This window comes from Marinobacter sp. V032 (genome assembly GCF_052645435.1).
This window is the reverse complement of record NZ_JBQXYE010000002.1, coordinates 173,015-288,357: the sequence shown is the minus strand read 5'-3', so window position 1 is coordinate 288,357 and position 115,343 is coordinate 173,015. Positions and strand designations below refer to the sequence as shown.

At 54.4% G+C, this 115,343-nt stretch carries 105 protein-coding genes and 3 tRNA genes (1 of these 108 cut by a window edge); 43 read left to right on the top strand and 65 right to left on the bottom strand.

Annotated elements, in window-relative coordinates; genetic code table 11:
• Nucleotides 1-538 precede the first annotated feature (538 nt).
• Both gltA and ACUN9X_RS12890 read left to right on the top strand, forming a co-directional pair.
• The gene (gltA, locus tag ACUN9X_RS12895) at nucleotides 539-1,813 is read left to right on the top strand and encodes a citrate synthase (protein ID WP_260037652.1); all 1,275 of its coding nucleotides are present in this window, start codon (nucleotides 539-541) and stop codon (nucleotides 1,811-1,813) included.
• Between the two features lie 96 nt (nucleotides 1,814-1,909).
• Nucleotides 1,910-2,806 (top strand): NAD(P)-dependent oxidoreductase, encoded by an 897-nt coding sequence (locus ACUN9X_RS12890; protein ID WP_260037654.1) that lies wholly within the window; start codon nucleotides 1,910-1,912, stop codon nucleotides 2,804-2,806.
• A gap of 104 nt (nucleotides 2,807-2,910) precedes the next feature.
• Here ACUN9X_RS12890 and topA read toward each other — a convergent pair whose 3' ends face one another.
• From topA to fadB, 3 genes are all read right to left on the bottom strand, one after another.
• Complete coding sequence (gene topA / locus ACUN9X_RS12885) at nucleotides 2,911-5,556, bottom strand: type I DNA topoisomerase (protein WP_260037655.1); 2,646 nt, start codon at nucleotides 5,554-5,556, stop codon at nucleotides 2,911-2,913.
• Nucleotides 5,557-5,875: 319 nt separating this feature from the next.
• Nucleotides 5,876-7,051, bottom strand: coding sequence for an acetyl-CoA C-acyltransferase FadA (fadA, locus tag ACUN9X_RS12880; protein WP_445473345.1), 1,176 nt, complete (start codon nucleotides 7,049-7,051; stop codon nucleotides 5,876-5,878).
• Between the two features lie 34 nt (nucleotides 7,052-7,085).
• Entirely contained in the window at nucleotides 7,086-9,233 is a 2,148-nt protein-coding gene (fadB, locus tag ACUN9X_RS12875; RefSeq protein ID WP_445473344.1) for a fatty acid oxidation complex subunit alpha FadB, read from the bottom strand.
• 530 nt (nucleotides 9,234-9,763) lie between these two features.
• On the opposite strand from fadB, the gene ACUN9X_RS12870 reads away from it, so the two are divergent.
• Complete coding sequence (locus ACUN9X_RS12870; RefSeq protein ID WP_260037660.1) at nucleotides 9,764-10,612, top strand: hypothetical protein; 849 nt, start codon at nucleotides 9,764-9,766, stop codon at nucleotides 10,610-10,612.
• A gap of 54 nt (nucleotides 10,613-10,666) precedes the next feature.
• Here ACUN9X_RS12870 and ACUN9X_RS12865 read toward each other — a convergent pair whose 3' ends face one another.
• Nucleotides 10,667-11,107 (bottom strand): hypothetical protein, encoded by a 441-nt coding sequence (locus tag ACUN9X_RS12865; RefSeq protein WP_445473343.1) that lies wholly within the window; start codon nucleotides 11,105-11,107, stop codon nucleotides 10,667-10,669.
• Nucleotides 11,108-11,342: 235 nt separating this feature from the next.
• Between ACUN9X_RS12865 and ACUN9X_RS12860 the strand changes: the two genes are divergently transcribed.
• A complete protein-coding gene (locus ACUN9X_RS12860) occupies nucleotides 11,343-11,786 on the top strand; it encodes a universal stress protein (RefSeq protein ID WP_260037664.1) in 444 nt (147 codons plus the stop codon).
• Between the two features lie 62 nt (nucleotides 11,787-11,848).
• Here ACUN9X_RS12860 and ACUN9X_RS12855 read toward each other — a convergent pair whose 3' ends face one another.
• The 6 genes from ACUN9X_RS12855 to ACUN9X_RS12830 form a co-directional block, all read right to left on the bottom strand.
• Nucleotides 11,849-12,511 carry a DUF6901 family protein gene (locus ACUN9X_RS12855; protein WP_260037666.1) on the bottom strand — a complete coding sequence of 221 codons (663 nt, stop codon included), beginning with the start codon at nucleotides 12,509-12,511 and terminating at the stop codon, nucleotides 11,849-11,851.
• 204 nt (nucleotides 12,512-12,715) lie between these two features.
• Nucleotides 12,716-14,626, bottom strand: a complete 1,911-nt coding sequence (locus ACUN9X_RS12850) for an ATP-binding cassette domain-containing protein (RefSeq protein WP_260037669.1) — start codon at nucleotides 14,624-14,626, stop codon at nucleotides 12,716-12,718.
• Between the two features lie 14 nt (nucleotides 14,627-14,640).
• Nucleotides 14,641-15,456 carry an MOSC domain-containing protein gene (locus ACUN9X_RS12845; protein WP_445473342.1) on the bottom strand — a complete coding sequence of 272 codons (816 nt, stop codon included), beginning with the start codon at nucleotides 15,454-15,456 and terminating at the stop codon, nucleotides 14,641-14,643.
• Between the two features lie 150 nt (nucleotides 15,457-15,606).
• A tRNA-Gly gene (locus ACUN9X_RS12840) sits at nucleotides 15,607-15,681 on the bottom strand.
• A gap of 80 nt (nucleotides 15,682-15,761) precedes the next feature.
• Nucleotides 15,762-16,664 carry a TetR/AcrR family transcriptional regulator gene (locus ACUN9X_RS12835; protein ID WP_445473341.1) on the bottom strand — a complete coding sequence of 301 codons (903 nt, stop codon included), beginning with the start codon at nucleotides 16,662-16,664 and terminating at the stop codon, nucleotides 15,762-15,764.
• A 123-nt stretch (nucleotides 16,665-16,787) separates the two neighbouring features.
• The gene (locus tag ACUN9X_RS12830) at nucleotides 16,788-17,393 is read right to left on the bottom strand and encodes a DUF924 family protein (RefSeq protein WP_445473340.1); all 606 of its coding nucleotides are present in this window, start codon (nucleotides 17,391-17,393) and stop codon (nucleotides 16,788-16,790) included.
• A 182-nt stretch (nucleotides 17,394-17,575) separates the two neighbouring features.
• Here ACUN9X_RS12830 and ACUN9X_RS12825 point away from each other — a divergent pair, with 182 nt between their 5' ends.
• From ACUN9X_RS12825 to ACUN9X_RS12810, 4 genes are all read left to right on the top strand, one after another.
• Entirely contained in the window at nucleotides 17,576-17,941 is a 366-nt protein-coding gene (locus ACUN9X_RS12825) for a sirohydrochlorin chelatase (protein WP_445473339.1), read from the top strand.
• Between the two features lie 53 nt (nucleotides 17,942-17,994).
• On the top strand, nucleotides 17,995-18,894 hold the full coding sequence (locus tag ACUN9X_RS12820; RefSeq protein ID WP_445473338.1) for a TIGR01777 family oxidoreductase: 900 nt from the start codon (nucleotides 17,995-17,997) through the stop codon (nucleotides 18,892-18,894).
• A gap of 110 nt (nucleotides 18,895-19,004) precedes the next feature.
• Nucleotides 19,005-19,577, top strand: a complete 573-nt coding sequence (locus ACUN9X_RS12815) for a hypothetical protein (protein WP_445473337.1) — start codon at nucleotides 19,005-19,007, stop codon at nucleotides 19,575-19,577.
• A 94-nt stretch (nucleotides 19,578-19,671) separates the two neighbouring features.
• Nucleotides 19,672-19,747: transfer RNA gene (locus ACUN9X_RS12810), tRNA-Glu, on the top strand.
• A gap of 116 nt (nucleotides 19,748-19,863) precedes the next feature.
• Here ACUN9X_RS12810 and ald read toward each other — a convergent pair.
• The gene (gene ald / locus ACUN9X_RS12805; protein WP_445473474.1) at nucleotides 19,864-20,991 is read right to left on the bottom strand and encodes an alanine dehydrogenase; all 1,128 of its coding nucleotides are present in this window, start codon (nucleotides 20,989-20,991) and stop codon (nucleotides 19,864-19,866) included.
• Between the two features lie 222 nt (nucleotides 20,992-21,213).
• Here ald and ACUN9X_RS12800 point away from each other — a divergent pair, with 222 nt between their 5' ends.
• The 3 genes from ACUN9X_RS12800 to pta all read left to right on the top strand — a co-directional run bounded on the left by ACUN9X_RS12800 (nucleotide 21,214) and on the right by pta (nucleotide 27,085).
• A complete protein-coding gene (locus tag ACUN9X_RS12800; RefSeq protein ID WP_445473336.1) occupies nucleotides 21,214-23,631 on the top strand; it encodes an EAL domain-containing protein in 2,418 nt (805 codons plus the stop codon).
• A gap of 68 nt (nucleotides 23,632-23,699) precedes the next feature.
• Entirely contained in the window at nucleotides 23,700-24,905 is a 1,206-nt protein-coding gene (locus tag ACUN9X_RS12795) for an acetate/propionate family kinase (RefSeq protein ID WP_445473335.1), read from the top strand.
• A gap of 17 nt (nucleotides 24,906-24,922) precedes the next feature.
• The gene (gene pta, locus ACUN9X_RS12790) at nucleotides 24,923-27,085 is read left to right on the top strand and encodes a phosphate acetyltransferase (RefSeq protein ID WP_445473334.1); all 2,163 of its coding nucleotides are present in this window, start codon (nucleotides 24,923-24,925) and stop codon (nucleotides 27,083-27,085) included.
• An 84-nt stretch (nucleotides 27,086-27,169) separates the two neighbouring features.
• On the opposite strand, the gene der is transcribed toward pta, so the two are convergent.
• From der to trmJ, 13 genes are all read right to left on the bottom strand, one after another.
• Nucleotides 27,170-28,588, bottom strand: coding sequence for a ribosome biogenesis GTPase Der (der, locus tag ACUN9X_RS12785; RefSeq protein WP_260037683.1), 1,419 nt, complete (start codon nucleotides 28,586-28,588; stop codon nucleotides 27,170-27,172).
• Nucleotides 28,589-28,661: 73 nt separating this feature from the next.
• The gene (gene bamB, locus ACUN9X_RS12780; protein ID WP_445473333.1) at nucleotides 28,662-29,825 is read right to left on the bottom strand and encodes an outer membrane protein assembly factor BamB; all 1,164 of its coding nucleotides are present in this window, start codon (nucleotides 29,823-29,825) and stop codon (nucleotides 28,662-28,664) included.
• On the bottom strand, nucleotides 29,825-30,475 hold the full coding sequence (locus tag ACUN9X_RS12775) for a YfgM family protein (RefSeq protein WP_260037686.1): 651 nt from the start codon (nucleotides 30,473-30,475) through the stop codon (nucleotides 29,825-29,827). The genes bamB and ACUN9X_RS12775 overlap by 1 nt, the downstream gene beginning before the upstream one ends.
• Nucleotides 30,476-30,507: 32 nt before the next feature.
• Nucleotides 30,508-31,758, bottom strand: a complete 1,251-nt coding sequence (hisS, locus tag ACUN9X_RS12770; protein ID WP_445473473.1) for a histidine--tRNA ligase — start codon at nucleotides 31,756-31,758, stop codon at nucleotides 30,508-30,510.
• 150 nt (nucleotides 31,759-31,908) lie between these two features.
• A complete protein-coding gene (gene ispG, locus ACUN9X_RS12765) occupies nucleotides 31,909-33,027 on the bottom strand; it encodes a flavodoxin-dependent (E)-4-hydroxy-3-methylbut-2-enyl-diphosphate synthase (protein ID WP_260037689.1) in 1,119 nt (372 codons plus the stop codon).
• Between the two features lie 26 nt (nucleotides 33,028-33,053).
• Complete coding sequence (locus tag ACUN9X_RS12760; RefSeq protein WP_445473332.1) at nucleotides 33,054-34,106, bottom strand: RodZ domain-containing protein; 1,053 nt, start codon at nucleotides 34,104-34,106, stop codon at nucleotides 33,054-33,056.
• Entirely contained in the window at nucleotides 34,096-34,902 is an 807-nt protein-coding gene (gene pilW / locus ACUN9X_RS12755; RefSeq protein WP_260037692.1) for a type IV pilus biogenesis/stability protein PilW, read from the bottom strand. Before pilW ends, ACUN9X_RS12760 begins: the two co-directional genes overlap by 11 nt.
• A 30-nt stretch (nucleotides 34,903-34,932) precedes the next feature.
• A complete protein-coding gene (rlmN, locus tag ACUN9X_RS12750) occupies nucleotides 34,933-36,045 on the bottom strand; it encodes a 23S rRNA (adenine(2503)-C(2))-methyltransferase RlmN (protein ID WP_260037694.1) in 1,113 nt (370 codons plus the stop codon).
• Nucleotides 36,046-36,111: 66 nt separating this feature from the next.
• A complete protein-coding gene (gene ndk / locus ACUN9X_RS12745; protein ID WP_260037695.1) occupies nucleotides 36,112-36,540 on the bottom strand; it encodes a nucleoside-diphosphate kinase in 429 nt (142 codons plus the stop codon).
• Between the two features lie 74 nt (nucleotides 36,541-36,614).
• Nucleotides 36,615-37,784, bottom strand: coding sequence for an IscS subfamily cysteine desulfurase (locus tag ACUN9X_RS12740; protein WP_445473331.1), 1,170 nt, complete (start codon nucleotides 37,782-37,784; stop codon nucleotides 36,615-36,617).
• Nucleotides 37,785-37,859: 75 nt separating this feature from the next.
• Complete coding sequence (gene iscR, locus ACUN9X_RS12735; protein WP_260037699.1) at nucleotides 37,860-38,345, bottom strand: Fe-S cluster assembly transcriptional regulator IscR; 486 nt, start codon at nucleotides 38,343-38,345, stop codon at nucleotides 37,860-37,862.
• Between the two features lie 109 nt (nucleotides 38,346-38,454).
• Complete coding sequence (cysE, locus tag ACUN9X_RS12730; protein WP_260037701.1) at nucleotides 38,455-39,231, bottom strand: serine O-acetyltransferase; 777 nt, start codon at nucleotides 39,229-39,231, stop codon at nucleotides 38,455-38,457.
• Nucleotides 39,232-39,234: 3 nt separating this feature from the next.
• Nucleotides 39,235-40,053: a tRNA (cytosine(32)/uridine(32)-2'-O)-methyltransferase TrmJ gene (gene trmJ / locus ACUN9X_RS12725; protein WP_445473330.1), complete on the bottom strand. Its 819-nt coding sequence runs from the start codon at nucleotides 40,051-40,053 to the stop codon at nucleotides 39,235-39,237.
• A gap of 191 nt (nucleotides 40,054-40,244) precedes the next feature.
• Here trmJ and ACUN9X_RS12720 point away from each other — a divergent pair, with 191 nt between their 5' ends.
• Nucleotides 40,245-41,045, top strand: a complete 801-nt coding sequence (locus tag ACUN9X_RS12720; RefSeq protein WP_260037703.1) for an inositol monophosphatase family protein — start codon at nucleotides 40,245-40,247, stop codon at nucleotides 41,043-41,045.
• 84 nt (nucleotides 41,046-41,129) lie between these two features.
• On the opposite strand, the gene secF is transcribed toward ACUN9X_RS12720, so the two are convergent.
• From secF to ACUN9X_RS12630, 18 genes are all read right to left on the bottom strand, one after another.
• Nucleotides 41,130-42,083 (bottom strand): protein translocase subunit SecF, encoded by a 954-nt coding sequence (gene secF, locus ACUN9X_RS12715; RefSeq protein ID WP_260037704.1) that lies wholly within the window; start codon nucleotides 42,081-42,083, stop codon nucleotides 41,130-41,132.
• On the bottom strand, nucleotides 42,076-43,953 hold the full coding sequence (gene secD / locus ACUN9X_RS12710) for a protein translocase subunit SecD (RefSeq protein ID WP_445473329.1): 1,878 nt from the start codon (nucleotides 43,951-43,953) through the stop codon (nucleotides 42,076-42,078). The genes secF and secD overlap by 8 nt, the downstream gene beginning before the upstream one ends.
• A gap of 150 nt (nucleotides 43,954-44,103) precedes the next feature.
• Nucleotides 44,104-44,469, bottom strand: a complete 366-nt coding sequence (yajC, locus tag ACUN9X_RS12705; RefSeq protein WP_445473328.1) for a preprotein translocase subunit YajC — start codon at nucleotides 44,467-44,469, stop codon at nucleotides 44,104-44,106.
• 51 nt (nucleotides 44,470-44,520) lie between these two features.
• Nucleotides 44,521-45,651 carry a tRNA guanosine(34) transglycosylase Tgt gene (gene tgt, locus ACUN9X_RS12700; protein ID WP_260037980.1) on the bottom strand — a complete coding sequence of 377 codons (1,131 nt, stop codon included), beginning with the start codon at nucleotides 45,649-45,651 and terminating at the stop codon, nucleotides 44,521-44,523.
• Nucleotides 45,652-45,665: 14 nt separating this feature from the next.
• Nucleotides 45,666-46,736, bottom strand: coding sequence for a tRNA preQ1(34) S-adenosylmethionine ribosyltransferase-isomerase QueA (gene queA, locus ACUN9X_RS12695; protein WP_260037707.1), 1,071 nt, complete (start codon nucleotides 46,734-46,736; stop codon nucleotides 45,666-45,668).
• Between the two features lie 228 nt (nucleotides 46,737-46,964).
• Nucleotides 46,965-47,051, bottom strand: a tRNA-Leu gene (locus ACUN9X_RS12690).
• A 203-nt stretch (nucleotides 47,052-47,254) separates the two neighbouring features.
• On the bottom strand, nucleotides 47,255-48,787 hold the full coding sequence (gene flgL / locus ACUN9X_RS12685; protein ID WP_445473327.1) for a flagellar hook-associated protein FlgL: 1,533 nt from the start codon (nucleotides 48,785-48,787) through the stop codon (nucleotides 47,255-47,257).
• A gap of 23 nt (nucleotides 48,788-48,810) precedes the next feature.
• Nucleotides 48,811-50,847, bottom strand: a complete 2,037-nt coding sequence (gene flgK / locus ACUN9X_RS12680; RefSeq protein WP_445473326.1) for a flagellar hook-associated protein FlgK — start codon at nucleotides 50,845-50,847, stop codon at nucleotides 48,811-48,813.
• A gap of 5 nt (nucleotides 50,848-50,852) precedes the next feature.
• Complete coding sequence (flgJ, locus tag ACUN9X_RS12675; RefSeq protein ID WP_445473325.1) at nucleotides 50,853-51,917, bottom strand: flagellar assembly peptidoglycan hydrolase FlgJ; 1,065 nt, start codon at nucleotides 51,915-51,917, stop codon at nucleotides 50,853-50,855.
• A gap of 8 nt (nucleotides 51,918-51,925) precedes the next feature.
• Nucleotides 51,926-53,023: a flagellar basal body P-ring protein FlgI gene (locus ACUN9X_RS12670; protein WP_445473324.1), complete on the bottom strand. Its 1,098-nt coding sequence runs from the start codon at nucleotides 53,021-53,023 to the stop codon at nucleotides 51,926-51,928.
• Nucleotides 53,020-53,694, bottom strand: coding sequence for a flagellar basal body L-ring protein FlgH (gene flgH, locus ACUN9X_RS12665; protein WP_260037711.1), 675 nt, complete (start codon nucleotides 53,692-53,694; stop codon nucleotides 53,020-53,022). Before flgH ends, ACUN9X_RS12670 begins: the two co-directional genes overlap by 4 nt.
• 47 nt (nucleotides 53,695-53,741) lie before the next feature.
• On the bottom strand, nucleotides 53,742-54,530 hold the full coding sequence (gene flgG, locus ACUN9X_RS12660; RefSeq protein ID WP_260037712.1) for a flagellar basal-body rod protein FlgG: 789 nt from the start codon (nucleotides 54,528-54,530) through the stop codon (nucleotides 53,742-53,744).
• 114 nt (nucleotides 54,531-54,644) lie between these two features.
• Nucleotides 54,645-55,403, bottom strand: a complete 759-nt coding sequence (locus tag ACUN9X_RS12655) for a flagellar basal body rod protein FlgF (protein ID WP_260037713.1) — start codon at nucleotides 55,401-55,403, stop codon at nucleotides 54,645-54,647.
• A gap of 125 nt (nucleotides 55,404-55,528) precedes the next feature.
• Nucleotides 55,529-57,484, bottom strand: a complete 1,956-nt coding sequence (locus ACUN9X_RS12650) for a flagellar hook protein FlgE (protein WP_260037714.1) — start codon at nucleotides 57,482-57,484, stop codon at nucleotides 55,529-55,531.
• Nucleotides 57,485-57,505: 21 nt separating this feature from the next.
• Nucleotides 57,506-58,180 carry a flagellar hook assembly protein FlgD gene (locus ACUN9X_RS12645; RefSeq protein WP_260037715.1) on the bottom strand — a complete coding sequence of 225 codons (675 nt, stop codon included), beginning with the start codon at nucleotides 58,178-58,180 and terminating at the stop codon, nucleotides 57,506-57,508.
• A gap of 22 nt (nucleotides 58,181-58,202) precedes the next feature.
• Complete coding sequence (gene flgC, locus ACUN9X_RS12640) at nucleotides 58,203-58,649, bottom strand: flagellar basal body rod protein FlgC (protein WP_260037716.1); 447 nt, start codon at nucleotides 58,647-58,649, stop codon at nucleotides 58,203-58,205.
• Nucleotides 58,650-58,680: 31 nt separating this feature from the next.
• Complete coding sequence (flgB, locus tag ACUN9X_RS12635; protein ID WP_260037717.1) at nucleotides 58,681-59,085, bottom strand: flagellar basal body rod protein FlgB; 405 nt, start codon at nucleotides 59,083-59,085, stop codon at nucleotides 58,681-58,683.
• Between the two features lie 200 nt (nucleotides 59,086-59,285).
• On the bottom strand, nucleotides 59,286-59,843 hold the full coding sequence (locus tag ACUN9X_RS12630) for a nitroreductase family protein (protein WP_445473323.1): 558 nt from the start codon (nucleotides 59,841-59,843) through the stop codon (nucleotides 59,286-59,288).
• A gap of 233 nt (nucleotides 59,844-60,076) precedes the next feature.
• Between ACUN9X_RS12630 and ACUN9X_RS12625 the strand changes: the two genes are divergently transcribed.
• Nucleotides 60,077-60,388, top strand: coding sequence for an Mpo1-like protein (locus tag ACUN9X_RS12625; RefSeq protein ID WP_445473322.1), 312 nt, complete (start codon nucleotides 60,077-60,079; stop codon nucleotides 60,386-60,388).
• Nucleotide 60,389: 1 nt separating this feature from the next.
• Complete coding sequence (locus tag ACUN9X_RS12620; RefSeq protein WP_445473321.1) at nucleotides 60,390-61,802, top strand: adenylate/guanylate cyclase domain-containing protein; 1,413 nt, start codon at nucleotides 60,390-60,392, stop codon at nucleotides 61,800-61,802.
• A 39-nt stretch (nucleotides 61,803-61,841) separates the two neighbouring features.
• On the opposite strand, the gene queF is transcribed toward ACUN9X_RS12620, so the two are convergent.
• The 3 genes from queF to ACUN9X_RS12605 are packed head-to-tail and all read right to left on the bottom strand — an operon-like array spanning nucleotide 61,842 to nucleotide 64,390.
• Nucleotides 61,842-62,660 carry an NADPH-dependent 7-cyano-7-deazaguanine reductase QueF gene (gene queF / locus ACUN9X_RS12615; RefSeq protein WP_260037724.1) on the bottom strand — a complete coding sequence of 273 codons (819 nt, stop codon included), beginning with the start codon at nucleotides 62,658-62,660 and terminating at the stop codon, nucleotides 61,842-61,844.
• A 21-nt stretch (nucleotides 62,661-62,681) separates the two neighbouring features.
• Nucleotides 62,682-63,455 (bottom strand): ABC transporter permease, encoded by a 774-nt coding sequence (locus ACUN9X_RS12610; protein ID WP_260037725.1) that lies wholly within the window; start codon nucleotides 63,453-63,455, stop codon nucleotides 62,682-62,684.
• Nucleotides 63,452-64,390 carry an ABC transporter ATP-binding protein gene (locus ACUN9X_RS12605; RefSeq protein ID WP_260037727.1) on the bottom strand — a complete coding sequence of 313 codons (939 nt, stop codon included), beginning with the start codon at nucleotides 64,388-64,390 and terminating at the stop codon, nucleotides 63,452-63,454. The genes ACUN9X_RS12610 and ACUN9X_RS12605 overlap by 4 nt, the downstream gene beginning before the upstream one ends.
• A gap of 294 nt (nucleotides 64,391-64,684) precedes the next feature.
• Between ACUN9X_RS12605 and ACUN9X_RS12600 the strand changes: the two genes are divergently transcribed.
• Complete coding sequence (locus ACUN9X_RS12600) at nucleotides 64,685-65,800, top strand: organic solvent ABC transporter permease (RefSeq protein ID WP_260037728.1); 1,116 nt, start codon at nucleotides 64,685-64,687, stop codon at nucleotides 65,798-65,800.
• A gap of 71 nt (nucleotides 65,801-65,871) precedes the next feature.
• Here ACUN9X_RS12600 and ACUN9X_RS12595 read toward each other — a convergent pair whose 3' ends face one another.
• From ACUN9X_RS12595 to ACUN9X_RS12585, 3 genes are all read right to left on the bottom strand, one after another.
• Nucleotides 65,872-67,173, bottom strand: a complete 1,302-nt coding sequence (locus ACUN9X_RS12595; protein ID WP_260037730.1) for an HD-GYP domain-containing protein — start codon at nucleotides 67,171-67,173, stop codon at nucleotides 65,872-65,874.
• A gap of 225 nt (nucleotides 67,174-67,398) precedes the next feature.
• Nucleotides 67,399-67,971 (bottom strand): hypothetical protein, encoded by a 573-nt coding sequence (locus ACUN9X_RS12590; RefSeq protein ID WP_260037731.1) that lies wholly within the window; start codon nucleotides 67,969-67,971, stop codon nucleotides 67,399-67,401.
• Nucleotides 67,972-68,080: 109 nt separating this feature from the next.
• A complete protein-coding gene (locus ACUN9X_RS12585) occupies nucleotides 68,081-68,347 on the bottom strand; it encodes a PilZ domain-containing protein (RefSeq protein WP_260037732.1) in 267 nt (88 codons plus the stop codon).
• A 318-nt stretch (nucleotides 68,348-68,665) separates the two neighbouring features.
• On the opposite strand from ACUN9X_RS12585, the gene ACUN9X_RS12580 reads away from it, so the two are divergent.
• Complete coding sequence (locus ACUN9X_RS12580) at nucleotides 68,666-69,691, top strand: Fe(3+) ABC transporter substrate-binding protein (RefSeq protein WP_260037734.1); 1,026 nt, start codon at nucleotides 68,666-68,668, stop codon at nucleotides 69,689-69,691.
• A gap of 95 nt (nucleotides 69,692-69,786) precedes the next feature.
• Nucleotides 69,787-71,475: an ABC transporter permease gene (locus tag ACUN9X_RS12575; RefSeq protein ID WP_260037736.1), complete on the top strand. Its 1,689-nt coding sequence runs from the start codon at nucleotides 69,787-69,789 to the stop codon at nucleotides 71,473-71,475.
• A 151-nt stretch (nucleotides 71,476-71,626) separates the two neighbouring features.
• Here the strand turns inward: ACUN9X_RS12575 and ACUN9X_RS12570 are convergent, their stop codons facing one another.
• Complete coding sequence (locus ACUN9X_RS12570; RefSeq protein WP_260037738.1) at nucleotides 71,627-73,294, bottom strand: AMP-binding protein; 1,668 nt, start codon at nucleotides 73,292-73,294, stop codon at nucleotides 71,627-71,629.
• Nucleotides 73,295-73,609: 315 nt separating this feature from the next.
• Between ACUN9X_RS12570 and ACUN9X_RS12565 the strand changes: the two genes are divergently transcribed.
• From ACUN9X_RS12565 to ACUN9X_RS12550, 4 genes are all read left to right on the top strand, one after another.
• Nucleotides 73,610-73,978, top strand: a complete 369-nt coding sequence (locus tag ACUN9X_RS12565) for a hypothetical protein (RefSeq protein WP_260037739.1) — start codon at nucleotides 73,610-73,612, stop codon at nucleotides 73,976-73,978.
• A 126-nt stretch (nucleotides 73,979-74,104) separates the two neighbouring features.
• Nucleotides 74,105-75,067: an ABC transporter substrate-binding protein gene (locus tag ACUN9X_RS12560; protein ID WP_260037741.1), complete on the top strand. Its 963-nt coding sequence runs from the start codon at nucleotides 74,105-74,107 to the stop codon at nucleotides 75,065-75,067.
• Nucleotides 75,068-75,143: 76 nt separating this feature from the next.
• Nucleotides 75,144-76,040 (top strand): ABC transporter permease, encoded by an 897-nt coding sequence (locus ACUN9X_RS12555; RefSeq protein WP_260037743.1) that lies wholly within the window; start codon nucleotides 75,144-75,146, stop codon nucleotides 76,038-76,040.
• 3 nt (nucleotides 76,041-76,043) lie between these two features.
• Complete coding sequence (locus tag ACUN9X_RS12550; RefSeq protein WP_260037745.1) at nucleotides 76,044-76,838, top strand: ABC transporter ATP-binding protein; 795 nt, start codon at nucleotides 76,044-76,046, stop codon at nucleotides 76,836-76,838.
• 83 nt (nucleotides 76,839-76,921) lie between these two features.
• On the opposite strand, the gene ACUN9X_RS12545 is transcribed toward ACUN9X_RS12550, so the two are convergent.
• Complete coding sequence (locus tag ACUN9X_RS12545; RefSeq protein WP_260037747.1) at nucleotides 76,922-77,734, bottom strand: DUF6160 family protein; 813 nt, start codon at nucleotides 77,732-77,734, stop codon at nucleotides 76,922-76,924.
• 588 nt (nucleotides 77,735-78,322) lie between these two features.
• On the opposite strand from ACUN9X_RS12545, the gene ACUN9X_RS12540 reads away from it, so the two are divergent.
• Together ACUN9X_RS12540 and ACUN9X_RS12535 are read left to right on the top strand one after the other, a co-directional pair.
• Entirely contained in the window at nucleotides 78,323-80,461 is a 2,139-nt protein-coding gene (locus ACUN9X_RS12540; protein WP_445473320.1) for an adenosylcobalamin-dependent ribonucleoside-diphosphate reductase, read from the top strand.
• Nucleotides 80,462-80,500: 39 nt separating this feature from the next.
• Nucleotides 80,501-81,187 carry a TSCPD domain-containing protein gene (locus ACUN9X_RS12535; protein WP_260037751.1) on the top strand — a complete coding sequence of 229 codons (687 nt, stop codon included), beginning with the start codon at nucleotides 80,501-80,503 and terminating at the stop codon, nucleotides 81,185-81,187.
• Nucleotides 81,188-81,262: 75 nt separating this feature from the next.
• Here the strand turns inward: ACUN9X_RS12535 and murB are convergent, their stop codons facing one another.
• The 9 genes from murB to ACUN9X_RS12490 all read right to left on the bottom strand — a co-directional run bounded on the left by murB (nucleotide 81,263) and on the right by ACUN9X_RS12490 (nucleotide 90,172).
• Nucleotides 81,263-82,321: a UDP-N-acetylmuramate dehydrogenase gene (murB, locus tag ACUN9X_RS12530; protein WP_445473319.1), complete on the bottom strand. Its 1,059-nt coding sequence runs from the start codon at nucleotides 82,319-82,321 to the stop codon at nucleotides 81,263-81,265.
• A complete protein-coding gene (locus tag ACUN9X_RS12525) occupies nucleotides 82,318-82,800 on the bottom strand; it encodes a low molecular weight protein-tyrosine-phosphatase (protein WP_445473318.1) in 483 nt (160 codons plus the stop codon). Before ACUN9X_RS12525 ends, murB begins: the two co-directional genes overlap by 4 nt.
• Entirely contained in the window at nucleotides 82,800-83,597 is a 798-nt protein-coding gene (gene kdsB, locus ACUN9X_RS12520; RefSeq protein ID WP_445473317.1) for a 3-deoxy-manno-octulosonate cytidylyltransferase, read from the bottom strand. Before kdsB ends, ACUN9X_RS12525 begins: the two co-directional genes overlap by 1 nt.
• 49 nt (nucleotides 83,598-83,646) lie before the next feature.
• Nucleotides 83,647-83,835, bottom strand: coding sequence for a Trm112 family protein (locus ACUN9X_RS12515; RefSeq protein ID WP_260037758.1), 189 nt, complete (start codon nucleotides 83,833-83,835; stop codon nucleotides 83,647-83,649).
• On the bottom strand, nucleotides 83,828-84,868 hold the full coding sequence (gene lpxK, locus ACUN9X_RS12510; RefSeq protein WP_445473316.1) for a tetraacyldisaccharide 4'-kinase: 1,041 nt from the start codon (nucleotides 84,866-84,868) through the stop codon (nucleotides 83,828-83,830). Before lpxK ends, ACUN9X_RS12515 begins: the two co-directional genes overlap by 8 nt.
• Entirely contained in the window at nucleotides 84,865-86,613 is a 1,749-nt protein-coding gene (gene msbA / locus ACUN9X_RS12505) for a lipid A export permease/ATP-binding protein MsbA (protein WP_445473315.1), read from the bottom strand. Before msbA ends, lpxK begins: the two co-directional genes overlap by 4 nt.
• Nucleotides 86,614-86,673: 60 nt before the next feature.
• Nucleotides 86,674-87,096, bottom strand: a complete 423-nt coding sequence (locus ACUN9X_RS12500; RefSeq protein ID WP_445473314.1) for an ExbD/TolR family protein — start codon at nucleotides 87,094-87,096, stop codon at nucleotides 86,674-86,676.
• 5 nt (nucleotides 87,097-87,101) lie between these two features.
• Complete coding sequence (locus tag ACUN9X_RS12495; protein WP_260037765.1) at nucleotides 87,102-87,728, bottom strand: MotA/TolQ/ExbB proton channel family protein; 627 nt, start codon at nucleotides 87,726-87,728, stop codon at nucleotides 87,102-87,104.
• A gap of 71 nt (nucleotides 87,729-87,799) precedes the next feature.
• Nucleotides 87,800-90,172 (bottom strand): DNA internalization-related competence protein ComEC/Rec2, encoded by a 2,373-nt coding sequence (locus ACUN9X_RS12490; RefSeq protein WP_445473313.1) that lies wholly within the window; start codon nucleotides 90,170-90,172, stop codon nucleotides 87,800-87,802.
• Nucleotides 90,173-90,274: 102 nt separating this feature from the next.
• Here ACUN9X_RS12490 and ACUN9X_RS12485 point away from each other — a divergent pair, with 102 nt between their 5' ends.
• On the top strand, nucleotides 90,275-90,802 hold the full coding sequence (locus tag ACUN9X_RS12485; RefSeq protein ID WP_445473312.1) for a DUF2062 domain-containing protein: 528 nt from the start codon (nucleotides 90,275-90,277) through the stop codon (nucleotides 90,800-90,802).
• Here the strand turns inward: ACUN9X_RS12485 and ACUN9X_RS12480 are convergent.
• Entirely contained in the window at nucleotides 90,799-91,518 is a 720-nt protein-coding gene (locus ACUN9X_RS12480) for an ABC transporter ATP-binding protein (protein ID WP_445473311.1), read from the bottom strand. The genes ACUN9X_RS12485 and ACUN9X_RS12480 overlap by 4 nt on opposite strands.
• A complete protein-coding gene (locus ACUN9X_RS12475; protein ID WP_445473310.1) occupies nucleotides 91,511-92,752 on the bottom strand; it encodes a lipoprotein-releasing ABC transporter permease subunit in 1,242 nt (413 codons plus the stop codon). Before ACUN9X_RS12475 ends, ACUN9X_RS12480 begins: the two co-directional genes overlap by 8 nt.
• A 126-nt stretch (nucleotides 92,753-92,878) precedes the next feature.
• Here ACUN9X_RS12475 and ACUN9X_RS12470 point away from each other — a divergent pair, with 126 nt between their 5' ends.
• From ACUN9X_RS12470 to infA, 9 genes are all read left to right on the top strand, one after another.
• The gene (locus ACUN9X_RS12470; RefSeq protein ID WP_445473309.1) at nucleotides 92,879-93,451 is read left to right on the top strand and encodes a PilZ domain-containing protein; all 573 of its coding nucleotides are present in this window, start codon (nucleotides 92,879-92,881) and stop codon (nucleotides 93,449-93,451) included.
• Nucleotides 93,452-93,634: 183 nt separating this feature from the next.
• A complete protein-coding gene (locus ACUN9X_RS12465) occupies nucleotides 93,635-93,970 on the top strand; it encodes a hypothetical protein (protein ID WP_445473308.1) in 336 nt (111 codons plus the stop codon).
• A 262-nt stretch (nucleotides 93,971-94,232) separates the two neighbouring features.
• Entirely contained in the window at nucleotides 94,233-95,267 is a 1,035-nt protein-coding gene (locus ACUN9X_RS12460) for an agmatine deiminase family protein (RefSeq protein WP_445473472.1), read from the top strand.
• Nucleotides 95,264-96,184 carry a carbon-nitrogen hydrolase gene (locus ACUN9X_RS12455; RefSeq protein ID WP_260037778.1) on the top strand — a complete coding sequence of 307 codons (921 nt, stop codon included), beginning with the start codon at nucleotides 95,264-95,266 and terminating at the stop codon, nucleotides 96,182-96,184. The genes ACUN9X_RS12460 and ACUN9X_RS12455 overlap by 4 nt, the downstream gene beginning before the upstream one ends.
• Before the next feature lie 17 nt (nucleotides 96,185-96,201).
• Complete coding sequence (locus ACUN9X_RS12450) at nucleotides 96,202-97,110, top strand: AAA family ATPase (RefSeq protein ID WP_445473307.1); 909 nt, start codon at nucleotides 96,202-96,204, stop codon at nucleotides 97,108-97,110.
• A gap of 143 nt (nucleotides 97,111-97,253) precedes the next feature.
• Nucleotides 97,254-98,210 carry a thioredoxin-disulfide reductase gene (gene trxB / locus ACUN9X_RS12445; protein ID WP_260037781.1) on the top strand — a complete coding sequence of 319 codons (957 nt, stop codon included), beginning with the start codon at nucleotides 97,254-97,256 and terminating at the stop codon, nucleotides 98,208-98,210.
• 214 nt (nucleotides 98,211-98,424) lie between these two features.
• Nucleotides 98,425-99,141, top strand: a complete 717-nt coding sequence (aat, locus tag ACUN9X_RS12440) for a leucyl/phenylalanyl-tRNA--protein transferase (RefSeq protein ID WP_445473306.1) — start codon at nucleotides 98,425-98,427, stop codon at nucleotides 99,139-99,141.
• 17 nt (nucleotides 99,142-99,158) lie between these two features.
• A complete protein-coding gene (locus ACUN9X_RS12435; RefSeq protein WP_445473305.1) occupies nucleotides 99,159-99,896 on the top strand; it encodes an arginyltransferase in 738 nt (245 codons plus the stop codon).
• Nucleotides 99,897-100,059: 163 nt separating this feature from the next.
• A complete protein-coding gene (gene infA, locus ACUN9X_RS12430) occupies nucleotides 100,060-100,278 on the top strand; it encodes a translation initiation factor IF-1 (RefSeq protein ID WP_260037784.1) in 219 nt (72 codons plus the stop codon).
• Between the two features lie 174 nt (nucleotides 100,279-100,452).
• Here the strand turns inward: infA and ACUN9X_RS12425 are convergent, their stop codons facing one another.
• The 3 genes from ACUN9X_RS12425 to clpS form a co-directional block, all read right to left on the bottom strand.
• The gene (locus ACUN9X_RS12425) at nucleotides 100,453-101,484 is read right to left on the bottom strand and encodes a putative solute-binding protein (RefSeq protein WP_445473304.1); all 1,032 of its coding nucleotides are present in this window, start codon (nucleotides 101,482-101,484) and stop codon (nucleotides 100,453-100,455) included.
• Between the two features lie 353 nt (nucleotides 101,485-101,837).
• Nucleotides 101,838-104,105: an ATP-dependent Clp protease ATP-binding subunit ClpA gene (clpA, locus tag ACUN9X_RS12420; RefSeq protein WP_445473303.1), complete on the bottom strand. Its 2,268-nt coding sequence runs from the start codon at nucleotides 104,103-104,105 to the stop codon at nucleotides 101,838-101,840.
• 18 nt (nucleotides 104,106-104,123) lie between these two features.
• Nucleotides 104,124-104,486, bottom strand: a complete 363-nt coding sequence (clpS, locus tag ACUN9X_RS12415; protein ID WP_260037787.1) for an ATP-dependent Clp protease adapter ClpS — start codon at nucleotides 104,484-104,486, stop codon at nucleotides 104,124-104,126.
• A gap of 480 nt (nucleotides 104,487-104,966) precedes the next feature.
• On the opposite strand from clpS, the gene ACUN9X_RS12410 reads away from it, so the two are divergent.
• From ACUN9X_RS12410 to ACUN9X_RS12375, 8 genes are all read left to right on the top strand, one after another.
• On the top strand, nucleotides 104,967-105,278 hold the full coding sequence (locus tag ACUN9X_RS12410; protein ID WP_279307099.1) for a cold shock domain-containing protein: 312 nt from the start codon (nucleotides 104,967-104,969) through the stop codon (nucleotides 105,276-105,278).
• A 372-nt stretch (nucleotides 105,279-105,650) separates the two neighbouring features.
• Nucleotides 105,651-106,271, top strand: a complete 621-nt coding sequence (locus ACUN9X_RS12405; RefSeq protein WP_260037788.1) for a pseudouridine synthase — start codon at nucleotides 105,651-105,653, stop codon at nucleotides 106,269-106,271.
• A complete protein-coding gene (locus ACUN9X_RS12400; RefSeq protein ID WP_260037789.1) occupies nucleotides 106,268-106,723 on the top strand; it encodes an NUDIX hydrolase in 456 nt (151 codons plus the stop codon). Before ACUN9X_RS12405 ends, ACUN9X_RS12400 begins: the two co-directional genes overlap by 4 nt.
• A 99-nt stretch (nucleotides 106,724-106,822) precedes the next feature.
• Complete coding sequence (gene mnmA, locus ACUN9X_RS12395; RefSeq protein WP_260037791.1) at nucleotides 106,823-107,971, top strand: tRNA 2-thiouridine(34) synthase MnmA; 1,149 nt, start codon at nucleotides 106,823-106,825, stop codon at nucleotides 107,969-107,971.
• 65 nt (nucleotides 107,972-108,036) lie between these two features.
• Complete coding sequence (hflD, locus tag ACUN9X_RS12390; RefSeq protein ID WP_260037792.1) at nucleotides 108,037-108,678, top strand: high frequency lysogenization protein HflD; 642 nt, start codon at nucleotides 108,037-108,039, stop codon at nucleotides 108,676-108,678.
• A gap of 282 nt (nucleotides 108,679-108,960) precedes the next feature.
• The gene (purB, locus tag ACUN9X_RS12385; RefSeq protein WP_260037793.1) at nucleotides 108,961-110,328 is read left to right on the top strand and encodes an adenylosuccinate lyase; all 1,368 of its coding nucleotides are present in this window, start codon (nucleotides 108,961-108,963) and stop codon (nucleotides 110,326-110,328) included.
• A gap of 1 nt (nucleotide 110,329) precedes the next feature.
• Nucleotides 110,330-111,487 carry a cupin domain-containing protein gene (locus tag ACUN9X_RS12380; RefSeq protein ID WP_260037794.1) on the top strand — a complete coding sequence of 386 codons (1,158 nt, stop codon included), beginning with the start codon at nucleotides 110,330-110,332 and terminating at the stop codon, nucleotides 111,485-111,487.
• Nucleotides 111,478-112,443: a GNAT family N-acetyltransferase gene (locus tag ACUN9X_RS12375; RefSeq protein WP_260037795.1), complete on the top strand. Its 966-nt coding sequence runs from the start codon at nucleotides 111,478-111,480 to the stop codon at nucleotides 112,441-112,443. The genes ACUN9X_RS12380 and ACUN9X_RS12375 overlap by 10 nt, the downstream gene beginning before the upstream one ends.
• A 25-nt stretch (nucleotides 112,444-112,468) precedes the next feature.
• Here ACUN9X_RS12375 and ACUN9X_RS12370 read toward each other — a convergent pair whose 3' ends face one another.
• On the bottom strand, nucleotides 112,469-113,455 hold the full coding sequence (locus tag ACUN9X_RS12370; RefSeq protein ID WP_260037796.1) for a LysR family transcriptional regulator: 987 nt from the start codon (nucleotides 113,453-113,455) through the stop codon (nucleotides 112,469-112,471).
• A gap of 268 nt (nucleotides 113,456-113,723) precedes the next feature.
• Between ACUN9X_RS12370 and ACUN9X_RS12365 the strand changes: the two genes are divergently transcribed.
• Together ACUN9X_RS12365 and ACUN9X_RS12360 are read left to right on the top strand one after the other, a co-directional pair.
• A complete protein-coding gene (locus ACUN9X_RS12365; protein ID WP_260037797.1) occupies nucleotides 113,724-114,497 on the top strand; it encodes a hypothetical protein in 774 nt (257 codons plus the stop codon).
• A 97-nt stretch (nucleotides 114,498-114,594) separates the two neighbouring features.
• A protein-coding gene (locus ACUN9X_RS12360) for an ATP-binding protein (RefSeq protein ID WP_445473471.1) crosses the window boundary here: on the top strand, nucleotides 114,595-115,343 show its start. The gene runs 1,543 nt beyond the window's last position; 749 of the gene's 2,292 nt are visible here — the first part of the coding sequence; it begins with the start codon at nucleotides 114,595-114,597; its stop codon lies off the right edge, out of view.

The following is a 115,343-nucleotide window of genomic DNA, read 5'->3' as shown; positions in this document are numbered from 1 at the left end:
ACGGATTATAAGGAGTGCCCCCCGGAATTACAAACAAGCAATGGACAGAAATGCCCTCACCTCAAGGCAGTTAGCGTTAATCGGTGCCAAGGCACCCCTTAATCCAACTCTTGATGGGCGACAGGGTAAGACCATGGTCTAACACTATCAACCACCCTAGTTGACATAGAAAAACTCGTCACATTTATGCCCTGATCTCCAAAGGATTGTGACTAAAAGCATGGAAAATCCGTCATCATCCATTGACAAAAAAAGCCAACAGCCTATATTTTGCCGCCACGCTTCAAAACTGCGTGCGGACCCAACGCCGGGTTAAAAGCGTCGATTTAGCGAAATAATCAGGCAAATGTCGGACTGCTTTCGCAGCTCCAGCACGTCTCCTGGCGTGGTTGGCCGTGACCTCACGGGACGATCTTGCAATAATATGCGTTTTCAAGAGAGCGACCGGCGGCAAAGCAACTGTTTTGTCGGATGTACGACGCGTGCGGGCGTTCCGGACCGCTTTCTTACGCCAGAAATGCTGATATAGGAGAGCACCATGACCGACAAGAAAGCACAGCTTTCGGTGGGTGATAAATCAATCGAGCTGCCCGTTTATGCCGGCACGGAAGGCCCCGACGTCATTGACGTCAGAAGCCTCGTCCAAGAAGGCGTATTCACATACGATCCAGGTTTTGTATCCACAGCAGCTTGCGAATCAAAGATCACCTACATTGACGGTGCCAATGGTGTTTTACTACACCGCGGTTATCCGATCGAACAACTCGCAGAGCATTCTGATTACCTCGAAGTCTGCTATCTGTTGCTAAATGGCGAACTGCCGACCAAGGAACAGGGCGACCTTTTCCGCGATACGGTCAAGCATCACACCATGATCCACGACCAGATGCGTCATTTCTTTAGCGGCTTCCGCCGCGATGCGCACCCTATGGCAATCATGTGTGGCGTAGTAGGCGCGCTTTCTGCGTTCTACCATGACCAGATGGACGTCACCAGTGAAGTGGAGCGGGAAATCACTGCGCACCGCCTGGTTGCGAAGATGCCAACCATTGCAGCCTGGTGCTACAAGTACTCTGTTGGTCAGCCATTCGTTTACCCGCGTAACGACCTCTCCTACTCGGAAAACTTCTTGCAGATGATGTTTGGCAATCCCTGCGAGAACTATGAGGTTAATCCGATCCTGGCCAAGGCTATGGATAAGATCTTTATCCTGCATGCCGACCACGAGCAAAACGCCTCCACGTCGACAGTTCGTCTGGCCGGCTCAACTGGCGCCAACCCTTACGCTTGCATAGCGTCTGGCATTGCAGCACTCTGGGGCCCCGCTCACGGCGGCGCCAACGAAGCTGTTCTGGACATGCTGGCAGAAATTGGTGACGAATCGAATATCGACAAATTCGTCGCCAAGGCAAAAGACAAGAACGATCCATTCCGCCTGATGGGCTTTGGTCACCGTGTTTACAAGAACTTTGACCCACGCGCCAAAGTCATGAGCGAAACCTGCCACGAAGTTCTGACGGAGCTCGGCCTGGAGAATGACCCCATGCTGCGCATTGCTCAGCGACTGGAGCAGATTGCCCTTGAAGACCCCTACTTCGTTGAGCGCAAGCTGTATCCGAACGTCGACTTCTACTCTGGCCTGATCCTGAAAGCTGTGGGAATCCCAACCTCAATGTTTACGGTCATCTTCGCGATGTCCCGCACCATTGGCTGGTTCTCCCATTGGAACGAAATGGTCAGTGGCGATTACCGCATCGGCCGTCCGCGTCAGCTCTATACCGGAGCAAGCAAACGCGACTATCCTGCAAAGTAATCAATTTGCACGGATTCCGAAAAGGGCTGCACATTGTGCAGCCCTTTTTTGTTTGTCACTGTATAAAAATAAAAAGTCATCGGAGGTAATCAGTTTATGGCGCTTAACATCACCTTTATCGGGCTCGGAGTGATGGGCTTTCCCATGGCCGGCCACCTTGCGAATGCCGGTCACACCGTCACTGTCTTCAACCGTAACCCGGACAAAGCAAACCAGTGGCTCCAGAAATATTCGGGAAGTGCCTGCGAAACAATCCGGGAAGCGGTCAAAGATGCCGATTGCGTGCTGACCTGCGTCGGCGCCGATCCCGACCTTGAGTCTGTATACCTGGGAAGCGACGGCATCATCGCCAATACCCCGTCAGGGGCACTGCTAATCGACCACACCACCGCGTCAGCGGGCATTGCCGAGCAGTTGGCCGCTGCAGCAGAAGATGTTGGGCATACCTTTATTGACGCCCCCGTCTCTGGCGGACAACAAGGTGCGGAGAACGGCAAGCTGACGATCATGTGCGGCGCTGCGGACGACGCGTTTTCACGCGCACTCCCCTTACTCGAGGCATATGGGCATGCCATCACTCACATGGGCAAGCCAGGCCGCGGCCAACTGACCAAGATGGTTAATCAAATTACCATCGCAGGGCTCGTTCAGGGACTGTCGGAAGGCCTGCACTTCGCCGAACAGGCGGGCCTGGATCAGCGAAAGGTGATCGACGTCATATCCAAAGGCGCTGCTCAGTCGTGGCAAATGGAAAATCGCGCCGACACGATGATCGCCGACGAATACGAACACGGGTTTGCTGTGAACTGGATGCGTAAGGACTTGGATATATGCCTGAGCGAAGCCAGAAAACGCAACGCTACCCTGCCTGTCACAGCGCTCGTTGACCAGTTCTATGCTGATGTCCAGGCCATGGGCGGCGGCCGCTGGGATACCTCAAGCCTACTCAGGCGATTGAGCACCCAGGCGCGCAGAGAGCAAAACAAAGACTGATAATCCGGCCATTCACCTCAGACTCACCTCAGGTAAAGGGCATAAAAAAAGGGGCGTGAAGCCCCTTTTTTCGTCGCTTGATGCAAAACAGCATCCAGTTAGCGTTATTTCTTTTTATCTTTTATTTCCCACTTTCCGCCGGAATAGTAAGCACTCCAACCGGTAGCCTTACCCTCTTTTTCCGTCATCACGTACTGTTCCTTGGTCTTCCGGCTGTAGCGAATGACCGCTGGATTCCCCTCAGGGTCTTTCTCAGGCGCATCCATCAAAAAGCCATACTTGGGGTCGATCTCGTCACGATGTGGCTTGATCTCTTTCACAAGCGGTGCTCGGGTTTCCCTGTTTTTCGGGAATTTGCTCGCAGCCAGGAAAAGCCCTGACGCACCATCGCGCAAGACATAGGTGTCGTCCACTTTTTCACATTGAAGCTCTGGCATCGGCACCGGATCCATCTTCGGTGGCGCAGGCTCCCCCGAGCGCAGAAGCTTGCGGGTGTTCTTGCATTCATCATTGGTACAGCCGAAATACTTGCCGAAACGGCCTGTTTTCAACTGCATTTCCGAGCCGCACTTGTCACATTCCAGAGTCGGGCCATCATAACCCTTTATCCGGAACGTACCCTCCTCAATTTCATGGCCGGGACAGTCTGGGGTATTGCCGCATACATGCAACTTGCGGTGCTCATCAATCAGATAGCTGTCCATCGCAGTGCTGCAAATCGGGCAACGGCGCTTCATCCGCAACAAGCGGGTCTCGCCCTCACCTTCCACATCGTCATCCGCGCTGACGACTTCGTCACCCGACACCAGGTTGATCGTCGTCTTACAGCGCTCCTTCGGAGGCAGCTGATAACCCGAGCAGCCCAGGAAAACGCCGGTACTGGCGACCCTGATCTGCATCGGTCGGGAGCAGGTTGGGCATTTGATATCCGTATCGGTGGGCGTATTACCGCGCATTCCGCCGTCTTTGGAATCAGTTCCAGCGCTATCAAGCTGCTTCTTAAAGCGACCATAAAAGCCATTGAGAACAGTTTTCCAATCGACGCCACCCTTGGCGATATCGTCCAGCTCTTCTTCAAGGCGCGCAGTAAAGTCGTAGTCCATCAGGTTGGTGAAGGACTCCTTCAAGCGATCGGTTACGATGTCACCCATCTTCTCCGCGTAAAAACGACGATTCTGGAGACGCACATAACCGCGATCCTGAATAGTGGAGATAATCGAGGCATAAGTGGAGGGCCGTCCAATACCCCGCTTTTCAAGCTCCTTCACCAGACTCGCTTCCGTGTAGCGCGGCGCCGGCTTGGTAAAGTGCTGGGTCGGATCAACTTTTGTCAGATCAAGCTGTTCGCCTACCTTGATGTCTGGCAGTGCAATGTCTTCGTCTTTTCTGGAAGCCTGAGGCGCCGCTTTAAGAAAACCTTCAAACTTGATTATGCGGCCACGGATCCGCAGCTCGTAATCCGCCGCAGCAACTGCGATTGAAGTGCTCAAAAATTCGGCATCCGCCATCTGACAGGCGATAAACTGACGCCAGATAATGTCGTAGAGGCGCTCAGCATCCTTCTCAAGCCCGCTAATATCAGCCGGGCGTCGGGTCACATCAGTAGGCCTGATGGCCTCGTGAGCCTCCTGAGCACCTTCCTTGCTACCGTATACCCTTGGCGCATCGGGCATGTAGTTCTTGCCGAACTGCTTCTCGATATACTCACGGCAACTGGTTACTGCATCCTGACTCAGGTTGGTAGAGTCAGTACGCATGTAGGTGATAAAACCGGCTTCATACAGACGCTGGGCCAGCATCATGGTTTTCTTGACGCTGAAGCTCATCCGGTTACTGGCTGCCTGCTGCAGCGTCGACGTAATAAACGGTGCGCTTGGCCTGGATTTGGTTGGCTTGTCTTCACGCTTGGCGACTTTGAAGTCGGACGCCTTCAGCGTTTTGACGTGTGCCGACGTTTCAGACTCACTGGTTGGGCGAAACGCCTTGTCGCCCTGGCGAGTGACTTCAAATCGCATGGGCTGCTTGGCATTCTGAGGCGTCAAATCCGCATGGACCTGCCAATACTCCTCAGGAATAAAAATACGAATTTCTTTTTCGCGCTCTACAATCAGCCGCACAGCAACAGACTGCACCCGCCCTGCTGACAGGCCTCTCGCGAGCTTGCTCCACAGAAGCGGCGACACCATGTAACCCACAACACGATCCAGGAAACGGCGAGCTTGCTGGGCGTTTACGCGATCCGTATCAAGCGTACTCGGCTCTTTAAATGCCTCTTTGATCGCGCGTTTGGTGATCTCGTTAAATACCACCCGGCGGTATTTATCGTCGTCGCCGCCGATCGTTTCCCGCAAGTGCCAGGCAATAGCCTCCCCCTCGCGGTCCAAATCCGTCGCGAGATAGACATGCTCGGCGTCTTTCGCGAGCCGCTTAAGTTCGCTGACGACCTTTTCCTTGCCGGGCAGTATTTCGTAACGCGCACTCCAGTCATTTTCCGGGTCAACACCCATACGATTGACGAGCTGATCTCGCGATTTACGAATCTTGTATTCCGCTTTCTCTTCAGGCGCCATCTTGCGCGTCAATGCCGCTTGGCGCGCGCGCTCTTTGGGATCGCTCTGAGTACCACTGCCGCTTACCGGCAGATCACGAATATGACCGACACTGGATTTCACGATGTAATCGGAACCCAGGTACTTATTGATGGTTTTCGCTTTTGCCGGTGACTCGACAATGACGAGATTCTTACCCATGGCGACGTTATGTTCCTTTCAAAGATATCCAGCAGTATAAATGGATACCCGGATGATCTGTTTCAGAGAGACACTGGACAGATGCCCCACTCCCGAAGCGGAAAGCAGCTCTTCAGTGCATCTCAATAATGGCGAAAAATCAGGCTGCTAGGGCATCACTCGCCTGCAGCTGAGTTATAGGTGCTCTGTTTTACAGGGTCAAGGTGATCAGCACAACCCATCAATGGCGTTTGAAGTCATGCTCGCTGTCAACGCTGCCTACCACTGACCTAAAAAAAAGCCCGGACAAACGCCGGGCTTTTTTCAACTCAGGGGACGATTAGATCCGTTCCCAGACAGTTGCTATGCCCTGCCCCAGACCGATACACATGGTGGAAACACCCAATGTACCGCCTTTGGCCTGCATAACGTGCAGCAGCGTAGTTGAGATACGCGAACCGGAACAACCCAGCGGGTGACCCAGCGCAATAGCGCCACCGTTAAGGTTGACCTTTTCATCAGCAACGCCCAGCAGCTTCAGATCCTTCAAAACTGGCAGAGACTGCGCAGCAAAGGCTTCATTAAGCTCCCAGAAGTCGATATCTTCAACCTTAAGGCCAGCGCGCTTCAGCGCCTTCTTGGTTGCTGGTACCGGACCGTAACCCATGATCGCGGGATCACAACCGGCAACGGCCATGCTCCGGATCTTGGCGATAGGCTGCAGACCCAGTGCTTGCGCACGCTCCGCAGACATCAGAACCATCGCAGATGCGCCGTCTGTCAACTGCGAAGAGGTACCCGCAGTGACGGTGCCGTTTTTAGGATCAAACGCCGGACGCAACTGACCCAGTGACTCCACTGTGGTCTCTGGACGAATAGTTTCGTCGTCCTCAATGAGGACTTTGAATCCATTTTCGTCATGACCTTCAATGGGCACGATCTCGTTCTTGAATCGACCTTCAACTGTCGCTTCATGAGCCAGGCGATGTGAACGCGCTGCGAACTCATCCTGCTGCTGACGGTTGATGCCATGCATCTTGGCCAGCATTTCAGCAGTCAGGCCCATCATGTTCGAGGCCTTGGCACTGTATTTGGATGCTGCCGGGTTGTGATCGAAGCCTTCAGTCATGGGAACGTGCCCCATGTGCTCGACACCACCCACAACGAACATCTCGCCATTGTTGGTTTGAATGGCCTGTGCCGCAGTGTGAATTGCAGTCATGGCCGAACCACACAGACGGTTGACCGTCTGGGCAGCGGACTCGTGTGGCAGGCGTGTCATCAGGGAAATCTGACGCGCTACGTTAAAGCCCTGCTCTTTGGTCTGGTTTACACAACCCCAAACCACGTCTTCAACTTCTTTCGGATCCAATTTTGGATTGCGATCAAACAGCGCTTCGATCAATGCAGCAGACAGGTTCTCTGCACGCACGTTGCGGAAGCATCCGTTTTTAGCGCGACCCATTGGAGTCCGCACGCAATCGACGACGACAACGTCTCTCGGATTAAGGCTCATAGATCTGTCTCCGTTCGGAAATCTCGTTCAGGGTTCAACCGAAGAACTTCTCGCCGGTTTTGGCCATTTCACGCAGCTTCTCGGTCGGATGATACAAAGGACCCAGATCTGCAAACTTGTCTGCCAGTTCGACGAATTCGGCAACGCCCATATCGTCGATGTAACGCAGAGCACCACCACGGAACGGAGGGAAACCGATACCGTAGACCAGACCCATATCGGCATCTGCAGGTGACTCAACAATGTTATCTTCCAGGCAGCGAACGGTTTCCAGGCATAGAGGAATCATCATTCGCGCAATGATGTCTTCATCGCTGAAGTCATTCTTGCTCTGAACGACAGGCTCAAGCAGTTTGTAGGTTTCTTCGTCTACAACCTTCTTCTGCTTACCTTTACGGTCCAGCTCGTACTTGTAGAAGCCTTTGTCGTTCTTCTGACCGTAACGGTCATTATCGAACATCACGTCAATGGCTGTTGTGCCTTCATGCTTCATGCGATCCGGGAAGCCGTCAGCCATTACTTCGCCTGCGTGCTTGCCTGTGTCCATGCCGACAACGTCAAGCAGATACGCGGGGCCCATCGGCCAGCCAAACTTCTCCATAACCTTGTCGACTTTCTGGAAGTCAGCGCCGTCACGTACCAGGCCGATAAATCCACCGAAGTATGGGAACAGAACACGGTTAACCAGGAAGCCCGGGCAATCATTCACGACGATCGGGGTTTTGCCCATTGCCTTGGCGTACGCCACGGTAGTGGCAATCGCACGGTCACTGGTCTTCTTGCCACGGATAACTTCAACCAGCGGCATCATGTGTACCGGGTTAAAGAAGTGCATGCCGCAGAAGTTTTCAGGACGCTTGAGGTTTTTCGCCAGCAGATCGATAGAAATAGTCGATGTGTTGGAGGTCAGGATTGCGTCATCGCGAACGTGCTCTTCAGTTTCGCGCAGTACTGCATCTTTGACTTTCGGGTTTTCGACAACAGCTTCAACAACCAGATCCACACCCTTGAAATCACCGTAATTAAGGGTTGGAGTGATGCTGTTGAGAACATCAGCCATTTGCTCGGGCTTCATCTTGCCCTTGCCTACGCGCTTGGTGAGCAGCTTTTTGGCTTCTTTAAGGCCCAGCTCAATGCCGTCCTGATTGATGTCCTTCATGACGATGGGCGTGCCTTTCAGTGCAGACTGATACGCAACACCGCCACCCATGATGCCTGCACCCAATACGGCAGCAAGCTTCACGTCGTTCGCTTCTTTTTCCCAGTCCTTGGCCTTTTTCTTAAGCTCCTGATCGTTCAGGAACAGACCAACAAGACAGGCAGCAACATTGGTTTTCGCCATTTTGGCAAAACCTTTTGCTTCTACTTCCAGAGCTTTGTCACGGGTAAGGCCGGCATGCTTCTGCATGACTTTGATTGCCTCAACCGGAGCCGGATAGTTTTTACCCGCCTGCGCGCCAACAAAAGCTTTAGAGATCTCGAACGCCATCATGCTTTCCATGGCATTCAGCTTGATCTTGCCTTTCTTCTCTTCGCGGCGCGCCAGGTAATCCAGCTTGCCTTCGTTGCACTGATTGATCAGAGACAGCGCGGCTTCCAGCTGCTTGTCACCTTCAACAACCGCATCGACTGCGCCTGTTTTAAGGGCCTTGTCAGCACGGTTTTCGCCACCGGCCGCAATCCATTCTACGGCGTAATCAACGCCAATCAGGCGCGACAGACGCACGGTACCGCCGAATCCGGGGAAGATGCCGAGCTTGACTTCTGGCAGGCCAACCTTCGCTTTTGGATCCATGATGCGGTAGTCGGTAGCCAGGCAGATCTCGAAACCGCCGCCCAGCGCCATACCATTAATGATGGTAACGGTCGGGAACGGCAAGTCTTCGATTGCACTGAATACTTCGTTCGCTTTGAGGTTATTGGCTACCAGATCTTCTTCAGAGCCAGCAAACAGCTCTGTGAATTCGGTGATATCAGCGCCAACAATAAAGCTGTCTTTGGAACTGGTTACCACCAGCCCTCTGATATTCTTGGCTGCTTTCAATTGGTCGGCTGCGGCACCAAGCTCTTCGATTGTGAGGCGATTGAACTTGTTAACTGACTCGCCTTGGAGGTCGAAGTTCAGCTGAGCGATTCCGCCTTCGATCTCTTTAACCGTGATGGCTTTACCTTCGTAAATCATCAACTGATCTCCAGTCTGTGTTTGGAACTGCTATTGAGCGCCGGTTTCTGGCTTTGTTCCAAGCCATAAAAACCCACGTTGTTTGCAGAGAGATTTCGGTCACTGCCCGATTATCAACACCGAAATTCATACGGTCGTTTGAATCGAGTGCTGCACACGATGTGAAAAAATCCGTCGTTTGTCAATTTGTTTCTTTCTGCTAAGGGTACTGCAGAGCATGCGGACACCGGCCTTGATTGAGCGCTGGCGTAATTAGACGAGCAAATACATAAGGTTGTAAGCACTTTTTGGCTCTGCGCACGAAAACAGGCTCCCATCGGTAAAATAAGTTTACAAAACGGGGTTCTCGTACTTACCCAAAACCGCTTGATTGGCGCGCGCAGTTAATTTAGCCTCAAACTCAAACCGGCGTCCAACAGCCTAATGGCACTACAGACAATACGCTTATAACCGAAAGAACAACAAGCCTCGTTGTTGCGCCGAATAATAACAACACCCTTCTGACAATAAGAAACTGGAGATCGACACCGATGACCCACAACGGTAATTGGTTAAGGGGATGCGCGACACTCATCGTTGCCCTCACCCTGTCTACCGCCTCTTTCGTAGCGCAAGCTGCGAGTGACCCGCTTCTGGCCAGCCTCCACCATTTCCGGATCAGTAACTTTAGTGCGCTCAACGCGTATTACCAGTTCACTGTCAGCGGTGATACCGAAATACTGAACGAAGTTGTTGCTGCGGTGAACGACTCCAACTCCGAAATGAACACAATCAGCACCGATGCCAAAGGTGTGCTTAATGACGATCAGATCAGCCAGCTCACCAAAGAGTTCGACAGCTACAAGAATCTGATGCGTCAGAACATTAACGATGTCAGAAAGAACGGCTACCCGGATCTGCGTCTGGTGTCTGACATGGCCAACCAGGCTCAGACACTGAGCGTTATCTCTGACGAGCTGTATGAGATTTCCCAGTCTTCAGAGGGTATTCAGGTCGATCAGCGCGTTGAAGCGGCCCGCTCTGCTGCGCTGCTGATGGCGAAGATGATGACCAAGTATTCGGCGCGCTCAACATCTTCTGTGTCGCAAACTTTTCAGGGCGCAGCCTCTGAAGAAGCACTTGACGTGCAGGCGAGGAAATTCGACTCCCTCATCAGCCAGATTACGACTAACAACACCTACACAGGTGAGCTGAAGGAAACGCTTCATAGCGTTGCGTCCAAGTGGGGATTTATTCGCGGATCCTATATTAACTTTAACGAAAACAACGTCTCTTTCGTTATTGATCGCTACTCAAAAGGCATTCTGAGCGAGCTCAACGAAGCGATCAACCTGATGACCGGAACCACTTCGCAAGCCGGCAATCAAGCCACCAGCTAAGCAATAAGGCGAGTCAAATAACAGGCGGACACTGGATGACCAGCGTCCGCTTTTTTATGGGCGAACCAGCACATTTATCTGAGTCAGGCTGCGATCCAGTTCATCGCGGACGCCGGACTCGTCCCAAACAAAACCTACCCCCCTTCCGTCGATGAACCAAGCTTTGAAAGCCCCGGACAGCGGCACTAACTCAGCGGCCTTATCAAGCCCGGCGAGTGCTGTTCCGCTCGCAAATACCGCCGGCCCGCTTCGCCCATCAACACCTTGAGGCACATCGCGTTCCCAGGGTTTCCAGTATAGGTATAAGGCTTCGTCAGGATCGCCCGACCCTAACTGGGTTCTCAGCGCCCCCTTTACGGACTCAACACGAAACCCCTCACGCACCGCCTGATTTCTTAAATGCATCCTGCGACGCTCGTCGGCAGAGGGGCGTAACCAGAAAATTGAACCAACGATAAACCCCAACGCAAGGACAACCACTACAGTCAGCAACATGGCGCTTCAAGCCTCCGCAGGAAAATGATGCTCAATGGCAAAAATCCCAACTGCTCGGCAGCGGAACAGCTGCGATCGTTTTACATTAAGGCTAGCCTGTTTCAGCCCGTTCGTTGGTAAGTTATGTGAATTAGTGCAATTCGTAATTCGCTGGCGTTTGACCAAACGAGGGCACTAAACTGGAACTATAGTGTTACCTGAACTGAACAGCTTCTGAAGCGAAGGAGATCTCCATATGGCCCTTTACAACATCATGCTTGCCGCGATCGACCTCACCGACGAAGCGGATCAGGTCATCCAGCGAGCCCAGGAACTACGAGCGATGCATGAAGCTGACCTCATACTGCTTCACGTGGTTGAGCCCGTTGGCTACGCGTACGGCGGCGATATCCCCATGGACCTGACCGAGTTACAGGATCAACTGGATTCTGCTGCAAAAGAACAACTGGCGGTATTCGGAAGAAAGTTCGATATCCCACCAGAGAACCTGGTGGTTGCGGTCGGACGTCCGGAAGCAGAAATACACCGGGTATGCGATGAACGAGATGTCGATCTGGCGATTATCGGCAGTCACGGGCGGCACGGCATTCAATTGCTACTGGGCTCTACCGCCAACGGCGTTTTACACGGCGCCAAGCGCGATGTCCTGGCCGTTCGCATCAATACGGATGACAACTAGGCCTTTAAGACACTGAGCCGGCGGTCACGAGATCGCCGGCCTGCCAACATGCCGGTGCCTGATTACCCCAGCCGGGATTCGAGCTTCCGCAACTGAGTCTCCAGAGAAAAACTCACACTGGATGCCATCGAGAAGAAATTGAGAAGTGCCTTGAGGTTGCCATCCCCCTTGCAGGCAGAGTGTATTCTCTGCCACAACGCCTGATTCACCAGTTGCAAACGCTGGTTTCGCTCCACCAGGCCCTTCAGCTCCCAGTCAGGCGTTCGATGATTACGCTTTTCAAAATACTGCTGCAGCAGATAAAGCGACACGCTGCGCTGAATAAACTCGTCGGAACTGGCGAAAGGCATATGGTGAATCGCCATGGGCCGAAGTTGCGAAAGCAGAGGGCACTGGCTGGTCGCCATTGTCAGCCCCAGTAGCGAACGCAGCCCTTCTTCCAGCGTTGTATCCTTTGAATAGCGCCGGCGATCGTCTTCTACATCCACCCTTACCTTCTGATAGGCATTATCGTCACCGAGGTCTTCAACAATAGGCACCATATCGAGTGCCGCCGGACAGTGCTTGTGCGTTTTGCTACTTAGCGGACAGTTTGAGCACTGGCAATACGCCAAGCGGGTCCAGTCAGGCGCGCCAGCGTCAGGCGCTGATGACTGGCGATCGATATCAACCCGGAATGTTCGGGTATCGCCTTCGCTAAAGGTAAAGGCGTAAATTACATTCATTCAAACTACCTTCTTGGCTTTACCCGCTCACTATTCCGCGAGTCTAAACGGAGCCCATTCCGTCCAGGACAGGGCTTTATATCGCCGGGCAGTGTATAGCAGTACAGGAAGGCGTGGCGTGCACTGCCCACAGAAAGGAGCGGCCGGATGACCAGGAAAAGTGATCGGCTTAACAGTTCCAGCCAGCGCTCGCCCCAGCCCTTACTAACCCGCCATTTCCTCAAGCTCCATCCAACGTTCAACTTTTGACTCAAGCGCCTTTTCTTTCTCAGCCATGCCTTCCAGAACAGCGGTGACTTCGTCATGAGGCCTTGAATAGAATGCACTATCGGAAACCTGAACCTGATCTGCCGCAATCGATTCTTCGAGTGCTGCGATTTCGCCCGGCAATTGTTCGAGCTCGTGTTTCAGCTTGAAGCTCATTTTTTTTGCCGGAGCCTTGGGCGAAGGCGTGGTGGATTTCGGAGACTCTTTCACCGGAGGCGCATTTTTACGGGATGACGACTTTACTTCGGCCTCGGTGGGGAATCGACCACCCTGACGTCGCCAGTCGCTGTAGCCGCCAACAGCAGCACTGACCTGCCCTGATCCGTCGAGGAACAGGGTATCGGTCACAACATTGTCGAGGAATTCCCGGTCGTGACTGATGACCACAACTGTGCCGGCAAAAGACACCAGTTGAGATTCCAGCAACTCAAGCGTCTCAACATCCAGATCGTTCGTTGGCTCATCCAGTACCAGAATGTTGGCAGGCTTACTGAACAGTTTGGCCAGCATCAACCGTGCCCGCTCACCGCCAGAGAACACACGCACCGGAGACCGAGCCCGTTCCGGGGTAAACAGGAAATCCTGAAGGTAGCCCAGAACATGCTTTTGCTGCCCGTTGATTTCGATGAATTCCCGACCTTCTGACAGGTTATCCAGAGCATTCAGTTCGTTATCCAGCTCACCGCGCAACTGGTCGAAATAGGCGACAGACCGGTTTGTGCCCAACCGCACCTGTCCTGAGGTGGGTTCGAGCTCGCCCAGCAGCAAGCGCACGAGCGTCGTTTTACCTGTGCCGTTCTCGCCAATCAAACCGATTTTGTCACCGCGGATAACCGTGTAATCGAGTTCATCGATGATGCGCTTTCCGCTCGGATAGGCGAAGCTCGCCGCAGTCGCCTCAACCACCAGTTTGCCGGATTTCGCTGCATCTTCGACCGAAAAGCTGGCATTGCCGCTGCGCTCGCGGCGCTGCTTTCGATCTTCCCGCATGGCCTTCAACGCACGTACTCGCCCCATATTCCGGGTGCGCCGCGCCTTTATGCCCTGGCGGATCCAGACCTCTTCCTGCTTCAAACGCTTGTCAAACAAAGCGTTCTGGCGCTCCTCCTCTTCCAGCGCTTTCTCTTTCAGCTCCAGATAATGATCGTAATCCGCTGAGAAACTAACCAGTTGTCCGCGATCCAGCTCCACCACTCGGGTCGCAATGCGACGGATAAAGGCCCGGTCGTGACTGACAAACAGCAAGGCGCCGCTGAACTGGCGCAACGCGTCTTCCAGCCAGGCAATCGCAGGAACATCAAGATGGTTGGTGGGCTCATCCAGCAACAGGATATCGGGCTCGGCCACTAGCGCCTTGGCAAGCAGAACGCGCCGCTGCCAGCCGCCAGACAAGGTATTCAGCGTTTGGTCGGGATCGATCTTGTATTGCGCGAGAATAGCATTGACCTTTTGATCTAATCGCCAGCCATCCAACGCTTCGAGCCGATCCTGGACTTTCATCAGTCGATCGAGGCTGGCTTCATCCGCCTGTTGGGAAAGCGCATGGAATTCGGCCAGCACTTCGCCTGTTTCAGGAAATGCGCCCGCAACAACTTCATAGGCCGTGCGGGTATCGTTTGATGGCAGCATTTGTGGCAATACGGACAACACCGCGCCATCATCAAGCCTTACATGGCCGCCATCGGGCGTGACTTCACCAGTCACGATTTTAAGCAGGGTGGACTTGCCTTCGCCATTGCGCCCAAGCAGACAGACTCGCTCACCGCGCTCCATCACCAGCCGTGCATCGTCCAGCAATGGCTTGAGCCCGAAAGCGAGTGATACTCCATCTAACGTAAGCAATGGCATGTGCCGTTTATCCTCTACTCTGAAATTTCGAACTGATCGCCGACCTTAATCGGGCCAGCACCATCGTGTACCGCATTCATTCCGAATATCACACCGGCATCCGTTCGACGAAACGAACCCAGTTCGCGAAGCGGCTGCCGGTCATCTGACTTAACGCCTAACCAGGGGTCGACTGTCGTCATAATGCACCGTGAGCAGGGCTTGACCAGCGTTAGCGTCAACCCTTCCCTTGTAAGCGTTCTCCACCGATCTTCGGCAAATGCCTCACCACCGGACACCACGATGTTCGGCCGAAATCGCCGCATTTCAATATTGCTGCCAATCCGCCTGGATAGCGCGTCCAGCGATGCCTGATGAGTGACCAGGAACGGGAACCCGTCAGCAAACCCGACCCGGCGCCCCGGCTCGGTGAAACGGGTATCAGCCTCGCGCACAACATCCTGCGGCATATACACCAACTGGACCTGCAGGCCCAGAAAACGGCTCAACGCTTCCGATGACGCCGGCTTGGCGACAATCGCCCTGACGGTATCCTTCCAAACGGTCACGGCAAGGCTCTGAGAACCCAACTCAACAGCGACAATGGTTTCGTCAATGGATGGCGGGATGGCGGGGAAACAGAGCTGCAGCCCCGATGAGGTCAATTGCGCCGAGACCTGTGCAAGACGCGGCTGCTCGCGCTGGGTCACGAACTTGCCATCAGAATCAACAATCATCCAGCGACGATCATTCAGAGGCCCGAAATCCGACAGGTCAAGCGAATCGACCGCGATACCACGCAAGGACTTCACAGGGTAATAGTACAGCTGCTCAACGGTGAGTAATGCCATCTCTTGGCTCCGTTATAAAACTAAAGGATACCAGTGAGCCCCGCCGAAACCGAGCATTTCAATCCGGCCTGCCCCGACCCCGGCCTCAGATGCAATTTCAGATGCCATAAACGAAAAAACCCGACTCAAAGAGCCGGGTTTTCTGAAATCTGGAGCGGGAAACGAGATTCGAACTCGCGACCCCAACCTTGGCAAGGTTGTGCTCTACCACTGAGCTATTCCCGCTGAACGTTGTGCTGAACCTTTCGGTTACTCTCTACAACGGGGCGGGATTATACGGAGCGATTTTTAAGGGCGCAACACCTTCAAATATTTTTTTCACTTTCAGGGTCATTTTCCTGGCTTTTACCGGGCATTGAACATTCTTCGGGAGCAATTGCAGCCCGCTGGCTCAGTACTCGTTCAGCCATGCATGATGGATCGACACCCATCAACATGCCCAAAGTACGCCCTAATGATTCCTCCAGAAATGCAGGGTTAAACCGGTCACGGAACAGCACACCGTCATACCCCATCCCTGAAACTAGAGAAACGATCAGAGCTGCATCCCGCTTCGGCTGGTCAGTATTCAAACGGCACAATACCGATTCAACACCTTTATACCAGGCCCGTCGGTATTGCCTGGCCAATGTATGCAGTTCCGGTTCACGCATTGCCTCAAACAGGAACACCTGTTCCGTCAGAACGGCTGACTGATGGAATCGAAACTCCTCACAGAAATAATCAGCAATAAACCTGGCAACCTGAGCGGCAACTTCGCATTTCCCTTCAGGGGACTCAAGCAACCCTTGTCGTTGCGCTTCATCGATAAGTGCATTCAGGCGTACATGATAATTATCGAGCTTTTCCTTTGCCTTCTCTGCGAACAACATGAAAGCGTCGCGGATCAGTTCCGAAATATCACGAAAATAATAAGTCGTTGATGCCAGAGGAACGCCCGCGCGGCGGGCTACCGCCCGATGCTTTACACCACGAACCCCTTCCACCGCAGCAATTTCAAGGGCAGCCTCAAGAATCTGCACACGTCGATTTTCACTTTTCGCCCGGGCTGCTTTCCGCCCGTTATAGTGGATCGAATCTTTGAGTGTGCTACTCAGCTTTACTTTGGCTAGGGTGTCGTCATCTATCATTGTGCTGGTCCATGGCATGTCCTGTTCGTGAGCAACGTCACCACGCTGGCCGAGCGGAATATTGGGATCACGGCGCATCTCGTGCCAGCGTTCCGTGGCTACCCATGGTGTGCGCCCGCGTCGTTCAATTGTGCCAAATCGAAGCAGCGAAAATCGTGACAGACGTCTACAGAGCGGCCGCAAAATCACAGCAACTCACTGCTACTGCCCATATCGCTTTGCACCGCCCTCAAGGTATCGCGTTTCGTCTTCTGTATTTTGGCGCCCGAGAACTTTGTTGCGATGAGGAAAGCGCCCAAACTGCTCAATGACGTCCCGATGCTCTTTTGCGGACCGGAAAAATGACAGGATGAGCTCCCGCTCCCGGCCCTGGGTCGAGGCCACCAGTTGCTCATAAAAGCCGACGCCTTTCTGTTGATCTTCAAACCTTTCGGAGTGCTGCAACGGCATATAGAAAAACGCCCGCTCAATGGGCTTCAGCATGACATCAAGGCCCTTTTCAAGCCCTTCCTTGCACAGGCGTCGCGCGAGGCGATCATTATCAAACGCCAGTGCCAACCCGCGATTGATATTTCGGGTGAATTGATCAAGCAGGATAAGTTCAGCGAGGGCCGACTCCGGCCGGTCCCGCCATCCGTCAAGCCCGTCTTCGGAGGCAACCAGCGCCAAAGACAGGAACCGGCGCCGGATCTCCCAGTCAAACGACCGACTGGATTTAAACCAGCGCGCCCGATGAAAGTTGTCCGGCAGGTTATCGCTATCCAATTCGCCAAACCAGAACGCGAGCACATCGTGCCATCCGAGCATAGCCACTCCTCTATCTGTGTTCCCCGGCCGCGCGATCTTCAGCATCAAAGCAAGCTTGCCTCGCTATACACTCTCAAGTCGGCCGTTGATAAAAATCCCTGAACTTTTAATTGGGCTTATTCGGCATACTATACGTAATTCGATATGAAAACGTGCCAACCAGACTCAGGAGCCCTTCACCAATGAGCAGTCATCGCGTACTGCTGCTTGCTCACGGCAGCAGCGACCCCAAGTGGTGCGAAACATTTGAGGCACTCGCACGCCCAAGCCTCGACGCAATCCCCGAAGCCGCTATCGCCTATATGGAACTGAGCGAACCGTCACTGGCCAGTGAAATTGCACGTGCTTCACGCGACGGCATTGAAAAGGTGACGGTACTACCTCTCTTTCTCGCCGCTGGCCGGCACCTTCGCAAGGACGTTCCGGAAATGTTGGAGCAATTATCAGCGCGTCACGGCGTCATCACAGAATTAGCCGCACCCATAGGGGAACACCCTTTACTTGCGGAATCGATCAGCCACATAGCAAAAGAACGCTTAAAAATTTAGATAATTTCAGCTATTTATAAAGATGTAATGACAAAGCACTTCAGGAGATATTAATGAAGAGCATATTGATAACAGGCGGCACCGGGTTTATCGGGCAGCAACTCTGCCCTGACCTGCTATCAAAAGGCTATGAGCTTACGGTGCTCAGTCGCCAGTCAAACGCCGACGTGCGCTCTATCTGTGGCAGAGTAACCCCCATTCATTCGACCGACGAGGTTCCCGGACTCGACACGATAGATGCCGTTATCAATCTCGCAGGTGAAGGCATCGCTGCGTCACGGTGGACAAAAGGCCGCAAAGAGAAACTCATGGATAGCCGGGTCGCGCTCACCCGTTCGCTCGTTGACGCGCTCAAAATGCGTACTCAAAAACCTGAAGTCTTCATATCAGGAAGTGCAGTGGGATATTACGGCAGCCAGGACAGCGCCACGATTACCGAGAATGCCGCCCCCAACCAACGGGACTTTACCCACAGACTCTGTTCCGAGTGGGAGAAAGCGGCACTTCCCGCCGAGGAGTTCGGCGCCCGGGTATGTTTTTCCAGGACAGGCATCGTGGTCGGCAAGAACGGCGGCTTTCTCTCGCGAATGACACCGCCGTTCCGGCTGGGCCTTGGGGGCAGGCTTGGCGACGGCAGTCAGTACATGCCCTGGGTTCATCGGGACGATGTTGTACGGGCACTTTGCTGGATGCTTGAAACCCCCACCGCATCCGGCCCATACAATGTCGTGAGCCCCTGCGCTGTTACCAACGATGATTTTACCAGCGCACTCGGTAGAACCCTCGGCAGGCCCACGCTAATACCTGTACCGGCATTCGTGCTCAAACTGGGCCTCGGCGAAATGGCGACGTTATTGCTTGAGGGCCAAAACGCCAAACCCGCCCGGTTACAGGCAGAGGGATTTGACTTTCATTACTCCGATCTCGACAGCGCCTTGAAGGCATCACTTTAGATACCCCTTTCAGTTCCGGGATGCCGAGTCGGTTTGGGGATTTGCGCACAACGGACACACATGGGCTTTGTTAAGCTTAGTTTCTCAATTTCAGCCTAATGACATGCTCGATGGTCCGACTCGCCTCAATCGCTCGCTTTTACCTGATGCTGGCAACGCTGACACCTGCTTTGGCGGCAGCTGATACGACATCAGAGCAAAGTTTTGAAACCTGCAGCATGATTACCAGTGAATATGTGACGGTTTTACAGCTTGTCGCCAAGGGGTTCAGCAAGTCCCAGCTCACCGAAAGCCTGCCGGGGCTGAGCCCAGCTGCAGAAAAAAGGGTGACGACGTTGTTCGACGCTGCAACAGCCAGCAAAAGCGCGCTGGTTGACACCTTTTCTGCCGTTAACGCCGAGTATGCAAAATGTAGCAAACGCGTTTACGACCGATCCGGACGCCCACCGCCTGCAAGTCGGGAATCGCATTTTTACTTCTGCGCAGGTGAAAACAAGCTCAGATATGAAGTCTTGATATCAGCCACTCTCGACGCACCGATATCCAAGGTGTTGCCGCAATTGCCCGCTACCCGCGAACCTATCGCCCGAGCGATTTACGACCTCTATCACTCTGACGGGGTGACCGCCGCATTTGATGCCATCGGGGACGAATTGAAGTACTGCCTGAATGGCCAAGGCTGATTTTGCTCATTTTTTTTGAAAAACTATTTGACACAGTGGCAACCCTTAAATACTATACGCGCCACCTCGACGAGGTAAGCGTTTAACGCGCTGCGTCCCCTTCGTCTAGTGGCCTAGGACTCCGCCCTTTCACGGCGGCAACAGGGGTTCGAACCCCCTAGGGGACGCCACTTTTTTTCTCGTCAGGTAATAGCAACACGGAATCAAATCACTTGATTCCGAAAGATCCCGGAACCGGCTATCGTATCGCCGAGCCTCGCCAGACCCCGCTGGTTCACTCCAAACCCTAGCTTATTTTTCCCAGCATTCTTTCAGGTGCAAGATATTCAAGCCCTTGAGCTGTCGCGACACCCTCGCACGTCAACTTCCCTTGTGCCACATTCAGTCCTGACATAAACCCTCTATCTTGTTCCAGTGCGCGTTTCGCACCGTGATCTGCAAGCCGGATAATATAAGGCAACGTTGCATTGGTCAGCGCCTGTGTCGACGTCCGAGCCACACCACCCGGCATATTCGCAACACAATAATGCACAACACCCTCAACGATATAGGTGGGGTCATCATGTGTTGTGGGTCTTGAGGTTTCAGCACAGCCACCCTGATCAATTGCGACATCAACCAACGCAGAGCCCGTGGGCATGATTGACAGGAGGTCACGAGTAATCAACCGCGGCGCAGATGCTCCGGGAACCAGTACAGCCCCCACCACAAGATCTGCCTCAGACAAAACGGCTTCAATCGCATCCTGTGTCGAATACAGCGTGGCTATGCTGCCGCGATAGTGTTGATCCAGATCCCTCAACACGGCGACTGAACGATCCAGCACGGTAACATTTGCCCCCAGACCAACCGCCAACTGGGCAGCATTGCGTCCGACTACTCCACCACCGATAATCACGACGTTCCCAGGGTAGACACCCGGAACCCCCGAAAGCAGCACGCCCCGCCCACCTTTGACCTTCTCCAGCGCCTGAGCACCGGCCTGAATCGCCAGCCGGCCTGCAACCTCTGACATAGGCGCCAGCAACGGCAGATTGCCCCGCCCATCTGTCACCGTTTCATAAGCGATGCAGGTCGCACCGCTGGCAAGAAGATCATGGGTCTGATCCCTATCCGGAGCCAGATGCAGATAGGCAAACAACGTATGGTGCGGCTGAAGCAGTTTTCGCTCTGCTGCGAGCGGCTCCTTTACCTTGATCAGCAAAGTTGCTTCCGAAAAGACTGAAGCGGCATCGCTCGCTATTCGGGCGCCGGCTTTCAGATACTGCTCATCCTCGTAACCGGAGCCGATACCCGCCGATGCCTCAACCACAACCGTATGGCCATGCTCGGTAAGTTCACGGGTACCGGCGGGCGTCAATCCGACCCGGTATTCGTGGGTTTTGGTTTCCTTGAGCACCCCAACTACCGTCATCATGTCACTCCTTCCAACGGATCCATGTAAGGCCAGTATAGAAAACTCTCTCCAGTTCACCTCATACCGGAAAAAATTTGCGCGATGTGTCCTATTTTTTGACGTGCCCAAAGCGCTCGCCACCATCTACTGCTATATTGCCTAAAAGGCTGAATTGTTCATATTTTTGGCTGGGACACGGGTTTTTGGCCAATATTCAAGGGCTCCTGAAAGCGCTTCAACATGACCAAGCTGTCAACACGTTTAAGTCAGTTCAGATCCAGCTCACCGTTATCATTCCGGTTGCTCGCGTATATTCTGCTTTTCAGCTCACTCTTTACGCTTGCGGCATCGGCTATCCAGATCTATTCGGATTTCCGCCGGGATGTATCGCTGGTTGACGAACGAATGTCGGTGATCGAGACCAGTTACTCCAGCAGCCTGTCCCGAAGCCTTTGGGCGCTTGATCAAAAACTGCTTCAGGTTCAGATGGAAGGCATTCTCAGCCTGCCTGATATTGTTCACTTGAGACTGAAGATCTTTCCCGACTCTGAAGTGATCATGGGCAATATACCTCGCCAGACGTCCACCAAAACCCGCACCTTCCCGCTCAATTACCGGGGCGACGAAGTCTACGAACTGGGAACACTGACGATTACAGCCAGTCTTGAGGATATTTTTCGTGACCTGCGCCGAAAGATCATCGTCATATTGACGGTTCAGTTCTTCAAAACTTTCTTCATTTCTGTCCTTATCATCCTAATATTCCAACACTTTGTTGCTCGACATCTGTCGACAATGGCCAGCTATGCCAGACGCTTTTCGCTTCAGAACCTGGAAGAACCCCTTTCGCTGGACCGCCCCGATACACCGGCCAATCGCAGGGATGAGCTGTCGCAGGTAACAGAGGCGTTTAATCAAATGCGGGAGCGCCTCAACGACGACGTCAGGCAACAAAAGGACGACGCATCCGAGATTCAGAAGCTTTCAATGGCAATAGAGCAAAGCCCGTCATCGGTATTGATCTGCGACCGGCACTGGCACATCGAATTTGCCAACCACAAGTTTTTTCAGCTGACCGGTTTCAATAGTGAAGAGATAAAAGGCAAGCATCCGGGCATGCTGACCAGCGATTCGTTCTCCCAAAGGGAGAACCAGCAACTCTGGCAGAACATTCGACTGCAGGTGCAGCGTGTAGGTGTCTGGCAGGGTGAGATAAACAGCGCTCGACGCAGTGGTGAAAGGTTCTGGGAGCAGGTCATTGTTACGCCTATCAAGGATAGCAAGGGCAGCCCCACTCACTTCCTGATCCTCGGGGAAGACATCAGTATCCGTAAGCGCTATGAGCAACAACTCCTGCGCCAGGCTAACTACGACGTGCTGACCGGGCTCCCCAACCGCATGCTGGCGCTGGACCGACTGAAACTGGCGCTCGCTCAGGCCCGCCGCGAAGAAACGCTGGTTGGCGTGATGTTTCTGGATCTGGACAACTTCAAGCACATTAACGACACCATGGGCCACGAAGCCGGCGACAACCTGCTTATTGAGGCATCTCGCCGCATATCCAGTTGCCTGCGGGGCACCAGCACTGTTGCGAGGCTGGGCGGAGACGAGTTCCTCGTTATCCTTCCGGGGCTAAAAGATCCACTCTCTACCGAGCAGGTCGCTGAACGTATTCTGCAAACCTTCACACCGCCGTTTCAGCTGGGCCCACAGGAAGTCTTTGTCAGCACCAGCATAGGCATTGCCATTTACCCTACCGACTCGGACAACAGCAGCTCCCTGTTGCAGAATGCCGATGCCGCGATGTATCAGGCCAAACGCCAGGGCAAAAGCGCTTTCGTGCGATACGCACCGAAAATGAAGGATGTCTCCCATGAACGCCTGCAGATCGAATCCAGGCTACGCCGGGCCCTCGAACTGGATGAATTTGAACTCCACTTTCAGCCCATCGTCGAAACTGATAGCGGACGGCTGATAGGCGCTGAAGCGCTAATCCGCTGGAACAACCCCTCGATGGGAATGGTAATGCCGGACAAGTTTATCCCGCTCGCCGAGGAGACGGGCCTCATTATTCCCATTGGTGAGTGGGTGATCGGTGAGGCCTGCGCAGCCGCCTGGGAGTGGAAGCAGGCAACGTCCCTCTCACTCTCAATTGCAGTCAACGTATCCCCTCGTCAGTTCAGGGACCCCGGGTTCGTGGACATCGTCAAACAGGCGCTGGACACACATAACCTGAGTCCCGATTGTCTGGAACTGGAAATAACCGAACACCTCATTCTGGACAACACGATCGAGACAGCAGACATTCTCCAGCAACTCGATGCCATGGGCGTTCGGCTGTCAGTCGACGACTTTGGAACCGGCTACTCTGCGCTGAGTTACCTCAAAAGCTACCCGTTCGATACGCTTAAAATCGATAAGTCCTTTATCCGCGATATCATGATCGAGGAAGGCGACGCAGCCTTGGTCAAGGCGATCATCAATATGGCGCACAGCCTCAGCCTTGAAGTGATCGCCGAAGGCGTCGAAGAATCCGATCAAAGTCTGTTCCTGAAAGAGCACCATTGCGACTACTCTCAGGGCTACTTTTACAACAGACCGGTCTCAAACGCTGATTTTCTCGAGTGGATCAGGGTCAATCATCTGGAACAACACTAGAGTCTCGCAGACACTCGGCGGTACACTGACGCTCCTGAAACAACCACACCAACAAGGAACGTTAAGGGATGGCGAAAAGCACTCTCGTTGTTAACTGTGGCAGTTCGTCACTCAAGCTTGCCGTATTGTCAGAAGACTTCGAACATCAGGCTCAGGTGCTTGTTGAACGGCTCGACACCGATCATCCCTCCGCCTCGGCAAGAATCGACGGCAAGCGTGAATCCGTCACGCTTGAGCCAAACAGCGATTACGCTGACGCCCTTGCCACGGTTGTGCGTTTACTCGAATCAAAAGATGTACTGACGGGTGACCCGCTCGTCATAGGCCACAGGGTCGTCCACGGTGGCGAGAACTTTTCCTCTGCAACGGTGATCGACGAAGCCGTCATTGGAGCCATCACTGCATGTAATGATCTTGCCCCCCTGCACAATCCAATCAACCTGATCGGTATCGAGGCGACACGCAAACTCTACCCTGATGTTCCTCAGGTCGCCGTGTTTGACACCGCTTTCCATCAGACTCTCCCGTCTTACGCTTACCTCTACGCCCTTCCCCGGCGTTGTTATCAGGACTGGGGTGTTCGGCGCTACGGTTTTCATGGCACCAGTCACGCCTATATGCTCAAACAACTCGGTGAACGGCTCGACAAGCCCGCCAATGCGCTGTCACTGATCTCGGCGCATCTGGGAAATGGATGCTCAATTACCGCCATAGAAAAGGGTCAAAGCCGTGATACCAGCATGGGCCTTACCCCGCTTGAGGGTCTGGTGATGGGAACCCGCAGTGGTGATGTTGATCCCGGTCTGTTTGATTTCCTGCAACAAAAAGGACTCTCCCGGGATAGCATTTCACGCATGCTGAATCGCGAAAGCGGGCTGCTCGGCCTGTCTGGTAAAACCAATGACATGCGCGCGATCGTCGAAGCCAGGGACGCCGGTAGCGCAACTGCGCGAGATGCCATCGATGTGTTCTGCTTTCGCCTCGCGCGCTACATCGGCGCCATGATGGCATCACTGAGCCGAATTGACGGGCTTGTCTTCACCGGCGGTATTGGCGAAAACAGCGCCACGATACGCGAGCAGACCGTTGCCCACCTGCAGCTGCTCGGGTTTACCATCGATCAGAACAGGAACGCCCAAAACGGTCGCCAGAGTAGCGGGCGAATTGATTCCGGCAACGGCCATGCAATTTACGTCATCCCTACTGACGAAGAGAGCATGATTGCCCGAGAAGCAGTTGACGCAGCCTATCCAGACACGCCAAAAAATCACTGACAGGACACTCTCGCGCCATGGCCAAGAACCTCTTTATTGCCCCAACCGACCTCGACTCGGGCCTGACCTCTGTCTGCCTTGGTCTCGTTCGGGCACTGGACCATGTCGGCGTTCGCGTCGGGTTCTATAAGCCGGTCAGTCAGCCACCGTCCTCTTCAGAAATCGGCGAAACTGTCGAAGAAGACCGTTCGGTCGCTTTCCTTCGCGCCCGCACCGAACTCAATCCGCCAAGCCCGCTCAGCCTCAAGCACGCCCAGAGTCTGATCAACAAAGGCCATTCCGAAACCCTGATGGAAGACCTGATCGGCCACTACGAACAAGCGGCCAAGGATGTCGATGTCGTGATCGTGGAAGGTCTGGTTCCGGATCGCAGTGAGGCCTACACAGCGCGCCTCAATGTCGAAATTGCCCGCAACCTCAATGCGGAGGTCATTCTGGTCAGCGCCCCGGGCAAACGTAATCCCGAAGAACTCAATGAATGGCTGGATTTCTCTGCCCGGCTGTTTGCTGCGCCCAAAGACCCCAATGTCATCGGCGTTATTCTCAACAAGGTGGGAGCACCTGAGCGAACAGGTCTCACGACACACGCGCTCGCCCCCGAGACAGGACAAGCAACGGATTTTGCGGACCAGTGTGACATTTTCAGGAATGGCCATTTGCGCCTTCTGGGCTGCATTCCCTGGCAACCAGAGTTGCTGGCGCCCCGCATGTCAGACGTGGCAAAAGCCGTGAATGCCAAAGTGCTGCACGCCGGCCAGATAGACCAGCGCCGAGTTCAGCGGATCAGCGTCTGTGCCCGTACGATACCGAACATGGTGGAAACACTGCTTCCCGGCACGCTGCTGGTAACGCCGGGCGACCGGGATGACATTGCGGTTATAGCGGCGTTGACCGCGCTCAACGGCGTTCCTCTGGCAGGCCTGATACTCACGGGCGACTTAACACCGGATGAGCGCACGCTGAAGGCCTGCGCAGGCGCGTTGAAAACCGGGTTGCCGGTATTGCAGGTTTCATCCAACACCTACGACAGTGCCTACCAACTCGCCCACGTCCCCATTGAAGTGCCCGTTGATGACGTCGACCGGATCGAAAAGGTGATGGAATCTGTCGCCAGTGCAATTGATACCGAATGGCTGCAAAAACACCTGAGCATCCAACGGGAGCGTCGACTATCGCCGCCGGCATTTCGTTATGGTCTATCGCAGCAGGCTCGCGAAGCCAAACGGCGCATCGTATTGCCTGAAGGCAACGAGCCGCGCACGGTTCAGGCAGCCATCATGTGCCAGGAGCGGGGCCTCGCCCGGTGCGTACTGATTGGTAAGCGAGACGAGATCGAGAACATTGCCCGAGCCCAGGGGCTGGAGCTCCCAGACGATCTCGAAGTTATCGATCCGGATGAGGTTCGCGGCAACTACATCGAGCCCATGGTGAAGCTGCGCAAGCACAAGGGACTGGCGCCGGATATGGCAGAAGCACAACTGGAAGACAATGTGGTGCTCGCCACTATGATGGTGGCCCTCGACGAAGTTGATGGACTGGTGTCCGGTGCGGTTCATACCACGGCCAACACCGTTCGCCCTGCACTGCAGCTGATCAAGACCCATGAAGCGGCAAAGGTCGTGTCATCCGTGTTTTTTATGTGTTTGCCTGAGCAGGTCCTGGTCTACGGTGATTGCGCCATCAACCCCGATCCCAATGCCGATGAGCTGGCAGACATCGCAATTCAGAGCGCCGACTCTGCAGCAACTTTCGGCATCACCCCGCGTATCGCCATGATCAGTTACAGCACGGGCAAATCCGGTTCTGGCTCCGATGTAGAGAAAGTGCGAAAAGCCACAGCACTGGCACAGGAGCGCAGGCCTGATCTGATGATTGACGGACCATTGCAGTACGACGCTGCAGCAATCGAAAGCGTCGCCAGGAGCAAAGCTCCTGATAGCCCGGTGGCGGGCAAGGCAACCGTTTTCATATTCCCTGACCTGAATACCGGCAACACAACCTATAAGGCCGTGCAGCGTAGCGCCAATGTCATCAGCATCGGCCCCATGCTTCAGGGCTTGCGGAAGCCGGTCAATGACCTGTCTCGCGGCGCGATGGTTGAAGATATTGTCTTCACTATCGCCCTGACTGCGGTTCAGGCCAAGCAAACCCAGGATGCGAAAGCGGCTGAATCCGACTGATCGAGCCGGCACTTGGGATTCCACGCAATAAAAAAGGGGCCGCCGAAAACAATTCGAGGGCCCCTTTTCCGAGAGCAGTTGCGCTTATCTCGCTTTTTTGTACTTCTCTTTCTTTTTCGCTTTCTTTGCGTGCCGGATGAGACGGTCTTTTTTAACTTTCTGCCGCGGGGTCAGACGATTGACGTTCCCCGCAAACGGGTTCTCACCGGATCGGAATTCAAATCGGATCGGCGCGCCACGTACTTTCAGCACCTTGCGGAATATATTTTCCAGATAGCGCTTGTAGGCGTTTGGCAATTTATCCGTCTGATTCCCATGGACCACCACTACCGGCGGATTCGAGCCCCCCTGATGCGCATACCGAAGTTTGATTCGACGCCCGTTTACCAAAGGTGGCTGATGCTGAACCAGCGCGTCTTCGAGAATAGTCGTCAGGTGGTTGGTCGGCCACTTGGCCATCGTCGACTCATAGCTCTCAGCAACTGAGTCGTACATCACACCAACGCCAGACCCGTGCAGCGCTGAAATAAAGTGCTTGTCGGCATAGTCAAGAAACTCGAGACGACGAGCCAATTGCTCCTTAACACGAGCCCGCTCATCGCCATCCATGCCGTCCCACTTATTGACAGCAATGACCAGTGCACGGCCGGCATCAAGCACGAAACCAATCAGGTGCAGATCCTGATCGACCAGACCTTCCCTTGCGTCGATCACCAGAATAACGACGTGAGAGTCTTCTATGGCTTTCAGTGTTTTGATAATCGAGAATTTTTCGACTGTTTCCTTCACGCTTTTGCGTCGTCGAACGCCCGCTGTGTCGATCAGCGTGTACTCCTGGCCCTGGCGTTCGTAAGGAATGTAGATACTGTCGCGAGTGGTTCCGGGCATATCATAGACAACGACCCGCTCTTCACCCAGCATGCGGTTTACAAGCGTTGACTTGCCTACGTTCGGGCGCCCGACGATACCGATGCGAATACCGGGATACTTTTCAGCGTGATCAACTTCACCCTCATCAACAGCGGGCAACAACAGCTCGAGCATCGAGCGAACGCCGCGATTGTGAGAGGCCGCAATCTGGTATATCGACTCAAAACCCAGTTGATAAAAATCAGCTGTCGCGACATCAGGGTCCTGGCCGTCAGTTTTGTTCACCACCAGGTGGGCTGACTTGCCTGAGCGACGCAGATGAGCGGCAATCATCTCATCACCAGCCGTCAAACCAGCGCGACCATCAACGAGGAACAGTACAATATCCGCTTCTTCGATCGCGAGCATTGACTGGCTCGCCATCTTGGCATCAATCCCCTGCTCGTTTCCCGTGATCCCTCCAGTGTCAATGACAATAAAGCGCTGACCCTCGAAGTTTCCCTCACCGTATTTACGGTCGCGGGTAAGACCAGAGAAATCAGCAACAAGCGCGTCCCGCGAGCGTGTCATCTGGTTGAACAAAGTGGATTTGCCAACATTTGGCCGCCCCACCAGAGCAATTACAGGAGTCATATAGAGTTCGTCAGTCAGAAAATGGGGGACGACATCGCCAGGCGAGATCGAACGCTGTTGCTTGGCAACGCGCTCAATCTTCCTCTTGTAGACGGTAAGCCACGAGTCGGCCGCTATTACCGTAAATATAAATCATGTCGTCATCTAATAGCATAGGTACTCGCAACCCATCGTCGTCAATTTCCCGCTGCCCCTGAAGAGACCCGTCGAGCTGAGACAGGATATGCACGTACCCTTCGAAGTCACCCGTGATCAAATAACCATCAACCGCAAGCAGGGAGGTCGTCTGGCGCCATTTGAGCTTGTCCTGGGTCCAGAGCTCCTTGCGGTTGAACAGACTATAGGCACTGATAACACCGTCAGAACCGGAGATATAAATATTGCCATAGCCCAGAGTTGGTGACTGGAAACTGCTGGCGTTTCTGCTCCAGAGCTCCTGCCCGCTACGGGCATCAACGGCTGCCATTTTACCCTGGTAACCGACAACGTAGACCACGCCATCTTTGAGCACTGGTGTACCATCAACATCAACCAGACGCTCGAGCTCGGTTCTACCCGCGGGTTCACCGACGGCATACTGCCACACCGGTTGACCGGTTTCCGTCAGTAGCGCAAAGACCTGACCACTGGCAAAAGCCAGCAAGGTAGTCTCTGAGCCCACCGTCGGCGTTGCATTGCCGCGGAAACTCAGCACTGGAATGACACCGTCATACTGCCAACGCTTTTCACCGGTCTGTGCATCAAAAGCAAGTGCCTTCCCATCAATCGTCTGGGCAACAACAGTGCTGCCATTCGATTGAGGTGGCGCGAGAATTTCGCTGGGCAAAGACACAGACCACTGCTCGGAGCCATCTTCACGGGACAAACCGAGCAATTCACCCGCACGGGTGGACACATACAGCCGGTCGTCGTCCGCCCCTACGCCTGCGAGAATGCTGCGGTCGAGGTCTCTCTCCCACTTCTCATCGCCTGTTTTGGGATCAACGGCAACCAGCTCACCATCCTCTGAGACAGCAAACAGTACGCCATTGGATATGACGGGTTGAAGGAACAGGAGTTGATCATTGTCCCCGTCACCTATGGACATATCCCAGACTTCATCAAGCCATACCGTACTCTCAATTTCCGGTAACGGAGATGGCTCCTCAAACGTGTCGTTTGAGCTACAGCCAGCCAGAGTCCCTACCGCGATCAGTCCGATCAGCCAGTTTCTGGCGGATTGCAGGCCTGGAGTCATCAGGCGTCCTCCCCGATGGCCATATCGGCCATTTTGAGTTCAAGAATTGGATTTCGTGCATCGCCGGCTGCATCACGAGCAACGGTGTAGGCTTCACGCGCACCCTCGATGTCACCCTGAGAACGAAGAATGTCACCTTCCAGCTCAGCGTAAAGAGCAGCATATTCGCCGGGCTCATCTACACTACGCAGAGTGCTCAGTGCCGCGTCAGCGTCGCCTGCAGCGAACTCGGCCTGCGCCTGGCGCTGGGTAATCAGCGTTACCAGCGGCCCTTTGGCGGCATGGGATTTGGCCCACTTCAGCGTCTCGACTGCAGCTTTGGCATCATCCTGCTGAGAAAACTGGTGTGCTGCCAGAATAAGAGAGCCATACACGGCGTAGGCGCTGCTGTCGAACTCATCTTGCAGCTCTTTGGTAACAAAGGTAATGGTCTTTTCTTTTTCTTCGCCGTCAGGCTGGCTGACGGCGGTAATCAGTTGCTGGAACTTGGCACCGGCAGCGCTCTGCTGCTCTTCCTGATGGTTTTCCCAGGCTTGCCAGCCAAATACAATAGCCAGTGCAGCGCCAATCCCGATAAGCAGCGAACTGCCGTTTCTTTTCCACCAGTCTTTGATCGCTGCAATTTGTTCTTCTTCAGTACGCAGTTCCACGCTCTAACACTCCCGTAAAATCGATAGCTGGTTTAATTCAGTAAGGTTTTGAGTTCTTCCGCAAGCGCGTCCTGTGGGATGCTGCGTTGTTCTTCTTCGGTGCGCAACGGCTTGAGGCTCACTGTACCTGAACTTACCTCATTGTCGCCGAGAATCAGCGCATACCGGGCACCACTGCGATCCGCCTTTTTCATCTGGCTTTTGAAACTGCCGGCACCGCAATGACTCACAATCGTTCGCTCGGTCAGTGCATCACGCAGGTCTTCGGACACTTTCAGTGCCGCAGCCTCACCTGCCTCGCCCATCCCCATCACGTAGATATCAGCACCCGCACCCACAGTCCCGGGCACCAGATCCAGTGTTTCAAGCATCAAGATCAAACGCTCGACGCCCATCGCAAACCCCACGCCTTTGGTCGGTTTGCCACCCAGCTGCTCGACCAAACCATCATATCGGCCGCCGGCACACACGGTGCCCTGCGCACCTAAACTCTCGGTGACCCATTCAAAGACGGTTTTGCCATAATAATCGAGACCACGCACCAGCCTCGGATTCACAACATACTCAATGCCCGCCAGATCCAGACGGGCTTTCAGACCTGCGAAATGGTTCCTGGAGTCATCATCAAGAAAATCTTCAAGGCTCGGGGCATCGTCCAGAAGCTTCTGGGTATCCACTGATTTGGAATCCAGAATACGCAGCGGGTTGGTCTCGAGACGCCGGCGACTGTCTTCATCCAGCTCTTCACGGAAACCCGAAAGATAATCGACCAGTGCTTCCCGGTAGGCTTTACGGGATTCCGCACTGCCAATCGAGTTGATCTCCAGCCGAACATGCGGCATGAGCCCCAGAGCACGCCACAGACGCGCCAGCATGATCAGAAGCTCAGCATCGATATCAGGACCATCCATCCCGAAGCACTCGACACCAATCTGGTGGAACTGGCGATAACGCCCTTTTTGAGGACGCTCATAACGAAACATCGGGCCGGCGTACCACAGCTTTTGGGTCTGATTGAATAACAGGCCATGCTCTTCAGCGGCCCGCACACAACCGGCCGTACCCTCCGGGCGCAATGTCAGGCTTTCGCCGTTGCGATCCTCAAAGGTGTACATTTCCTTTTCGACGATATCGGTCACTTCACCAATCGAACGCTTGAACAGGTGTGTCTGTTCGAGCAACGGCATCCGGATTTCCTGGTAGCCGTAACCACTGAGAACCCGCCCGACCGTACGTTCAAGGTACTGCCAGACAGGCGTCTGATCAGGCAGGATATCGTTCATCCCACGAATTGCTTTAATCTTTGCCAAGGTGTATTTCCTGGTCAGGTTTCAAATCACGCCATCCTCTGAAGGCGACAGCCTGATTACTTCAACAAGGAGAATCAACAGATATCGACGGCCCGAAATCAGTTCTCGCTGGTCAAATCAGGCTCAGTCGTGCGTGCGGACAATAATGGCGTCTTCCTGTTCCTTGCGGCGCTTCACTTCCGTTCGAATCAGGTTTTCAAGATTATCAACGAGGTTTTCGTTATCCAGCTTGTGATCCGGGGCGCCGGCCATATACAGCAGATTACGCGGCGAACCACCCGTCAAACCAATATCGGCCTCTTTGGCTTCACCCGGCCCGTTTACCACACAGCCGATGATTGCCACATCCAGAGCGGTCTGCACATCCTCAAGGCGACCTTCAAGATCATTCATGGTCTGAATAACGTCGAAGTTCTGTCGCGAGCAGCTGGGGCACGCAATAAAATTAATGCCTCTGGAACGCAAGCGCAGGCTTTTGAGAATGTCGTAGCCGACCTTTATTTCCTGCACAGGATCGGCCGCCAGAGAAACCCGAATGGTGTCGCCAATACCGTCCATCAGCAGCATGCCCAGCCCGATCGACGATTTGACCGTGCCGGATCGCAAACCACCCGCTTCGGTAATACCCAGATGCAGAGGCTGCTCTATCTGTGAAGCAATCTGCCGGTATGCCGCAACTGTCATGAACACTTCCGAGGCTTTCAGGCTCACCTTGAAATCCTGGAAATTGTGGCGATCAAGGATGTCGATATGACGCATGGCGGATTCGACAAGAGCTTCCGGAGTCGGCTCGCCATATTTGCGCTGAAGATCCTTTTCCAGCGAACCGGCATTGACGCCGATCCGGATCGGGATGTTTTTATCTTTGGCCGCATCAATGACTGCCCGCACCCTATCTTCACGCCCAATGTTGCCCGGGTTGATGCGAAGGCAGTCAACACCGTACTCGGCGACCTTGAGAGCAATGCGGTAATCAAAGTGGATATCGGCTACCAGTGGCACGGAAACCCGTGGTCTTATGCGGGAAAAAGCCTCCGCTGCGTCCATGCTTGGTACCGAGACCCGCACGATATCAGCGCCCGCTTCCTGAAGAGCTTCGATTTGCGCAACGGTAGCGTCAACATCACAGGTTTCGGTGTTCGTCATGCTCTGGACGGCAATCGGAGCATCGCCTCCCACAGGCACGTTACCCACGAAAATCTGGCGGCTTTTACGGCGTTTAATCGGTGATTCGTGTTTCATACAATCCTGGAATGATTTCTGAAAGCTCAGTTACCCAACGTCAGCGAGACGCGGTTATTGGACGTCGGATAGCGTGAAAGATCAACAGCTTCACTGTTAAAGTTCAGTGAGACAGCATCAGCAGCGCCCAGTACAACCGTAAAGGGTGCCGGGCCTTCATAGCGCAGGGTATCACCATCGCGTTTCAACACAGAGACAACGGTTCGCCCCTCACCATTTTTAACCGACACCCAACAATCAGCTGAGAAGCTTGCTGTAATGACAGATGCGCCGGCTGTGGCGGGCGATTCGGTATTTTCCGGCACGCTCGCCTGTTCGTCTGATGCTGTCGAAGGTGGCGCGACTGCGGCTTCAACCGGGCTTTCATCCGCCGGTTCAGTCAAAGCACTCTCGGCGGCGCTTGACTCAAAAGAATCACTTTCAGATTCGCCTGCTTCAACGGAGGCGTCCGAAGCGTCAAACGACATGTCCGACTCTTCGTCTGCAGCAGATGTCAGTATGCCGTCGGATTCAAATTCTGAGGTGTCGCTTTCTGCGGAGGGTTCAGCGGTATCCATCATACCCGCCTCTGAATCCTCAGCGGGCGCCGATTGCAAACTTTGCGGAGCTTCTCCTGACTCAGAAGCGGAGCCATTACCCAACAGCGTCCCCAGCGGTACAAATCGAGATGCGAGAAATGCTGCTGCAGCCAGCACCACAACAAGCAGCACCCATCGTGCTATGCGGCGCTTTCTGCGCTTTTTCTGAGCAATATTTTCGAGTGGATTCGATTTCTGTGCTTCGACAGCCTTAACGCGAATCGGCTCCAGTTCGTGATCCAGACGATTGATCAGGTCAGATGCGTCCAGCCCCAGCTGCTCTGCATAAGCCCGAACATAGCCTTTGAGAAACAACTCACTGCCGATTTGCGAGTAGCGCCCCTCTTCAATGGCATCAATTATGGACGGGCGCAGATGCTGATGCTCAGCAACCTCCGCTACAGAAAGTCCTTTCGCTTCCCGTGCCTCACGAAGCTCACGACCAACGTCCCCGGCTAATTCAGGGACTTCTGGTGACTGCCCGCCGTCTTCATTTGTCATTTGAAATCAGGGCCCTGTACTGTTTGAGTTCTTCTGATTCTGGGTACTGGTTGCGCAGAAGTAAAGCCAGGCTCGCTTCACGATGCTTGTCACCGTAATAGTGAGCAAGGCGGATTCCGGTATAAAGACTCTCGGGAGAATGCTGCATCTGCGGATTATCATTGATCATCCTCTGCAGACGATTATAGAACGCCGAAGCCTCGGTATACTGCTGCTTGTTTACCAGCGCAGTGGACACTGCAAGAAGATAGCTTGCATTACCCCGTGACAGCTCTACTGCCCGATAGTAGCTCTGCAATGCATCATCGTCTTTGCCCATGGCTTGCTGGGTTCGGCCGAGATTATAAAAGATCGACCCACGATCCTCGTACTCGGTATCTTTGGACGCTGTCTCGAACTGTTCGCTGGCGTCTTTGAACTTGCCCTGGCTGTAGAGAAAGGCGCCGTAATAGATCCTGCCACGGGTGTAGCTGCCATCGCTACGCAACGCCTTTTTGAAGTAGTCGTCTGCAAGCTCTGGCTCGCCTTCCGACTGGTAAATCAGCCCCATTGCGGAGAGAGCCCCAGCGCTCTGGGGATTAATTTCAAGTGCACGCTTCAGATGATCGCGCGCCCGGTCGTAATTTCCCTGTCCGAGATAGGCTGTGCCCAGACGGACATAGTTCTTCTCAGCCTTCTCTTTATCGGCCTCTTTGGCAAAAGGACTGTCAGTTGTCGTCACGCAACCGGAAAGCGCAAGCAATCCAGCCAGAGCAAGCAACCTGAAAAAACGAATTCTACGGCCGTATGCATTCACTCCAGGGAAATCCTTATGGTGACAAATTGATTATGGGGAAACCTGATGAACCGCAATATGGCGCTGACTTCTGCGCGTGCGATCCTCGAATTTGCCGACAAGTTGGCCGCATGCCGCATCGATATCGTCGCCACGGGTTGTTCTGACAGTTGTGACAAATCCACCTTCATTGAGGATGGACTGGAAACGGCGGGTCGCCTGAATCTTCGGGCGTTTGAAATCACTTTCCGGGAACGGATTAAACGGGATCAGGTTAATCTTGCATGGCAAGTCCTTGAGCACCCGGACGAGCTCATGGGCATGTTCAAGCTTGTCGTTAACGCCGGCGATGACGGTGTATTCGATTGTCGCCTTGCGCTTATCCGGCAGACGGGCAAGATAACGACGGGTGGCCGCCAACAACTCGGCTATCGGATACTTCTTGTTGATTGGCACCAGCTCGTTACGCAATTCGTCATTAGGCGCATGCAACGAAATGGCGATGGACACATCCGTAACCTCCCCCAGACGATCGAGCGCGGGTACGACGCCTGAAGTACTGAGCGTTACCCGGCGCTTGGATATGCCATAGGCCAGATCTTCCATCATCAGGTTCATGGCGTCGACAACATTGTCGAAGTTGAGCAACGGCTCACCCATTCCCATCATGACAACATTGGTGATCGGCCGGTCGGCTTTCTGATCGAAAGGCATAAACGCGCGGCGGGCAACCCAGACCTGGCCGATAATTTCAGCCGCCGACAGGTTACGGTTAAAGCCCCGCTTTCCTGTGGAGCAGAAGGTGCAGTCAAGGCTGCAACCGATCTGGGATGACACGCACAAGGTGCCACGCTGGCCATCGGGAATCAGCACGGTTTCGACGCTGTTGCCGCTATCCATGCGCATGATCCACTTGCGAGTACCGTCTTTGGAGGTTTCATCGAGCACGACCTCCGGCCCACGAATCTCCGCGACCTCTGCCAGTTTCTCGCGCAATACCCGACTGACGTTAGTCATTTGATCGAAGTCATCAACGCCATGCTGATGAATCCATTGAAGCATTTGGGTGGCACGGAATTTCTTCTCACCCATGGACTCAAAAAACGCCTCCATTTTGGCCTTGGGCAGGCCCAGCAAATTTACTTTTTCAGAAGGCGCCGTCATTGCAATAACCTCGATCAAATAACCATGTCGGGACCGGGTGCCCGCAGGCGCCCGGTCCGGCAGAAATCAACCCCGTGGGCAGATCTCGTTATCATTAAAGAAATAAGCGATTTCACGCTCAGCTGATTCAGCAGAATCAGAACCGTGAACAGCGTTGGCATCGATTGAAGATGCGAAGTCAGCACGGATAGTGCCGGCAGCTGCTTCTTTCGGGTTGGTAGCGCCCATCAGATCACGGTTTTTCAGGATGGCGCCTTCGCCTTCCAGAGCCTGAACCACAACAGGACCAGACGTCATGAACGCGACCAGATCGCCGAAGAAAGGACGTTCTTTGTGCTCGGCGTAGAAGCCTTCTGCCTGCTCCTGAGTCAGGTGCATCATTTTTGACGCAACAATGCTCAGACCGGCTTTTTCGAAACGGCTGTAGATTTCGCCGATTACGTTCTTGGCAACGGCATCCGGCTTGATAATAGAGAGCGTACGCTCGATAGACATGCTATATCTCCAGTTAATGTTCAGGTGAAGGTGAAAAACTAATCGGCGATTATACGCACGAAGCCGGCCACTGCCTACCGGGCACCCATTCTCGCTTGCTGAATGTCCCGAAGACGGGTGAAAACGGAGGTGATTTCGCTTACTGCAAAATCGATCTCTTCGATCGTTGAAAATCGCCCGAAAGAAAATCGGAGTGCGCTGTGGGCAAGTGCGTCCCCCACCCCCAAGGCCCGCAGCACATAAGAGGGCTCCATAGAGGCGGAAGCACACGCTGAGCCGGATGATACCGCAAGATCACGCAGGCCCAGCATTAACGATTCGCCGTCGATACCGCTGAAACTGATATTGACAATGCCCGGCACCGTGAGTTCCTGGTGCCCGTTAAAGAAAATCCCGTCCAATCCGGACAATCCCGAGATAAAACGGCTACGAAGCGCCCCAAGGAGAGCCATTTCTTCGTCTAGCTCTTCCGCTGCAATCCGAAAGGCCTCTCCCATCCCGACCGCCTGGTGGGTGGCGAGTGTACCGGATCGCATACCACGCTCATGACCACCGCCGTGAATCAGCGGATCGATTTTGACTGCCGGATCCCGACGCACATACAACGCACCAACGCCTTTGGGTCCATATACCTTGTGCCCCGACAAAGACACCAAATCCACTTCCACTTTCGAAAGGTCTATTGGCAGCTTGCCCGCCGCTTGCGCGCCATCGACGTGAAAAGTAATGCCTCGACTCCGCAGCATCTGACCGATAGCAGGCACATCATTGATCACGCCCAATTCATTATTGACCCACATCAGACTCACAAGGAATGTATCGTCGGTGAGCGCTTCCGTTACTTGCTCAAGAGAAATCACCCCTTTCGCATCGGGCTGAAGATAGGTTACGCGGTAACCTTGGGTTTCAAGCCATTCGCAGGTGTCCAGTACAGCTTTATGCTCAATTCTCGATGTGACGATATGCCCGCCGGGGTGCCGCAAAGCGCATCCGGTAATCGCCAGGTTGTCGGACTCAGTTGCGCCGGAGGTCCACACGATTTCCCGAGGATCACAGGCAATCAGGTCTGCAACCTGCCTACGAGCGCCCTCTACGGCGGCCTCGGCCTGCCAGCCATAACCGTGTGTTCGTGATGCCGGATTACCGAAAACCCCGTCCAGCGTCAGGCAGTCAGCCATCTTCGCGGCTACCCGAGGATCAACTGGTGTAGTGGCTGCGTAATCGAGATATACAGGCTTTTTCATGGATGATCGGCGCTTTTCTGTGGTTTTCTGAAACGGTTACTGCTTTTGGAGACCGGAGCAAATAACGCCAGTGTGTTAGACAGGATCGCCTTCCATCAGTCGCTCGGTATTGATGGCATCCGCCTGACGTTCGTTCTGGCGACTCGCTACAATCTGGATCTCGCGCTTGCGCATCAAATCGGCCAGACTGATTTGACTCAGGAACGTATGAATTTGATCACTTAGATCTGACCAAAGGTGATGCGTCAGGCACTTTTCACCGTTCTGGCAATCACCTTTATTATTGCACCGGGTGGTATCGAGCGATTCATTAACCGCATCAACGACTTCGGAAATAAAGACCTGCTCATGCGAGCGGCCCAACTGGTAGCCGCCGCCAGGTCCGCGCACGCTCACAACAAGCGCGTGCCTGCGAAGCTTGGCGAAAAGCTGTTCCAGATAAGATAGAGAGATATCCTGACGTTGGGAGATGTCCGCCAGACTGACGGGCCCATCGCCACCATGCAACGCAAGATCAAGCATTGCCGTGACTGCATAGCGCCCCTTGGTGGTCAGTCGCATTGATCGCTGCCTCTAGAGGTCAAGAAGAGTACGAAATTGACTTGGAAGTATGAATTGACCCACTAAAACAGTCAAGTATTCAACCCCAGGGCGAACCGCTCGAAAAAGATCAGACTTCGCGGTTCTCGTCCCTCACACAATCAAAGTCTTCCTCATCGATTGGCGGCATTGCACCGTTGCGATATTCCTTGTCTACCCGCTGAAGCGCCTTGCACATGGTTTCGATCCGGTCATCCACCACATGCATGTGATCCAGCAGGCTGCGCATGGCGCGCGCTACCGGATCGGGCATTTCTTCCGATACGCCGTAAGCGTCGAACCCCATGCGTCGCTCCATATCGCGCCGTTTCGCTTCATCGCTATCATTGGTATCGCGTTTGATGATGACCCGCCCAGGAATCCCGACTACCGTCGCATCAGCCGGAACAGCCTTGGTGACGACGGAATTGGACCCCACTTTGGCCCGGTCGCCTACCTCGAAAGGTCCCAGAATTTTGGCACCGGCACCGACCACGACACCATTTCCCAGCGTGGGATGGCGCTTGCCCTTGTTCCAGCTCGTACCGCCCAGCGTAACGCCCTGATAAAGCGTAACATCATCGCCAATAACCGTTGTTTCACCAATCACCACCCCCATACCGTGATCAATGAAAAACCGTCGACCAATCACTGCACCGGGATGTATTTCTATCCCGGTAAACCAGCGAGCCAATGTGGAGATCGTGCGGGCCAGCCATTTAAAGCCCCGCACCCATAAGCTATGGGCGAACCGATAGAAGAGTAATGCGTGCAACCCGGGATAATTGGTTAAAACCTCGAACGTATTGCGCGCCGCCGGGTCCCGATGAAATACACTGCTGATATCTTCACGTAGACGTTCAAACATAAATCAGCCCTGGTCCTGCCCTGCTTTTGTCTGCCCTTGCGGCGCCCCGGCACTCTTCTGAACAGCTGAAAGAACGCCTCGTAAAATATTGATTTCCATCTTATCCATGCGCGCTCTCTGGAACAATCTCCGAAGGCGACTCATGAGCTGCCGGGGATTTTCCCGGCGGTGGAATTCGATGTCGACCAGCACCTGCTCCAGGTGACCGAAAAAGCCTTCCACCTCACCCACGGTGGCTGCCTGCATATCCCAGCCGGGATCACCCGGGGCAAGCATTGGCTGCAGCGCTGTCCGCTCACCTTCAGCCTCCAGTGCTTCGAGTTGCTTGATCCGCAATTCATAGCAGACAACCTGAACCGCCATGGCGAGATTGAGCGAACTGTAGTCGGGGTTCGAGGGAATATGAATGTGGTAGTGACACCGCTGCAGCTCATCATTACTGAGGCCGTGATTTTCACGCCCGAAAATCAACGCAACCTCGCCTTTGAAGGCTTCTTCGTTTACTTTTTCAGCGCAGGCTGAGGGCGACATAATAGGCCAAGGCACCTTTCGCCCTCGAGCGCTGGTCCCCATCACCGTAATACAACCCGCAAGAGCTTCGTCCAGGCTGTCAACGACCTGCGCCCGATCAAGCACATCAGAGGCGCCAGCGGCCCTTGCATAGGACGTTTCATCAGGAAAGGATGCAGGATTCACCAGCCAAAGATTCCCCAGGCCCATATTCTTCATCCCCCGCGCGACAGCCCCGATGTTGCCGGAATGGGATGTTTCGACCAGTACGATGCGAACGTTGTCGTAAGGATTGGCGGGGGTAGCACTCATGCAATCAAGCCTCGGGTATATCAAATCGTCAGGGCGCGACATGATATCAGATGTTAATCCCGGTTGAGCGCCCAAGACGCTAATTAACCGGGTAATCCCCTATTACTCCAGTCCGCAAAAAACATATAAGCCAGCAAGGCGATTTGATATGATACGCAACCTTTGTACACAGCCAGGTGACAGATAGTTCCATGCAACCAGCGATCAAGATGGCCCTGCGCATAGCGCGCCAGGGTTCAGAGTTTCTAAAAGCCCATTTCGAACGCCAGGACCCTGCGGTTCAGGACTTCGGAGAAGCCCGTGAACAGCTGGCGAATGTTGAGGCCTCCATATCCGCCAATTTCACGGAACAGCTGCAGAAAGCCTACAAGGATCACTATATTGCGCCGACCGGCGACATTGAAGCCGACGGCCACGATGCCAGCTGGCACGTATTTCCGGTTATCGGTAGTGAGAATTTTGTGCGCGGCATTCCCGAATTTGTCACTGCACTGGTTCAGAAAAAGCAGAACCGCGCTGAGCACCTGTTGCTGATCAACCCTGTCACCGGTGAAGAGTATTCAGTCAGCCGCGGTCATGGCGCAGCACTGAACAGCCGCCGGATCCGCATGGGGGGCGCACGCCTCATCGCTGAAGCCCGTCTGACAACCAACGTGCTGAACTTTACGCGCGAAGGTGACAATCCTTTGGTTTGGGGTGAGCTGATCACCACACTGGCTTCAGAATCGACCGACGTACAAACCAGCCGCTGCGCACTACTCGACATTGCACGCGTAAGTGCGGGCCACCTGGATGCAGCCGTGCTATTCAAACCTGACAGTGTCACACAGTCGCTGGGTTTGTTGTTGGCACACGAGAGTGGCGGGCTTTCCGGCGACTTCTCTGGCAACCCCTCCAGCCAGGAAAGCCGTCAGCTTGTCATTGCCAACCCAAAGCTGTTCAAAGACATACTGAAGTCGCTCCATAGCTTCCGGGGCCGTTTGCCACGATAAATAACTGGCAACTCCCCTCTCCGGAGGAAGCACAAAAAAAGCCCCGCAAATGCGGGGCTTTTTTATGACGGGCGGAACAACGGACTACATCCGGTTCAGCCACTCTGGCGGCTGCTCTTCGTCAGTCGCTTCTCCTGCTCCTTCTTTTGCAGGCACAATCAGGTCTTCACGGGTAACACCCAGGAGTATCAGCAGGTTTGCAGATACGTAGATGGATGAGTAGGTACCCACGACGATACCGATAATCAACGCAACCGCGAAGTTGTGAATCGCCTCACCACCCACAAGGTACAACGAAATGAGTACAGCCAGTGTAGTGCCGGAAGTATTCAGCGTACGCGTTAGGGTTTCGGTGATTGACTGGTTAACGATATCTTCGGTCGTACCTGTCCGCAATTTACGGAAATTCTCGCGGATACGGTCAGATACGATGATTGTATCGTTCAACGAGTAACCGATAATGGCCAGCAGCGCTGCCAACACACTCAAGTCGAAAGTCCATTGGAACAGCGAGAAAATCCCCAGTACAACGATCACATCGTGGGCCAGAGGCAACACCGACGCGACGCCAAACTTGAACTGGAATCGCATGCCGACATAGATCAGGACGACAAACAGGGCGAGCAGCATACCCAGCCCGCTATCTTCCTTCAGCTCGTCGCCAACCTGTGACCCCACAAACTCGGCCCGGACCATATCGACCTGGTCGCCATTTGCCCGAAGATCAGCTGCCATCTTGCGACCGAGAGAATCATCAAAGTCCTGGGGCAAACGCACCAGAACAGACGTATCCTCGCCAAAGTTCTGAACCACAAACTCTTCATACCCGGCAGCATCGAGCGTTTGGCGCACTGCGTCCAGTGAAGGCGCCTCTTTGTATTCGAACTCAATCGAGGTGCCGCCGGTGAAGTCCAGGCCGAAATTGAGGCCATTGAACGCCAATATGCCAATCGAGAGCACAACAGCAATCAACGATCCCACTGACGCCGAACGGCGCAGCGCCATAAAGTTGATTACATTCTTCCCTAATCTAGCCATTGGTGACACGCCCCCCGATCGCAAGTTTTTCGATTTTGCGACCGCCATAAACCACATTAATGATACCGCGACTGACCAGCAATGCCGTGAACATCGAGGTCAGAATACCGATGCATAGCGTAACCGCGAACCCTTTGACCGGACCGGAGCCCATCGCGAACAGAATGATCGCAACCAACAAGGTCGTGATGTTGGCATCAAAGATTGAAACAAATGCGCGCCCGAAGCCAGCATTAATGGCACTTTGCGGCGGTACCCCGAGCCTCAACTCTTCTTTTATACGTTCGAATATCAGCACGTTGGCATCCACCGCCATACCAACGGTCAGCACGATACCGGCAATACCCGGAAGCGTCAGGGTGGCCGTCAGAATCGACATACAGGCCACTAGCATCATCATGTTGATTGCCAACGCAATATTCGCCACCAGCCCGAAGAACCGGTAGTACACCAGCATGTAAAGCAGCACCAGCGCGAGACCAATCGTGACCGACAGGATGCCGGAGTCGATATTCTTCTGACCCAGGCTTGGCCCGATAGTGCGTTCCTGCACGAAGTACATGGGCGCGGCAAGTGAACCTGCGCGCAGCAATAGCGCGAGCTCCGATGCTTCAGGAATTGAATCCAGACCGGTAATCCGGAAGCTGCTTCCCAGAGTGGACTGGATCGTTGCCAGGCTGATGATGCTGCGATCAACCTTGCGCTCTTCCACTTCCTGCAGCTTGCCGTCTACCCGCTTCTCGACCGTTTCGGTACGGTACTCGATAAACAATACCGCCATGCTACGCTTGATCGCATTGCGGGTCGCGCGGGTCATCATATCGCCGCCGGTGCTATCCATCGTGATATTGACCTGCGGCTGGCCGTTCTGATCGAAACCTTGCTGCGCATTCGAGACGTTTTCACCGGTGACGATGATGTCCCGCTCCAGACGTGCCGTGCGATTTTCGTTGTCGCGGAAGGGATAAACCTCGGTTGTGCCGGATGGCGCATCCTGCTTGGCGGCAAGACGGAACTCGAGATTTGCAGTAGCTCCCAGTACACGCTTGGCCTGAGCCGTGTCCTGAACACCCGGCAACTCGACCACGATACGATCCCGGCCCTGGCGCTGAACCAGAGGTTCCGCAACACCCAGCTCGTTAACCCGGTTGCGAATGGTCGTCAGGTTCTGCTGCAGTGCGTAATCCTCGATATTTCGCACTTCCTGCTCGGAAAGATTGAGCTGGAGAGTGTATTCACCCTCACCCGCCTGCTGCTCATCCAGCAGAAACTCATTGTATTGAGCACGCACAAGATCGAAGGCTTCGTCTCGTGCCGCCTCATCACGGAAAAACAGCTGAATGGAATTGCCATCAACAACGTCACCACCGCGGTACCGGATACGCTCGTCACGGAGCTGACGCTTGATTTCACCGGCATAAACGTCGAGGCGCTGCTGCAATGCGCTCTCCATATCGACTTCCAACAGGAAGTGGACACCGCCGCGCAGGTCGAGGCCCAGTTTCATTGGTCCCGCACCAATGCTTCGCAACCAACCCGGAGTGGTGGGTGCCATATTGAGAGCAACCAGATAATCCCGACCCAGTGCTTCCTGAACGATCGGGCGGGCGCTGAGCTGCACATCGCCGTTTTCAACGCGAATCAGGGCATCAGGGTTATTGAGCTTGGCACCTTTAACAGTAATGCCGCTTTCTTCAAGCGATGAGACCGCACGGTCCAGCGTGGCCTGATCAACCTGGGTACTGCTGCGCGCGCCGGTAATCTGGATTGCATAGTCATCCGGATAAAGGTTGGGGAGCGCGTAAAGAAAACCGATCACAATCGCGACAATAATCACGATGTTTTTCCAGAGCGGGAATTTATTGAGCATGGAATGCCTTATCTGCCGGCCGGAGCCAGCCCTGTATCTTTCTCGGAAACTGTCATGAACCGCAGGATGCCGTTCAGACCAGTGTCAAAAACCTCCGCGAAGCTGCGGACCTGAATGCAAAAGGGGCACTGTCGTGCCCCTCAATCAGGATCAAACGTCCTTGAGTGTGCCTTTCGGCAGTGCTGTAGCCACAGCGACTTTCTGCACTTTGACTTCAACATTGTCAGCCACTTCCACCACGATAAAATCGTCGGTGACACGGGTAATCCGGCCGGCGATACCACCTGAAGTGACGACTTCGTCGCCTTTACCCAAACCTGCCATCAGCGCTTTGTGCTCTTTTGCACGCTTGGACTGCGGACGCCAGATCAGTAGGTAAAAAATCAGGATAAAGCCGGCGAAGAAGATAACGTTTCCATACACACCCATGCCCTGGCCAGCAGCAGGATCCTGAGCCATGGCCGCAGCAGGCATGGCCGCGAGAATAGCAATCAGTGCATTACGCAAAGCTTTCATTCAGTTACTCCGTTTTTGATTGAAATCTGTTTCCCGCACCGGGACGGCATTTCAGGCTTCAGGCGTCGCCGTCAAAGGCGGAACTGATTGATCCCGAAGTGCATAGAACTGCTCAACAAAGTCCGACAATGTACCTGCTTCAATGGCACCACGCAATCCGGCCATCAGGTTCTGATAGAAGCGCAGATTGTGGATTGTGTTGAGCTGCGAACCCAGCATTTCGCCACAACGATCGAGGTGATGCAGGTAGCCCCGTGAAAAATGCTGACAGGTATAGCAATCACAACGGGAATCTACCGGCGATGTATCGCTCCGGTGACGGGCGTTGCGGATCTTGACCACCCCTTCTGAAGTAAACAGGTGTCCGTTGCGCGCGTTGCGGGTGGGCATCACGCAGTCAAACATATCGACACCACGGCGCACACCTTCGACAAGATCTTCAGGCTTGCCAACACCCATCAGGTAGCGCGGTTTGTCTGCGGGCATCTTAGGAGGCAAGTGATCCAGAATCCGGATCATGTCTTCTTTTGGCTCACCAACCGAAAGACCGCCAATCGCGTAGCCATCGAATCCAATGGCTTCGAGACCTTCCAGCGACTGGTCACGCAGCGCCGGGTACATTCCACCCTGCACGATACCGAACAATGCAGACGGGCTGTCGCCATGGGCCTTTTTGCTGCGCTCAGCCCAGCGCAGCGACATTTCCATGGAATCCTTTGCCTGCTTCTCGGTAGCCGGATACGGCGTGCATTCGTCAAAAATCATTACGATATCGGAGCCGAGATCTCGCTGAACCTGCATCGAGATCTCCGGCGAGAGCTCCACCGGGGAGCCGTCCACCGGCGAACGGAATTTCACGCCCTGTTCACTGATTTTGCGCATCTCGCCCAGACTGAACACCTGGAACCCGCCGGAGTCGGTCAGGATTGGCCCCTGCCATTGGGTGAAATCGTGAAGGTCACCATGCTCCTTTATAACCTGGGTACCCGGGCGCAGCATCAGGTGAAAGGTGTTGCCCAGAATAATCTCAGCGCCAATTTCTTCGATGTCACGAGGCAGCATGCCCTTGACCGTGCCGTAAGTGCCGACAGGCATAAACGCTGGTGTTTGAACTTCTCCACGCGGGAAGCTGAGTGTTCCGCGGCGGGCACGGCCATCAGTCGCGAGGGTTTTAAACGTCATGAAACAGCGTTCACTCATGATCTGGACTCCTGGACGGCCGCTGCAGCGACTGAGGGCAACTGCCCGGTCACAAACATGGCATCGCCATAGCTGAAAAAGCGATAGTGTTGATCGACAGCTTCACGATACGCCGCCATCACGGGGTCATAACCGGCAAATGCGCTTACCAGCATGATTAATGTGGATTCGGGTAAGTGGAAATTGGTGACCAATGCGTCGACACAACGAAAGCGGTAGCCGGGATAGATGAAAATATCCGTCTCACCCTGAAATGTGGTGAGCTCGCCATTAACCGATGCTGATTCCAGCGAGCGGACCGATGTCGTACCGACGGCTATTACCCGCCCACCACGGGCACGCGTGCGCTGAACCGCCTCTACGGTAGCCTGAGGCACATCGGCGACCTCACTGTGCATATGGTGGTCACGGATGTCATCAACACGCACAGGCTGAAAAGTACCCGCACCGACGTGGAGAGTGACAAATGCCTGTTCTACACCGCGCTCAGCCAATTCGGCCATCAGGGTCTCGTCAAAATGCAGCCCTGCTGTCGGTGCAGCAACAGCCCCCGCCTCACGGGCGTAAACGGTTTGGTAGCGCTCCCGGTCAGCTTCATCATCAGGGCGATCGACATAGGGCGGCAACGGCATGTGCCCTACCCGTTCCAACAGATCGAGCACCGATTCAGCTCCGCCGGCAAGGGACAGGCAGAACAACGCGTCTTCACGACCAGTGACAGCGAACTCGCCACCACCTTCAACCCATATCTTCTGGCCGGGCTTGGGTGATTTGGACGACCGGATATGAGCCAGCAATTGCTGTTGGTCCAGCACTCGCTCAACAAGAATTTCCAGCCGACCACCGGTTTCCTTTTGGCCAAACAGGCGCGCAGGAATAACCCGGGTGTTGTTGAATACCAGCAGATCACCGGGATTTATGAGGTCGAGAAGATCACGAAACTGACGGTGGGCGGTCGCGCCTGTCGGACCATCGAGGGTCAACAGGCGGCTGGCTGAACGCTGCTCAAGTGGATAGCGTGCAATCAGCTCGTCAGGAAGGTCGTAATGGAAATCGGAGACTTTCATGAGGATTTAACCAGGCATCCTGTACCTGCCTGAAACCGCATCGCAGAAGTGCATTGCGATGACGCCCCAACACATACATGGACGCACTCAGACATGGTTCCGGAGGTGAGATTCGAATCGCTGTCCAAATACTGTCTATGAAAACACGAACAAAAAAGAGTAATCAGACGCAAAATCAGTTTATTTGCCGGTGTATTGGTTGGTAAGCAATGGATTTAACCATTTCAATGGTAGCGGAGGCCGGACTCGAACCGGCACGCCCGTGAAGGCAACGGATTTTGAATCCGTCATGTCTACCAATTTCATCACTCCGCCAAGAGCTTACAAACAACCGACAATACTTCGAGAAAACCGATGAGGCCAGCAAGGGAGCTGCAATAAAGCTGTCAGCGCGACCCGCTCCGTTTGCGAGTCTTCCGATCTCGCTACCCCTGCGTTCGAAGAGTGTGGCGATTATACTGACGTCGCTCGCAAGGTCAACTGCCTGCGCGTATAACCGCCCTCTCGAATATCGCCCGTTACAATTTGTCGAACAGCGACAAGCGGGATACCTGAGCAAACGAAAGCTGGGCGGCCTCAAGCACAAAACTCTGGAAGCTCAGGCGACTGACCGCCTCAGCATAATCGACATCCTGGATTTCGGACCGGATCTGCTCGGTGTATACCGAAGAATCTGTCAGGAAATCGCGCGTTGTTTCGATAGCGTTTAGCCGCCCACCGATCTGGGTTTGGGTGGTCAGGATGCTCTCCTGCACATTGTCCAGATCCGCCAGCGAGTTTGCGATCAACTCATCGAAGGCTTGTTGGCCACTGGCCACTGTCGCCGTGACCGGTCCGCTCTGAAGGTCGAGATCCTCAAACTTGGTTCCCGTGACAACCATTTGGCCGGTGGCTGTACCCCCGTCGTCTGCCGCAAACTCGAGATCTCCATCCAGAGACGTGATCACTAGATCTCCATTGCCATCCAGCTCTGCGCTGATGTTGGCAGTTGCCGGGTCGTTATTGAGATTGATTGCATCCCGCAAGCTTGCAACATCTGTCATACCGGTAAAATCGACACCATTGATCGTGAGCGTGTCGTCACCATCCGGCGTAAAGGTTGCAGCCGGGATAGTCGCCACAGCCGGTGATTTGGCCTGATTTTCAAGACCGTAAATCAGCTTTTCGACGGTGGTGAACATGGACTGCTTTTCGGCAGTTTTTATCACAAAGCTGTCGCCATCAGCCGCGCCGGTAATTTCAAACTGAATACCGGCAACCCGAATACTCTCGCCGCTGACATAGTTGGCCGGTGTTGGTGTGAGATCCGCACCGGACGCCCGGTTTGTCACTGTAAAGGTACCCGCAGTGGCATCAACCTGCACCACCAGGTCAGCCGGATAAACACCGTTGAATACCTCCTGATCCAACACCATACCCGAACTGATTCGCGCAGGGGGATTGGACGTGTTGGCGCTACTGGCTTCGGCAAAAAACGTCGGGTTATTCGATGGAATATCGACAAAGAGCCCTTTGCCGTTATCGCTAATCGCCACTTTCACGCCGTTATCAATTTCAAGCTGGCGCTGACCTTCATCCCCCTGATAAACCCAGTCACCCGAGATATTCTGGGTAAAGGCAGGCGTATTCCCCTTGAATCCACTGAAGATATATTCACCGGAGGCATCGCGGGTATTGGCCAGCGAACCAAGCTGGTCCAGCCTTTCCCGCAGTTCAGCAGCCACTGATTTCCGGTCAGACTCCGACAATGCGCCGTTACCCGCCTGCACGGTAAGCTCCCGCACGCGCTGCACTACATCTGTGATGCTGGCGAGCGTGCTTTCTTCCTGCTGCAACCGGTTCTCGGCAAGACCTGCCCCGCGCTGGAACTGCTCGATCTGAGCCGTCTCCTGCGCCAGCTTCAGTATACGGGCTGCTGCTACCGGATCATCGGACGGATTGAGCACGCGTTTGCCGGTTGAGATCTGCTCATCGGTTTTCTGCAGATTACTGTTAAGGTTCTGCAACCGGCTGATCCCGCCGCTAAAAATCTGCTGTGATGAAATACGCATATTAACTCCTCACTCCGAAGAGCTTACCTGAAGGTGCTAAGCAGGGTGTCAAACAGATCCTGAGCAACGCTCATGACTTGCGCAGAGGCGTTGTAAGCTGCCTGATACTGGATCAGCTTGCCGGCTTCCTCATCCAGGTTGACACCCGAGACAGATTCCCGCTGATTGGTGGACTGCTCCAGCAATGCGGCACCTGCGTCTTTATCCAACTGGCTTTGACGTGTGGTCACGCCCACCGTCTCGACCAGGCCACCATAAGCCTCACTGAAGCTCTGGTTTCCGCCATTCATTGTGTTCTCTGTACCCAGCCCACCCAGGATTTGAGCGTTACGGTTATCAGAGACACCATCGGTGTTGTAATCGATGGTAAACATGTCACCCGCTTCAGGGTTACCGTTGATCTCAAACTGGAAACCGCGGTAGTTAGGGTCCGACGGGTCCTCGGAAAATATCTTGTTCGAAATACCTTCCTGGAAAGTCTGCCCCGTCATCGGTGGTGTAAGCGGCACCGGGTTTGCCGGATCGCTGGCATCCAGAATGTCGTAGGTTGTCGCCGAGGTAAAACGGACTACCAGAGGCGGTGAAAGCTCGCCCCGCTGCGTAAAGTTCGACAGTGGCACATTGGTGAGCGGGTTGTTCACGCTCAGCATGGTGCCCTGGGAAATACTACCTGTGCCGCTATTGCCCAGATCGGCGTCCGCCGTGATCGGTGTTGCGAAAGCGAGATCCTCTTCACGCTCAATCATCAGTTCAATATCAGCGGCGGCATTGCGGGTCGGGTTGACCAGAAAGCTGTCGCCATCCTGAAACTGACCTGATTCAACAACGATATTGAATCCCGGCATGGAGATTTCGGCCGGCAACGGATCCGGCAACTGCCCCTGGCGCAACACCTTCCCAGTCTGGGTATCAACAACCGCAAAATCCTCGCCGTTGTTTCCACTGAACTTCAGCTCGTAATTAACACCGGCAAGATCGGCACTGTCAGTGATTTCAACGCCCACCACGCCACTCTGGGGCGGCAAGTTGTTGGCATTGGGCGTCACGCGCCCCAACTGGGCCTGACGGCTATTGATGTCCGTAAACATCAGGCCGCCAAGATCACCTTCCAGATCCATACCAATCTGGTGCTGCTGGTTCAGTTGCTGGGAGACCGCAATCGCAATGCGGCCCAACTGTCCAAATGCCGGCTCAAGCACTTTAGTCTGGAAGGTACGAAGCCCGCCAAGCTCGCCGCCTACGATCTGGCCCGTCACATCCGCAACCCGGTTACCCGTTTGCAGTTTGAACACCAGCTGATTCGGATCCGAGTCACTGTCGGCTGTTGTGAGAGACGACGCGCGATCCCCCGTTACCAGCGCCTGCCCTCCGGCCAGTGACACATTGATTTGACCGCCATCCACGGGTGTCACTTTGACCTGAACCAGTTCAGACAGCTGGCGCAACTGCTCATCGCGCTTGTCGAGCAAGTCGTTTGGCATCTTGCCCTGCGCCAGACCCGGTGATTCTGATATGGCGCCGTTCAGATCCGCGATGCTCGACAGCAACGAATTGATATCAGCCGTCGACGCCTGCATTTGCGACCTGACGGATTCCCGCTGCTGAATCAACGACGAGTTCAGCGACTGGAATCGCGTCACCAGCCCCTGGGCTTCGCTCAATACAAGCTGACGCTGGGGCAAAGCCGCTGGATCTTCCGCAGCACTTTGAAGGCTTGTGAAGAAGTTGTTCAGCGCAGTATTGAGGCCGGTGGTTTCGCCACCAAGCAGATTGTCCAGTCGGGTCAACTCGCTGTTCAATGCGCTTTGCTCACCGAACAACGAGGTGTCCGATCGCAGTTGATTCACGACGAAGTCGTCCGCAACCCGTCTGATATCTTCGATGCTGACACCGGTACCAATAGTACCGGCGCCGGTATTGATTCCCGACCGGGCATCAAAGATGACCTGCTGACGGCTATAACCGGGCGTATTGGCATTGGTAATATTATTACCGGTTGTATTCAGCGCGCTCTGGTGTCCGAGAATGCCGGACAAACCAATATTGATCAGGCCTGCCATCAGAATTACTCCTCGTTACCAGTGCTTTGTGGGTTGAAACCAAACGACAGAGGATTCATTGAAAGCGATTCCCCGGTAGCGGTATCAAATGCGTCAAACGTGTCGCTGTTCATGATGCTGCGTATTTTTGCGCCGTAGTTCGGGTCGGTGGCGTAGCCCGCCGCCTGCAGACGATCAGCGAATTCTTCCGGTCGATCCGCCGCTTCCAGCACATCCCGGTATCGAGGATTGCGATTCAGGAATTCAACATAATCGCTGAAACTTGCGCTGTAGCTATCGTAACTTCTGAACGCTGCCCGCTCGCTCATTGGCACGCCCTCGCGGTATTCCGTCGTCATAATATCGACAGCGCCGCCGTCCCAACGGGTGTCTGCCTTTATGCCAAACAGGTTGAAGCTTGGCTCCCCTTCAGAGCCCTCAATCATGTGCTTGCCCCAGCCGGTCTCAAGCGCGGCCTGAGCCACCATTACCCGAGGGTCAATACCACTATCACCTGCGGCTTCAGCCGCCATCGGCAACAGTGTTTTGACGAAATGCTCGGGTGAATCAAACTGGGCTGGAAGCCTCGCCGTGTTCGACATTTTCACAGAGGCATCTGCCCCTGTGGCTGTGACTGACGCTTCTGAATTTGCCAGCTTGCGGACTTCTTCAACCTGTGCCGGCAGTTTCGGTGACAGCGAAGGCAGACTGCGATCGTAATCCGCCAGCGTGGCCCTGTGCTTGCCGGTTTTGACACCCTCAGCCGTCATTCCTGGAATTTGACGTGACATCTGGCGTTCCAGCACCTCTGCCAGACCAAAACCCTGCTGCTCGCTGACTGACAGGGTCAGCTGGTTATCAAACATATCCTGATAGAATTTTGACTGGTTGGTATTCAGATAATTGCCTTCGGCGAACACGTCATTCACCTTCCGCATGGACTTCACCATCTCGGACAGAAACAGACTTTCAAACTGCTTGGCGACTTCTTTCAGGGCAGCACTTTTATCTGTGCGCGCCTGGGTTTTAAGTGCGTTCAGGCCACCGAAGTCGTTGTAAATCTGTGCTTGCTGAAGACGTGAATCCTGCATGGCGCGACCTATATCACGATCAGCTCGGCGCGCAGTGCACCGGCTTGTTTAAGCGCTTCCAGCACTGCCATCACATCGCCGGGGGCAGCGCCCACCTGGTTAACAGCCTGCACAATGTCATTCAGCGTGACTGCGGGTCCGAACTTGAACATCCGCGACGGCTCCTGGGTGGTCGTAATTGTCGATTCCTGAGTGACCACTGTGTCGCCACGACCAAAGGCGTTGGGCTGGCTGACGACCGGGTTTTCCTCAATGGTCACCGTCAGGTTGCCGTGAGTAACTGCGGCAGGGCTGACGTGAACGTTCTGCCCGATCACAATCGTGCCGGTGCGGCTATTGATCACGACCTTGGCGACGCCTTCTGCGGGCGATACTTCAAGATTCTCGAGCACTGACAGAAAACTGACGCGCTGCGACGGATCCCTGGGCGCTTTCACAGAGATCGAGGTGGCGTCGTGGGCGTAGGCCATATCGGGCCCCAGCGTGCCGTTAATCACTTCCACCACCCGGCGTGCGGTAGTGAAGTCCGGGCTCATCAGATCAAAGGTAATGGTGTCTCCCTGACTGAATGGCGACAGCACTTCCCGCTCCACCGAGGCGCCATTGGGAATCCGGCCAACGCTCGGCAGGTTAACGGTAATCTTGGAACCGTCAGCACCTGATGCGCCAAAACCACCCACGACAAGGTTTCCCTGAGCGAGCGCATATACCTGTCCGTCAGCGCCCTTGAGCGGCGTCATCAACAAAGCACCACCACGCAGACTTTCAGCGTTACCGATAGAGGAAACGGTAATGTCGATTTCCTGACCGCGCTTGGCGAACGCAGGCAATCTGGCCTGAACGGTCACCGCCGCGACATTTTTCAACTTGGGATTCACGCCCGGCGGCATGGTGACGCCAAACTGGTTCATCAAATTCCGGAACGTCTGGTCAGTAAATGGCGCCTTGTCACCGGTGCCATCAAGCCCGACCACCAGACCGTAACCCACCAACTGGTTGGAGCGCACACCCTGCACCCGGGTCATGTCCTTGAGGCGGTCAGCCAGCAACGGCTCGGCAACCAACGCCAGAAGACAGAATGCGACGATCGTTCTCAAGCCGTTCATAACGGAAACCACTCACTGTTGAAGAACCGCGACAACCAGCCCATACGGTTGGCCTGATCAAAATCACCGGTCCCGCCGTAGCCAATGCGGGCATCGGCAATACGGTTGGAGGACACGGTATTGTCCGGGGTGATGTCCTGTGGACGCACCAGCCCGGTCAAACGGATAAATTCATCGCCATTGGTCAGGGATAGCCACTTCTCACCACGGATGCGCAGAATACCGTTGGGATAGACTTCTGTGACCGTGACGGTGATGCTGCCGGCGAGGCTGTTGCTCTGATCAGCTTCTGCCTTGCCTTCGAAATCCCGCTCCATGCTTACATTGGTTTCCAGGCCAAGCTTGTTGAGACCCAGGATTGCGCCATTGTTAAAATCGACATCATTATCTTTGGTGATCTTGCTATCGGCGTTTTTGGAGGCTTTGGTTTGCTCTTCAAGCGTCACCATCAGAATATCGCCAACATTGAGCGCGACAGTGTCACCGTAAAAATTGAAGTTGCGGGAGGTCTGGTAAATCGCACCGGAGGAGCGGTCACGCTGCAACATGGCCTGCGCCTTGACCGGCGCATAAGCCGGATCGTCAGGCACGGCACGGGGACGCGTCGCAGCCGCGCAGCCCTGAAGCAGCACCAGCACGAAGACGATAATTGGCGTTAGTGTTGAATGCATCTGGATGATCCTCCGTTAACCCGGGACTCGTTGCCCGCGCTCATGCCTTAACCGATATTCTGGGTAATGAACTGCAACATCTGGTCGGTTGTCGACACCACCTTGGAGTTCATTTCATAGGCGCGCTGAGTGGTGATCATATTGACCAGTTCCTCAACGACCTGAACGTTCGACGACTCTGTCATCCCCTGCTCGATCGTGCCGAGCCCGCCGATACCCGGTTCACCTTCCTGGGGATCACCACTGGCATTGGTTTCACGGTAGAGGTTGTTACCCACCGCCAGCAGACCTTGCGGATTGACGAAGTTCACCAATGTGATGTCGCCCAACTGGACCGGCGCAGCCTGATTCTCGATCACCGCCGAAACCGTGCCGTCCGTACCGATTGTGATGCTCGTGGCGTTATCGGGTACATTGATGTTGGGTTCCAGCGGATAGCCATTGGCATTCACCACATCACCGTCAGAGTTCAACTGAAACTGACCGTCGCGGGTGTAGGCAATTTCGCCATCAGGCAGCAATACCTGCAAAAAGCCACGACCGTTAACCGCCATATCAAGCGGCTGCTCGGTTACCTGCAGGTTGCCCTGGGTAAACTGCTTGGCAGTGCCCGTCACCCGCACACCCGTACCCAACTGAAGACCGGAAGGCAGCTCGGAGTTCTCGGTTGACAGGCCACCGGGCTGACGCTTGACCTGATAAAGCAAGTCCTGAAACACCGCCCGATCGCGCTTGAACCCGGTGGTATTCACATTCGCCAGGTTGTTGGAGATCGTGGTCATGTTGGTGTCTTGGGCGCTCAAGCCCGTTTTACTAACCCAAAGTGCTGGATGCATTGTTCATTCTCCTCGTCGGGATAGTGCGTCAATCCCGGTAATGAGCGGTGTCGGAGGTTAATGCGGCGAACATTTGCCGCTTTTCAGAAACCGTCACCGTTTCAGATTCTGTTATCAGAGGTTCTGCAACAGCCGTGCCGTTGCGTCGGAATTCGACTTGGCGGTCTGCATGACCTTGACCTGCATTTCGTACTGGCGGGCCAATTCCATATTGGAAATCATCTCCTCCACCGCGTTGACGTTGGAGCTTTCAAGAAATCCTGATTCAACCCTGACAGTGGCATCCAGAGGTGCTACCTGGCCCGCGCCACCAACCTCCCCCAGCTTGAGACGCATAAAACCGTCAACACCTTTTTCCATTGCCTCTCTGCCAGGGTTGACCAGTTTGAGCCGGTCAACCTCCACCAGCTGGTCTGGCGGGCCGCCAACCGGGACAATGGATACCGTGCCGTCCGAGCCAATCAGCAGGTTGTCGTAGGGTGGCAATGCGACCGGACCACCATTACCGATAACCGGTTCACCGGATGAGGTCCGCAGGATGCCGTTCACATCCACGCTTAGGCTGCCGGAACGGGTATACACCTCTTCGCCGTTTTGGGACTGCACCGATAACCAGCCGTCACCACCAACCGCAACGTCAAGTTTCCGTCCGGTTTCCATTAGCGATCCGGCAGACATATCGGTGCCCGGCCGCTCAGTCATGGCATAGGCGCGTGTTGGAAAGTGTTCACCGTAAACGGGCATGCTCCGGGCCTGCGCGTAGTCCCGCTTGAAGCCGGTAGTCGACACGTTAGCGAGGTTGTTCGCATGGGCCTGCTGGGCCAGCATGGTCTGCTTGGCACCGGACATGCCGATAAATACCGCTTTATCCATAGGAAAACTCCTGCCGGATTATTGACTCAATAAGAGTGAATAAGCAGAAGTCGTGCCAGTATTAGAAAAGACGATAACCACGGGCCTCGAGACCCGTGGTTATCGTTATCAGAAGGGAACTGCGCTTATCGCAGGTTGATAATTGTCTGGGTTACAGCGTCTGCCGTTTCGATGGTTTTGGCGTTCGCCTGATAGTTGCGCTGGGCAATGATCAGGTTTACCAGCTCTGCTGACAGATCGACGTTGGATTCTTCAACCGAACTCGCGGCAATTGAACCCAGGGTGCCGGTATCAGGCGAGCCGATAATCGGCTGACCGGACTCGAAAGTCTCTACCCAGCTGGTATCCCCCACCGGTGCCAGACCCTCGGTATTGCGGAAGCTGGCCAACGCAACCTGCCCCAGGGTTTGGGACTGACCGTTTGAGTAACGGGCAAACAGCACCCCTTCAGTCGAGACATCCAGGCCGGACAATCGACCCGTGGTATAGCCATTCTGGCGCTGATCATTGACGGCAAATTCACTACCAAACTGCGTGGTGTCATCCAGATCGAGCGTGAAGTTTGAGCTGACCGGGGGATCAGGGATAGGAGTCTGCCCCCCGTTCGCCACCAGGCGTGGACCATCGGCACCGTTAGGCTGCCCGTTCGCATCCAGCGGCGTCCAGTTGGAAATCAGAATTTCCTTGTCGATCGAGCCGTTCACGCTTTCAAGTGTGCCATCTTCAGTGAACTTGAGGTCATACCGGGCAAGCGACGGCTCACCGCTGGTATTTGGGGGATCACCCACGTTCTCACCGTCGATCTGAACATACAGCGACCAGCTATTGCCCTGATTGGCGCCGTTATTGGGCTCCTTCACGTAGTACTGGGTCATCACGTGCGAGTTGCCCAGACTGTCATAGATCGTTGTTGAGGTGGCGTGGTTGTAGGTTTTCTGATCGTCAGGATCAAACGTATTGGAGGTAAAGGCCGACGGTGTAACTCCATCCAATACAGTCGAAGTCGATGGCGGTGTTGCCGCTGCAGTCATCGCGACGTCCCGATCAAGTGTCACGCTCAGCACACCCACCTGTGTCGACGGATTGGTCTTGTCAGCAGACAACGCGCCCCCGGCATCAAAACTCATACTGCCGCCCGTACCGGTCGTATCCTGATAACTCAGGCGCAAGGTATCGCCACGGCTCGAAATGATGCGGAGATTGCCCGAACCATCAATCGTTGCATTCAGGCTGCTGAGTGATGAGCCATTGATATCATCTGCAAGCTGGGACAACTGCTGGGCTGTTGTCAGTGCATTACCGCTCGCATCAGTGCCGCGCACAGTAAAGTCGACCCCCTCCAGCGTAAAAACGTCGTCCGGCTGAATATTGCCGCCATTCAACAGCACCTCGGTACGCGCTGACGCGCTGACGCCTTCTTCCTGGTTCAAGGATTCCGCTACGGCACTCGCCGAGCTGCCAGCCGTAACCGGCACATTCCGACTGGTGCCATCAGGATAGGTAATCGTAAGGGTCTGGGGCCCGATGCTGGCTCCCGCTGCCGGCGCGTTAGTTTGAATGCGCGTCCCGCTGACTTCCAGCACCGACTGGCGCGAGTCCAGGTTCAATTCGGATCGCAGATTGGTAGTTCGACGTGGAGCCAGGTTGTCGCTATCGATAAACAAGTCACCGCGCACGCCCGAAAGATTGCCGTCAGCGTTCGCCTGAAAGCCCTGAACGCGCATGCCCTGGTTGTTAACGACAAAGCCGTCTTTATCAAGACCAAACTGTCCTGCCCGGGAATAACGCACTTCACCGTTATTATTCAGAATAAAGAAACCATCGCCGTCAATCGCCATGTCCAGGCCATTGTCGGTAAAGCTGATATTTCCCTGCCCGAATGTTTGCTGAATATCCTGCACACGGACGCCATCCCCAATCGGGTTGGTACCGGATGACAGAAAACCATTGGCATAGAGGTCGCCAAACTGCACCCGGCTGTTCTTGAAGCCCACCGTGCTTGCGTTGGCAATGTTATTACCGGTGACATCCAGGTCAACCGAGGCGGCCCGAAGACCACTAAGTCCAGTATTGAACGCCATACCTCACCCCGACTGTATGTGTTAGTTAATTTGACTGACGTCTGACAGCGCGATGGATCCCATCCCCGCCAGATTGAGCGTGACACTGCCTGCGCTGCCCAGCGAAACGCTGTCGACATTGGCGCTGATCAGGGTGCCGAGCTGCTCGGAACCTGACGGATAACTGCCTTCAGCCTTAATTATGTAGGCCCCCGGATCCAGCGCTTCGCCGCTTCCGTTAGTACCGTCCCACTCAAAGGACGTCTGACCGGCCTGCGCAGGACCAAGATCGATTTGTCTGACCAACTCACCGCTGGTATTCATGATGGAAACCCGCAGGCTGGAGGTGGATGCAGGCACATTCACTACACCCTTCATCTCACCCGCTGATGACAGAATGCCGGTCTGAGATGGCACCAGCACGGTCCGGCCAACCATGGCCGACGCCTGCAGAGCCTGCGTTGAGCGGAACTGGCCGACCACATCATCAACTGATCCAGCCAGACTCTGAATTTCTTCAAGCGAGCTGAACTGCGCCAACTGCGCAATAAAATCGCCGTTGTCCTGGGGCTCAAGCGGGTTTTGATTGTTCAGCTGGGCCAGCATCAACTCCATGAACTCGCCCTTGCCAAGCTCATCAGAGGACGAAGAAGCTTTCGAAGCATTCTGGTACTGGTTCAGTACGCTGGCTGCGGCAGTGTTATCAACTGTACTCATGGCTTACTCCTACCGGGCCGGCTTATTGTCCAAGTGTCAGGATGCGCTGCATCATCGACTTGGCGGTGTTCATGACATCAACGTTCATTTCGAAGCTGCGCGAAGACGACATCATGTCCGCCATTTCTTCGACAACATTCACGTTGGGATAGAAAACGTAGCCATCTTCGTTTGCCGCCGGATGATCCGGTTGGTAGCGCATCTGCAGATCTTCATCACTCTCCACAATGCCCTCAACCTGAACCCCGGTGGAGGCAGCAGAGTTTGCACCCCAGCCTGCGCCAAACGCGTCACCGCTCATTACATCCTGCTGAATGGCTGCGAATACCGGCTTGCGTGCCCGATAGGTCTCTTCTGTGCTGGAACTGGCAGTTTCAGCATTGGCAATGTTCGAAGCGGTCGTATTCAGACGCAGTGACTGAGCAGTCATACCCGAACCGGCGATATCAAAAATGTTTCCGAGCGACATAATCTGCCTCCTCAATTATCCGGGGATCGGGTTATTGGCCCGTGATGGCCTTGCTCAGACCGGTAAATTTGCCATTCAGAAACTGAAAGCTGGCTTGATAATCCATAGAATTGCGCATGAACCGAGCCTGTTCCTGCTGCGCATCCACCGTGTTGCCGTCGATGGATGGCTGATAAGGCGCGCGATAAAGCAAGGTTGCCCGGTCACTCATGGCCGCTGCAGTGTCAATGTGGCCGGAGTCGGTTCGTACCATCGCCAGATCACTATCAACACCCGACTGAGCCGCACCCAATGCAGCCTTGAAATCGACGTCGCGCGCTTTAAAGCCCGGTGTATCGGCGTTTGCCAGATTATTTGCCAGTACTTCGGCACGCTGTACGCGCATATTCAGCGCCTTTTCGTGAATGCCGAGTGCATTGTTAAAACTGATGGCCATGATGTCTCCCGCAGGTTTTGCCGCGATTCTGCTTTCCACAGACTAAGCAACTGCGATGCCATCTTTTAAAAACCGTGTAGCGGCGGGGTTTTCAGGGAGAAAAGATTAAAACGGGGATTAAGAAAAGAGGCAAAAAGAGGAAATGCGGCAAGCCCTTTCCTCCTTAACCCGACACTGACCTGCCATCAGCACTTGCGCAACTAGCCTGGCCAACGTGAGACGAAAGCATCGGGGTCGGGGCGATCAATCGCCGGCTTTTCGGAAACAGGTGTACCAACATAGAGAAAGCCGACGATCGACTCGTTTGGGGCAAGCCCCAAGCCTTCAGCGATTACCGGATTATAGGCAATGGAGCCGGTGCGCCACATACCGGCAAATCCCTGCGCCTCCAGCGCCAGCAGGATATACGCCATGCCGCAACCAGCCGAAAGCGTCTCCTCAATAGGCGGCACTTTAGGATGACCGTGATGGGACGCGATACCCACAATAATCATCGGCGCGCGGCGCGTCATACCTTGCAGCTTCTCCACCGGCAAAGCCGTGGGATTGGCCGCATCGGCCGTTCTGGCAAACACCTCGCCCAATGCGTCCAACCCGTCACCTTCAATTACCAGATAACGCCAGGGTCTGAGTAACGCATGGTCCGGCGCCCTTGCGGCACATTTGAAAACGGTATCGAGTACCGATGCGCCGGGTGCCGGCGACTCGAGACGTGGCTCTGATGACCGGTTCAGAATTTGGCTGATAACGTCCGTCATAACACTCCTTGGGACTGAGGCCGCTGCGCGGGCGCCGGGTAACCCCCAGCGGGCAACGCAAGTGATGAGTTAGCGAATTGTGAGGCTTATGTAATACTGTTAATCTGTGCCAAAAGGCAGTCAGTAGCCGGATAAACCAAATATTACGTCATTAACGGTAACCGGAAAATCTGCTGACAAAGGCCTCGCAGGCCTTCGCAAACACTATAACAACAACCTCGCTGCGGAAAGTCATGACTCAGGAAACAAAGTTCAACAGCTTTGCGGAGTTCTACCCCTATTATCTGGAAGAGCATCGCGACCCAACCTGCCGCAGACTGCATTTTGTTGGCAGCGGGCTGGTGCTGCTCGTTATTGCTGTCGCGCTTATAAGTAGACAGTGGGGTTACCTCTTGCTGCTTCCCGTTATCGGGTACGGGTTCGCTTGGGTCGGTCACTTCTTTTTTGAAAAAAACAGACCCGCTACCTTCAAGCATCCTTTGTACAGCTTGCTGGGCGATTGGGTCATGTTCCGGGATATGCTCACCGGCCGGATTCGGTTCTAGAATGATGAATGCACCGTTGGCCGCCTCCAAACAACTTGTTATTGATGCCCAGAACAAGCCGATCGCAATCCCGCCGATGCCGGACTACAACGGGCGGGTGCTGGCCTACGCGGGTGCCGCGGCCATTATCTTTGCCGGCCTTTTGACAGAGACCTTCGCTGACTGGCTGATCTGGCTTGTTCCCGCTGCGTTGTTATGGCCCCATGCCGCCCACTTTATAACGCGCCGGACCATGCTCAAACGATCCAGTCGCGTGCGTCCCAAAATGCTGCTGATCGATTGCGCGATTGGTGGCGCATTTATAGGCCTGGTGGGTCTGATTGCGATTCCGTCTTTTGCCATTTTCATGATGCTGACTTTCAGCTGCATGTTAATTGGCGGCATTCGTCAGTGGTTATGGGGCATGCTCTGCTTCTCAGTGACAACCGTCACTGTGTTCGCACTCCACGGCCCTGCACCGACATTCAACTCGCCGCTTCTATTGAGCATGGTGGCGCTGTTCGCTACGGGTTTGTATATCGGGATCACCGCTTATTACGCCCATCAGCAGGCCCGCGCCCTGATGACGGCCAAGACCCAGATCCAGTATCAGCGGGAACAGTCCATCGCCCTCTCCCACAAGCTTTCCAAGTACCTGTCGCCCCAGGTATGGCAATCCATTTTCACCGGCGAACGCGATGTCAGGCTCGAAACGCAGCGCAAGAAGCTGTCCGTTTTCTTCTCTGACATCAAAGGATTCACCGAGCTTTCCGAGGAAATGGAGCCGGAGGCGCTGACCGAACTTCTGAATCACTATTTCAACGAGATGTCCCAGGTAGCGCTCAAGTACGGTGGCACAATCGATAAGTTTGTAGGCGATTCGATTATGATTTTCTTTGGTGACCCGACTAGCCGGGGTCCTCGAGAAGATGCCCTCGCCTGTGTGGCGATGGCCATTGATATGCGCAAACACATGAAGATCATGCGTCAGAAATGGCGCAGCCAGGGCATCAAGACACCGCTGGAGATCCGCATGGGCATTAGCGCGGGCTACACGACAGTCGGCAACTTCGGCGCTGAAAACCGCATGGACTACACCATTATCGGCAAGGAAGTGAACCTGGCCAGCCGCCTGGAATCACTCGCAGACCCAGGCGAAATTCTGATTTCCTATGAAACCTTCTCTCTGATCAAAGACAAGATCATGTGTCGGGACAAAGGTGAAATTTCAGTAAAAGGCTTTGGCCGACCGGTTCCGATTTACGAAGTCGTTGATTTTCGTCGCGATCTGGGTACAGACCGGAGCTTTCTGGAGCATGAACACGCGGGCTTTGCCATGTATCTTGATTCAGAAAAAATCAAAACAACCGAGCGCGAAGATATATTGATCGCGCTCCAGAATGCGCTAGAACGGCTCAGACACGAAGAAAGCTGACAGCAGGGATCGCCTTCCTGCCATCCCCTGGATTAAATCCTACTGCCTGACCAGCCTGGGCATTGCAGGCGGATGCGCCTCCGTACTCCGCCAGGGATTTATATCCAACCCGCCTCTACGAGTGTAATGCGCACTGACCGTCAACTGCGTTGGCTGGCATCGGGTCATAATGTCAGTGAATATTGTCTCGACGCAGTGTTCATGGAAATCCTGCTGCTGACGAAATCCCACCACGTATCGCAGCAATCCCTGCCGATCAATCTTACCGCCAGTGTAGGTGATCAATACCGACCCCCAATCCGGTTGACCGGTGACCGGGCAATTACTTTTAAGCAAATGGGAACACAGCTTTTCAGTGACCTGCTCATCGCCGGCTATCAGCGCTTCAGGGCACCCCTGGTAGCTTTCGATCGTCACGTCTTCGTTATCAATCAACTCGTAACCAGCCGGCTTGCCGATAGCCCTTCCATCCTCATCAACACTGAAAATCCGGCAACCGACAGCCGCTCCGGAGGCGCTCGAAAGATCGCTTTCGATACGCCCCACCACTTGCTCTTCACTGGAAAACACCTCTTGATTCAGCGAATTGAGGTACAGCTTGAGGGATTTGGATTCGATGATATTGGGTGATGCCGCGGGCACTTCCAGCACGGCCCAGGCTACCGCAGGTACGCCATTCGGGCGCAACCAGGAGATCTCCCACGCTTGCCAAAGATCCGACCCAAACCATGGCCAGCGGCCATCCTCATGCCCGATGCGACGGCGGTTGTCACTTCGCGGCACAGGGAAAAGAAGTTCCGGCGCATAGGTATCGGGATAGCGGCTGTTCTTCCCCAGCGGTGCATTGTGCAGGGCCATAAATTGAATCTCTCAGAAAAATCAGTGACGAATACCCTGGCCACGGGCCAGCATGCGCAAGCAGACCACAATCAGTCCGACAATAAAGGCCACAATCATGGCGAGTGAGATGCCGACATTAACGTCCGACACACCCAGAATTCCGAATCTGAATGCATTCACCATATATAGAATAGGGTTGATCATTGACACCGACTGCCAGAACTCCGGCAGCTGATGAATCGAGTAAAATACCCCGCCCAGATAGGTCAGCGGCGTCAGTATAAACGTCGGCACAATCGAGATGTCATCAAACTTCGTCGCCAGCATGGCGTTGATGAAACCACCAAGAGAAAACAGCATCGACGTCAATGCGACCGTAAGCACTGTCAGCACAGGATGCTGGACCGAAAGATCAGTGAAGCCCAGCGACACCAGTGTCACGATGAGCCCCACACCCAGCCCTCGCGCCATACCACCGGCAACATAGCCGGCCAGGATGATGTAGTTGGGTACCGGCGATACCAGCAACTCCTCAATGCTGCGGTGAAACTTGATGCCGAAAAATGACGACACAACGTTGGAGTAAGAACTGGTAATGACCGACATCATGATCAGTCCGGGCACAATGAACGCCATGTAGTCGAAGCCGTCCATCTTGCCAATCCGTGAGCCAATCAGGTTGCCGAAGATGACAAAGTACAGGGTCATGGTCACAGCCGGCGGTAACAGCGTTTGTGGCCAGATGCGGGTAAACCGTCTTACTTCCCGGACGACAATGGTCATCAACGCTGTCCAAATCGCACGAGGGCTCATAGTGCACCTCCGGATTGCGCACTGTTACTTTCAACCAGTCTGATAAAGAGCTCCTCCAGCCGGTTTGCCTTGGTCCGCATGCTCAACACCCGAATACCCTGCTGATCGAGCTTGCTGAACACCGTATTCAGATCCTGGCCTTTGCGCACATCGACTTCGAGTTGCCCTTCTGCAGTCAGACGGGAATCGAAAGCCTCCAGTTCAGGGACTTCAGAGAGCGGTTCTGAAAGATCCAGAAGAAACGACTCGACGCTGAGCTGTTTCAGAAGATCTCGCATACTGGTGTCCTGAATAATCTCGCCTTTATCGATAATGGCGATATTGCGGCACAGCGCCTCCGCTTCTTCCAGGTAATGGGTGGTCAGAATAATCGTTGTGCCCTGTTTATTCAGATCCTCAAGGAAGGTCCACATTGACCGGCGCAACTCGATATCCACCCCTGCCGTCGGCTCATCCAGTATCAGCAGCTTGGGCTCGTGCACCAACGCCCTCGCAATCATCAGGCGACGCTTCATGCCGCCTGAAAGGCTCCGGGCCGGACTATTACGACGATCCCAGAGCCCCAACTGGCGCAAATAGCGCTCTGCGGATACCACTGCCTTCTTGGCCGGTATACCGTAGTAACCCGCTTGCGTCACGACGATATCAATGACTTTTTCAAACTGATTGAAGTTCATCTCCTGAGGCACGACGCCGAGCGTCATTTTTGCCCTGGATAGATCGGTATCAATATCGTGACCAAACACGGTGACCTTGCCGCTACTTTTATTGACCAGCGAACAGACAATTCCCAAAGTGGTCGATTTGCCTGCGCCGTTCGGTCCGAGCAAAGCAAAAAAGTCGCCCTGCCTGACTTGCAGATCAATTCCCTTGAGGGCCTCAAATCCGGAGCCGTAAGTTTTGCGAAGATTCTCTATTCGTAATGCGTCAGTCATGAGCGCCTTGAATATCGGTTTAGAAAAAGAAAGAGTGAAACCGCCTTAGATTGAGGCGACACCAGCAAATTCAACCCTGAGCCATAGCCAGCCAATCCGGTTACCCCGATTTCCCCTTTTGCTGCTGCGCAAAAAGCCCCGCAAACATCATGACTTTGGCAAACTGCGACGGGCTTCCAAGAACCCCTCGCATACAGCCCTATAATCGAAAAATATTAAAAGCATGGCGGATTCCGGACGACAGATGCTGCTCAGGTTGCGCATCCCGCCCTCCAAGGACGTATCGAACCCTTTATGAGACTAAAAACCGCACTCCTCGTTGCATCAACACTCATTCTTCACGGCTGCTTTGGCGGCGACAGTGATGATGGCGACGATACGTCGATTGGGCAGATAACCCTGACCGGAATTGGCGGATTGACCTATCAGACTCAAAGTCAGCGCAGCCTCACGGATGCCTCCGGTCGCTACGCTTACTACCCCGGCGAGACGGTTGATCTGAGCATTGGCGATTTGCCGGTCGGTATCGATATTCCAACCGACGATGTTATTACACCGCTCCAGTTTTTGCCTGAAACACGAAACCAGCTTCAATCATCCATAACAGACGAGTATGGCTTGCTCAGCCACAAACCGGTTGAAAAACAGGTTATCCAGAATCCTACGCTGATTAACATCACCCGGTTCATGATGGTGATGGATGATAACGAAACCACCAATGATGGCGGCAACATCTACTTCACTGCCCGCAACATCAGTCAGCTCAACCAGGCAATGGCGTACTTGCCTGACAGCATCGATTTCACCCTGCCAGTCAGTGTCTTTGCCCTCGACGATGAAGATACCGGTGCCATGTCAGTTGCCAACCAGGCGCTCGCCGAAATCTGCTTTTACCCGCCAGACGACGAACTCTGCGAAGACCCGCCAACACAAGCGGAAATCGACGCTGCCCCGGCACCCCCGGAAGCCGACATGCCGCGCGATGAAAACATCGAGTACAAGGATGATCTGGAGAACAAACGCGACCGGATCCTCGCCGCTATCCGCAAGGTAGGTGACGTTCAGCTCCCGGACGTGGAAGAATACCTGCTGCGCGAGCTCGACAAAATCACCACCGAGCGCACCAACCGTTATTACCTGAGCACCGTAACCGCGAACATCAGCGCTTCCGACACGGCTATCCGGGAAGTATTTGTGCGTCTGGTTGGAGGTGAACCCAGCCTGCAGGGACTGGAATCCGTGAGCACCGATGAGATGGCCGTGGTCATTCACAGCACCAGTGCACAGACGCATTCAGCTGAATATTTTGTTGCGGGCGCACCGGAAGACGAGAGCGAAGTGATCGTCAATTTCCGGCCTGCGGACGATTACCGGTGGCTGAGAAAACCACTGAGAGTGATCATTGAATAGATTGAATAGAAAGTAGTCATCGAAGCCTGTAGCTACACCTGTTTAAACACTACGCAGGTGTAGCTCGCCTATCACCCTACCAGCCGTTTGAGGCTCCAGCGGGAGCCAGCGCTCGTTAACTCGTAATGACGTGGATCCAGACCCTCTGCACCGAACGGCAGACACCCACTGATACTCAACATCATTGAGGGATCCTTACCATCATTGATGCTGGCAAGATTAACCACTTTCGCAGCCTTTAGTGGGCGATGGTCGCGATCGGTCATGACCATGACCTTGGGCCACAAGCGTCTGACAGGTGAGTGAGAAACAACAGCTCCCCTTTGGCCATCGCTGAGTTGCACCAGTGTTCCAGTCGGGTAAATTCCTACGGACTGGATAAACCGCTCCACCAGGTCATCCTGAAACTCAATATTGCGCAACGCATACAGGTGGGCAACCGCTTGAGCCGGGGTCAACGACGCTTGATCGTCACGCGCTTCTACCAATGATTCGTAATAGTCGACCAGCCCGGCAATCTTGGCCAGCAACGGAATACGATCTCCCCTGACGCCTTGAGGGAACCCGGATCCGTTGTGACGCTCCCGGTGAAACTGAACGACATTGATGACCGGACGAGGCAAGGCTGTCGCTTCGAGGTGGGCCACACCTCTATTGACGTAAGTTTTAAACTGGGCGAACTGCTCGGCGTCGAGCTTGCTTTCGTTGTGCAGTAGCTCAACAGGTAACTCTGATTTACCAATATGCGCCAGCAATGTACCAAGAGCCAGGTTCTGCAGTGCGGTCCGCTCCAATCCGAAATGCCGGCCGCAAACCAGCGCCCACACTGCCGTATTCAACGAGTGTCTATAAATGTGATCATCGTGCTTACGCAGCCGTGCCACCCACAGCATAGCGTCAGGATTGCGGGTAACGCTGTCAGCCATACCACGGGCAATACTGGTGATCGCTGAAAGGTCAGGCTCAACACCCTGACGAAGTTGGCTGCCAATACGCTGCAACGAGGTTTCGACATCAGCCAACAATCGCTTGCACTGACGCGCCTCCTTTTTTAGCGTTGAGGCGACAGGATAATTCTCGGGATTACGCACCTGAATCGGCGCAAGCTGAACGATCTCTTGGGTATCACGGTTGCCCAGGCGCCTGGCAAATATGGGCGTATTCGTCGCTTCGTACTCAGACGTGTCCCGGGACTCTGCAACGTCGACCATCACCCAGCGGCAATAGGATGTCAGCGACCGAATATCGTCCTGGCTCCGGATATAAAAGCCCTGAATGGGAAACGGCGTTTCGTGCCATGGACGATCCAGATCGGAGACGAATGTCCCGATCCTCAAGTCATGGACCGCAACCTTTTTCTGGCTTACACCCACCCGGCACCTCTGAAAATAAAGTAAACGATGATGTCTATTCTGCAGCCATCGACGAAAGACGCAATTACAGTTTTGTACTGCTGGGTAACCATTGCGCCACAAAGCGTTACCAAACATGTCTGCAGGCAACATTTAGTTGCGTCGCGACGTACTTAACGCCAGGAATGTGACGAACCGCACACTTCCTTGTTGCGATACGACATTGAAAGACAGCCTTGAACGCTCCTAGTTGGCTTCACACACGTGATTGTCAAATTCAGGAGGGCGAGCCGAAAGACTGTTTCTTGCGGCTTTCCTGACGCTGATACTGTAGGGAATCGTTGAGGCCCGAAGGTAATCATGATTGGTCTTCTCACCGCCCGACTCAGTGACCGGTTGAGCCGGCTTGCAGGACACCAGCAGATCAACACTGCGATCAATGTCGACAATTGCTTCATCGCCGGACGCCTGAATACACGGTGTATCTATGGTTGCCGGATGGCCGGATTGCGCATTGATATCAAGAGCTGGATCGCCACAGGCGGAGATACCGCCTACGCACTCTTCCGCCTTATCGGTAAGTTTCCAAACCCGGCTGCTGCACTGCGTTTCAAGCGTAATAGGGGTCGACTGGCTACTCGCAAACCACCATGCAGGATACTCAGCCGTATCCCAAGTCACACGAACCTGGCGTGGATCTCCAGCGGAATTTGACGCTGTGAACATACCGTAATGAGTGTAATAGGAAGCACAACCGCTGAGCGCGGCGAGCAGCCCGGCAACAAGAATATTGCGGGCGAAAAAAGGGAAAAACGTCATAGATAATCCATCATCCACATGTCGCTGGTAGCGTTATACCCACAAGCGCCCAGCGGCACAAGTGCCGGGCCGATTACAAATGCCCGCAACTTGCTCCAGTACACTATCGTTATTCGTCCAGAAACTGGAGCCCAAAACCATCCACGGTCATTCGCACGACCTTCATTTGAAGCACCGGCGCGGGCACAGGCAGTCCTTGAACCTGCACTTCTACCCTGTCTCCAAGCGATGGCAGTGCGTCAGTGTCTGTGACTATAAAAATGCCGCCGTCGGAAATGTCACGAGTATTGTAGACGTGTCGTCCCAGTTCTGGGTGGGTGACGCTGACTTTGGCATTCAGCGCAGTACGAATGTGGGCTCGTCGATTGTCGGACATCTCTTCTCTCATTCCCTTTGATACAAGTCGCACACGTAACCGATAACACGAAGCTAGCGCAGTTTGGCGGTAGGTTCTAGTGACTGTAGGCAGCGCGTGAGAACCACTTGCCTTTATTGACGGCAGTTATACGGTTTCGGCTGTTTCTGCTTGTTTTTTCGAAGAATAGCACTTTACAGCACGCTGTTTAGTAAATTTACCTGAATTGACAACTCATATCACAACAATGAGAATCGTTTCCTTTTAGGTTAACAGCAGCGAAACTCATCGCTATCTTGCGTGGCAACACTGCCGCCCTCAATACAAGGACTTTCTTTCATGAAAAAGCGCGCCTCGATCCTGGCCAGTCTCGCCGTTCTGGGATCTCTGACTACAGCCTCCACAGCCGCATTGGCTGAAGGCGAAGTCAACATATACTCCTATCGCCAGCCGTACCTAGTTGAACCTCTGCTCGAAGCATTCACAGAAGAGACGGGTATCGAGGCCAACGTGGTTTTCGCCAAAAACGGCTTGGCTGAGCGCCTGCAACGCGAGGGCCGTAACAGCCCTGCCGACATCGTGCTGACCGTTGATATTGCGCGCCTGAATGAACTGGTCGAAAAAGACGTGACTGCCCCCATCACAACCCCGATCCTGACTCAGGACATTCCGGAAAACCTGCGGCATCCTGAAGGGCTCTGGTATGGGCTAACGACCCGGGCAAGATTGATCTTTACGTCAAAAGACCGGGTAAAAGAAGGTGAAATCACCACCTACGAAGAGCTGGCTGACGACAAGTGGAACGGCCGCATCTGTACGCGCAGCGGCAAGCACCCTTACAACATCGCGCTTATCGGCTCCATGATTGCCCACCATGGCGAGGCGGAGACCGAAAAGTGGCTGCAAGGCGTTAAAGGCAACCTTGCCCGCAAACCTCAGGGCGGCGACCGTGACCAGATCAAGGCGATTTCTGAAGGCGTCTGTGACATTGCCATCGGCAATAGCTATTACTACGGCAAAATGCTTGATGACAAGGCTGAACATGCTGCTGCAGAATCGGTCAACCTCGTATTCCCCAACGCTGAGGGTCGCGGTACGCACATCAACATCAGTGGCATGGCACTCACCAAAAGTGCTCCCAACCGTGACAATGCGGTCAAACTGATGGAGTTTCTTACCACTGAAAAAGCACAACACATCTACGCCGAGGTTAACTTTGAATACCCGGCCAACCCTGAAGTGGCACCCTCTAAGGTCGTTGCCGGTTGGGGTGAGCTGAATCCTGACCCACTTCCACTGCACGATATCGCTGAAAATCGTGAAGCTGCGGTCAAAATGGTTGATCGCGTGAACTTCGATAACTAAAAGCAGCTGAAACACGTCCTTCAGATTGCGACGTCACTGAGGTCTGGTAAACTCCCCTGCGTTACCGGCCTCTTTGACGTTTCAACAGGATTTCCATGAATCATCCGGCGCAAACCGCCAACCCAGTATCTGCGCCCCAACCGATGAGATCCGGAACGTCCCGGCGATGGATTCTGGCCTCTCTTGTCACCACTTTGCTGGTGGCACTTCCCGTTTTTTCGGTGCTCTACCTTGCCGCATTCCCGGAAGACAACATCTGGCCACACCTGCTGAACACAACACTCCCGATTTATCTTTCAAACACCTTTAAGCTCATGATCGGCGTTTCGGTTATGACGCTGGTCATCGGCATATCCACGGCCTGGGTGGTGACCATGTGCGAGTTCCCGGGCCGGCGCTTTTTTGAATGGGCTCAGCTCTTACCGTTTGCCGTGCCCGCCTATGTGATTGCCTATGTGTACACTGACCTGCTGGACTATGCCGGGCCGGTTCAGATCATGCTACGTGACGTTTTTGGCTGGCAAAGCGCCGCCGACTACTGGTTTCCGTCCATTCGAAGCCTGCCGGGTGCCGTTATCATGATCGGTCTGGTGCTTTACCCTTACATCTACCTGCTTGCTCGTGCTGCGTTTCTTGAGCAGTCACCCTCACTTTTTGCCGTCAGCCGAAGCCTTGGTCAATCGGCTATCAGCACTTTTTTCCGTGTCGTGCTCCCTATCGCCCGACCAGCCATCGCCGTGGGTCTTTCTTTGGTGCTGATGGAGACACTGAATGATTTTGGCACCGTTGATTTCTTTGCAGTGAATACACTGACAGCCGGCCTGTTTGACACCTGGATGAACCTTGGCAACATAGGAGGTGCCGCCCAAATCGCCACTGTGATGCTGACCTTCGTGCTGATTCTGGTCACACTTGAGCGCTATTCCCGCCGCCGCCAGCAGCAGTTTGCCGCCCGGGACCTCAGAGACCCCATTCACCGGTTCAAACTATCACCAGCGTTGCAGACACTTTGCATACTGACCTGCGTGCTCCCATTCATATTGGGATTCGTTATCCCGGCCGCCATGCTGACCCACTACGCCATCAGCTATTTCAGTGAAAGCTGGACCACAGAGTTCGTACGAAATGCACTCAACAGTCTGTTTCTTTCCGGAACAGCTGCCTTCACCACCCTGCTTATCGGACTCCTGCTCGCCTACAGCCGCCGCCTGCACGATACGCCGGGCATTCGATTTCTGATGCGTCTTTCCAGCCTCGGTTACGCTATGCCTGGTGCTGTGCTTGCGGTTGGTGTCATCATTCCGCTGGCTGGCTTCGATAACTGGCTGGATCTGAAAATGGAACGCTGGTTTGGTTGGAATAGCGGCCTACTACTAAGCGGTACGGCGTTCGCCATCATATTTGCCTATACCGTGCGATTTCTTGCCGTTTCAGCCGGAAGCATCGAAAGCGCGCTCCAGAAAGTCACGCCGAGTATGGATATGGCCTCCAGATCATTGGGGCATCCACCCGGAAAAACACTCATCCACGTTCATTTCCCGATGTTGCGAGGAACGCTTCTTACAGCTGCGCTGGTCGTATTTGTAGACTGCATGAAAGAGCTACCCGCAACACTGATTTTGCGCCCTTTCAACTTTGAAACACTGGCGACGCAGGTCTACCAATACGCCTCAGACGAGATGCTGCGGCAAAGCGCGCTACCCGCGTTAATTATCGTGCTTGCCGGGATCATTCCCATCATATTGATGAGCCGCTCCATCTCCCAGTCACGGGCCTTTCACTAGCAAAGCCAGAATAGAATCCGGAATCACACTCCGACGCCCACAAAAAAGGAGCCTGTCAGGCTCCTTTTTTGCTCTTCCTTTTCACTTCAGCACTATTTATTCCGTTGCGCTCATCAGGCGCTGCCCTTAAAAGCGCAACGATAACCAGAAATTATTCCCAAATGACTGACTGGCGCTGCTCGTACCAGCTATCCAGATCACGCTTATACGCATCCTCCACCACATTGCGCTTGAGCTTCATTGTGGGCGTAAGGAAGTCATTCTCAATGTTCCATTCATCTTTGACCACTGCAATAAACTTGAGCTGTTCATGCGGATCAACCGCCTGATTGACATCTTTCAGCAGACTGGCAAAGCTGGTTTCCAGCTCCTTGCGGAAAGCCTCATCTGCCGTCTTGCGCTGAGCCTCTTCGGATAGCATGACCAGGCAATGGGGTTGCGGGTAATTGGCGCCCGACACACACACCATTTCAATATCCGGGTGGCTCATCAAACGGTTCTCAATCGGCGCAGGCGCCACGTACTTGCCCTTGCTTGTCTTGAAGATCTCTTTGATGCGTCCGGTGAGCTTGAGCCTGCCGAGTTCATCAATTTCCCCTTTATCACCGGTTCGCAAAAACCCGTCCTCGGAGAAGGTTTCACGGGTCTTTTCCTCATCCTTGTAGTAGCCATTCATTGTGGCAGGACTTTTTACAAGTACTTCCCCGATATCGCTGATTTTCACTTCAACGCCTGGCAAAGCCTCACCAACATAGCCTGTGCGGGCACGACCCGGCTTGGTCATATGAGAGTAAGCAAAATTCTCGGACATACCGTAGCCTTCAAGCAGCTCAAGCCCGAGCCCCCGATACCAATCGAGAATATCGTGGGACAGTGGCGCTGATCCGCTACCTGCAAATTTCACGTGCTGCAGCCCCAGATTGGTCAGGATCTTTTTCTTGATGACGCGATTCAGAACCGGAATGCGCAGCAGCTTTTGCAACTTCTTCTGAGGCATCTTCTCGAATACCCCGTGCTGGAACTTCGTCCAGATGCGAGGCACCGCCAGGAACAGGGTAGGCTGCGCCCGCTTCAGATCGTTAACGAAGGTGTCGAGCGATTCCGCAAAGTAGAGTCGAAAGCCGCTGTGCATTGAGCCCAATTCCACCACGAAGCGCTCAAAAACATGGGACAGCGGCAGGTACGACAACATGCGCTCATTTGGCGTGACTTCGAGCGCATCAATACCGCCGGCAGCGGCATAGCCCAGGCTAGCAAAATCGAGCATAACGCCTTTAGGTCTGCCGGTACTGCCAGAGGTGTAAACAAGGGTTGCCAGCTCTTTAGGATCACGCTCAACGTTTTCTTCCAGAGGCGGAAACTTGGAGACGATATCATCCCAACTTTTGAAGTCATTCTTCGGACTCAGCGGGTACGACAGGCACAAGACATTTTCCGGAACACCCGGTTTCATTGTTTCCCAATCATCGAGCTTACCGACAAAGAGTACCTCCAAACCTGAATGCTCTATCGTATAACGCACGGTGTCAGCGTTCAGGGTCGGGTATAACGGCACGGAAACGTGGCCCGCCATCCAGATCGCCCAATCCGACATAATCCAATGAGCACAATTTTTGGACATGATCCCGATACGGCTGCCGGCTGGCAGATTCAACGACTTGAGGTAAGACGCCATACGCCGGGCCTCACCAACAGCCCGACGCCAGGTGTAATCAACAACCTGGCCTCCGCCTGTTGGCTGCGTCATATAGATGTCTTCAGCTTTGGCGGTTTCCCAGTGGTAAATCATCTCGAGAGGAAGTTTGTTTTTGGTGTCCATGTGATCCTTGCCTGTGTATTTGTATTTTGTTTTTTGGACTACACCAACGGTATCATGCCTGCATTCGGTCGTGCTCGTCAGTACAGCGACTGAAAACAACAACGGCTGATGCTTTTGCAATAAAGGGGTCTTAAGCGCCTGCATACCCATTATTTCAACACACCAACGACTCACAAAATGTGACAGGTTTTCAACTAATTGTCGAAGCCGCCTGCAATATAAGAACTGACAGGGTTTGAGTTCAACTGAAAGCCGGATAACCGACAAGCACGTCATCATGCCGCTTTTCACAGAACGACGGGGAATACTGCCACCATGTATGTCTGCATCAAGTGCAACAAAGGGTTGATGGATCCGGTATCAAAGCTGGACCAGCCCGATCCGATGGACCGTTTCCAATGCAGCTTTTGCGGACATCAGGCAAATATTCACCCTTTCATGATATCGATTACCCAACTCGCAACATCGATCGTGGGCATCGGCTTTTCCCTTTATCTGCTCATCCACCACCTGCTTGATGCCGTAAAGGCAATTCAGCTTTCGAATGCCGGCGCCAGCTCAAGCCATTTCGCATTGGTGCTTCTGGGCTGTTTCTTCGTGGCAGGTTTCGTTTACACCATCCTCAAGGCCTGGCGTAACCTGCGAACGCTGCGCTTATACCGTCGCAAAGCCAACACCGGGTAACACCGCTCAAGGACTGCGACTTACACCTAAAGAGCGAAACGCCCGAACTGTGTTAGAATTCGCGGCTTTTCGAAGGCCCATTCGGGCATACCGGCACCCTCGCATATGGATCGGGAGAATTCGCAAATGAATCGCACTATTCTGCGCACTGGCTTTATCGCCCTACTGATGGGCCTGACCGGCCTAGTCCACGCTGCCCCAAAGGTGGTTGCGATCACTCAGATCGTCGAACATCCAGCGCTTGATGCCGTCTACAAGGGTGTCAAAGACGAGCTAACCGAAGAAGGGTTCGCTGAAGGTACCGACGTCACCTATATGCATGAAAGTGCGCAGGCCAATACCGCCACTGCAGCCCAGATCGCACGCAAGTTCGTAGGCGACCAGCCGGATGTCATCGTGGCAATCGCCACACCATCAGCCCAGACCGTCGCGGCAGCCGCACGAGAAATCCCTGTTGTATTTTCTGCGGTTACCGATCCGGTGGGTGCGCGTCTGGTGAAATCACTCGACAAGCCAGGAGCCAACATCACAGGCATTACCGACATGCTGCCGATCGACAAGCACCTGGACATGATGCTGCGCATCGTTCCAGACGCCAAGCGAATCGGCACTGTTTATAACCCCGGTGAAGCCAATGCCGTTGCGCTGGTCGAACAGCTGGATGCCAAGCTCAAGGCGCGTGGACTGACTCTCGTCAAGGCCGCCGCCACCAAGACATCTGAGGTTCTGGCTGCCGCCCGCTCACTGGTCGGCAACACCGATGCCATTTACCTCACCACTGACAACACGGTGATCTCGGCAGCTGAAGCCGTGATATCGGTCGGTGAGCGCGCCAAGATCCCTGTATTCGCAGCCGATACCGCAACCGTTTCCCGCGGCGCTGTTGCAGCACTGGGTTTTGATTATTACGACGTCGGGCGCGACACAGGCAAAGTAGTCGCGCGCATTCTGAACGGTGAAAAGCCGGGCGACATCGCAGTTACCGGTGTCGAAGAGCTGTCTTTGCATGTGAACCCGGCGGCGGCCAAGCGGATGGGCGTAACCTTATCCGACGATGTGATCAGCAGCGCGGCTGAGGTCATTGAGTAAGGACACCCAAATCACAAATTGATTCACAATGTGAGTCCCAAACTGCCACGCGATACACCGGGATATCAGTACCGTCATGCTCAGTGAAATTGCCCTATACGGCGCCTTTGAAACAGGCCTAATCTATGGCCTGGTTGCTTTTGGAATCTACATTTCGTTCCGGGTACTCAACTTCCCGGATCTCACGGTCGACGGCAGCTTTCCTCTTGGGGCGGCTGTTTCTGCAGTGTTGATTATTGGCGGTTACAATCCATGGCTGGCAACAGGTGCAGCCATTATTGCCGGGATGGGTGCAGGCGCCGTTACTGCCCTCCTCAACGTCAAACTCAACATCCTGAACCTGCTGGCCTCGATTCTTACGATGATCGCGCTCTATTCCGTGAACTTGCGGATTATGGGGCGCCCCAACATCGCGCTGCTCGGCGAAGAAACCGTGCTCACTCCCTGGTACGATCTTGGCCTCGCCTATCACCAGGTGCCGGTGCTGCTGTTCTTGCTGATCGCCATCATCGGCCTGTTTGTTCTCTGGCGCTTTATGCAATCGGAAACCGGGCTCGCCATGCGCGCAACCGGCGCGAATCCCAGAATGGCGCGGGCACAGGGTATTGCGACGGGCTGGATGATTATTCTGGGTGTGGCACTCTCTAACGGTTTGGTCGCGCTGGCTGGCTCGCTCTTTGCGCAGAGTCAGGGTGCAGCAGATGTCACCATGGGCGTCGGTGTAATCGTAGTGGGCCTGGCGTCCCTTATCGGTGGTGAGGCCGTTATTTCTCCGCGAACGGTATTCCGCGCCCTGCTCGCCTGCCTGGTAGGCGCTGTGTTGTATCGCATTGCCATCGCTCTGGCACTGAATGCGGACTTCATTGGTCTGCAAACACAGGATCTCAACCTGGTCACGGCCGTGCTGGTCACACTTGCGATTGTGTTACCTAATGCGCGCCATTCCATCAAATCCTTCTTTTCACGGAGTTGAGCGATGATCAGCGCTGATAACCTTCACCTGACGTTTGGAAAAGGCACGCCTCTTGAGAATCCTGCCCTCAAGGGCATGAGCCTGACAGTAAATCAGGGTGAATTCGTGACGGTCATCGGCAGTAACGGTGCCGGCAAATCTACCTTTCTGAATGCGCTTTCCGGCGAAGTGATTGTCGACAGCGGCAAGATCGAAGTCGATGGTGTCGACGTCACCAAACTTCCGACCCATAAGCGCGCGGGCCGTGTTGCCCGGGTTTTCCAGGATCCCCTTGCAGGTACCTGCGAAGACCTGACCATTGAAGAGAACATGTCCCTCGCAATTAAACGCGGCATGCCACGCATGCTGGGATCAGCCGTCAAGGCTCGCTACAGGGATCGCTTCCGCGAGGGCCTTTCTGGCCTCAACCTGGGCCTTGAAAATCGGCTTTCGGACAAAATGGGACTGCTTTCAGGAGGCCAGCGTCAGGCGGTGAGTCTGTTGATGGCCAGCTTGAACCCTTCAAGTATTTTGCTGCTGGACGAACACACAGCTGCGCTGGACCCACGCACAGCCTCCTTCGTGCTGGACCTCACCTGTCGGATTATCGAGGATCAGAAGAAGACGGCATTGATGGTCACCCATAGCATGAAGCAGGCACTCGAAGTAGGTACTCGCACTGTTATGCTGCACCAGGGCAAAGTGGTATTCGATATACACGGCGAGGATCGAAAAGGGCTTACGGTTCCGGATCTGCTGGGGCTTTTCGAAAAGCAGCGCGGTATCGAAATTACCGATGACAGCTTGCTCCTGAGTTAATCCATTCAAATAGCTTTTTGTATGGCAATAAAAAAGCCGCGAGCTGAGAAGCCGCGGCTTTTTCGTTTCAGGCTACCAATGGATCAGTGGCCGTAGACTCGCATTGCCGTGTTCTGTATCGACAGGTTATCCAGTGCGATAGCACCAATAGATGTACCACCAATCAGCACGCCACCAATGGTGATATCGGAGTTGAACTCCTGCAGGTCGATCGCCAGCGCATCTCCGCCGTCGTGACGTGTACTCTTGTAGATATCAAACTCGACGTACGAAAACACTCGCAGCGGTGTCGGCGCATCAAGATCATAATCCGCACCCGTTAGTCGCAGATCACGCACACCAACCGCCAGGAAAGGCGCGTCGAAATCCATATCATCAATCGCGATATCGGTCTTGAAATTAAGCTTGTCCGTCGCAGTATCGACACGAATAGTGGCTGAACCGGCCAGCGCGTCCATCTGGAAATTATCCAGAATGGTGGTACTGTCGTTTGCGCCTTTCAACTCCCATGCACCGGTGCTGATTCTGAAATCAACAGCACCAAATTGCTGAGGCAGGACGTTGATTATCGCATCACCGTCGCTTTTCACGTCGATGTTGATCCGGATATTGTCCAGCAAGTCACTGGGAGTGGTTCCGGTCAGATTAGTGCCCATTTCGGCAAACAGGTCGGTTCTGTTTGTGCCGCCAATTTCGATATCACTGATGGCGAGCGTGCCTTCGTCAATGTACCGAAACTGGTCAATGTTCACCTTGGTTTCGAGCTCGATAGTGACACCGGCCTGACCGGTAACACTACCCATTTCACTCTCATTCAGGGGCTGTATTTCAGCAAAGCTATGCATGGGCACCAGGCCCATACATAGCACTAAGCTTTTTATTTTCAGGCCTTTCATTATAGTCGAGTTCCTTTTTGCTTTTATTAGTATCAACACATCATGAAGCGATACCACGCAGATTCCCTCCATGTTCTCACTTTAGCGACACGTCCAGTCTATCGACGTGCCGAAGGTCACAGTTCACTCATTGTTAAGTGTTGAAATGTAAACCCTTGTAAAACACAACATGTAGTGAAGTCGGCTGGCGAAAAAATCGACCGATAGCGGCAAAGCATGTCGAATTCAAGTTACCGTAGATTGATTTTTAGGTGCATATCCGGTGTCAGCGATAGTTTCCCTTTTCTTCACAGACCACAATATCCTGTTATACTCACTCGAAATTGACCGGCTATATTGGGTTTTGGTGAATTTTCAAGCGATCACGAATTGGACTGAACAATCCTTGATCGCTTGACACCCCAAACACACGCCCGACGCGACTTGCAGAAATACCGGTCGACCACCAACATCAAGCAAACACCAGATGTAGTGTTTCACGACAAACCGAAGCACACTGGTTTTCAGTTAGCAGGTCCAGTCTTTCTGGATCAGGGACAGGTACGCAGAGACCTGAATCGAGCAACAACAGGATTATATGAGGGCGGCATGAGCGCAAAAGTACAGGAACTGATCTCTACCATTCCGATGCAGGATACCTCGCTGGATATCTGGAACAGTAAGTACCAGCTGAAAACCAAAAGCGGCGATCCGGTTGACGCCACTATCGAGGACACCTACGAGCGGGTTGCCCGGTCCCTGTCCAATGTTGAAGCCAAAGCCAAGCGCGACAAATACTTCAAGGAATTTGTCTGGGCCCTGCAGAACGGCGCTATCCCTGCCGGTCGTATTATTTCCAATGCCGGCGCCGAAGCGCACAAGCCCGCGACCTCAACGATTAACTGCACCGTGTCTGGCAGCATCAATGACTCCATGAATGACATTCTGGAGAAAAACCATGAAGCCGGTCTGACGCTGAAAGCCGGCTGCGGTATCGGCTATGAATTCTCCACTTTGCGTCCCAAAGGCGCCTATGTTGCAGGTGCCGGCGCGACGACCTCCGGCCCCTTGTCCTTTATGGACATCTTCGACCGCATGTGCTTCACCGTGTCTTCAGCCGGTGGTCGTCGCGGTGCCCAGATGGCGACATTCGACGTTCACCACCCTGACGTTATCGATTTTATTCAGGCAAAACGTGAAGATGGCCGCCTGCGCCAGTTCAATCTGTCTCTGCTGATTACCGAAGATTTTATTGAAGCCGTCAGAAACGACGCCGACTGGCACCTGTCGTTCCCGATTACCGAGCAGGAAGCCGAAGCCGAGTCACTGGACCTGTCTGACGCCAGCCAGTACGTCTACCGTGACTTCCCTATTCTGGATGGTTATGTCGCCAATGATGAAGGCAAAGTCGCCTGCCGCATCTACAAAACGGTAAAAGCCCAGTTCATCTGGGACAGCATCATGACCTCTACCTACGACTACGCTGAGCCAGGCTTCATCCTGATCGACAAAGTTAATCAGATGAACAACAACTGGTTCTGCGAAGACATTCGCGCCACCAACCCGTGCGGCGAACAACCGCTTCCACCCTACGGTAGCTGCCTGTTGGGCTCGGTTAACCTGACCAAGTTTGTTGATTATCCGTTCTCCGACAAAGCGAGCTTTAACTACGAAAAATATCGCAAAGTGGTAGGCACCTTCACCCGGATGCTGGATAACGTTGTCGAAATCAACGGCTTGCCGCTTGCCGAGCAACGTCACGAAATCGAATACAAGCGCCGTCACGGCATGGGTATTCTTGGCCTTGGCTCGACACTGGCCATGCTGCGCATGCCGTATGGTTCAGAGGACTCCATTGCCTTCACTGACAACGTCGTTCGCGAAATGGCAGTTGAAGGCTGGCGCCAGTCGTTGTCGCTGGCCAAAGAAAAAGGCGCCGCACCGATCATGCTCGACGAATTCGAAGTGACCGGTAAAATGCTGGCCAAGTGCCCTCAACTGCGCGCTGATGGCATCAAGGAAGGCGACAAGGTTCCCGGTCGTGTTCTTCATGCCAAGTACAGCGGCTACATGCAGAAAATCGCCGAGGTCGAGCCCGGTTTGGTAGAAGAGCTGGCCGCACATGGCGGCCGGTTCACGCACCACACTTCAATTGCACCGACCGGCACTATCAGCCTGTCGCTGGCGAATAATGCCAGCAACGGCATTGAGCCCAGCTTCTCCCACCATTACGCCCGCAACGTGATTCGTGAAGGTCGTAAAACCAAAGAGAAAGTCGATGTTTTCTCTTATGAGCTGCTGGCTTATCGCCATCTGGTCAATGCCAAGGCAATGCCTTTCTCGGAAGAAACCGAGCTGAAGCTGCCGGCTTATTTCACAACATCTGACGACGTCTCCCCGACTCAGCATGTCGATATTCAGGCCGCCGCGCAGAAATGGATCGATTCGTCGATTTCCAAGACTGCAAACGTGCCAACGGAATTCCCTTATCAGGATTTCAAAAACATCTACATGTACGCATTTGAAAAGGGACTGAAAGGCTGTACAACATTCCGCTTTAACCCGGAAGCCTTCCAGGGTGTTCTGGTCAAGCAGAAGGATCTCGAAAGCACAGCGTATGAATTTACTCTGGATGACGGCTCCAAAGTCAGCCTGAAGGGTCATGAAGAAGTGGAGTACGACGGCGAATTACATACCGCCGCCAACCTCTTCGACGCCCTCAAAGAAGGCACCTACGGCAAATATTGATCCGTTACTTCGGCACAGGACAAGATAGGACACAGCATCATGACGGTAAAAATCGATAAAAAAATTGTCGGCTACCGCGTTATCAAAGATGACGCTTCCGACGCACAGGCTGCCCCGGCTGAGACCCAGGCCCAGCCGGTCCAGATGAACGAGTACATTGCGCGCCCTGATTTCTTGCTAGGTACCACCTACAAAATCAAGCCGCCCATTGCTGAGCACGCGATGTATATCACCATCAATGACATCCTGCTCAATGAAGACACGGACCACGAGAGCCGTCAGCCCTACGAGGTTTTCATCAACTCCAAGTCGATGGAACACTTCCAGTGGGTCATCGCCCTCACCCGCGTTATCTCTGCCGTGTTCCGCAAAGGGGGTGATGTTACCTTCCTGGTAGAAGAGCTGCGGTCGGTATACGACCCCAACGGTGGATACTTCAAAAAGGGCGGTGTCTTCATGCCCTCGCTGGTGGCCGAAATTGGCGCCGTGATCGAGAAACACATGAAGGCCATCGGCCTGATCGAAAGTGATGAACTGGGCGACGTTGCCAAGCGCGTACTGGCCGAAAAGCGCGCGGAGTTTGAATCGCGCCAGTCGACCAACGACGATACCACTGGCGACTACCCGTCCAACGCGACACTATGCGGCAAGTGCAACACCAAGGCCGTGATCGTGATGGATGGCTGCGCGACCTGCCTGTCTTGCGGTGACAGCAAGTGCGGCTAAGAAGGCCTGTATGAAAAAAGCCACCTCGGACACTTCGTCCCAGGTGGCTTTTTTATATCCGTTGTTTTCTGGGGCTCACAGCCTATAACGATTACGCATTGATAACGGAAATATCCGCGGTTCAACCTCCAGCGTCACACCGAAACGGGCTTTGACGTCATCGCGGATTCGGCCAGCGAGCGACAACAGTTCGATCCCTTGTCCATTACCGTGGTGCACCAGCACCAGTGCCTGCTTGCTGTGAACACCCACATGGCCTTCACGGAACCCCTTCCAGCCGCACTGGTCTATCAGCCAACCCGCCGCCAACTTGGCTGTATCATCTGCAACATAGGCAACCAGATCCGGAAAGCGGTCCAGCAGATCATCATACTGGCGGCGAGATACCACCGGGTTTTTAAAGAAGCTGCCAGCGTTTGGCAACATATCAGGATTGGGCAACTTGCGATTGCGGACTTTGATGACCGCATCTGCCACATCATCGACCGTTAACGTGGAAGGGTCTGTTCTATCAGCAAAGTATTCCTGAAGATCCCGGTAGGCAAGGTTAAATGGCGCGGTTCTGGATAGCTTCAGTTTGATCCCGAGCACCACGTACCGTTCCGGCTGTTGTTTGAAAATACTGTCCCGGTAACCGAACCGGCAATCATCGCGGGACAAGACCACGACTTCTCCTGTGTCACAATCCCAGGCTCTCACGCTCTGGAGCGCATCACACAACTCAACGCCATAGGCGCCGATATTCTGGATGGGCGCCGCACCGACCGTTCCCGGAATCAACGCCAGATTCTCAATACCCCGATAGCCGGACCGAACCGCATACATCACAGTGTCATGCCAGTTTTCACCGGCCCCCAGCTCAAGGATAGCGGTATCTTTATCGACCTGACTCCAACACCTACCCCGCAAGGCAACCTGCAAAACCAGACCCGGAAAATCACCACCAAAGACCACGTTGCTGCCGCCACCCAAAACCAGCATGGGTAGCGATCGCTCCCGCCCCCAGGCGAGTGCCTGTCCCAGAGTCTCGACACTGTCGATAACCTGAAGCCAGGCGGCTTCAGCTGAAAATCGCAGGGTGTTTAGCGATTGAAGGGACGCGTTCTTGCGTGGCGAAAGGGGGATAGCGCTCACTTGAGGCGCTCCTTTATCACCTCGATAAGACCGTCGGATGCCGCTTCCACCAGGTCCAGCACATGCGCGAAGCCATCCTGACCACCATAGTAGGGATCAGGCACTTCCTGCTCAGCAGCGTCACCTGCAAACTCCAGAAATAGCCGGGGTTGGGTTCGGGAATGCACGGAAGCAAAAGCAGCAATATCACGCTGATTTTGCCGGTCCATCGTCAATACGTAATCGAATTCGTCAAGGTCTTCCGGTACGAACTGGCGCGCCCTCAACGCTGAGAGATCGTAACCCCGCGCTTTCGCGGCGGCCGAAGCACGGGCATCGGCCGGCTCTCCAACGTGCCAGTTACCGGTACCACAAGAATCAACTGAAACACTGTCTGCCAGACCAGCAGCCTTCAACCGCCCTTCCAATACGCCCTGCGCTGTTGGCGAGCGGCAGATATTCCCGAGACAAACAAACAGCACCCGAATAGGCTGTGGCATCAGGCGTGCCTCCCCTTAGTCGCGGGGGCTTCAAAAAGAGCCCTGAGACGATCCAGGTCTTCCTGCGTATCAACACCGCCCGGCGGCACTTCTGCCGCGATATCGACATGAATCCGTGCGCCGTTTTCCATTGCCCGCAGCTGCTCCAGCGATTCGCTGCTTTCCAGTGGTGATGGTGACCAGGTGACAAAGTCATGGAGTAAGCCGACACGGTAGCCATAGATCCCGATATGCCGGAAATAGTCGACGCCTGCGGGCTTTTTCCGTTCCACACCGCTTGCAGATGCGCTGCCCCAGGCGTCCCTTGGCCAAGGGATCGGCGCGCGGCTGAAATAAAGCGCAAACCCCTGCAGGTCCCGCACGACTTTCACAACGTTGGGGTTCAGTACCTGCTCCAGGCTTTCGATGGGCTCGCAGAGCGTCGCAATGGCCGCATCCGGATTGGCCTGCAGGTTCGCCGCAACCTGATTGATAAGCGCCGGAGGGATGAGAGGTTCGTCCCCCTGAACATTGACGATACAGGCATCCGATGGAAAAGAAAGATTGCGAACGACTTCTTCAAGCCGGTCAGTGCCGGACGAATGATCGACTGCCGTCATGACCACCTCGGCACCAAACCCACGGCAAACGTCCAATATACGGTCGTCATCTGTCGCAATAATGACGCGCTCGGCTTCGCTTGCACTGGCCTGCAGATAAACATGCTCGATCATCGGCCGCCCCCCTATATCAAGCAAGGGCTTGCCGGGAAGACGAGTAGATGCAAACCGGGCCGGGATAACGACACTAAAAGACATAGGTTGCTCGAAAACAGAATATGGATTGAGTTTAGCGGTTCGGGGCGATTTATCCCTTATCCAAACGCTCGTCTGTTGTCAGCGTGCGCGCTTCGGTTGCGAGCATTACCGGAATGCCCTCACGGATTGGAAATGCCATGCCATCCGGACGGCAAATCAGTTCGGTGCGATCCGCCTTCAATTGAAGCTCGCCCTTACAGACAGGGCATGCGAGCATCGCCATCAATTTTTTATCCATCAGTTCGCTTCTCTTTGAGATGACCCGGCGTCGTTTCGAGCGAGGTCAGTTTATGATCCAGCGCCTTCCAGAAAGCATCCGGTAAGCGCGCTTCAACTTCAAGTGACCAGCACTTATCGTCCGCAAACTCCCGACATTTCACTGCATCCTTGGCCGTCATGACAAGCAGCTGACCTTCGGGCCGGCTTAAATCTGCCGCAGTAAACGTGTGGTGATCGGGGCGTGGTTGCGGCTCCAGGTTGGCCCCGAGCGCTTCAAGAGCGGTAAAAAACCTGGCAGGATGCCCTATTCCGGCGATTGCAGTGACGCGCTGACCGTCCAGCCAGCCAGGAGACCTGTGCTCCCCTGTCACCAGATTAACCAAGCATACCGACTCAAACGTCATCAGTGACACGGAAGCGGCGCCAAACTGATCCAGCCCATCAATAAGTTTGCCGTTGCATACGATGGCGTCGACGCTGCCTAATCGGTCAGGCGATTCCCTGAGCGGCCCGACGGGAATCGGCGCACCATTGCCAAAGCCGCGAGCGCCATCGATAACGGCAATCTCGATATCACGACCAAGGCCGTAGTGTTGGAGCCCGTCATCACAGATGAGCACATCACCGGCGTTGTCCTTATAGGCGCTAGCGGCTGCGTTTGCCCGGACAGGGTCGACATACACCGGCACACCGGCCTGCTCCGATAGCATTTTGGGCTCGTCGCCACAAAGAGCAGCTGGGGTATTGGCATCAACCCGAACCGGGTAAACATCACTTTTGCCGCCATAACCGCGACTGATAATGACCGGGCGCCAGCCGGCAGCTTTAAGATGGGATACAACGGCAAGGACCAGAGGAGATTTGCCGGTGCCACCGGCGGTAATATTGCCAATCACGACAACCGGAAGCGGCGGCCTTTGCGCCGGAGCAGTACCTGACAGGAAAGCCTGCCGGCGAGAACGTGTCACACGCCGGTACACCCACGCCAATGGCCACAAAGGCCACAAAGGCCTGCGTCGACCGTACCAGAGCCGGTCAACCATGCCCGTCATGGGTTTTCGCTGAAATCTGTTTGGTGCAGTTGCGCATAGACGCCCGCCATATCAAGCAACTCCTGATGAGTGCCCGATTCAACGATGCGTCCGCCATCCATAACCAGAATCCGGTCAGCCTTTTCTATGGTTGAAAGGCGGTGCGCAATGACCAGCGTTGTCCGCCCCTGCATAACCACATCAAGCGCAGACTGAATATGGCGCTCGGACTCCGTATCCAGAGCCGATGTCGCCTCATCGAGTATCAGAATCGGCGCATCCTTCAACAATGCCCTGGCGATCGCCAGCCGCTGACGTTGACCGCCCGAAAGCATCACACCGTTGTCACCGATCAGCGTGTCCATGCCTTCCGGCATGCGATCAATGAACTCGAGCGCATGGGCTTTGGCAGCCGCTTCACGTATTTCTTCCAGACTGTGCTGACGCAAGGCCCCGTAAGCAATATTGGCCGCAATGGAATCATTGAACAACACAACATTCTGGGTCACCAGTGCGATCTGATTCCTCAGAGCTGATAACGTGTAATCGGTAATAGGCACGCCATCAATCAGGATATCGCCACCGGTATGGTCATAGAATCGGGGCAACAGGCTCACCATGGTTGATTTGCCGCTACCTGATCGCCCTACCAGTGCCACGCTCTGCCCCTGGGGAACCTCAACATCAATTCCCTGCAGCACATTATCCAGTTGGTCGCGATAGCGGAACGACACATCCTTGAAGCTGATATCGCCCTTGACCCTGGCAGGAGAAAACTCACCACCATCCTGCTCGGGTGGTTCGTCGATCGTTTCAAACACATCGTGCGCTGCAGCAACACCTTTCTGTATTTTGGAATGAACTGACGTCACTTGACGTATGGGCTTCGCCATGGTGGTCGCCGCCGTTATAAACGCGACGAGTTGACCGGTGGTCATGCTACCCCGGATTTCAGGTGCCAGCATCAGCCACACCAACCCGGCAATTGCCAAGGCAACCAGTACCTGAATAATCGGCACACTGATCGCTTGAGTCGACGCCATTTTCAGGCTTTGCAACAGATTCTGCTCACTCACGCCGCGAAAGCGTTCGCGTTCGTACTCTTCGCCGCCGAAGATCCGGACTACCCGATAACCGCTGATCGATTCAGACGCCACATGGGTAATATCACCCATTGAGCCCTGGATACGGCGACTCAGCTTGCGAAAACGCTTGCTCGCATAACGGACCACAAAGCCGATAATCGGTCCGACGGCCACAAAAATCAGGGTCAGTTTCCAGTTGGTCCACAGCATGAAGCACAGCAGCCCGACGATGGTCAGACCTTCACGCAAGGTGATTGTCACCGCATTGGTGGTGGCATCCGCAACCTGCTCAACGTTAAAGGTCAGCTTGGACACAAGGTGCCCTGACGAGTGGTCATCATAGAAACGGGACGGAAGTTTCAAAAGCCGCTCAAACACCTCGGTGCGCAACGCATTCACGACCTGTCTGCCGACGTAGCTGATGTAGTATTGCCCAAGGAAGGTACCCAACCCGCGGAAAGCAAACACGCCGACGATCAGTGCTGTCAGGAAAATTCTGTTCTGTTCGGTGGGGTTTTCAATCGCCTTGATGACGTATTCCATTGCCGCCGCCATGCCTGTCGACGCGGCGGCGTAGATAATGTTGCCAACGACCGCCAGAGAGAAAGCGACCCAGAAAGGTTTTACATATTTCAGCAGGCGCTTATAGGTCTGCCAGTTGGTCGCGGAGTCCGCTGTCATATTTGGGTCCCGATTCCTGATCGATCAAAGACGCAACCCCCGGCATCACCGAGGGCGCTATCATTTGTCTTCTGCAGCGCGTTGAGTGGTAATACTGAGTTTCACAAATCCCAGATGACCCGCGACATCCATAGCCCTGACCACGTATTCATGCGGTGTCTGACCATCCGCCGTGATAATAAAGGGCAACTTGGAATCTCCGGCAGAGATCTCTTCAACCGCTTTCTGCAACGTCTGCTTCTGGTTATTGACCAGTACCCTGTCGTTAACGGCGTACTGACCGTCAGCTGTGATCACAACATCAACCTGACTGGCCTGGGATTCAGCAGCGTCACCGCTGGCTTCAGGCAAATCAACCTTGAGGTGGCTTTCTCGGGTAAATGTGGTCGAGACCATGAAAAATATCAAAAGCAGAAAGACAACATCGATCAGGGGTGTGAGATCAACACTGACTTCCTGACTTCTCTGGCGCTTGAACTTCACGGCGCTCAGGCTCCCTCTACGTCGATTTCACGATCGCCATGGACGACCTCTACCAGCTTGATGGCTTCCTGCTCCATGTTCACAACAAGTTCATCAACCCGACGGAGAAAATAGCGGTGGCAGATCAGCGCCGGTATCGCAACGCTAAGGCCCGCGGCTGTTGTCATGAGTGCTTCCGAAATACCGCCAGCCAGGTTACCGGCATCGCCAACACCTGCAAGCTGGATCTCCGCAAACACCTTGATCATACCGATTACCGTACCCAACAAACCCAAAAGCGGTGTGATGGTGGCGACCGTGCCCAGCGGATTGAGGAAACGCTCCAGTTCGTGAATAACCTGGCTCGCTTCCTGCTCGATGCTTTCCTTCATGATCTCGCGACCGTGCTTGGCGTTCATCAGACCGCCAGCGAGCACCCGGCCCATAGGTGACGAGGCCTGAAGAGCCTTCAGCTTGCGCGCATTCAGTTCTTTCTTTTTGATCCAGCGCCACAGTTCATTCAGCGTGGTCTGGGGTGCCACACGCGATACCCGCAATGACCAGAAACGCTCAAGAATAATGGCAAGCGCTAGAATGGAACACGCAATGATCGGCACCATGATGATGCCACCTGCCTGAAGAAGCTCAAACACTCTTTGTTCTCCCTGATATGGATACAGCCGCGCGCTACTTTAGCACAGCAAACGCCACTCGCTACACCCCGCTATAGCGCATTGCCCGACGGTGTGCGCCCTGGCTCAATCCAGAAAGGAGCGCCGTTGCGCAACGAATGTACAATCCAGCCTTCAGACGAATAGACAAAACGCAAAGCGCCCGACAACGCTGTGCTGTATACCTGTGCGCCTGATTTCGTGTAACGATCAACCACTGAGGCTGCGGGATGGCCATAGGGATGGCGAAAACCTGACGAAAAAACGACGTGCTCCGGATCAAGCTGGCGGATCCATTCAGCTCCCGAGGATGTTTTACTCCCGTGATGTGGCGCAAGGAGCAGACGGGACACATTTTCAGCAATGACGTTATCGCCAAGCCATAACCCTTCGTTTTTTATTGAAATATCGCCGGGGACAATAATCTCAGCACTCTCAAACCGGATTCGCACGACACACGAGGCATCATTCCCTTCAATCATGCTGCCGACTGGCTTGGGGGCCTGCTGCCAGAAGCCCACAGTCCCTTTCCCTACCTCTGCCGGTTGATGGTTCTGGCAGGGTTCGAAGTGCTTGGCTTTAGCGCCAGCGAGGCGCCGAACCCGCTCGCTATCACCACTCACCACCTGATCTACCGGCAAAGCACCCAACAGCTCATCCAGACCACTGGCATGGTCTGCATCACCGTGACTGATTACCAGCAGTGACAAGCGATTCACACCCAGCGATCTCAACGTTGGCAAAATGGCCGAGCCAACGGACGTCTCACCGGATGGTGAACCCGGCCCGGTGTCGTAAAGCATCACATCGTGACCATCCCGAAACATCACCGATAGCCCCTGCCCAACATCCCAAACCCACAACTCCGGACGCTCAACAAATCGGTTAACAGGCTTCATGACTGCACTGCAGCCCACAACCGTCAAAACGCTTATCGCTCCCGCAGTCGCAATCCTGCGACGTAGCAAATTCGGTACCGGGAACAGACACAGCAACATCACAAAGGCGAGAAAGATCGACAGGGAAAACAGCACCGTAGCAGCAGGCGGCGACATTGACGCAATGAATTCGAGGCCGCCCGTCATCGCCCCCAGCACCACGTCAATTACTGTCATGACCGGCTCCCTTAGCACTTCAGAGAAAGCACCTGCCGGAATACCCATCATCAAGACCGGCATGACCACCAGAGAAAGCCACGGAATGGCCAGAATATTGGCTAGCCAGCCCAATGGTGCTGCCGTTAACCCCAGTGCCGAAGAAACAGGCAACAACCCGAAACCGATAGCACACTGGGCAATCAGCAATGACCTTACCGCACCACTTCGACGCAATCGGCCTGAGAACACCATAATCAGACAGGCGACAGCGCCGAATGATAGCCAGAACCCACCATCCAGAGGTGCAAAAGGATCGATCAGCAAAACACCGGCCAATGCAATCAACCAGGCAGTCCAGTAGCCCGAAAGCCGACCTCGCAGATAGACCACGCTGGCAACTATCGCCATGACCAGCGCCCTCTGCGTCGGCACCGACAATCCGGCAAGCAAGGCATATAACAAGCAGAACAACATACTGGTGCCCACGACCCACCGCCGACGGGCCCGGGAACCCATAAAGCGGCTCGGCACACACCGGAGCAAAGCCCTGGCCAAAGCTGCGCCTAACACCCCTATCAATCCGATATGCAGTCCTGAAATGGCAATCAGATGAGAGGTGCCCGTCACCCTGAAACGTTCCCAGTCGGCGGACTCAAGATAGCGTCGCTCTCCGAGCACCAGTGCTTCGATCAGCGGATAGCGTCGCATGGTTCCATAATGGCGCTGCAGCCAGCCGGCGATACTGGCCCTGTATTCGCTATAGTGGCAGTGCACACCACACTCCGCCTGTTCTGGCGCCGAGGCCTTGATGCTCCCTGTTGCGTCATACCCATGCCGGAACAACCAGGTTTCGTAGCGAAACCCTTCAGGATTGACGGTGCCATGAGGGGGCTTGAGACGAACGGTCAACCGCATTTGATGAGGAAGCGATTCAGGGTGATCGCCATATAGCGAAAGACGTATTTTCTTAACGTCAGCAAGGCGTTTATCGGGCGAGACCCAGCGTGTTATGCAAAAATCAAAGCGCAGACTGTTGTAACTACCGGGTCCGGAAAGACTACACTGGAAGCCAATGACCTCGAAAGGGACATCAGTTGGGAGAGCTGCCGGAAACCGGGAATCCAGTCGGGACTGCGCATGCAGGCCGGCCCAGAGCAGTCCGGCGAGCACGCAGACTGCCAACAGAAGCGCCCGGCGGCCCGGCGAATAAGCAGCCGCGATCGCGGCGAGACCACTCAGAGCAACTAGGAGCCCCTGCCACGGTGGTATTTCGCCGATACAATAAAGTAAGATGACGCCGCCCGCGAATGCAGCAATCCCTGCGCGCACGCTGAATCTCCCGGGCATTCCATGCCCTGATGTCCATATTTATGGCACTTGTGGCAAATGCAGCACATGTGCTGAACAATTTTGACAGGCACCCCCTTCGCCATGCCGAAACGGTTCATCAAGCGTTACATGCCAAGGCCGGAAAAGATCAAGGCAATGAAATCGCTTCATTTCCTTGGTGACCTCTTGCACGAGCCGAACCTGTGGCATATCAATCGCCATGCGGTTTGCCGCGCCTTCCTGATCGGCATTTTCTTCTGCTTTATCCCAATGCCCTTTCAGATGGTTGCAGCCGGCTTTTTCGCTATCTGGTTCAACGCCAACCTGCCTATTTCCGTGGCGCTGGTGTGGATCAGCAATCCGGTAACAATGCCGCCCATCTTCTATTTCAACTACAAGGTCGGTGCGTATCTGCTCGGCCATCCGGTACTGGATTTCGAGTTTCACCTGTCCTGGCACTGGCTCAGCCAGCGCCTGGTGGAGATAGGCGTCCCTCTGTATTTCGGATCGGTGGTCGTAGCGGTCCTGGCGGCGTGTATCAGCTACCTGGTAATGCAGTATCTTTGGCGGCGCAAGGTGCGATCTGACTGGCGCAGGCGCCGCGGCCTGCGCACAGACGAAGAAGATTAATCCGCGCTGACCAACCGGCCCTGCTCGAGCCGGAGCACCCGACCGAGACGCTGCGCCATGCGCATATCGTGCGTCACGACTACAAACGCAATCCCCAACCTGTCCCGCAATGATTCGATAAGGTCCTGCACACCGTGGGCTGTCTGCTCATCAAGATTGCCGGTCGGCTCATCCATCAACACGCATTGGGGCTCGTTCACCAACGCCCTGGCAATCGCGACACGCTGGCGTTCGCCACCTGACAGCTCGCCCGGTTTATGCTCCAGTCGGCTCCCCAGATTGACAGCCGAAAGTATCTCCCGGGCCTTCTCTCGCGCCAATGCAATGGAGTGATCACCAAGCACGCACGGCATCATGACGTTTTCCAGCGCCGTAAACTCCGGTAGCAGGTGATGAAACTGATACACGAAGCCGAGTTGCCGGTTGCGAAACTTCGCGCGCGCCTTTTCTTTCATCCTGTGGATGTCGGCATGACAGATCTCAATCCGCCCTGATGATGGCTTGTCGAGGCCACCCAGCAGATTCAGCAGGGTGGTTTTACCGGCGCCGCTGCTTCCCACAATGGCTACTGTTTCACCGGCTTTAACCTTGAGTGATATGTCCGAAAAAATCGTGAGCTTCGCCGGCCCCTGACTGTAGGTCCGCGTAATTTTTTCGCAATCGATCACCAGCGATGTTTCGCTGCGATCCGGTGATACCTGTGCTGTATTATTCATAACGCAATGCCTCTGCCGGATCGACACGAGACGCACGCCATGCCGGATAAAGTGTTGCCAGAAGGCTCATAGCCATGCCAGCGCCGCTGATAATGAATACATCTTCCCATTGCAACTGGGACGGAAGGTAGCTGATGAAATACACGTCGGCACTCAGGAACTTGTGGCCCAGAACCCCTTCCAGCCAACTGATAATGGCGCTGATATATTCGGCACCGAGCACGCCCAGCGTGGTACCGATCAACACACCGAAAATCCCGATCACCGCACCCTGAATCATAAAGATACGCATAATGCGGCCCGGTGTTGCGCCCATGGTACGGAGAATCGCAATGTCACCGGTTTTATCCGTCACCACCATCACCAGTGTTGACACGATATTGAATGCAGCGACCGCCACAATGAACATCAGCAGCAGACCAATCATCGTCTTTTCCATGCGGATCGCCTGGAACAGATTGCCATGGGTTCGGGTCCAGTCGGATACATAGAACCGGCCACCCAGGCTACGCGCAACGCGCTCGGCAACAGCCGGCGCTTTGAACAGGTCATCAACCAGCAAGCGCACGCCCTGGGCTTTTCCATTGGTGCGCATCAGCTTTGCCGCATCATCCATATGGATCAGGGTGTAGCTGCCATCGAGCTCTGCACCCACGCTGAAGATGCCCTTCACAGTGAAGCGCTTGAGTCTTGGCAGAACGCCTGCCGGCGTTATTGACGCTTCAGGCAACACCAGCGTCACCTTGTCACCGAGCTTCACCCGCAAGTTGGCTGCCAGCATTCGGCCGATGATAATACCGAACTCACCCGACTGCAGATCATCCAGCTTACCTTCAACCATATTGTCTTCGATGATCGATACCGTTTTTTCCTGCTCCGGTAATATACCGTTGATCATCACACCATGGACGTTACCCGCACCTGTCACCATGCCCTGTCCCTGAATGAAGGGCGCCGCAGCGATAACAGACCTGTCTTCGGTCGCAATTTTGTCAATCCGCTCCCAATCATCAACAGTGCTCTGCCCCTGAATGACGGCATGAGGCACCATACCGAGAATCCGGTGCTTCAGTTCATGATCAAACCCGTTCATCACCGACAGGACGATAATCAACACGGCAACGCCGAGCATCAGACCGATCATGGAAGTGAGTGAGATGAAAGAAATAAAATGATTGCGTCGCTTGGCAGCGGTATAACGCAAACCGACGGACAAAGATAAAGGCTTGAACATGAATGAGGGCCTACCGCTTCCCTGAACTGATTGGGTGTCGCTCCCGGCACCCGTCAGGTACCGGTGAAGCTGTTAAACTACTGTAAATGCCTTACACGAATAACTCTGCGATCACAGGTGCTGTCCATGACGACAAACTCATCCGAAGACCGCCGCGATTACTTTCGGATCGACGATCATGCGGGTCTCGAAATCAAACCGCTGGAGAACGATGACCATAGCGACAGCGATCTTGCTTTCGACGACAACCAGCTCGCACCCTTGCAAGACGAACTAAGACGGCTGGACCAGGATATTCGCAGCCAGCTTGCCGCTCTTGCCGAACGGGAGCGCTTACTTTCGAATCTGATGAAGTCGTTCAATGCCAAGATCGACACGTTGGCGCGCATTATGGCCTTTGAGCAAAATCCCTTGCAACCTGAGCAGTGGCATCCGGTAACACTCAGTGAAGGTGGCATCGCGTTCCCTTCTGATGACCCTTCCCTCGTCAAAGACCGGTTTATCGCCCTGCGGATGACGCTACCCCCGGAGTTTGTGCAACCCAGAGCTGTAGCGCAGATTATCTCCATTTCGGAAACCGATGGCCGACGCTGGGTGCACACGGAATTTACCACACTTGATGATGCAGACCGGCAACTCATCTCCCGGCATGTCTTACGTTGGCAGGTTCGCCAGCGCCAACAACCTTTAAGAGACTGACGGGTCTGTCACAAGTCGATTACTTTCGACGATACTCTGTAGTAATGTTCGGGTGATAATAAATTTCAGTAATTAAAACAATGATTGAGCCGGGTAAGGCCTCGTCAGTTTTTCGATATGGCCGCCGCCAAATTGATAATTAAAGCCGGCAGATCAACACAAAAAGCAGCAGGAAAACGATTCATGAAAACGCTATCGCAGCCCAGACCGCTAAACGTAGCCCGTCCTTTGTCATTCGTCGCCGGTGCGATGGTCGCACTCGCAGCATTCACGGCAACGACGCCGGCAATCGCAGACGAAGTTCGCATCCCCGTCATGCAACAAGGCAGCGACAAACGGGCAGTAAAACTGCCGGCTCACGGCGAAACGAAAGGCCAGGTCCAGAGCCGTTACGGCAAGCCGCAGGGCATTAAGGGCCCTACCGGTGAACCTCCTATTACCCAGTGGTTCTTCAATGACTTCGTTGTGTACTTCGAAGGCGACCGGGTTATCCATGCCGTTCTCAAACCAAACCGCTGAAGACATCGCAGCGTATTGATATCGGGCATGCCTGCAATCGTATCTGTACATACCGCAACCACCCTGAAGTCGCTGGTATCAGACGTTCAGGCAGGTAGAATGGCAAGAATGAAGAGTCGGCGCCTCATATGCAGGTTGGGACAATCGTCCATTAATCAGCCGCACCGGATATGGTGCGCAGTTAATACCGACCATCATTTCCCCACAATCTGAGACAACCGCCAAGCGATAAGGTGACGGTAACTTGAGTAATTTCCGCATTATGCCTGCCGAGTGGGCGCCCCAGAGTGCCGTGATGCTGACATGGCCCCATGCCGGCACTGACTGGGCTGATGTACTTGACGTTGTTGAGCCCGTGTTTGACGCAATCGCGAAAGCCGTGCTGCGCTTCCAGCACCTGATTGTGAGTTGCGAAGACGCCGATAAGGCAGCGTCTATCCAGACCGCATTGAACGACTGGGTTGTGAACCGGGGTTTTCCGGGCCGCGTCAAAACCGCAGCCGTGCCGGCAGATGATACCTGGGCCCGGGATCACGGACCCATCACGGTGCTGGAAAACGACAAGCTGCAACTACTGGATTTCAACTTCAATGCGTGGGGCGACAAGTTCCCATGGGCAAAGGACAATGCCATTAACCGCCAACTGGCCGAATCCGGTTTTTTTGGCGCTGTTCCGCTGCAAGATCAGGATTTTGTGCTGGAAGGCGGCTCGCTTGAGTCCGACGGCGCAGGCACGCTGCTCACAACCAGCGAGTGCCTGCTGTCGACTGCGCGCAATCCGGGCTACGATCGCTCGCAAATCGAATACAAACTACGGGACACACTGGGCGCAAACAAGGTTTTGTGGCTCAACCACGGTTATCTCGCGGGTGATGATACTGACAGCCATATCGATACACTTGCCCGATTCTGTTCCGCCGACACGATTTGTTACGTACGCTGTGACGACCCGCAAGACGAACACTTTGACGCCCTCAACGCCATGGAGCGTGAGCTGAGCCAGTTCACCAATATTGAAGGCAAACCCTACTCGCTTGTCCCGCTGCCGTGGCCTGACGCCCATTTTGATCAAAACGGTGAGCGACTGCCGGCAACCTACGCCAATTTTCTGATAATTAATGGCGCGGTTCTGTTGCCCATCTACAACGTTCAGCAGGACGTCGAAGCGATCAGAACCATGACCGCGCTGTTCCCCGATCGGGAAATCATCCCCATCGACTGCGTTCCCCTGATCCATCAACATGGAAGCCTGCACTGTGTCACCATGCAGTTTCCAGCCGGAGTCGTGACGCTATGAGCTCAACAGGTGCCCGCCCTCTCAACGTGGCAGCCATTCAACAATCCTGTAGCGCCGACAAGCAGGAAAGCCTCGCCACCAGCGAGCGCCTGATACGTCAGGCGGCAAAAGACGGGGCTCAACTGGTCGTTCTGCAGGAACTCCACGCGACCCTCTATTTCTGCCAGAACGAAGACACAGCCACGTTTGAACTGGCTGAACCCATACCAGGGCCAACAACCGAAAGGCTATCAGCGCTGGCAAGCGAACTGCAGATCGTGCTGGTCGGTTCGGTATTCGAGCGCCGGATGAACGGGGTCTACCACAATACCGCCGTTGTCTTTGATACAGACGGCAGCATCGCCGGTACCTACAGAAAAATGCACATCCCGGATGACCCCGGCTTTTACGAAAAGTTCTACTTCACACCGGGAGATGCCAGCTTCAACGATGGCCGCAACGGCTTTACACCGATTGAAACCTCGCTCGGGAAACTGGGTGTTCTGGTGTGTTGGGACCAATGGTATCCGGAGGCCGCTCGCCTGATGGCCCTGGCCGGTGCAGAGTGCCTGATTTACCCTACTGCCATTGGCTGGGACGTCACTGACGATCAGGACGAGCAACAACGCCAACTTGAAGCTTGGGTGACGGTCCAGCGCGGCCATGCAGTCGCCAATAACCTGCCGGTGATCGCACCCAACCGCGTCGGCGTCGAGCCGGATCCCGACGGCCATAGCGATGGCATCAAGTTCTGGGGAAACAGCTTCATCTGCGGCCCCCAAGGGGAATTTCTGGCAAGAGCGGACTCGGATAACGAAGCCATTCTTCACACGACGATTGATCGCAACCGTAGCGAATCGATCAGGCGGATCTGGCCCTATTTTCGCGATCGGCGCATTGATGCCTACGGCGATATTCTTAAACGCGTGCGCGACTGATCAGGGATTCAAACCATATGAAAAAACTGATCGATGGCGTCGTCAGCCAGCTCAATACTATTTTGCTGGGCAAAGATCATCAGGTGCGACTTGCGGTCTGCTGCCTGCTTGCCCGCGGTCACCTGCTGATCGAAGACATCCCGGGCATGGGTAAAACAACCCTTTCCCACGCCATCGCCAGAGTAATGGACCTGAGCTACACCCGTATTCAGTTCACCAACGATCTGCTGCCTGCCGATGTGTTGGGTTTCTCCATGTATGACAAGGCGGCCGGCGCACTCGTGTTCCACAAAGGCCCGGTGTTTTCACAGGTTGTTCTGGCTGACGAAATCAACCGTGCCTCGCCTCGCACCCAAAGCGCCTTGCTTGAGGCGATGGAAGAGCGCCAGGTATCGATTGAAGGCGAAACTCGCCCGCTTCCAACACCATTCTTTGTCATCGCCACCCAGAACCCTCTTGAACAAGGTGGCACCTATCCGCTTCCGGAATCGCAGCTTGACCGCTTTCTGATGCGCGTAGAACTGGGCTACCCCGATCCCCGTGCCGAGCGCGCATTGCTGGAAGGCAGCGACCGGCGCGCAATGACCGATGCCATGATCCCCATGGTCAGCCAGGGAAATCTCGAGGCCCTTCAATCCGCCGTTGAAAAGGTGACTGCCAGCGACGCGCTGCTGGACTATGTGCAGCGGCTGTTAGAGCAAAGTCGCAACATGCCCGGCGTTCAGTACGGGCTGTCACCAAGGGCAGGACTGGGCCTGTTGCGCGCAGCCCGCGCCTGGGCTCTGATGGCGGGCCGGCGTCACGTTCTCCCGGACGACATTCAGGCAGTACTGCCGGCCGTTGCCCGTCACCGCCTCGAACAGGGTGAGTCTGCCAGCAGCGCTCACCGGGTTACCCAGCTTATCAATGAGGTTGCCGTATTCTAGGCGCCTGGATCTATAGCGCACCGCAATGAACGGCATAAGCCCAATCAATTCAGATAAACCTTGAGGCGTGTTATTCTCGCCCTCAATTACGCATCAGTGGGCCGTCAAGAGGCTCGCAAGACATATTCGAGAGAGACCGCATCATGAGCGAAGCAAAGCATTCACGACTGATTATTCTGGGTTCCGGGCCGGCGGGTTACACCGCCGCGGTGTACGCTGCACGAGCGAACCTGAACCCTACCCTGATCACCGGGATAGAAGTCGGCGGCCAGCTCACCACCACGACTGACGTCGATAATTGGCCTGGCGACAACGACGGCGTCCAAGGCCCGGAACTGATGCAGCGGATGCTCAAGCACGCAGAGCGGTTTGAAACCAAAGTCGTGTACGACACGATCAACGAAGCAGACCTGAACGAACGCCCGTTCCGCCTCAAGGGTGACAGCGGCGAGTATACCTGTGACGCACTTATTATCGCGACCGGCGCAACCGCTATGTATCTGGGTCTGGAATCCGAAGAGAAGTTCAAAGGCCAGGGCGTGTCAGCATGCGCCACCTGCGACGGCTTCTTCTATCGCAAACAGAAAGTGGCGGTGATTGGTGGCGGCAACACAGCAGTTGAGGAAGCGCTCTATCTTTCCAACATCGCAGACGAAGTCACACTGATTCATCGTCGCGACAAGCTGCGCTCGGAAAAAATCCTGCAGGACAAGCTGTTCGAAAAAGAAAAGAACGGCAACATCAACATTATCTGGGATCACACTCTGGATGAAGTGCTGGGCGACGGCACCGGTGTCACGGGGATTCGTATCAAGAGCACCAAATCGGACGCCACACAAGACATGGATCTTGCCGGCGTTTTCATCGCCATTGGCCACAAACCGAACACCACCCTTTTCGAAGGGCAGCTGGAAATGGAAGGCGGCTACCTGAAAATCCGCTCCGGACTGGAAGGCCTGGCTACCATGACGAGTATTCCGGGAGTATTTGCTGCTGGCGACGTCGCTGACCATGTCTATCGTCAGGCCGTCACCTCTGCTGGTTTCGGCTGCATGGCGGCGCTGGATGCAGAGCGTTTTCTGGATCAAGCTGCAGAGTAAGGCATCAATCCAACCTGGTGATTGTCCTGTCAACGCAATGCTTGGCGGGCAATCACCAGATTGCGCCGATCAGCCCTCACGTGTAACCAATCAACCTGATCCCTGCAACAACTGCCCGAAGTCATCTCCGGTCTCACCTTCCTGTTATTCTCGTGTTACGCTTGAAACCCTATGTCGTTCATAACCGGCCTGCACTGGAGTATACGCCTCAACGATGACTGCACTGCCCTGGCTTGATCCAGACAAGCTCTGGTTCCCTGCGCCTCAGGATGCCCTCACAGATCCGGACGGCCTGCTTGCTATTGGTGGCGATTTGTCACCAGAGCGATTGGAGGCTGCCTATCGGAGAGGGATTTTCCCCTGGTTCAGCGAAGACCAGCCGATTCTCTGGTGGTCGCCGGATCCACGCTGCGTGCTCATCCCTGGCGAAGTGCATATATCCCGGCGGTTGCGCCGCAGACTGAACCAATCGCCCTACACCATCACCATAGACCGGGATTTCAACGGCGTCATTCGAGCATGTGGGCAGACCCGGGCTGAAGGCACCTGGATCACTTCAGACATGGAATCCGCTTACCGGCGCCTTCACCGCCGTGGCATCGCCCACTCATTCGAAGCATGGAACAGTGCTGGCGAACTTGTAGCCGGGCTCTATGGCGTATCGATCGGACGCTGTTTTTTCGGTGAATCCATGTTTACTCTGGAAACCGATGCTTCCAAGATTGTCTTCGTGCACGTGGCCAACCAGCTGGCATCCTGGGGTTACACCATCATGGACTGTCAGGTCGAAAACAATCATTTGCTCAGCCTTGGCGCACGCTGTATTTCGCGTCAGCAATTTTTATCTATACTGGAAAAAGGCATTGATCAGTCGCCCGGTCAGAGTCGCTGGATTTTGGACTGGCACTGGCCCTCCGGTGGAATCGGCTAGATGCAGAGGTTCTGTCAATGAGTAGCCTCAAAACGCTGGTGTTTTTCGCAACACCGCCGCATGACTGCAGCTATATCGACGGCAACGAGGCGACAACCATGTTTGTCGACCCTCGGGCGCAAGTCGACAAACGCCTGTACAGCCAACTGACAGCACTGGGATTCAGACGCAGTGGATCCCATTATTACCGCCCTCATTGCGAAAGCTGTAACGCCTGCATTCCGGTGCGGCTGGATGTTCGCGAGTTTGAAATGAACCGTTCGCAACGCCGCGTCTGGAAGAAGAACAGCGACGTCCGGTTCAGGCTCGCTCCAGCACGCTTTCGTGAAACCTACTACCAGCTATACGCAAAGTACATCGAGCAACGCCACTCGGACGGTGACATGTACCCGCCCTCGCGGGAGCAGTTCACCTCATTTCTTGTAGAAGGCGCCAATCAAAGCGAATTTCTTGAAATGTGGCTCGACGATACGCTGATCGGACTCGCAGTTGTCGATTCACTGGACGATGGCCTCTCAGCAATTTATACACTCTTCGATCCTGCCGAAGATGATCGCGGCCTGGGTACACTGGCTATTTTGTGGCAGGCGAAAGAGGCCCTCAGACGCGACACCCCCTACCTCTATCTCGGCTATTGGATCCGCGAGTGCCGCAAGATGAACTATAAAGCCAGGTTCAAGCCACTGGAGGCCTTTATAGGCGGGCGCTGGCAGCAGCTAATCGCAACAAGCGGCCATTCTGTCGCAACAGAATGAGCAAGATGGGGCTTTTTTTGCTATACGCCTATAAATCAGGCAGAATTGCGCTCATTTATTGCGGTAGGGGTCGGTAAATTTCCGCTGATATTCAGCCAGCCGACCGGGCGTTACGCGCCCCTGACTCCCAGACGACTAATTCAAAGCGTGAGGTTTTTACTGAATGGCAAAATCAGATGTCATCGAAATGGAAGGCACAATTGTAGACACCCTTCCCAACACGATGTTCCGTGTTGAACTGGCGAACGGCCATGTTGTTACAGCACACATTTCCGGCAAGATGCGCAAAAACTACATCCGTATCCTGACCGGCGACAAGGTCAAGGTTGAGCTGACACCTTATGACCTGAGCAAAGGTCGCATTGTTTACCGCGCCCGTTAACAGATTATCTGGCCTTTAGTTACCCGGCGTAAGGGTAAAGATCGGTCAACGCCCTGTTTTGCCCTGGCGTTAAACTGCCGAGGCAATAAAAAGCCCCGCTCGAACAAATCGACCGGGGCTTTTTATTGGGCGATAGCTTTTGCCAGAGCCCGAGATCGGCGATCACTGAGTAATTTATTCCCGGTCAGGCGACGAACACTCCTTCCCTCCTGGGTTGGTATAACAGCGCACCTTCCGCAAAATAGTCATCATGTCGTCATCATAAACCTGAGCAGCAAGGCGCCCGATCTCGGTTTCATTGCCATCGAGATCGATCCGGACCTCTCTCAGCATCTCCTGATACTCCAGCTTCGCCTTCTGCGGCACGTCGACCCAGCGCGACTGGGGGACAGCATCCTCATACTGCCTCACCAGTCTCATCGACTCATTGTAAAGTCGTGACATTGCCTTCCTCGACTTCTGCACAAATGCCGCATCAAATGCTCCCTGACGTGCCACCAGCTGGATGGTCACCTGACCCACCGGAAACCTGACGATGCCTCCCTTGACGCCCATGCCTTTGGCCATTTCGAGCACCTCGTAAGCCGCCGCCGGAACATAGCTGATATCCGCCTGCCCGGAATTGAAGATTCCCGCGAAATTGCTGATTTTTGCAGGCACCGGAATCGCTCCGACATACTCCACCATGTGCCATGCATCATAGTGGCCTTCAAAAACCGTGATGCGCTTACCTCTTAGATCTTCGACGGTATCGATGCTTCTGTCATTTACAAACAGGTAGGCAGCGCCCATCGGTGCCACGCCTAATATCTGGTATCCGTTACCATCCATTTTGTCGCCTACTCTGGGGCTGGCCAGAATTTGAAGCAGAACCTTGAGATCCTCATAACGGGGCACAGCACCAATTGCACTGATCGAACCGGTGAATCGGTTGTAGTGGCGAGCACCCATATCCGTAACAGCTACCAGATCACAGCGACCGGCTTCAAAGTCCCCCCTCGCCCTGTCCTCATCGGTATAAGGTTTCATTTGCAGGTTTTCGCCTACCTGCAGCATCTCCCTGCGGTATGTTTTCAATGTGTTGTATACGTAACCGCTAGCGCCTGCCACATCGAACACACAGAACGCACGTGAAGGCTGCGCATGCCCCTGAACCGTCCATGTCATTGTGAGTATCAGAAGCAGATATTGCGTTCCCCTTGCCATCGTCTTGTTCCTCCGGGTTATCGTTTTTGTTGATTACCTGAACCCGCGTCACCACTGAAGCACACAAAGGGCGAGGTATAGTCGGAACGATCCCAGAGCCAAGGCCTAAACAAATTGACCTGACATTGATTCTTCTCGAGGCAAATCTGCAATTCAGCGCTCAAACCCGCGGTTTCAGGGAGTGCTCGCTTAGGAACCAGAAATAACGGAGGGGAAAAGAAGAATGAAATTGGCACTTAATGACATAACAGCCATTTGCAGTGACGTGCCCGGATTCATAGAACCGGTATAGGAATCCCGGCCCGCGCCCTCGTGAGGGAAGCGGGCCGGTAAGTCAGTACAACAGCGTCAGATCAGATTGCTTCAGCAGGCTCATCTTCATACTCGAAGACAAGCTCATCGCCTTCAAGATGAATATTAACCTCGCCACCGCTCTCTGCCAGCGAACCGAACAGGATCTGCTCGGCCAGCGGCCGCTTGATCTTGTCCTGAATCAGGCGCGACATCGGGCGGGCGCCCATTGTCGAGTCATAGCCCTTGTCCGCCAGCCAGCGCTTGGCCTCCATATCCACATGCAGCACCACGCGCTTCTCATCAAGCTGAGCCTGCAATTCGGTCAGGAACTTGTCGACCACATGAGTGATCGTGTCGCGCTGGAGATCCTCGAACTGAATGATGCCATCGAGACGGTTACGGAACTCCGGCGTGAAGGTCTTGGTAATGATCTCCATACCATCAGTGCTGTGGTCCTGCTCGCTGAAACCAATTGAGCGGCGGCTCATACTTTCCGCGCCCGCGTTGGTTGTCATCACCAGTATAACGTGCCGGAAATCAGCTTTGCGCCCATTGTTATCGGTCAGCGTACCGTGGTCCATCACCTGCAGAAGCAAGTTGAAGACTTCGGGGTGTGCCTTCTCGATCTCATCCAGCAGGAGCACGCAGTGCGGCTGCTTGTTAACAGCCTCGGTCAGCAAGCCCCCCTGATCAAACCCGACGTACCCCGGGGGCGCACCGATCAGGCGCGATACCGTGTGGCGCTCCATGTACTCTGACATGTCAAAGCGGACAAGCTCGATTCCCAACACCTTCGACAGTTGCCGCGTTACTTCTGTTTTACCGACACCGGTAGGTCCGGCAAACAGGAAGGCCCCTTCCGGTTTTTCAGGCGACTTGAGACCGGCTCGCGCCAACTTGATCGCCGTCGACAGGGATTCGATCGCCCGATCCTGACCGAATACCACCATCTTGAGATCGCGCTCCATATTGCGGAGCAGATCCTTGTCGCTGGTAGACACGTTTTTTGGCGGAATGCGGGCAATCGTTGCGACCACATCCTCAATTGAGGAGACGCCGATCACCTTGCGACGCTTGTTGCCCGGCAACAACTGCTGCCGAGCCCCCGCCTCATCAATCACGTCAATGGCCTTGTCAGGCAGGTGACGATCCGTGATGTAACGATCAGCCAGTTCAGCGGCTACGCGCAACGCTTTGTCGGTATACTTCAGATCATGATGCTTCTCAAAGTGGGACTTCAGACCCCGTAGAATCTGATAGGTGTCTTCCACGCTTGGCTCATTCACATCAATCTTCTGGAAGCGGCGCGCCAAAGCACTATCCTTCTCGAAGATACCCCGGAATTCCTGGAACGTGGTTGAGCCAATACACCGGATATCGCCTGAACTCAGGAGCGGCTTGAGCAGGTTGGACGCATCCATAACCCCACCGGAAGCCGAGCCGGCACCGATAATGGTGTGAATCTCATCGATGAACAGAATAGAGTGATCTTCTTTCTTAAGATCAGCCAGCAACCCCTTGAATCGTTTCTCAAAATCACCACGATACTTGGTACCTGCCAGCAGCGCACCCAGATCCAGTGAGTAGACTACGGCATCCGAGATAACATCCGGCACCTGGCCGTCAACGATGCGTTTGGCAAGCCCTTCAGCAATGGCCGTTTTACCGACACCGGCCTCACCGACCAGCAACGGGTTATTTTTGCGTCGACGCACCAGTATCTGTACGACACGCTCTACCTCGTGCTCGCGCCCGATCAACGGGTCGATCCGACCCTGGCGAGCCTGCTCGTTCAGGTTTGTCGCATAGCTTTCGAGAGGCTTGGACGATGTGCCATCTTCGCTGACTTCTTCCTGGGGCTGCTCAACACCTTCCTGCTCATCTGCACCTTGCAGACGGGAAATGCCGTGGGAAACGAAGTTGACGACGTCAATGCGTGCAATGCTCTGCTTCTTCAGAACATAAACCGCCTGACTTTCCTGTTCACTGAAAATGGCAACCAGCACATTGGCACCGGTCACCTCTTTCTTCCCGGATGACTGAACATGGAACACTGCGCGCTGAAGCACACGCTGAAAGCCCAATGTGGGCTGTGTTTCACGTTCACTGTCATTATGGGGAATCAGTGGGGTTGTTGAATCAACGAACTCCAGGAGATCCTCCTGCAGTCCCTGCAGATCTGCACCACAAGCCTTAAGGACACCAATCGCAGAATCATTGTCGAGCAGAGCGAGCAGTAAGTGCTCTACCGTCATGAATTCGTGGCGCTTGTCCCGGGCACTTTTAAACGCTGCATTCAGCGTAATTTCCAGATCTTTGCTTAACATGGGCCACCCCAGCGTCTATCAGTCCGCACGTTCAATCTCACAAAGCAGTGGGTGTTCACATTCCGAAGAATACTGATTCACCTGTGCCGCCTTGGTCTCCGCGATATCGCGGGTATACACACCACATACGGCCTTTCCCTGCGTATGGACGAGCAACATCACCTGCGTCGCTTTTTCTTCATTCATTCCGAAGAATGTCATCAACACTTCAACTACAAAGTCCATCGGCGTGTAGTCGTCGTTGAGGAGCAGTACCCTGAAGCGCGCAGGGCGTTTCAGGGCAGGTTTTTCCGGAGATACTGCCAAACCGTCCTCACGGCCAGGCTCGTGATCTTCCCCTCCCTGACTTAATACTAGTAGAGAATTTTCGATGTTCCGCATGCTTCTTTACCGGATTTTAGATTCGCAGGGATTTGAGTAGTTCCATTCCCTGATTAAACGTGGTTCCCCGTGATGCTGTTTTCAAGACACAGGCACAATAAAAACTGCACAACCCGCAGGATTCGTAAAAACAGGGGCCTGTATCCATATTAACGCCTAGCCCACCCTCACAACCAGCGTTGTTGCGAATGAAAATATCGCAAAACGCTACGAGTACCGCCGACACCCGACCGCGAATAATTTAAAACCTGAAGGCACAATTCACCTCACAGAAATGCCTGTTTTGACCCGATTTTCAACCACCCGTGAGCACCCGCAACAGTTTTGCAGCGCCCTCTATTGACTCTGTGCGAATATTGGTCAAGAGTACAAGATGTAATGTGAAATTATGTCAACTGCGGTGCCGACCTTGCCTTCGGCCCGTTGCCAATGAATTTTAAAAGCAATAATAAGACGAGCAGGAAAACAAGGGAGTGGATCATGCCTCAAGGCAAAGTGAAGTGGTTTAATAATGCCAAGGGTTATGGCTTTATTATTGAAGATGGCGGCAACGAAGACCTGTTCGCCCATTTCTCAGCAGTCCAGATGGAAGGCTACAAGACATTGAAGGCCGGACAGACGGTCAGCTTTGACAAGAAGCCCAGTGACAAAGGCACCCATGCGGTGAACATCGTTCCACTGGATCGCCTTGAGAAACGTGAGCCGTCACACAGTGACGCGAGCAGTTCCGATGCCGAATCGGAGCTATCAGAGGGCGCATCAGGACCAACACTCCGCGCTGCCCACGGCTGACAATCTCAAACGCAACACCATGCGAATGCTCATGCCAGATTACGGACGCCAAAGCACACTCAGCCGATGGCGTTAACAGGATCCGGCGATTCCCGGAGCGCGTAAGCACGCTCTGAAACCGGCAAAGAAGGCAACAAAGGTTCTACACGAACCCAATTTTACTGCCTGACACACAATCACTGCCGGTTCTTCTATAACATATCCCGAATACAGTAGAGCGGCGCCCACGAGGCGCCGTTTTTTCTTGTAGTATCAATGATACCCTACGCCCTGTTTCATCCGCCTGGTTGTCGCAGTATTCGAATGACCACCTGTGCCGAAGCCTTTGATATACGTGATAATCAGCTGACTTACCTTTCTTAAAGACGCGATATGGCCCGACTTATACTGCTCAACAAACCGTTCAACTGCCTCTGCCAGTTTACGGATGACCGTGGCCGCTCCACCCTTGCAGATTTTATTCGAACTCCCGGCGTCTATCCTGCGGGCAGACTTGATTACGATTCAGAGGGGCTCCTGCTGCTCACGGATACCGGCGCCCTGCAACACCGTATCGCTTCGCCGCAGCTTAAGATGTCCAAGACATACTGGGTTCAGGTTGAAGGCGATATTTCCGACGAGGCCCTGTCTCGGCTATCTTCAGGTGTCGATCTCAAGGATGGCCCAACCCGGCCAGCCAAAGCACGGCGCCTGAGCGCTCCGGATCTCTGGCCCCGCAACCCGCCGGTCAGGCAACGGCAAAACATTCCGACCAGCTGGCTTGAACTGACCATTACCGAAGGCCGTAACCGGCAGGTGCGCCGAATGACCGCCGCCGTCGGGTTCCCCACTTTGCGGCTGATTCGACAGCGTATCGGCGACTGGTCGCTCGACGACCTTAAACCGGGCGAAAGCCGGACGGTCGATGTGTACATGCCATCCGCACCGGCAAAACCTGCCAAACGTGGCAAACCGGCGAACAAAAGCGGATCCTTCAAAGGAAAGCGAAAATGACCTGGAAACCCCACGCCACAGTTGCAGTCGTCGTTGAACAGGATGGTCGATTTCTGATGGTTGAAGAACACAGCGATGGCCGGGTGGTCTATAACCAGCCGGCAGGTCACATCGAACAGCATGAATCCATTCTCAATGCCGCCCGCAGGGAAACCCTGGAAGAATCCGGTTGGCAAGTTGAGCCCACTGACTTCATGGGGCTCTACACCTTTGAGGCCCCCAACGGCGCGACCTACTATCGTCTGTGCTTCGCAGCCAAAGCCATCGAGCACATCAGTGATACTCTCGACGACGATATTATTGCCGCCCACTGGCTGAGCTACGACGAGATTTGCAAGCGTCGACAAGAGCTCCGCAGCCCTCTAGTCATCAATTGTATCGACGACTATCTGGCAGGGAAGCGCTACCCGCTTGAAATCATCACGGACAAGATCGGCATGGACGCAAACTAAGACCACCCTGCCCGATCCTGGCTGCAAAACTACGGATCACCCTGGGGCGGCAAAGCTGATAGAATGCTGCCAAATTCTGCCTCGATTCCGTTATTTTTTATGAGCACCAATACGACTGACTCCGGAAACTCTCCTCGCGTTATCGTCGGCATGTCCGGCGGTGTCGATTCCTCCGTTGCTGCCCTGCTGTTGCTGAAGCAAGGCTATGCAGTGGAAGGCTTGTTCATGAAAAACTGGGATGAAGACGACGGCACAGAGTACTGCACTGCAATGACGGATCTTGCAGATGCACAGGCCGTCGCTGACAGCATTGGTATCACCTTACACACCGCCAGTTTTGCTGCGGAATACTGGGACCGGGTGTTTGAGCACTTTCTTGAAGAATACCGCGCTGGCCGCACGCCCAACCCGGACATCCTGTGCAATAAAGAAGTAAAGTTCAGGGCCTTCCTCGACTACGCGATCACCCTGGGTGCTGATTACATAGCAACCGGCCATTACGCACGCAGACAGCTCACCGAGTCCGGTGAAGCCCAACTACTGAAGGGGCTCGACGCCAATAAGGACCAGAGCTATTTCCTGCACGCGGTATCGGGTGACCGTATCGCCCGGACCCTTTTCCCGGTGGGCGAAATCGAAAAAACCGAAGTCCGCGCCATCGCCGAAGAAGCCGGCCTGGTGACCCACGACAAAAAAGATTCAACCGGCATTTGTTTCATCGGAGAGCGCAAGTTCCGTGACTTCCTGAAACAATATATCCCGGCTCAGCCAGGCAATATCGAGACACCGGAGGGCCAGGTCATCGGCCGCCATCAAGGCTTGATGTACCACACCATAGGCCAGCGCCAGGGCCTCGGCATCGGTGGGCTTAGCAACTTCAACGACGACCCCTGGTACGTTGCCGAGAAAGACCTCGATCGCAACATACTGGTCGCGGTGCAAGGCAAACAGCATCCACTGCTGTTTTCCCGTGGTCTAATCAGCGGCCCTGTCGACTGGGTGTCGGGCAAAGCACCGGCGCAGGAATTCCGCTGCCATGCCAAGACCCGCTATCGCCAGCCTGACCAGGCTTGCACTGTAACGGTGACTGAAGTGGGTTGTCGGGTTGTGTTCGACGACGCCCAGCGCGCAGTAACGCCCGGCCAATCGGTCGTATTCTACGATGGCGACAACTGTCTCGGTGGCGGCGTGATCGAGACGACGTGGCGCGATGAGTCCGCTGCGGTCCCGACGGCAACGTCGGCCTGACACCAAATCTGGCAGCCCAACCCGGCTCTAATAAATTCAATCAGGCTACACCAAGTGAGGTAACGTTGAGTCGCTCCCTAGAAGAACAAACGCTGGCACTAGCTGGCATTTTCCAGGCTGCCGCATTGGTTCAGCAACTGGCTCATCGAGGCCAGTGTGCGCCCTCAACTCTGGAAACCTCTATAGGCTCCCTGTTTGCGACCAACCCACCCACCACACTCAGTGTTTTTGGCGAACTGAAGGATTTGCGTGAAGGCCTGTCGGTTGTGAGCAAGCTGCTGCAAACCCAGAGCGGCCAGCAGGACATCGAGATCCTGCGCTACGCCCTGAACCTGATTCACCTGGAAGCGAAGCTGCGCAAACAGCCCGATATGATCGATATACTCGGCAGTCGTATCAAGCAGGCCAGGCACACGGCGGATCACTTCGGCTTCAGCCACATCAACCTGATTAATAACCTGGCGTCAGTCTACACCGATACCATCAGCACCTTCCGCCTGCGCATTCAGGTCACCGGTGACCCCAATCACTTGCGCACCGAAGAAACTGCAGCGCGCGTGAGAGCGTTGTTGCTGGCCGGCATTCGCTCTGCCGTATTGTGGCACCAGACTGGCGGGCGACGCTGGCATCTGGTGTTTTATCGCAAGCGGGTTGTGGAATGTGCCCGGCGTCTGTCTGAGCAAGCCAACCAGTCCGTCTTCCACTGATCGGTTTTCCACTGATTCCCGGCCCCAACTGGTGTATCCTATAGCCCATTTTAAAGAGGGTATTGCAAAACGACCGCGCTCGACCAAGCTGCGCTGAAAATCCGTTCAGAATGCGCATTTACTTAACGTAAACTGCGCTTTTCGCGAATTTTCGCCTTGCCTGACCGTCGCTCGCGACGCTTTGCAACACCCTCTCAAACTTGATGGCGCCGCCCCGCGAGCCCGCAACTGGCGTCACTGGTATTGTCCAACTGCTCCAGCGCATGAATTGAGAGGTTTCTGATGGAATTGACTGCCCTGACCGCTATTTCACCGGTCGACGGCCGGTATGGCGAAAAAGTCCGCGTATTTCGCGAAATTTTCAGCGAATACGGCCTGATCAGAAACCGGGTGAAGGTCGAAGTCCGCTGGCTTCAGCAACTGGCAGCACACCCTGAAATTGCCGAGGTTCCGGCACTGTCTGACCAGGCCAATGCCGTGCTCGACCAGCTGGTGGATCAGTTCAGCCTGGCAGACGCCGAGCGCATCAAGACTATCGAGCGCACCACCAATCACGACGTAAAAGCTGTCGAGTACTTCATTAAAGAGAAAATCGCCGACACGCCCGAGCTCCAGGCCGTCACAGAGTTTGTGCATTTCGCCTGCACCTCGGAAGACATCAACAACCTGTCTCACGGCTTGATGCTGAGCGAAGGTCTGGAGCTCGGCATGTTACCGGCGATGAACCGCATCATTGCGCGCATCACCGAACTGGCTCACGCGCATGCCGCTCAGCCCATGCTCTCGCGTACACACGGCCAGACAGCCTCGCCCTCAACCGTGGGCAAGGAATTCGCAAACGTTGTTCACCGCCTGCGGCGTCAGGTGGAGCAGATCAAGCGAGTCGAAATCCTGGGTAAGATCAATGGCGCAGTCGGCAATTACAATGCCCACATGTCCGCCTACCCCGCGATTGACTGGGCAGCGAACGCAGAAGCTTTCGTAACATCCCTCGGCCTGAGCTGGAATCCTTACACCACTCAGATCGAACCACACGACTATATTGCCGAGCTTTATGATGCCGTTTCCCGCTTCAATACCATCCTGATTGATCTCGACCGGGATGTCTGGGGCTACATTTCACTCGGTTACTTCAAGCAGAAAACGGTTGAAGGCGAAGTTGGCTCATCCACTATGCCTCACAAGGTCAACCCGATTGACTTTGAAAACTCCGAAGGCAACCTCGGCATCGCCAACGCCATACTGGGTCACCTGTCTGCCAAACTCCCCGTCTCCCGCTGGCAGCGCGACCTGACCGATTCCACTGTATTGCGGAATCTGGGTGTTGGTTTTGCACACAGCCTGATTGCCTACGAATCAACATTGAAAGGCCTTGGCAAGCTGGAGTTGAATTCCAGCCGACTGGACGCCGATCTTGATCAGGCCTGGGAAGTGCTGGCAGAACCCATTCAGACCGTCATGCGCCGGTACAACATCGAAAAGCCCTATGAAAAACTGAAAGAGCTGACGCGCGGAAAAGCCATGACGCCAGAAGTTATTCAGGATTTCGTGCGCACACTCGATATGCCGCAAGCCGGTAAAGACGAATTGCTCGCACTGACGCCTGCCAATTACATCGGTAATGCTACCGATCAGGCGAAGTCAATCTGATATGCAAATCCCAGGTGGACTCGACGCAGCTGAGTTTCTGCGTGACTACTGGCAGAAAAAGCCGCTGATCATCCGACAGGCCTTTCCGGATATGGAAAGCCCTGTTTCTCCCGACGAACTGGCCGGGCTCGCCTGTGAGCCCTCGGTTGAATCGCGAATCGTCATTGAGGATGACGACGGAAAGCCGTGGCAGCTTGAGAATGGCCCGTTTGAGGCAGATCGCTTTCAGTCATTACCTGAAACGCACTGGACCTTGCTGGTTCAGGGGCTTGATCACTGGGTGCCGGATCTTGCGCCACTGCTCGACCGGTTCCGTTTTGTGCCCAACTGGCGACTGGACGACATCATGGCCAGCTTTGCGCCAGAAGGCGGCAGCGTCGGCCCACATTATGATCAGTATGATGTGTTCCTGCTGCAGGCTGAGGGCCGGCGGGAATGGCACTACGGTGGTCACTGTGACGAGAAGTCTGCGCGGGTCGACGGCACACCCCTGCGCATTCTTCGGGACTGGCAACCTGAGCATACCTACACGCTTGAACCGGGCGATATGCTCTATATTCCACCGGGGGTTGGCCATCATGGCATTGCGCGCGGCGACTGCATCACGCTTTCCGTAGGATTTCGCGCACCGAGCCACGACGATATACTGACCGGCTTCAGCGATTTCCTGTGTAATCTGCCTGGCGCCGAGCAATTGCTCCGCGACCCTGACCTCGTTCCCCAGGAGAACCCGGGCGAGATCAGTGCGACAGCATTGGATAAAGTTGCGGATATCGTGAACGCTGCCCTTGGTAACCGCGAACAACTTGCACTCTGGCTGGGCCAGTACTCCACAGCGCCCAAGAACAGTGAGATTGTCTCACCTCCGGAAGAAGTCTATACAGCAGAGGATTTGCGGGACGCTCTGAATGACGGCGAGCAGCTTCGCTGGAACGAAGGCTCCCGATTCGCCTATCATGACTTTGATGGCGCAACAGCGCTATTCGTCGATGGCGAGCGCTTCGTTCTCAAGGGAGACGCCAAACGGATCGCGCCCCTGCTGTGTGCCGGCCATAGGCCTGATCCACAGCAAATGACGCTGATGGCAGAAGACCAGGCACTTTCCGGCCTGCTGGTCACACTCATCAATCAGGGAAGCCTGTATCTGGAATGCGACTGAAGATCCGCAAATACAGCTGGCAACTGGCGCCCTCGGCCGTCAGGGAGATCCGTCAGGCCGTCTTTATTGACGAACAGGCAGTGCCTGCAGAGCTGGAGTGGGATGATACCGATGAAATATCGGATCACTATATCGGCCTGACCCCGGACAACACGCCGGTTGCAGTCGCGCGGCTAGCTCCCTCCATTACAGATGCTGCCCATATCGGGCGGATGGCGATTCTCAAGGACTTTCGGGGAATGGGGCTCGGTGAGCAGATGCTGCGGCACGTGATCGCTGACGCTGCGCCGGAGTTCGACAGCCTTTACCTGAGTGCCCAGCAATACGCAGTACCGTTTTATCAACGGGCCGGGTTCCATGTTTGCTCCCTGCCCTATGATGACGCCGGCATACCACATCTTGCTATGCGCTGCTTCGCTGCCAGGCAAGTTCTTGCAAACGTTGGTGGCGCATCAATGCCCACAATTGCCGGGGAAGACAGCAACACCTGGCACTTCTCCAGCGAAACGGATCTTTGCGACCTGACCGACACACTGGCAGGCCAGGCCCGGCAACGCCTATGGATCTACGAACGGCACCTCAGCCATGAGATTTACGATCGCAAGCGCTTGCGGGACCTGATCTCGGACCTTGCCCGAAGCCATCGCAATGCTGAAATTCGAATACTGATCCATGACGACAAACCGCTGGTGCAACGCCGGCATCAGTTGGTCGAACTGATGCGGCGTCTACCCAGTAAGATCGAGCTACGCCTGGTGAATCCGGATTACCCTGTGGAAACCCAGGCCTTTTCGATAGGCGACAGGGAAAGCGTCAGCTACCGACACTCTCTGGATAGCCCTGTTGGCTGGACGCGATTCAACGATACCGGGCGGGCGAAGCTACAGAGCGAGGCATTCCAGCGCATGTGGGATAGCGCGCGTCCTTCGGTTGAACTGCGCGAACTTCCGATTTAACGCCAGCCTCCGCACCAGCTGTCGATCAGTGATCCTGCCCTTCGAATGGCCGACCAAACTCGGCAAACTCCGCATCCACTTCAGCAGCAACATCCATGATCAGACGTCGTAACCACTGATGATCAGGGTTGTGCTGAAGTAATGGACTCCAGGCCATTTTCAATTCAAATGGCGGAATCTTGAACGGCGGAACCTTCACCACCAGTTGCGCGTTGTGTCGCTGAAGCCAGGCCGCTCGGCTGGGCAGCGTCGCAATCAAATCATGCTGCTCTGCCAGCAGCATTGCGACCTGATAGTGACGGGTGAATACAGAGATATTTCGCTTACGCCCCATCAGAGTGAGCGCTTCATCCACCCAGCCCAAACGCTGCACATCTTTTGGATTCACCCCGACCCCCACACCGAAACCCGTTTTGCTGACCCAGATGTGACTGGCATCCAGATAGGTATCGAGAGTAAACGGCTCACTCAGGATTGGGTTGTGCGCGTTCATCAGGCAGGCAAAGTACTCGGTCCACAAGGTTTTCTGGTGGAACGACTGGGGCAAGGTGTCAAACCGGTTGATCGCCATATCGAGACGTCCCTGCTCCACGTCAAGAAAGCTCACATCACTGGGGGTCAATACATCCAGGGTGACATACGGCGCTTCCTGACGGATGCGGCGCAAAACCCTGGGCATCAGGCAGGACTCAGCGTAATCACTCGCCATAATCCGGAACACACGCTGACTCTCATCAGCCGCAAACTCTGACTTGGCCTGCACCGCACGTTCGATATCCGCGACTATATTACGCACCAGGGGCTTCAGCTCCAGCGCGCGTTCGGTAGCGGTCATCCCCTCGCTGGTCCGCACCAGCAAAGGATCGCCGAACAAATCGCGTAATCGCCGAAGTCCGTTACTCATTGCGGGCTGAGTGATCCCCAGATGATTCGCTGCTTTGGTGACGTTTTTTTCGCGTAAAAGCACATCAAGGTAGACCAACAGGTTCAGGTCAACACGTGAAATATCCATCCGTTCTCCTTGTGTGGTCTGATCACCAGGGCAGAAATATAGCGGGCAGTCTACCATTCATGGAATAAATAAAGAAAAGGATCAGCATCAACGGAATGAATTGAAAGAAGAGCGGCCACCGACCTCTATCACATACAAAGCTAAGTCATTGTCTTATACACACAACTTAACCCTTTGAGACAGATGATTGGGCTATACTCAGCAGGGATAGTCGCGTAATACGTCACCGGCGCTGGAATCGAATAGCATAAGGGTTGTTTGCTGGCTTATGAACACCACTACCATCGTTATATTTTTTGCGGTCATCGTTCTCGTATCGATCGCCATCATTGTCATCTCCCAGTTCAGGGAAAAGGCCAAAATCGAGCGCGCGCGTACCGTAAAAGCGCTTGAAGACAGTTATTATCTTACCCAACGATTGTTATCGGAGCTGCCCCCGCAATACCTGTCCCGCGACCTCAAGCTGGTCATTCTCATGCGGGCCGAAGACATCTGCAAGGAACTCCAGGCGCTTAAAACAGCGCAACCAGTCGACCAATGGCAAAGCCAGATCAAGGCAACCCGCCAGCGCATCGAAGATGGCGCCGACGAACAATCTCCTCAGCGTATTGATACACCGCAACGCTGCAGCGACGTTAAACAACTGCTCCAGTCGTTGTTCAAGCTGATCGAACGCCAGCAAAAGAAGGGACGCATTGAAAAAAGCCTGGCCCGCAAGCTTATGAGCCTGGTGCTGTTTCTTATTCACAAAACACAGGCGGATTTGCTTATCAGCCAGGCCCGCGATCTGATTCGCAATAACGAGCTTCGTAAGGCCATTCATTGCTACCATCTGGCATCAACAGAGTTGGGTAAAATCAAAGATCACCCGATGGCCGTCAAATCGATAAAAAGCTATCGCATGCGGATCAAGGAACTGGAAGGCACGCTGGCAGGTAATGCTCCGCAAAAATCTGACGAAGAACAGCAGCGGCTCGATAAAGAGTGGGATTCGTTTGCCCACGAAGAAGAATGGAAGAAAAAAGCGGATTACGACGATTAATTCGCGACGCCATAATACAGGGATAGTTTGATTTGTGAGTGCTCCTTTTACCAAGCGCCTTTCATTTCGCCTGACGCGTAACACCGTTTTGCTCGCGATGCTGCTAGGTATCGTGCTGAATATGGCACAAGTGACTCTGGACTTCTTCAATGCCCGAAAGAGTATGGACGATGAAATCCGGGCGCTTATGGATATCAGTTACAGCCCGGCATCCCAGATCGCCTATAACATCGATACCCGCCTGGCAAAAGAGTTGCTCGATGGACTACTGCGCCATCCCGCTATCGTTGAAGCCCGGATTGTCGACCCGGACGATCGCATACTGGCGTCTTCAACCCGCACCTCCAACGAATCCCGCTACCGCATGCTCAGCGACGCCCTCTTCGGGAACGAGCGCGAATATTCCGAAAGCCTGCGAGTGCCGCAGCTTGACGACATACCGCTCGGGCGACTCGAGGTGCGCATTGACACCTACTATTACGGCACCGCCTTTCTCAGCCGCGCTGCCAACACGCTTATCAGCGGATTTATCAAAAGCCTGATTCTCAGCATCATATTATTGTTTATTTTCTATTTCGTACTGACAAAGCCTCTGTTGCGGGTTATCGAAGCCCTGCAAGAGGTTGAGCCTGAAGCGCCGGAGAAGGTCCGGCTGCCAATCCCCAAGCACCACCAGGAAGATGAAATCGGGCTGATGGTCACGATTATCAACCACCACCTGGATACCATCGACAGCAGCCTTGATCAGGTGCGGCACACCGAATCCCAGATGAAGCACTACTCGTCGCAACTTGAGCGGGAAGTCGACGACCGAACACGGGAAATATCCGACAAAAACGAAGCACT

Excerpts from the sequence above, each read along its gene's own strand:
- gltA (WP_260037652.1), top strand. The coding sequence starts at position 539 with ATGACCGACAAGAAAGCACAGCTTTCGGTGGGTGATAAATCAATCGAG.
- ACUN9X_RS12890 (WP_260037654.1), top strand. The coding sequence starts at position 1,910 with ATGGCGCTTAACATCACCTTTATCGGGCTCGGAGTGATGGGCTTTCCC.
- topA (WP_260037655.1), bottom strand. The coding sequence starts at position 5,556 with ATGGGTAAGAATCTCGTCATTGTCGAGTCACCGGCAAAAGCGAAAACC.
- fadA (WP_445473345.1), bottom strand. The coding sequence starts at position 7,051 with ATGAGCCTTAATCCGAGAGACGTTGTCGTCGTCGATTGCGTGCGGACT.
- fadB (WP_445473344.1), bottom strand. The coding sequence starts at position 9,233 with ATGATTTACGAAGGTAAAGCCATCACGGTTAAAGAGATCGAAGGCGGA.
- ACUN9X_RS12870 (WP_260037660.1), top strand. The coding sequence starts at position 9,764 with ATGACCCACAACGGTAATTGGTTAAGGGGATGCGCGACACTCATCGTT.
- ACUN9X_RS12865 (WP_445473343.1), bottom strand. The coding sequence starts at position 11,107 with ATGTTGCTGACTGTAGTGGTTGTCCTTGCGTTGGGGTTTATCGTTGGT.
- ACUN9X_RS12860 (WP_260037664.1), top strand. The coding sequence starts at position 11,343 with ATGGCCCTTTACAACATCATGCTTGCCGCGATCGACCTCACCGACGAA.
- ACUN9X_RS12855 (WP_260037666.1), bottom strand. The coding sequence starts at position 12,511 with ATGAATGTAATTTACGCCTTTACCTTTAGCGAAGGCGATACCCGAACA.
- ACUN9X_RS12850 (WP_260037669.1), bottom strand. The coding sequence starts at position 14,626 with ATGCCATTGCTTACGTTAGATGGAGTATCACTCGCTTTCGGGCTCAAG.
- ACUN9X_RS12845 (WP_445473342.1), bottom strand. The coding sequence starts at position 15,456 with ATGGCATTACTCACCGTTGAGCAGCTGTACTATTACCCTGTGAAGTCC.
- ACUN9X_RS12835 (WP_445473341.1), bottom strand. The coding sequence starts at position 16,664 with ATGCGCCGTGATCCCAATATTCCGCTCGGCCAGCGTGGTGACGTTGCT.
- ACUN9X_RS12830 (WP_445473340.1), bottom strand. The coding sequence starts at position 17,393 with ATGCTCGGATGGCACGATGTGCTCGCGTTCTGGTTTGGCGAATTGGAT.
- ACUN9X_RS12825 (WP_445473339.1), top strand. The coding sequence starts at position 17,576 with ATGAGCAGTCATCGCGTACTGCTGCTTGCTCACGGCAGCAGCGACCCC.
- ACUN9X_RS12820 (WP_445473338.1), top strand. The coding sequence starts at position 17,995 with ATGAAGAGCATATTGATAACAGGCGGCACCGGGTTTATCGGGCAGCAA.
- ACUN9X_RS12815 (WP_445473337.1), top strand. The coding sequence starts at position 19,005 with ATGGTCCGACTCGCCTCAATCGCTCGCTTTTACCTGATGCTGGCAACG.
- ald (WP_445473474.1), bottom strand. The coding sequence starts at position 20,991 with ATGACGGTAGTTGGGGTGCTCAAGGAAACCAAAACCCACGAATACCGG.
- ACUN9X_RS12800 (WP_445473336.1), top strand. The coding sequence starts at position 21,214 with ATGACCAAGCTGTCAACACGTTTAAGTCAGTTCAGATCCAGCTCACCG.
- ACUN9X_RS12795 (WP_445473335.1), top strand. The coding sequence starts at position 23,700 with ATGGCGAAAAGCACTCTCGTTGTTAACTGTGGCAGTTCGTCACTCAAG.
- pta (WP_445473334.1), top strand. The coding sequence starts at position 24,923 with ATGGCCAAGAACCTCTTTATTGCCCCAACCGACCTCGACTCGGGCCTG.
- der (WP_260037683.1), bottom strand. The coding sequence starts at position 28,588 with ATGACTCCTGTAATTGCTCTGGTGGGGCGGCCAAATGTTGGCAAATCC.
- bamB (WP_445473333.1), bottom strand. The coding sequence starts at position 29,825 with ATGACTCCAGGCCTGCAATCCGCCAGAAACTGGCTGATCGGACTGATC.
- hisS (WP_445473473.1), bottom strand. The coding sequence starts at position 31,758 with ATGAACGATATCCTGCCTGATCAGACGCCTGTCTGGCAGTACCTTGAA.
- ispG (WP_260037689.1), bottom strand. The coding sequence starts at position 33,027 with ATGAAACACGAATCACCGATTAAACGCCGTAAAAGCCGCCAGATTTTC.
- ACUN9X_RS12760 (WP_445473332.1), bottom strand. The coding sequence starts at position 34,106 with ATGACAAATGAAGACGGCGGGCAGTCACCAGAAGTCCCTGAATTAGCC.
- rlmN (WP_260037694.1), bottom strand. The coding sequence starts at position 36,045 with ATGACGGCGCCTTCTGAAAAAGTAAATTTGCTGGGCCTGCCCAAGGCC.
- ndk (WP_260037695.1), bottom strand. The coding sequence starts at position 36,540 with ATGTCTATCGAGCGTACGCTCTCTATTATCAAGCCGGATGCCGTTGCC.
- ACUN9X_RS12740 (WP_445473331.1), bottom strand. The coding sequence starts at position 37,784 with ATGAAAAAGCCTGTATATCTCGATTACGCAGCCACTACACCAGTTGAT.
- iscR (WP_260037699.1), bottom strand. The coding sequence starts at position 38,345 with ATGCGACTGACCACCAAGGGGCGCTATGCAGTCACGGCAATGCTTGAT.
- cysE (WP_260037701.1), bottom strand. The coding sequence starts at position 39,231 with ATGTTTGAACGTCTACGTGAAGATATCAGCAGTGTATTTCATCGGGAC.
- trmJ (WP_445473330.1), bottom strand. The coding sequence starts at position 40,053 with ATGAGTGCTACCCCCGCCAATCCTTACGACAACGTTCGCATCGTACTG.
- ACUN9X_RS12720 (WP_260037703.1), top strand. The coding sequence starts at position 40,245 with ATGCAACCAGCGATCAAGATGGCCCTGCGCATAGCGCGCCAGGGTTCA.
- secF (WP_260037704.1), bottom strand. The coding sequence starts at position 42,083 with ATGGCTAGATTAGGGAAGAATGTAATCAACTTTATGGCGCTGCGCCGT.
- secD (WP_445473329.1), bottom strand. The coding sequence starts at position 43,953 with ATGCTCAATAAATTCCCGCTCTGGAAAAACATCGTGATTATTGTCGCG.
- yajC (WP_445473328.1), bottom strand. The coding sequence starts at position 44,469 with ATGAAAGCTTTGCGTAATGCACTGATTGCTATTCTCGCGGCCATGCCT.
- tgt (WP_260037980.1), bottom strand. The coding sequence starts at position 45,651 with ATGACGTTTAAAACCCTCGCGACTGATGGCCGTGCCCGCCGCGGAACA.
- queA (WP_260037707.1), bottom strand. The coding sequence starts at position 46,736 with ATGAAAGTCTCCGATTTCCATTACGACCTTCCTGACGAGCTGATTGCA.
- flgL (WP_445473327.1), bottom strand. The coding sequence starts at position 48,787 with ATGCGTATTTCATCACAGCAGATTTTTAGCGGCGGGATCAGCCGGTTG.
- flgK (WP_445473326.1), bottom strand. The coding sequence starts at position 50,847 with ATGGCAGGCCTGATCAATATTGGTTTGTCCGGCATTCTCGGACACCAG.
- flgJ (WP_445473325.1), bottom strand. The coding sequence starts at position 51,917 with ATGCAGGATTCACGTCTTCAGCAAGCACAGATTTACAACGACTTCGGT.
- ACUN9X_RS12670 (WP_445473324.1), bottom strand. The coding sequence starts at position 53,023 with ATGAACGGCTTGAGAACGATCGTCGCATTCTGTCTTCTGGCGTTGGTT.
- flgH (WP_260037711.1), bottom strand. The coding sequence starts at position 53,694 with ATGCATTCAACACTAACGCCAATTATCGTCTTCGTGCTGGTGCTGCTT.
- flgG (WP_260037712.1), bottom strand. The coding sequence starts at position 54,530 with ATGCATCCAGCACTTTGGGTTAGTAAAACGGGCTTGAGCGCCCAAGAC.
- ACUN9X_RS12655 (WP_260037713.1), bottom strand. The coding sequence starts at position 55,403 with ATGGATAAAGCGGTATTTATCGGCATGTCCGGTGCCAAGCAGACCATG.
- ACUN9X_RS12650 (WP_260037714.1), bottom strand. The coding sequence starts at position 57,484 with ATGGCGTTCAATACTGGACTTAGTGGTCTTCGGGCCGCCTCGGTTGAC.
- ACUN9X_RS12645 (WP_260037715.1), bottom strand. The coding sequence starts at position 58,180 with ATGAGTACAGTTGATAACACTGCCGCAGCCAGCGTACTGAACCAGTAC.
- flgC (WP_260037716.1), bottom strand. The coding sequence starts at position 58,649 with ATGTCGCTCGGAAACATTTTTGATATCGCCGGTTCGGGTATGACTGCT.
- flgB (WP_260037717.1), bottom strand. The coding sequence starts at position 59,085 with ATGGCCATCAGTTTTAACAATGCACTCGGCATTCACGAAAAGGCGCTG.
- ACUN9X_RS12630 (WP_445473323.1), bottom strand. The coding sequence starts at position 59,843 with ATGACGGACGTTATCAGCCAAATTCTGAACCGGTCATCAGAGCCACGT.
- ACUN9X_RS12625 (WP_445473322.1), top strand. The coding sequence starts at position 60,077 with ATGACTCAGGAAACAAAGTTCAACAGCTTTGCGGAGTTCTACCCCTAT.
- ACUN9X_RS12620 (WP_445473321.1), top strand. The coding sequence starts at position 60,390 with ATGATGAATGCACCGTTGGCCGCCTCCAAACAACTTGTTATTGATGCC.
- queF (WP_260037724.1), bottom strand. The coding sequence starts at position 62,660 with ATGGCCCTGCACAATGCACCGCTGGGGAAGAACAGCCGCTATCCCGAT.
- ACUN9X_RS12610 (WP_260037725.1), bottom strand. The coding sequence starts at position 63,455 with ATGAGCCCTCGTGCGATTTGGACAGCGTTGATGACCATTGTCGTCCGG.
- ACUN9X_RS12605 (WP_260037727.1), bottom strand. The coding sequence starts at position 64,390 with ATGACTGACGCATTACGAATAGAGAATCTTCGCAAAACTTACGGCTCC.
- ACUN9X_RS12600 (WP_260037728.1), top strand. The coding sequence starts at position 64,685 with ATGAGACTAAAAACCGCACTCCTCGTTGCATCAACACTCATTCTTCAC.
- ACUN9X_RS12590 (WP_260037731.1), bottom strand. The coding sequence starts at position 67,971 with ATGACGTTTTTCCCTTTTTTCGCCCGCAATATTCTTGTTGCCGGGCTG.
- ACUN9X_RS12585 (WP_260037732.1), bottom strand. The coding sequence starts at position 68,347 with ATGTCCGACAATCGACGAGCCCACATTCGTACTGCGCTGAATGCCAAA.
- ACUN9X_RS12580 (WP_260037734.1), top strand. The coding sequence starts at position 68,666 with ATGAAAAAGCGCGCCTCGATCCTGGCCAGTCTCGCCGTTCTGGGATCT.
- ACUN9X_RS12575 (WP_260037736.1), top strand. The coding sequence starts at position 69,787 with ATGAATCATCCGGCGCAAACCGCCAACCCAGTATCTGCGCCCCAACCG.
- ACUN9X_RS12570 (WP_260037738.1), bottom strand. The coding sequence starts at position 73,294 with ATGGACACCAAAAACAAACTTCCTCTCGAGATGATTTACCACTGGGAA.
- ACUN9X_RS12565 (WP_260037739.1), top strand. The coding sequence starts at position 73,610 with ATGTATGTCTGCATCAAGTGCAACAAAGGGTTGATGGATCCGGTATCA.
- ACUN9X_RS12560 (WP_260037741.1), top strand. The coding sequence starts at position 74,105 with ATGAATCGCACTATTCTGCGCACTGGCTTTATCGCCCTACTGATGGGC.
- ACUN9X_RS12555 (WP_260037743.1), top strand. The coding sequence starts at position 75,144 with ATGCTCAGTGAAATTGCCCTATACGGCGCCTTTGAAACAGGCCTAATC.
- ACUN9X_RS12550 (WP_260037745.1), top strand. The coding sequence starts at position 76,044 with ATGATCAGCGCTGATAACCTTCACCTGACGTTTGGAAAAGGCACGCCT.
- ACUN9X_RS12545 (WP_260037747.1), bottom strand. The coding sequence starts at position 77,734 with ATGAAAGGCCTGAAAATAAAAAGCTTAGTGCTATGTATGGGCCTGGTG.
- ACUN9X_RS12540 (WP_445473320.1), top strand. The coding sequence starts at position 78,323 with ATGAGCGCAAAAGTACAGGAACTGATCTCTACCATTCCGATGCAGGAT.
- ACUN9X_RS12535 (WP_260037751.1), top strand. The coding sequence starts at position 80,501 with ATGACGGTAAAAATCGATAAAAAAATTGTCGGCTACCGCGTTATCAAA.
- ACUN9X_RS12525 (WP_445473318.1), bottom strand. The coding sequence starts at position 82,800 with ATGCCACAGCCTATTCGGGTGCTGTTTGTTTGTCTCGGGAATATCTGC.
- kdsB (WP_445473317.1), bottom strand. The coding sequence starts at position 83,597 with ATGTCTTTTAGTGTCGTTATCCCGGCCCGGTTTGCATCTACTCGTCTT.
- ACUN9X_RS12515 (WP_260037758.1), bottom strand. The coding sequence starts at position 83,835 with ATGGATAAAAAATTGATGGCGATGCTCGCATGCCCTGTCTGTAAGGGC.
- lpxK (WP_445473316.1), bottom strand. The coding sequence starts at position 84,868 with ATGACGGGCATGGTTGACCGGCTCTGGTACGGTCGACGCAGGCCTTTG.
- msbA (WP_445473315.1), bottom strand. The coding sequence starts at position 86,613 with ATGACAGCGGACTCCGCGACCAACTGGCAGACCTATAAGCGCCTGCTG.
- ACUN9X_RS12485 (WP_445473312.1), top strand. The coding sequence starts at position 90,275 with ATGCCGAAACGGTTCATCAAGCGTTACATGCCAAGGCCGGAAAAGATC.
- ACUN9X_RS12480 (WP_445473311.1), bottom strand. The coding sequence starts at position 91,518 with ATGAATAATACAGCACAGGTATCACCGGATCGCAGCGAAACATCGCTG.
- ACUN9X_RS12475 (WP_445473310.1), bottom strand. The coding sequence starts at position 92,752 with ATGTTCAAGCCTTTATCTTTGTCCGTCGGTTTGCGTTATACCGCTGCC.
- ACUN9X_RS12470 (WP_445473309.1), top strand. The coding sequence starts at position 92,879 with ATGACGACAAACTCATCCGAAGACCGCCGCGATTACTTTCGGATCGAC.
- ACUN9X_RS12465 (WP_445473308.1), top strand. The coding sequence starts at position 93,635 with ATGAAAACGCTATCGCAGCCCAGACCGCTAAACGTAGCCCGTCCTTTG.
- ACUN9X_RS12460 (WP_445473472.1), top strand. The coding sequence starts at position 94,233 with ATGCCTGCCGAGTGGGCGCCCCAGAGTGCCGTGATGCTGACATGGCCC.
- ACUN9X_RS12455 (WP_260037778.1), top strand. The coding sequence starts at position 95,264 with ATGAGCTCAACAGGTGCCCGCCCTCTCAACGTGGCAGCCATTCAACAA.
- ACUN9X_RS12450 (WP_445473307.1), top strand. The coding sequence starts at position 96,202 with ATGAAAAAACTGATCGATGGCGTCGTCAGCCAGCTCAATACTATTTTG.
- trxB (WP_260037781.1), top strand. The coding sequence starts at position 97,254 with ATGAGCGAAGCAAAGCATTCACGACTGATTATTCTGGGTTCCGGGCCG.
- aat (WP_445473306.1), top strand. The coding sequence starts at position 98,425 with ATGACTGCACTGCCCTGGCTTGATCCAGACAAGCTCTGGTTCCCTGCG.
- ACUN9X_RS12435 (WP_445473305.1), top strand. The coding sequence starts at position 99,159 with ATGAGTAGCCTCAAAACGCTGGTGTTTTTCGCAACACCGCCGCATGAC.
- infA (WP_260037784.1), top strand. The coding sequence starts at position 100,060 with ATGGCAAAATCAGATGTCATCGAAATGGAAGGCACAATTGTAGACACC.
- ACUN9X_RS12425 (WP_445473304.1), bottom strand. The coding sequence starts at position 101,484 with ATGGCAAGGGGAACGCAATATCTGCTTCTGATACTCACAATGACATGG.
- clpA (WP_445473303.1), bottom strand. The coding sequence starts at position 104,105 with ATGTTAAGCAAAGATCTGGAAATTACGCTGAATGCAGCGTTTAAAAGT.
- clpS (WP_260037787.1), bottom strand. The coding sequence starts at position 104,486 with ATGCGGAACATCGAAAATTCTCTACTAGTATTAAGTCAGGGAGGGGAA.
- ACUN9X_RS12410 (WP_279307099.1), top strand. The coding sequence starts at position 104,967 with ATGCCTCAAGGCAAAGTGAAGTGGTTTAATAATGCCAAGGGTTATGGC.
- ACUN9X_RS12405 (WP_260037788.1), top strand. The coding sequence starts at position 105,651 with ATGGCCCGACTTATACTGCTCAACAAACCGTTCAACTGCCTCTGCCAG.
- ACUN9X_RS12400 (WP_260037789.1), top strand. The coding sequence starts at position 106,268 with ATGACCTGGAAACCCCACGCCACAGTTGCAGTCGTCGTTGAACAGGAT.
- mnmA (WP_260037791.1), top strand. The coding sequence starts at position 106,823 with ATGAGCACCAATACGACTGACTCCGGAAACTCTCCTCGCGTTATCGTC.
- purB (WP_260037793.1), top strand. The coding sequence starts at position 108,961 with ATGGAATTGACTGCCCTGACCGCTATTTCACCGGTCGACGGCCGGTAT.
- ACUN9X_RS12380 (WP_260037794.1), top strand. The coding sequence starts at position 110,330 with ATGCAAATCCCAGGTGGACTCGACGCAGCTGAGTTTCTGCGTGACTAC.
- ACUN9X_RS12375 (WP_260037795.1), top strand. The coding sequence starts at position 111,478 with ATGCGACTGAAGATCCGCAAATACAGCTGGCAACTGGCGCCCTCGGCC.
- ACUN9X_RS12370 (WP_260037796.1), bottom strand. The coding sequence starts at position 113,455 with ATGGATATTTCACGTGTTGACCTGAACCTGTTGGTCTACCTTGATGTG.
- ACUN9X_RS12365 (WP_260037797.1), top strand. The coding sequence starts at position 113,724 with ATGAACACCACTACCATCGTTATATTTTTTGCGGTCATCGTTCTCGTA.